Here is a 115,343-nt window from a genome sequence, read left to right on the forward strand (position 1 = left end):
CCAGGGCCTGGTCCCGGTTGCTGCGGGCCATCAGCATATACAGGAGGGAATACTGGTCGTTGAAATCCATCTGTGCCAGGTGGAAGTTCCGCACGAGCCACCAGTTGGAAATCTTGCCCAGCAGTTTCTGGTCCGGGTAAAACTCCTCCACAAACCGGATCATCAGGTAATTGACAATGGCATCGCTTACCCATTTGTCCTTCCTCGGGTCCAGGAAGAGGGTTTCCCGCATGTAGCTGCCCAGGGCCGTCTTGAGGAATTTCATCTCAAACTGGAATTGTTCCTCGTATGGGCGGATAAAGGAAGGCAACTGGTTGAGGCCGTACAGCGGGTTCTTGTTGAAATCCGTTTCGCTCACCAGCAATTGTTCATAGGGAAAATCCCCGAGGTTTTGGTGGATGAAGCGGGTGATGCGGTCGATGGAAATGCCCTGCAGCATTTCCGGGTATTTCTGGGATTCGATATCCGTAACAACAAAGAGGAACGGGGTCACATGCTTTTTAAAGGGCTTGTGGTGGTTCAGGATGATGTCGCAGCTTTTCCGCTGGCTGCCCCTCAGGGTGGCCACCTGCCGTTCCGGGAACTGGCTCAGGTTGATGTCGACAAAATTGGTCCCCAGGTACAGGGAATCCGGGAAGGTAAAATCGATGCGCGTATCGGCGATGTCCGTATAGAGGTCCTCCAGGTTCTTGTTGTTGTAGAGGTGCCAGGTGCCGTCGTATACGGCCGGGGTCAGGTACCAGTCCCTGAGGTAATAGCTTCCGTCCGGCCCATAGCCGTAAGGGGTATATCGGTTCGGCGGTAGCTTTACCGTGTAGGTGATAAACAGGCGGGTGGAATCGCCGGGGGCCAGAGGCTGCCCGAGACGGAACTCCACGAGGTCTTTGCCCGGCAGGCGGTTCCAGTTGAGCCCGCGGTACACCTCGTCCACAACGGTCAGGATTTCCGTTTCACCCCGGTCTTCCCTTTTGGCCAGGTGGAGCGATTTTTTGAATTCCTCGGCAAACCGCTCCGCCAGGGCAGTACTCTTATCCGAATAGGCGTGGTTCCAGTCGTTGAAGAAGAGGCTGGGCAGGGAATCGGCCGACTGGTTGACATAGGTGAATTCCTGTTGGATTTCGATCAGGTGGGTGTCTTCCACCAGGTTGGCGCGGATGGTGTTCCGGTGCTGGGCTGCTGCCGGATGCAGGCAACCGGCCATGAGCAGGAGGAGCAGGGGAAGTATTCCCCGGTTGGCAAAAAGGATCCGCGTATACATCCAATCAGAAGTTTGGGCTGAGCATGTGCCCTTTATAAAAGCCGTCGATAATTTCCACAACCTCCTCCGGGGTATCCACCAACTGGATCAGGTCCAGGTCCGTGGGGCTGATGTTGCCGGCCTCCAGCATCGTACCCTTGATCCAGTCGAGCAAACCGCCCCAGAATTTTGTGCCGAAGAGCACAATGGGGAAACGCCCAATTTTTTCTGTCTGGATCAGGGTCATCGCCTCAAAGAGCTCGTCCAGGGTGCCGAACCCGCCCGGCATGACCACAAATCCCTGGGAATACTTTACAAACATCACCTTGCGGACAAAAAAGTAATCAAAGTCCAGGCTTTTATCCGGATCGATATAAGGATTGTCGTGTTGTTCAAAGGGCAGGTCGATGTTCAGGCCCACGGAAGTGCCCCCAGCTTCGTTGGCGCCCCGGTTCCCGGCCTCCATGATCCCCGGCCCCCCGCCGGTGATAATCCCGTAACCCGCTTCTGAGAGTTTGCGGGCGGTATCCACGGCCTCCTGATAATAGGGGTGGTCGGGCTGGGTCCGGGCCGAACCGAAGATGCTGACGCACGGGCCGATCACGCTGAGCTTTTCATACCCGTTGACGAATTCCCCCATGATCTTGAAGATCGCCCAGGAGTCGTTGGTCTTGATTTCGTTCCAGCCTTTTGTGTGTTTTTCTTTTCTCATGTTTGTATAACGTCTGACAGGCAGGTCCTTATTGTTCCTCCTGCGTTTGGGATGCCAATTGGCGGTCCGGGAACAATTCCCGTTTCAAATACCGGGCCGTATGGCTTTTGGGGTCCTTACTGACGGCCTCCGGGGTGCCGGTTGCAACAATCTCCCCCCCGCCTCGGCCGCCTTCGTAACCCACGTCGATGATGTGGTCCACCATTTTGATCACGTCCAGGTTGTGCTCGATAACCAGGACGGTGTTTCCCTTGTCTACCAGCCGGTTGAGCACTTCCATCAACACCCGGATATCTTCAAAATGCAGGCCGGTAGTAGGTTCGTCCAGAATATAGAACGTATTTCCCGTATCCCGTTTGGACAACTCCGTGGCGAGTTTCACCCGCTGGGCCTCCCCTCCGGACAAGGTGGTGGATTGCTGGCCCAGGGATATGTACCCGAGCCCCACATCCTGGATGGTCTTTAGCTTCCGGTAGATCTTCGGGATATGCTCAAAGAATGTCACCGCTTCGTCAATGGTCATTTCCAGTACGTCCGCAATGGATTTTCCCTTGTAGCGGATCTCCAGGGTTTCCCGGTTGAATCGCTTGCCGTAACAGGTTTCGCATTCCACATACACGTCCGGGAGGAAGTTCATTTCGATGACCCGGAGGCCGCCGCCCTGGCAGGTCTCACACCGGCCGCCCTTGACGTTGAAACTGAACCGTCCGGGCTTGTACCCCCGGATGGAGGCTTCCGTGGTTTTGGCAAAAAGCGCCCGGATCTCACTGAACACCCCTGTATAGGTGGCCGGGTTGGACCGGGGCGTCCGCCCGATGGGCGCCTGGTTGATATCGATTACCTTGTCCGCGTGTTCGAGGCCTTCGATTTTTTCGTACGGCATGGGGCGTTTGACCCCGTTGAAATAATGCGCGTTCATAATCGGGTAGAGCGTCTCGTTGACCAGGGTGGATTTGCCGCTGCCGGATACGCCGGTAACCCCGATCATCTTCCCCAGCGGGAATACGGCCGTGACCCCTTTGAGGTTGTGACCGGTGCACCCGCTGAGGACGATCTCCTTCCCGTTGCCTTTCCGGCGTTTGGCCGGCACCGGGATTTCGCGGCTCCCGTTCAAATAGGCCGCGGTAAGCGTGTCGTGAAGCCGCAGCGTTTCCGGGGGACCTTCCGAAATGATCTCGCCCCCGTGTTTTCCGGCCATGGGGCCGATGTCGATGACGTGGTCGGCCTTCTCAATCATGTCCTTGTCGTGCTCCACCACGATCACCGAATTCCCGAGGTCGCGCAGCGCTTTCAGGGAATTGATCAGGCGGTTGTTGTCGCGCTGGTGCAACCCGATACTGGGTTCGTCCAGGATATAGAGGACCCCCACCAGTTGGGAACCGATTTGCGTGGCGAGGCGTATCCGCTGGGCCTCGCCCCCCGAGAGGGTTTTCGAACCCCGGTTAAGGGAGAGGTATTCCAGGCCCACGTCCAGCAAGAAGCCCAGGCGGGTGTTGATCTCCTTGATAATCTCCCCGGCAATCTGCAACTGGTCGCCCTCGAGCCGCTCCCCGAGATCCCGGAAAAAAGCCGCGAGTTGGCCGATATCCATTTGGGCGAGTTCGGCGATATTCCTGCCGTCTACCCGGAAATACAGGGATTCCTTCCGGAGGCGGGCACCCCCGCAGTCCGGACAGGACACCTTGTCCATATAATCCCGGGCCCACCGTTTGATGCTGGTGGAATCGCTGTCCCGGTACTGGTTGACGATAAAATGGGCAATCCCCTCGTATTCGATCTTGTATTGCCGGCGCACACCCAGTGTCTTGCTGTCCACCTCAAAGCGTTCGTTCCCGCCGTGGAGGATCACCTCCAGGGCCTCGTCCGGGATTTTTTCAATCGGGTCGCCCAGGTCAAAGCCGTATCGCAGGGCAATCGTCTCGAGCTGCTTGAAGGCCCAGGATTTTTTATACGTGCCCAGGGGGGCCAGACCCCCGCCCTTGATGGATTGGGAGGCGTCCGGGATGATTTTCTTCCGGTTTGCCTCATAGACATGCCCCAGGCCGTTGCATTCGGGGCACATCCCCTTGGGCGAATTAAAGGAAAAGGTATTCGGTTCGGGTACCGGGTAGGAAATACCCGTTTCCGGGCACATGAGGTCCCTGCTGAAATACCGGGGCTGATCGCTTTCCGCTTCCAGGACCATCATCACGCCGTCCCCGGCATAAAGGGCCGTGCGGATACTCTCGTCCAGCCTGCCTGCCGTTTCCGCATCTGAGGCCGCCTGCAGGCGGTCTACCACGATTTCAATATCGTGGGTCTTGTACCGGTCTACCTTCATGCCTTTCTCCAGGTCGCGAATCTCCCCATCTAACCGTACTTTCACGAAACCCTGTTTGGCGATTTGCTCAAATAGTTCCCGGTAGTGCCCTTTGCGCGACCGGATCACCGGGGCGAGCACAGTGATTCGCTTCCCTTCAAAATCACTGACGATCAGGTCGCGGATTTGCCGGTCCGTATAGCTGACCATCTTTTTGCCGGTATGATAGCTGTAGGCATCCGAGGCCCGGGCAAACAGGAGCCGGAGGAAGTCGTATACCTCCGTGATTGTCCCCACAGTAGACCGGGGGGATCGGGAGGTTGTTTTTTGCTCAATGGCAATGACCGGCGAAAGGCCGTCGATTTTATCGACATCCGGCCGTTCCAGACTGCCGAGGAATTGCCGGGCATAAGCGGAAAACGTCTCGATGTACCGTCGTTGGCCTTCAGCGTATATGGTATCGAATGCCAGGGAGGATTTTCCGCTACCCGAAAGGCCGGTAATCACCACCAGCTTTTCCCTGGGAATCTGTACGTCGATATCCTTGAGATTGTGCGTCCGGGCACCCTGTACATCAATCGTTTCTTCCGTTTCTGCCATTTAGTTTCTGAAAGGTTGCAAAAGTACGATTTTACGCGCGAAATCCGAAGCAGGTATGCCCTGTGTTTTGCTTATTCCCGGTACTCTGCTAATTTAGCACGCATCTAAAATTCAGAACAATGCAAATACTCGGAATAGGTTCAAGAATCGACCACGAAGAACACGGCAAAGGCGTTGTCGTCAATGTGAGTTCGCGGCACTATTGGGTTTCCTTTTTGGACTCCGGCCTGGAGACAATCCCTATCGATTCCGAATTCGAAGTGATCGAAGCCCTCCACGACGACGTGGATACGGTGAGTTTCACGGATGTGGAAACCAGTCTGATCGGAATCCTGCGCCGCTGGAGCGATGCCACCAGCCTCGTGCCGATTGCCGACAAATGGAAAGGGGGGACATTGACCCTGAAGCCGGGGGATGCGAACCTGTCGGCCAAGGAATTGCCTATCGATACCTTCTTTCATAAAATCGTTATGGTGCGCGACCGTTTGCGCGTAATGGAACAACGGATTAATTCCCATAAAGGCCTGGACGATTCAGATAAAGTAGACCTGCAGCAATATATCACCCGGATCTATGGGAGCCTGACGACGTTTAACGTGCTGTTCAAATCCCAGAGCGACCAGTTCGTCGGGGAACGCACCAGGTAAAGCCTTATACGGCGGGGCGATAGGCCCTTTGGGGGGAGGACCCCACGAGGTGCGATTCCGTCTGCGGCCCCCGTAGAATCGCGTCCCGCACGCCGGGACAGTGCCGGATGACAGCAACTGTGCCATTCTCGCTTTTCAGCCCATATTGCCGCCTGGAGTCAAAGACGATCCAGGGGGAATTGCCGAAGCGCAGCCTGAAATAACGGGAGAGCAGGGGGAGCACGTCGTGGCGGGGGGCGATTATTCCACAGGGGACCCCGGAAGCACTGTGATTAAAAGCCAGGCTGGATTCAATAGCGAGTTTTTCCCCTTCTACCTGTGACGCCCAGGCCTCGAGACGGTTGCGAATTGCCAAACGGCTGTGCTGTTCCGCTTCGCATTGCTGTTCCGTTTCGCCTTCCTGCTGCAGCAGACATTTTAAATATTTGAAGATGGCCAATTCCTTCCCATCTCCGGCAGCCAGGAAGGCAAAATAAACCAGCCGCTGCAAGCCGGAACCCCTGTTGCCGATGGCGTCCCAAAAGGCCTTTGCAAGCTGTCTGTTGGGAGCGATTTGCCGTTCGCTGACAAATAACCCGCCCTGGGGCACGGGTTTTGCGGTTATCCGGGCAACCTGGAGCTGTTTTTCCAATCCGGTTGCCACTGCGGTCATAAACCCTTCGAATGTTCCGTCGTAAATCAAACAACTGCCTGTTTCCATTTGCTTTGTATTCAGTGATTCCTTAACAATCCTTCTGGGAAGGAATCCATTTATAAATTGGATATATTCCAAAAATATGTAAATATTCCGAATTATGGAATAAATCCGAAAAATATTTTGGAAATATTCCAGATAATGTATCTTTGAAAGGAAACGGGCCGTAAAGAGCGGCCATATACAGGAACATATGGAACAGGAAATCAGCACCAGGCGGTTTACGGAAGTCCGGCGGCAATTGGGGTACACCCAGGCGGAATTTGCGGAATTGCTGGGGATACCCAGCACCACCGCCGATATCGAACGGGGCAGGACCAAATTGTCCGGCATGGTGGTTTCCGAGTTGCTGAGGCAGTTTAAAATCAACCCGCTTTGGCTATTCGGTTCGAGTGAACGGCAATACCTGGAACCGGCGTCGGTCAATGTAATGCCGAAGGTGGTTACAGTGGATTCCGCCGACAGGGAAAACATGGTCCTGGTCAACGCCAAGGCGGCAGCAGGCTACCCGCAGAATATCCAGGACAGCAGCTGGTTCCGCCGGTTGCCTGCCTTTGACCTACCCATCCCACAATTCCGGAATGCCACCTACCGGGGGTTCCAGGTGGAAGGGGACAGTATGCTCCCGAACCTGCGACCCGGGGACTGGGTACTGGCCCGCGCGGTTTCGGACTGGAAAGAAGTTAGCCCGAACCGGATCTATGTCATTGTGCTGGAGGATGCCGTACTTGTAAAGAAGGTGGAAAAATTACCGGGGACCGGACGATTCCGGCTGATTTCCCTCAACGATTCCTATGCGCCCTACGAAATCTCCGAGTCCCAGTTGCAGGAAGTCTGGGAAGTGAGCAGCAAGATCACCTTCGGGGTGGATGCCACCACCGAGACCGGGCTGCTGCGCCAATTGCAGGAATCCATGGATGAGCTCAAACAGAAACTCGCCAGGGCCTGAGTAGTTCAAGGGCTGCTTAAAAAAACCTACCCGGCACAACCTGGCCAGGGTATTGTTCCTACGGTATTTTTATTTTCGGTGGGTTGCCCGTTTCCCGCCTTTTCTTAGCTACCTCCCGGTTTTTTCATTCAGAACCCTACCGCCGTATCATCACCCCTGTGGTCCGCACCCCCTTCCAGACGACCGTCCGGCAGGACCCGGATCCCATCTACTTTTCCGATAATCGGGGTGTAGTCCTCATTCAGGATGTAACCCCGTGCCCTGAGGCTGTCCTTCAGGCTTTCAGGGAAGCCTTCCGGTTCAAATACCAGCAGGTCAGGGAGCCATTGGTGGTGGAACCGAGGGGCATCCACGGACTGCTGCATACTCAGTCCAAATTCATAGACATTCAGGATGGTCTGGGCAACGGCCGTAATGATGGTAGACCCCCCCGGGGTCCCCACAGACATCCAGAGTTTCCCGTCCCTTTCCACCAGGGTGGGGGTCATGCTGCTGAGCATCCGCTTTTCGGGCGCAATGCTGTTGGCTTCCGCCCCGATCAGGCCAAACATATTGGGAACCCCCGGTTTCGCACTGAAATCGTCCATTTCATTGTTGAGGAAAAACCCGAGGGGCGCACAGTAAAGTTTGGAACCATAAGCCCCGTTGAGAGTAACAGTGACGGAAACGGAATTCCCGGAGGCGTCGACAATGGAATAGTGGGTGGTTTCCATACTCTCATAGGCCGCGAGTTCCCCTTCCGCGATTTCCGAGGAGGGGGTGGCTGCATCGAAACTGAAACTGGCCATCCGTCCCCGCAGGTAGTCCTCACTGAGAAGCGTATCCAGGGGGATGTCTACGAAGTCCGGGTCGCCCAGGTAATAATTCCTGTCGGCATAGGCGCGCCGGGCCGCCTCGGTAAACAACTGGATGCTGCGGGCTGAGTGCATGCCCATCCCGGACAGGTCGTAGGGTTCGATCATTTTCAGGATCTGGTTCATGGTGACCCCGCCACTGCTGGGCGGAGCCATAGAGATGATTTTCAGATCCTTGTAGGTGAATTCCACCGGGTCGCGCCACTTGGCCTGGTAGCGCGCCAAATCTTCTTCCGTGATATAACCGCCGGCCTCCTGGATAAAGGCCGCCAGGATACGTGCGGTCTCCCCCTTGTAAAATTCGTCCCGCCCGTTCCGGGCAATGCGCTCCAGGGTCTCCGCCAGGGCCGCATACCGCAAGGTGTCCCCGGGACGGCAATGGTTGGCGAACAGGATGCTGTCGCCGTTGACCGCGATCATATCGGCCCGTACCCGTTCCAGGCGCCGCGCCTGATTCTCGGTCACCACCACACCCTTGCGCGCAAGTTCGATGGCCGGCGCCAGGAGGGTATCCATCGGCAGGGTCCCGAAACGCTCGTGTACCTCAAATATCCCGGCAATGGCGCCCGGCACCCCGACAGCTGTGGCGCCCATCCGGCTTTTGGCCGGGTCCGGGTTTCCCAGGGAGTCCAGGTACATATCCGCCGTGGCGGCCAGGGGCGCTTTTTCGCGGTAGTCAATGCTGCCGGTGGTCCCGTCGGCCAGGCGGTATACCATGAAGCCGCCTCCCCCCAGGCTCCCTGCAAAGGGGTAGGCCACGGTAAGGGCCATCTCCGTGGCGATCATTGCGTCAAAGGCATTCCCGCCTTTCTGAAGGATTTCAAGGCCGATCCGGGAGGCTTCCTCCCTTGCCGAAACCACCATGGCCTTTTCGGCCACCAGGCCCGTGGGTTCTGGCGGTGCCTTGCGGCAACCCGCAGTTCCAAGTATCAGGAAACAAATAAGAAATGCCCGGAGGACTGTCCGGGTAGGAGGGATAATGGTCAGTCTCAAAAGGATGCTATTTTATTGCGGGAAAAGATAATCAATTCCCCAAAAAACGAATGGAATTCTTCCCGGAAAGCCTCGTAGTGCCAGCCCAGGTCGTCTATGGCCTGGTCCATCCCGGATTTGTTGTTGGTCCTGCGGTTCATCCCCTGCAATACGCGGGCAATCCCCTCCATGCTCGCGTAGTTCACGAGCCAGTTGTCAGCCACCATATAGGGGTAGAGTCGCTGGATGTTTTCGGGCAACCAGTCAAAATTCTCCTCCAGGAGTACGTAGAAATTGTCCGCAAATTCCGTAAGGGGGGTATCCGAATAGCGCTCCCAGTCCCGGGCCAGGAAATGGTCGTAGTAGATATCCACAATCACCCGGCTGTAATGGCTGTACCGCTTGTGCAGGCGTTTGCTGCTGCGCCGGGTGGTCGGATGGGCATCGGTAAACGTATCGATGGCCCGGTGCAGCAGGATCCCCTGCCCGACCCGTTCCGGGTAGTCTTTGTACTTCCTGCCGCGGATGCTGTCTGCGATGAAATTGCCGAGGGCGAGCTCATCGTCCCCGAAGGAAAGGTAAATATGGGCCAGGTAGTTCATGAAGCCGAATGCAGGCCTTAAAAGTACGGATTCATTCGCATTACCAGTCGTTCCCTGTATATTTGCGCGAAAAGCAGAGTAACATGACATTGATAAAATCCATATCCGGAATCCGGGGAACCATTGGCGGCCACCCCGGGGAGAACCTGACACCCCTGGATACCGTGCGCTTCGCTGCCGCCTACGGCACCTGGCTTCGGGAGCACCGGCCCGGCAAACGGCTGCAGGTAGTAATCGGCCGGGATGCGCGGTTATCCGGAGAGATGGTCCAGGACCTGGTAGTGGCCACGCTCACCGGGCTGGGAATCGATATCCTGGACCTTGGATTATCCACCACGCCCACCGTCGAACTGGCAGTACCTATGGAAAAAGCCGATGGGGGGATCATCCTGACTGCCAGCCATAACCCCAAGGAGTGGAATGCCCTGAAGTTGCTCAATGACAAAGGGGAATTTCTGGATGCGGAAGCGGGTACGGAAATCCTGAAGCTCGCCGAATCGGAGGATTTTGATTTTGCCGGGGTGGACGAGCTCGGTCAACGGACAATCAACGACGCTTACCTGGACATCCATGTGGACGAGGTGCTCGCCCTGGAATGGGTGGATGCCGATGCGATCCGGAAAATGAATTTCCGCGTGGTAGTGGACGGGGTGAATTCTTCCGGGGGAATCGCCATCCCCAAACTGCTGGAAGCGCTTGGCGTGGAAGTCGTGAAATTATACTGCGATCCCACCGGGGAGTTTCCCCACAACCCGGAGCCCCTCAGGGAGCACCTGGGGGACATCTGCAAAAAAGTGGTGGAGGAGCAGGCCCACCTGGGGATTGTGGTGGACCCGGATGTGGACCGATTGGCGTTTATCGACGAGCAGGGCAACATGTTTGGAGAGGAGTATACCCTGGTGGCCTGTGCAGACTATATCCTGGGCAAGAACCCCGGGAATACGGTATCCAACCTGTCATCCACCCGGGCGCTGCGTGATATAACCCTGTCCCATGGGGGGCGTTATACGGCAGCCGCCGTGGGGGAAGTCAACGTAGTGGAAGCCATGAAGGAAACAAAGGCCGTAATCGGGGGCGAAGGCAACGGGGGGGTAATTTACCCGGCCAGCCACTACGGCAGGGATGCCCTGGTGGGGACCGCCCTCTTCCTGATGCTGCTGTCCGAACGCGGCGTTTCGGTAAGCGAGCTGAGGAAATCCTACCCGGCCTATTTTATGAGCAAAAACAAGATTCAACTGACCCCGGACCTGGACGTGGATGCCATCCTCCGGGGAATGGCCAAAAAATACGAGACCGAGGAACTCCACACCATCGACGGGGTGAAAATTGATTTTTCGGACTGCTGGGTTCACCTGAGAAAGTCCAATACCGAGCCGATTATCCGGATTTACACAGAAGCCTCCAGCCAGGAGGCCGCCGACAACCTGGCGGGAAAAATCATCGGGCAGATCCGCGCCCTGGCGGGGCTTTAAGATTCTGAAGTTTCTTCGTCAGGAACCCGAGGTCACTTCCTTTGGCCGGGCCGGGAGGTGTTTTGGTCGCTTGTTGCGGTGCTTCCACCGCTTGTGGGTCCAGAAATAATATTCGGGGGCTTCAAGGATGGAACGCTCAACCTCCCGGAAAAAGGCATCGGTAATACCGAAGTCCGGCACCGATTGCGGGTCGTCTGACAGCAGGATGATCTCACTCCGGTAAAAACCCCGGCCCGTCTTGCGCACTTTCAGGTATACGGCCGGCAGGTCGTGCTTTTTACAGAGTTCCTCCGCCCCGGTGTGCATGGGCACCGTAATTCCCATGAAGTCCCCCCAATGCACCGCCTTTTTGACCATCGGTGACTGGTCGCTGATAAAGCCGATGGTGGCGAGTTCCCGCTGCCGAACAATTTCAGCCACTCCCTTCCGCGTCTCCCGGGTCGGGATCAGGGTGGTACCCCATTTGGCGCGGATCCGGCGGACGAGTTTATCGAAATACGGGTTGCCCAGGGGCTGATACACCCCGTACCCCCGGGAACGGATATGGGAGTCCAGAGACAGGGCCCATTCCCAACTGGCGTAATGGGGCATCAAGAGGATGACGATCCGGTTTTGCCGTTCCAGTTGATGCAGGATTTCCAGGTTGTCGATCTGAAACCTTCTCTGCATTTCCCGTTCGGAAATAGCCAGTGTCTTGATCATTTCCAGGAACATATCGCACATGTGGGCATAGAAACGTCGTTCAATGGTCCGGCGCTCGGATTCCGGCCGGTCCGGGAAAACCAGGGCGAGGTTTGCGCGAACAACCTGCCGGCGGTACCGCACGGCGTGGAACAGGAGGAAGAATACTCCGTCGGATAACAGGTAGAGAAGCGGGAAGGGCAACCGCGCCACCAGCCAGAGTAGGGGGTAGGCTACCAGATAAACGGCTCGTTGCATGATCAGGAATATGGGCAAATATAGCTATATTTGGCCCCAAAAATAAGGGCCCCGCATGAATTTACACCTGGCTACCATCATCCTGATTGCCGCCAATATCCTGGTGAGTATCAAAGGCTTCAACGATTTGCAGTTCTTTGACCGGTATAAGTTCAACATCAGCGCTATACGGGCGGGTCAGCGGGAGCGGACCATTACTTCGGGTTTCCTGCACGTGGATGTGGCCCACCTTTTTGTGAACATGTTCACCCTGTATTTTTTTGCCGATGTGGTTATCGACTGGTTCGGGCCCTCCCGGTTTCTGATCACCTACCTGGTAAGTTTACTGGCCGGGAGCCTGCTGGCCATGTATTTTCACCGGGACGAACCTTTTTACAGCGCCGTGGGCGCCAGCGGTGCGGTGACGGGCGTACTTTACGCGGCCATCCTGCTGGAACCCGAGATGCGCCTTGCCCTGATGTTTATCCCGATCCCGCTGCCTGCCTATATCCTGGGGATAGCCTACCTGTTGTATTCCATCTACGGCATGAAAAGCCGCCTGGGGAATATCGGGCATACGGCGCACTTTGGGGGTGCGGTTGGCGGGTACGTCATTACGCTCCTGTTCAAGCCGGATATTATCACAAGCCACCCCACCATGGTCATCCTGCTGGCACTCCCCATCGTTTTGCTCTTTATCCTCCAGAAACTCGGAAAGATTTAGGAATTCCCCTACGGGAATCCCGCCAGACAGCTAAAATCCCCCCTGTTTTATACGATTCCGGTCTTCCCGGCGTTAGGGACATACCCAAAGCCTTAAAAAGACCTACTTTATGAAACATGTGGTATGGGCCATATGCACCCTTGCACTCCTGGCCGGGTGCAGCGACCAAACGACTATTTATCAGGACAACCTCCAGGACGACCTCGTACTGGAGACCAACCCCAATGCGCTTGCGGCAGCCATCAGCTACAGCCAGGCCGGCGTGCTGGGGATCTATGAAGAAAACAACGCCAGCGGCAAGGCTCCGGATGAGGCCGGGGACTACCCGTTGACGCTTATCGCGTCCGTTTCCCCTCCATCCTACCAGGCCGGGGACAATTTGACCGCTTCCCATGTGGACCTGGATGGCGCGTTTGCGTATGTAGCCTACAATACTGTCGGGGAAACCTATTCGGGTGCTGTGGATGTGGTGAACATCTCCGACCCCCATAACCCGCGGGTAACTGCTCGGCTTTTTTACCTGAACGCCGATATCAATTCCCTGGCGTACGCCAACGGCTATCTCTATATCGTCGGCGGGGTAGATGCCGAAACCTCGGCCACGGCCACAGCCAACTCGTTTGTGGCGCGTATTCCGGCGAGCAACGGGACGCTTTCCACGGATGCCGTCACCTATGGCTTCCAACAGGGCTATAACGCCACCGATGTGTTGGTGCTGGCCGACCGGATCCTGGTGAGCAGCGGCAAGGAAGGCAGTATTACAGCCTACAATCCCACCGACCTGACGATCCTGGACGAAGCCTTCGTGGCGGACGCCCGTTCCGTGGCGGCCACGCCTACGGGAATTGCGGTACTGGATGCGGGTACCGGGGTGCGCCTTTGGAATACGGACCTCACGGAAAACTCCGTGGTGGCGGTTACCACAGATTTGGGTGAGGCCACCAAGAAAACACTGACTGTGGGGGACGGGACGCTCCTGGTTGCCGAGGCGGACCGCGGAACCGGCCTGTACGATCTGGGAAGCGGGGAACTTCTGGAATATCTTCCCATCCCGATTCACCCGGACGGGGTGGAAGCCGATGCCGTGGTTACCAATGCAGTGGTATCCAACGAGGCCGTCATATTCATGGCCAACGGGGGTGCCGGTCTCTGCATTTCGGAGGAAGACGCGAACGGCGCCGACCTGGTGGGCATTGTGGAACTGGACGGTTCCGTCAACTATGTGGCTTCCCAGGGCGATTACGCCTTTGCGGCCACCGGGGAAGGCGGGCTACAGATCATCAAACTCAACCGGCCCAGCGAGAGCCTGGAAAGCCGGTGTGAGGGACTCGATAAATACCGGGGTTCTTCCAGGATGGAAATCGCTTCGGGTACCTCTGAGGCATACAGCGGGCAAAAGCGACTCAATACCATCGATGTCTTCGGGGAACTCCTGCTTTGCGGTTCCTGGACGGTCAATAACGACGTGGAAATTGCGGCAGACGCCTCGATGAGCCTATACGGCACCCTGGCCGTCGGCAAGTTTTACCGAAAGCGCGATATCACCGTAGGCGAAGGCAGTGTCCTGGTGATTGAAGGGGATGTCACCATCTACGGAGACCTCATCCTGGAAGACGGTGCCAGCGTAGAATTCCTCGGGACCGAATCTGTCCTGGATGTTTTCGGACAGGTTGTTCAGAAGGGCAACGCAACCGTTACCGGTACCTTCCGGGATGTACGCGGGGTATTCTAGGATTTACCGGAGTACTAGGGTAGCAACTCGGCTACTTTCTCTTCGAGTGCGTCTCCCCGGAGGTTTTTGGCTACGATCACCCCGTTTTCATCCAGGATAAAACTGGCCGGGATGGCGCTCACGTTGTAGAGTTCGGCAATTTCATCGAAGTACCGGACGTTAGACACGTGCTGCCAGTCCAGGTTATCATCGGCAATGGCCTGTTTCCAGTCTTCCGCATTGCGGTCCAGGGAAACCCCCAGTACCTTGAAGCCCTTATCCTTGTATTTGTTGTAAACCCGGACGATATTCGGGTTCTCCGCCCTGCAGGGACGGCACCAGGCAGCCCAGAAATCCACCAGGGTTACCTTCCCGAGGGCTTCGCTCAGGGCAAGCGGGTCACCGTCCGGGGTCGGGGCGGAAAAAGCGGGCGCTTTTGCCCCGATGGCGGTGCGCTTTGCAGATTCCAGTTTTTCGGATATACCCGATCCGTGCGTGGTTTCCCGGATCTCCTCTGAGAGGGTCCGGTAGAGTTCCTCCACCTCGGCCACGGGAACGGCATTGCTCTGGAGCATCCGGTTTAAGACCAGTGCGGAGATCAGGGCATCCGGGTTTTCTCGAACAAAATCCTTCTCGTACTGCGTCATGCGGTCCAGCAATTCAAAATATTCGTCCCGCAGCGACTCAATCATCACCGTGTCTTTTTCCATCACCGCTTTACGCATATCCTCATTCATCGAGAGCCGTTGCCGGGATTTTTCCCGTGCGCCCTGTATATAAGCTGCATAGGCATCGTTCTGGGGAGTCCCGCTCAGTTCGGCTGCCTGCAGGCTGTCTTTGTGCGCCCGAACATCGATGGTCCCATTCTCGAGGATTAGCGGGATGCCCCCGCGAACCCCTTTGACAAAGAGGTAGTACAATTCCGGTTGATCGGCTGTCCCGGCAAAGGAAAAACGGCCGGCATCCAGGGTAGCCGTATCCACATCCACCGGTTGCATATTTTCATCGCTTTTTCGCAGGATCACCTGGGTTCCGTCTGCGAGGTCTCCCTCCAAGCTCCCTTCAATTCGGAAACCTTCCGAGCCCCCGTCATTACAGGCCGCAATGGCCAGTCCACATGCGATAATCAATAGCGTTTTCTTCATTTTTTCACAAATTGAAGCCCAAAGGTAGGCAGTCGGTCAGGAATAAAAAAACCCTTAACAAAAGCTTATGTCAAGGGTTTTCAGGTCGTTGTACGGTTATCAGAATTGGTATCGGATTCCCAGTGCGATATCGAAATCAAAATTATCCGAAAACCCATCGTAGCCCGTCAGCCCGAGTTCCGGCCGGAAATCCAGGGAGAGGAGCAGCGGAATGTCGAAATTGTATTCGATACCGATGTCGCCGGCGGCAAAAAGGAACAGGCCCCCATCGTCATCCACAGGGAAACCCGGATCGAAATCCACGCTCCCAAGGCCCCCGCCAACCCCGTAATACCAGTTGAAGTTGCCATCCAGTATACGTACCCACTGGTAGATGCCGGTGAGTTTAAATGCGTCGAAGTTCCGGGAATCGCGCCATCCCAGATCCACCTCTACCCGGTTGGATCGGGCGATGGATTTCTGGTAGGAGATTTCCGCCCCGAAACCGTCGCTGTCACCCAGCCGCAATCCGAGTGCGTGGTCCGAAATACTCTGGGCACTCAGCCCGGTCGTAAGCAGAACGGAAAAAATCGTTAGAATTCGTAACACTTTCATACAATTCGGTTTTATTTTGCTGCCAAAAATAGGCCATCTCAGGTGGCCTTCCGTTAATAAAAACTTAATTTAGACGTCAAAAATTGCCCGGATTGGAGATTTCTGAACTCAAACAACTTGCGCAGTCGCTCGGAGGGACGCTGCATTGGGACGAACTGCACCAGGCCCTCTATGCAACGGATGCCTCGGTTTACCGCATGAAGCCCCTGGCTGTGGCTTTTCCCAGGGATTCCTCGGATATCGCAAAGCTGATCCGTTTTGCCAGGGCCCACGGGGTTGGTTTAATACCCCGGACGGCCGGTACTTCCCTGGCCGGACAATGCGTGGGGCCGGGAATCGTTGTGGACGTATCCCGCCACATGACGGAAATTCTGGAGCTCAATGCGGAAGAGCGCACCGTCCGCGTGCAACCGGGGGTGGTCCGGGACGAACTCAATGACTTCCTGAGGCCCCACGGCCTGTTTTTCGGGCCAAACACCTCTACCTCCAACCGCTGTATGATCGGGGGGATGGTCGGAAATAATTCCAGCGGTACGACCTCCATTCAATATGGCGTGACGCGTGATAAAGTCGTTGCCCTTACCGCACTGTTATCCGATGGGAGCGAAATAGACGTCCGGGATCTCAACCCACGGGAATTCCACGAGAAAGCCCAGGGCGAAACACTTGAAGCAAATATTTACAAGGAGATCCATAAGGAGCTATCCAATAAGGAGATACAAAATGAAATAGTTCGAGAATTTCCGCATCCCGACATCCACCGCAGGAATACGGGCTACGCAGTGGACGCGCTGTTGGATACCGCCGTTTTCGGACGGTCCGATGCGCCCTTTAACCTGGCGAAAATCCTCAGCGGGAGCGAGGGGACGCTGGCATTTACCACGGAGATTACCCTCCGGCTGGACCCACTGCCCCCAGGTGTTTCCGCTATGCTTGTGCCGCATTACCGTACGCTCGATGACAGCCTGTCGGACGTGGTGCCGGCCATGACGCACGACCTGCATCTCTGCGAGATGATGGACAAAGTGATCCTGGATTGCACACGGAACAATCGGGAACAAAGCGAAAACCGCTTCTTTGTGGAGGGCGACCCGGCGGCCCTGCTCATGCTCGAAGTGCGGGCCGGGGATGCCGATGCCCTGGAAACGCGGATACGCGCCCTGCAAGAGACCCTGAAAACCGCCGGGAGGGCCTATGCGGTTCCCGTCCTGTACGGGGATGATATCCGCAAAGCTGTTGATTTGCGCAAGGCGGGGCTTGGGTTGCTGGGAAATATGGTGGGCGACCATAAAGCCGTTGCGTGTATCGAAGACACGGCTGTTGCCCTGCCGGACCTCAGGGATTTTATCGGGGAATTCACGAAAATCATGGAGGGCTACGGGCAACAGGCCGTGTATTACGCCCATGCGGGGGCAGGAGAGCTTCACCTCCGGCCCATCCTGGACCTCAAAAAATCGGCGGACGTGGCCCTTTTTCGCTCAATCACCACAGACGTGGCCCGACTGACCAAAAAGTACCGGGGCTCCTTCAGCGGGGAACACGGTGACGGGATAGTCCGTGCGGAATTTATCCCGATGATGATCGGGGAGGAAAATTACCAGTTGCTGCGGCGAATCAAAACGGCCTTTGACCCAAAAGGCGTTTTCAACCCCGGGAAAATCGTCGACGCGTTTCCTATGGATCGCTCCCTGCGTTACGAGCCGGACCGTGAGGAACCCGAACCCGGTACACTTCTCGATTTTTCGGACAGCCAGGGAATATTACGCGCCGCCGAAAAATGCAATGGCAGCGGGGACTGCAGGAAGTCGCATACGATGGCCGGAGCCATGTGCCCGAGTTACCAGGCCACCCGCCGGGAGTCCGATACAACACGCGGCCGGGCCAATACGCTGCGGGAAATGCTTACCCAATACCCGGGAAACAACGGTTTTAACCGGCCGGAACTCAAGGAAGTGTTTGATCTTTGCCTGAGCTGCAAGGCCTGTGCCCGGGAGTGTCCGAGCAACGTGGATGTGGCCACACTGAAGGCGGAATTCAGCTATCAGTACCAGAAGGCCAACGGCTTTTCGCTCCGCAACCGGCTATTTGCCTACAACACCCGGATAAACGCCCTGAACAGCCGGGTGGCCGGCCTGGCCAATGCCCTGACGGGGAACAATGCCGTGGGCCGGGCTCTAAAGCGCCTTGCGGGGGTGGCCCCGGAGCGGACCCTGCCGCCCGTTGGCCGCGCCGATTTTGACGGCCACCTGCGACGGCTGCAGGCCGAATACCGACCTGAAGGCCGCCCGGTAGCCCTGTACATTGACGAGTTTACCCGTTACCTGGATACGCGGCAGGGGAAAGACGCCGTGGAATTACTGACACGCCTGGGATACCGGGTAGAACTGTTTTTTGCGGAAAGCGGCCGAACGTTTATCTCCAAGGGGTTTCTGGAACAAGCCCAGCGCCTTGCCCGGAGAAACAGTTTCGCCCTGTCCGCCCTGACTGAAAAAGGAATTCCGCTATTGGGGCTCGAGCCGTCGGCGATCCTTACCTTCCGGGACGAATACAAGCGTATGGGGCTGCCGCCCGAAACCGCCAGCCGGATAGCGGGGAACGCCTTCCTTATTGAGGAATTCCTGGCGGGCGAGGCTCGGGAAGGCCGCATTGGAAGCGACCGGTTTACCCGTGAATTCCGGGAGGTGAAGATCCACAACCACTGCTACCAGAAAGCGCTTTCGGATCAAAAGATCACCTTCGACATATTGAACCTGCCGGAAAATTACCGGGTATCCATAATTCCTTCGGGCTGCTGTGGGATGGCGGGCTCATTCGGATACGAAAAAGAGCACTACGGGGTGAGTATGGCGGTGGGCGAGCTGCGGCTTTTCCCGGCTATCCGGAAATCGGAGGATACCGTATTATTGGCGGCCAACGGGACGAGCTGCCGGCATCAGATCTACGACGGAACAGGCCGGCGGGCCGAACATCCGGTAACACTGCTTAAGGAGGCGTTAATCGCCTGAACCGTCTGTGGTTTTCTCGTCTTTTTTGGTTTCGGTAATCTCCAGAATACTGGAGATGAGCTGGTTCATGTCCATCCCTTTGAGTTCTTCGTCAGCAAAGAAAGGGAGGAGCTTGTCTTCCTGGTATTTGTAGAGTTTCCAGCGCTTGAAATGGTATTCGAGGGCCGTCAGGCTCTCCACCCAATCCCCGGAATTCAGATAGAGACAATTTCCTTTTGGGGTCTCTCTCCACGCTTTCTTCGGATGGTGGATATGTCCGCATATCACCGTGTCGTAGCGGTTTTCCAGGGCCAGGTCTACGACAGATTTTTCAAAGCGTTCCCGGTGTCCGGCAGCAGCCCGGTTTTGCCCGGCGCGACGTGCCAGGGAATAAGGCCCGCGGCCTGTCAGGCGGCGCACCCGGTTGAAGCCCCGGTTGGCAAGGAACAACAGCCGGTAACCCAATGCGCCCAGGCGGACGACCCACTTGGTTTGCGTACCCGCCAGGTCGCAGATATCTCCGTGAAAGATCCAGGTTTTGCGGCCGTCCAGGTTGAGCAGGAGTTTATCCCGGATCTGCAGGTTCCCCAGGGTGGTCCCGGTAAACTTCCGGAAGACCTGGTCCCGGTTCCCGGTCAGATAATACACAGTGGTACCCGAGGCAGCCAGTCCGAGGATTTTCTTAAGCACCTTGAAGTGGGAGGGAGGGAAGTACGCCTTGTCGAACCGCTCGAAATCGAAAATATCCCCGTTTAAAACCAGGGTTGCCGGGCGAATACTGCTCAGGTAGGCGAGCAGGGAGTCGGCCTGGCATTCCCGGGTCCCCAGGTGGACATCCGAAAGGACTACTATATGCGGCTTGCGCTTTTTCAATGGAGTTCAGGTATTTGGGGTCAAAATTATGACGTCCGGTATATAAACGGAAATCCCGTAGATGAATTCTTCCCTTCCCCAAGGTTAAGTTTACGTAAGGCAAGCCGCTTTTGAGTTTAAGCGACTATTATTCGATGCCCTTTGGTTCGCAAGGTGTTAAGAAGTAACTTTGGGGCTTGTTAAATCCCGGGAATCCGACGTCCCATTCCATCCGGAATCGGGTGCCCCGCGTCCAAATTACACTACAATGGCAGGAAACAGCTTTGGTACGGTTTTCAGGCTCACCACCTTCGGGGAGTCACACGGTAAAGGATTGGGCGGGGTAATCGACGGTTGCCCGGCCGGTTTGAAAATCGACCTGGAGGCCATCCAGAAAGACCTGGACCGACGCAGGCCCGGGCAGTCCGCCATTGTTACCCAACGCAAGGAGTCCGACCAGGTGCAGTTTTACTCGGGGATATTCGAGGGGGAAACCACCGGGACCCCCATCGGTTTTCTGATTCCCAATGCCGATCAGAAATCAAAAGATTACAGTCACATCGCCGGTACATACCGGCCCTCCCATGCGGATTATACCTACGATCAGAAATACGGCAAGCGGGATTACCGCGGTGGCGGGCGCAGTTCCGCCCGGGAAACGGTTTGCCGGGTGGTGGCCGGGGCGATTGCCAAACAGCTCCTGGGGGATGTATCGATCCAGGCTTATGTTTCCCAGGTGGGAACCATGGCCCTGGATACCCCGTATGGGGAATTAAACCTGGAGGAGGCCGAAAACAACCCGGTCCGCTGCCCGGATCCGGAAATGGCATCCCAAATGGAAGCGCATATCCGGGAGGTCCGTAAATCCGGGGATACGATAGGCGGGGTGGTCAGTTGCGTCATCCGGGGCGTGCCCGCCGGGTGGGGGGAGCCCGTTTTTGATAAACTGCACGCCTGCCTGGGCGGGGCCATGCTTTCGATCAACGCGGTGAAGGGCTTTGAATACGGCAGCGGCTTCCAGGGCGTCACCATGCGGGGCAGCGAGCACAATGACGCCTTTAACCCGGACGGCAGTACCCGGACAAATCACAGCGGGGGTGTACAGGGCGGAATCAGCAACGGCATGGATATCTATTTCCGTGTGGCCTTTAAGCCGGTGGCCACCCTGCTGCAATCCTACGACACCATCGACAAAGAAGGCCGGGAGGTCACCGTCCAGGGGAAGGGAAGGCACGACCCGTGCGTCGTCCCGCGGGCCGTCCCTATTGTGGAGGCCATGGCAGCCCTGGTCCTCGCGGACATGTCGCTGCTGGCCCGGCTCTCCCAAATCTGAAAGCCTGAATTTGGGGGGATTCCCGCATAAATAGTATCTTCCGGGCTCAAACCAAATAACCTATATGAGGAAGCTCGACCTGCACTGGCAAATCCTGATCGGGATGTTGCTGGGTATCGTTTTCGGATTTGTAATGACTTACCCGGACTGGGGGGCCGAATTTGTCCAGGACTGGATCAACCCCTTCGGGACAATATTTGTCAAACTCCTCAAACTCATTGCCATACCGCTGATCCTGGCCTCCCTGGTCAAGGGGATTTCCGACCTGAAGGACATCTCCAGTTTCCGGAATATCGGCCTGCGGACCATCGGGATTTATATCGTGACCACAGTGGTGGCCATCAGTATCGGTCTGATCCTGGTCAATATCATGAAGCCCGGGAACGGCATTTCAGAGGAAACCATCGCCCAGCTCGAGCAAACCTACGCCTCGGATGCCGGGGTTACATCCAAACTGGAGGAAGCGAGCCGGCAGCGGGAGAGCGGACCCCTGCAGTTCCTTGTGGATATGGTGCCCGACAACGCTTTTCAGGCCCTGAGCGACAATGCGCTCATGCTGCAGGTGATTTTCTTTACCATTTTCCTGGGGATCAGTATGCTGCTTATCGGGGAGAAGGATGCCGAGCCATTGAAAAAGTTTTTTGACGCCCTGAACGAAGTGGTCCTCAAAATGGTGGACCTGATCATGCTGACGGCACCGGTAGCCGTCTTTGCGCTCCTTGCCAACGTGGTGGTCTCCTCGGGAGATCCGGATCTGCTCCTGGCACTGCTCAAGTACGCCGGAGTGGTTGTCCTCGGGCTCTTCCTGATGATCGTCTTCTACAGCCTCGTGGTCGCTACCTTTACCCGCTACAACCCATGGACCTTCCTGAAGAAGATCAGCCCCGCCCAATTGCTAGCCTTCTCCACGAGTTCCAGCGCGGCCACCCTGCCGGTTACCATGGAGCGGGTGGAAGAACATATCGGGGTGGATAAGGAGGTCTCGAGTTTTGTGCTGCCCGTAGGTGCCACCATCAACATGGACGGGACCAGCCTGTACCAGGGGGTTGCGGCCGTTTTCATCTCCCAGGCGCTCGGTTTTGAGCTGAGCCTTGCCGGGCAACTGACCATCATCCTTACCGCGTTGCTGGCCTCCATCGGATCCGCCGCCGTGCCTGGCGCCGGGATGGTGATGCTGGTGATTGTCCTGGAGTCCATCAATTTCCCCGCAGACAAACTGGCCATTGGCCTGGCGCTGATATTCGCCGTCGACCGGCCGCTGGACATGCTCCGTACAGTAGTCAACGTTACCGGGGATGCCACGGTTTCCATGATGGTAGCCAAATCGGTGGGGAAACTCGGGAAACCCAAGGTCAAAAACTGGGACGATCACCTGGACGAAGTTCGCTGAGCCACCGGAGTCCGGCCGGTTTCAGTTCTGGCGGAGAATGCTTAACGAAAAATGCGCAATATGAATATCTGTTTCCTGATGTATCCCTGGGAAGAAATCGACCCGGACAACGATACGAGCCTGGCGCTCATCCACGAATGCGTGCGGCGCAACCACGGGGTGGCTGTTTGTACCCCGGCCAACCTCACCATCCGGAACAGCGTCACCAGCGCGTTCTGTACGGTGATCAACCGGATGGAAAAGATACCCGGTAATTTGAAAGCCTTCTACAAGAAGGCGACTACCCGGGAGGAGATGCTTCCTCTGGCCGGATTCGACGTGATATTCATGCGTGCCAACCCACCCCTGGACCCACTCATGCTCAACTTCCTGGACTCGGTAAAGGACGATGTGTTTATCGTCAATTCCCTCCGGGGGTTGCGGGAGGCCAACAACAAGCTGTATACGGCAGCGTTTGGCGATACGCACAGCAACATCATACCCAATACGCACGTATCCAAAAACAAAAATTACCTGATCCGGCAGATCAAAGAATCGGAATCCGACCGGATGATCCTGAAGCCGCTTAACGGATACGGGGGTTCCGGGGTGATTCTCATTGAAAAGTCGGCCATGTCCAACATCAATTCGCTGTTGGATTTCTACATCACCAATTCGGACGGCACTTCAAATTACGTCATCCTCCAGGAGTACATCGAAGGGGCCGACCAGGGGGATATCCGGATCCTGCTCCTCAATGGGGAGCCAATTGGCGCCATGCGCCGCATCCCGGGCTCCGGCGACCACCGTTCGAATGTTTCCGCAGGGGGTTCCGTGGCCAAGCACACGCTGACCAAACAGGAAAAGGCGCTTTGCAAGCAGATTGGCCCAAGGCTGGTCAGCGACGGGCTCTATTTTGTGGGGATCGACGTGATCGGCGGGAAGCTGGTAGAGGTGAATGTGATGTCCCCGGGCGGGATTACCTACATCAACAAGGCTTATAAAACCAAGGTGCAGACCAAGGTTATCGATTTTATTGAAAGCAAGGTGATGGACAAGTTGAAGGCCTTTGACCGCCGTTCCCGCCTGCGTAAAGAGGTTGACGATGCTTAGGCTCCCGGTGGCGGAGATGCTCCGCCGCATTGAACGGGGAGAACCCTTTGAAGCCGTAGCCGATGACTATTCCTTCCGGCTGAAAATCGAAGAGTACGCCCCCCTGGTGTGCGGGGCTGTCCACGACGGGCACCAGTTCCGCAAAGCACTATGGGGTATCTGCACACATACGGAATACGAGCGATGGTATGAGGAGGACCCCTGTACCCGCGACATGGTAGCCGACCACCCGATAGTCCTGGCGGGCTGTGACAGCCGGTTTGAATACGACCTGAACCGCCCGCCGGAGTCTGCTATTTACGAGGACGCCTGGGGCAAACCCCTGTGGAAGCGACCCCTTCCCGGGAGGGAGCATCAGCTCAGCCTGGGAAAACATCAGGCCTTTTACCAGGTAGTCCATGCCCTGGTCGGCAAGCTGGAGTCCCTGCACGGCGCCGTTCTGGTCATCGACATGCACAGCTATAATTACCGTCGCTGGCAGCGGGAGGTACCCACCTGGAACCTGGGGACCCGCAATATCGACAATGCGCGTTTTGGACACCTGGCCGAGGCCTGGCGGGCAAAACTGGCGGATATCGTATTGCCCCACGCGATCCCCTCCACCGCCCGGATCAACGATACCTTTCAGGGCAACGGATACTTTCTGAAATTCATCACCCGAAACTTCGGAAACACCCTGGTGCTCGCCACCGAGATCGCCAAGGTGTATTGCGACGAGACAAGCGGCATCCTCTATCCGGAAGTCGTGGCGGCTGTACGCCGGCAATTGAAAGAATTAATACCTTTGCAGCTCGCCGCATTCCGAAAATCCCTATGACCGAACCCCGAATACACCCCGACCTGCAGCAAGAGTACGCCCGGGTCCTGGAAATCGATACCCACCTGGACCGCCTGGTAAAGCGCATCGAATTGCTGCAGTACGTCAACCCGCTGAATACGGAAAAGGAAAAACACCGGTTTTTCGCATCGAAATTTACGGAGGAGCCTCAATTTAAGTATCCCAAACTCAAGTTCGACCCCTATAAGCTGCACCGCCTCTTTTTTTCCCATCGGCTGGATCGCATTGAGGACCCCGTGATCCGGGACATGTATAAGGAGGTCATCTACTTTTACGCGAATATGGTGCAGTGTATCGAAACGATCGGGCACGGAAAACGGTTCTACTACAATTCCCTGAGAGTCTACGGCACGCCGACGGAGAAAGACGTGGAAAACGCCCGGTTTATCCTGCATTTTGAAGACGAACCCGCTTTCGGGAACATGGAAAAACGGCACAGCCCGGAAGCGGCCCGGGCCTACTTTGAGAAATTCGCAAAGCAATACGATTTTCCTCTGGACATCCGGTTCTCGACGCATATTGCGGCGGAGGCCATGGTGAGCAATAGCAGCCGCAGCCTGCTTATCAAGCGGAACGCCCGGTTCAGCGATAACCAGTTGCTCACCCTGGCACACCATGAAATTGGGGTGCACCTGGTCACAACTTTCAACGGGCTGGCGCAACCCCTGAAAATATTTTCCAATGGATTGCCCAAAAACGTGGAGACCCAGGAAGGCCTGGCCGTTTTCAGCGAATACATGGGCGGCGCCCTTACTTTAAAAAGACTTAAAGAGATATCATACAGGGTATTAGCATCTGATAGTTTAAGTAAAGGTTACAGCTTTGCAGATACCTTCGATCTGATCCACAACCAGTATAAGCTGGACCGGGATGCGGCATTTACGATTACGCTGAGGGCGCATCGGGGGGGTGGTTTCACCAAAGACCGGCTCTACCTGAGTGGGTTGCGCAAGATCTATAAGCGCTATTTGCGGGAGGAATCCATGGACCGGATGCTCACCGGCAAGGTTGCCCTGGATTTCGAAAAGCAGATTGCCTACCTGCAGGACATCGGCCTGGCCGTGAAAGGGCCGCACGACTGCCTGAGTTTTCGGGATAAGCGCAATACCAATCCCACACTGGACTTTATCCTTAACAACCTGAAATAACGGGGCATTGGGCTGTTAAGGCCCGATGCATCCATTAATCCAGGAACTTTTCCTTTATTTCCGGGGTGGGCAGCATGCAATCCTGCCGTTTGCCGAACCAGCCGTACCGGTTGCGAGCCACCAGGTCGTAAACCCAGTCGCGAACCGCACGCGGGATCCAGCCGGTGAGGAACGGCAGCCAGCGGTACCCCTTCAGGTCCCTTGCAATTTCCAGAGCGGCGTCGGATTTGATGTAATAGGCTACCCCGGGGTCGATCAGGATGATGGAGTCTACCTGTTCCGTGTCAATGCCCCTTTCCCGGGTCAGTTCCCGGGCTGTTGGCCCCTGCAACGGCGCCATCAGGAAAACATCTTGCCTGTCTCGCTGGATGATGCGCTGGACCGCAGCGTTGCAAAGGTTGCAAACACCGTCGAACAGGATGATTTTTTTGCCTTCAGGGAAATCCATGTCGCGAAGATACGTCGGGGTTTGCGATTTCTGCTGCATGGAATTTGCGGAGGGCTAAATTATCTTGAATGAGGGGCGGGGAGGGGCACCCCTAATAGGATAAATCGCCGCTTTATATCCACAGATTAAATGAAGCTACCCGGCTGCATATGCAGTATCACCCCTTCTTGCCTTTTTCCACCAATTCCAACTGGTCCACACTCACATTGGTGGTAAATATCCCGTAGTTGACAATCGCTTTGTCCTTCTCGATGCTGTCAATACTGCCCACGGATTTGCCGTCTAGCAGCCGCACCCTGTCGCCCACCTTCAGCACGGGCTTTGGTCGGGACTTTTTGCGCTTTTCTTCCTGTTTCTTTTTCGCAGCCTTTTGGCTTCGTATCTCCTTTATCTCCTTCTTAATCTGTTGGTTGGCCTGCTCTTTCTTTTTGATCTCGGCCCGGGATTCAGCCGATGGCTTTTTGCGCTTGCTGTTCTCGGTTTCCACGATGCGCAAGAGCTCAGAGATAAGCGGGCGCTTCTTTTTCTCCCGGAAATACCGTTCGGCCGCCTTGTCCACCCGGGTGCCCAGGTGGATCATCCGCTGGTGGTAATCATAAAGCTCCTGGTAGCTGCTGAGTTTTTCCTTCAATTTGCTGTTCAGGGTCTCCAACTTTTCGGCCTCCTCCCGCGCTTTGCTCTCTTCTTCCTGAAGCCGGTCCCCGGTCTTAGCCATTTTGCTGCGTTCCTTCTGGAGTTTGGCGATACTCTCGTCGAATCGCACCTTGCCCCGGGATACTTTCTTTTTGGCTTTGTTGATCAGGCTGAAAGGGATGCCGTTTTTCTGGGCTACCTCAAACGTGAAGGAGCTCCCCGGCTGGCCCACCTCCAGGCTGAATACCGGCTCAAGGGTTTTTCGGTCAAAGAGCATGTTTGCATTGCTGGCATGTGGCAATTCCCCCGCCAATGCCTTTAAATTGGCGTAGTGCGTGGTGATCACGCCAAAAGAGCCCCGTTCGTAGAAGGTTTCCAGGAAGGTTTCCGCCAGGGCGCCGCCGAGTTCTGGGTCGCTGCCCGTGCCGAACTCATCGATCAGGAAAAGGGTTTCCGCATTGCATTTTCGCAGGAAGCGGTTCATGTTTTTCAACCGGTAGGAATACGTGCTCAGGTGGTTTTCGATAGACTGGTTGTCGCCGATATCGGTGAGCACCTGATCGTAGAGCCGGCAGGAACTTCGCTCGTGGACGGGGATAAGCAGGCCGCTTTGCAGCATCACCTGCAGGAGTCCGATGGTTTTCAGGGTGATACTCTTCCCGCCTGCATTCGGCCCGGAAATTACGATAATCCGGTTCTCCGGGTGCATCCCGATGGTCTGGGGCCAGGTTTTCAGGCCCTGTTTCCGGTTGCTGAGCAGGAGCAACGGGTGGTAGGCATCGCGGAGGTAGTGCTTCCGATCCGAATTGATCTCCGGGAGGATCCCCCCGTAAGATGCCGCATAACGTGCCTTAGCTGCCGTCAGATCGATTTCCGTCATGACATCCTGGTAGGTGGCCAGATCCGGAATAAAAGGCCTTAAATCGGCTCCCAGGGCCCGGAGGATTTTGTGGATTTCATCCTTTTCGTCGAGTTCCAGCAATTGGAGTTCCCGGTTATGCCGTTCGGTAGCCTCCGGTTCGACATAGACAATACTGCCGGTCTTGGAAGTGCCAAGCACATTGCCCTTTACCTTGCGACGGTACATCGCTTTCACCGCGAGTACCCGCCGGTTCTCGACCACCGACTCCCGAATTTCGTCCAGGTAATCCGCTTGCTGGTAGCGCGACAGGGCGGAATTGAAACTCTTGTTGATTCCGGCCCGCGCCTGTTCCATCTTCCGGCGGATCTCCCGCAGATTGTCCGAGGCGTCGTCGCGGATTTCCCCGAAACGGTCAATCACCCCGCCGATTCGCTCCGGGATTATCCCGTGGAATTCCGCCCGGGTAACCCATTGGTTCAGATACGGGTAATAGTCTGCAAACTTTTTAAAAAACCGCTGGTGGTCCCGTATCAAACCAGCCAAATCGGACATATGCCGGAAAGCCTCGATGGGCAGTAAACTGTTTTCCACCTTAAGCATCCCCAGGAAGGAGTCTACCGGTTCAAACCCGTGATTCGGGATCTGGTTGTCGTTTTCAAACGACGCCAGGTATTCCGAGGCGCGAGTCAGGCTATCCTGCAGGAGCCCGGCATCCCGGAAAGGGGTAACCGACCGGGCCGCCTGCCTGCCGGGGCCCGTATGGCAGAATGCCTCGAGTTGTTTCCGGATTTCCGGGAATTCCAGGTCTTCAAGCGTTTTTGCAGTGATTTTCTTCATCGTAACAGGCAACCTGGCAAAGGTAGTCAATGCCGGTAAAAAGCGGAATGGCGAATTACTGAAAAGGACGGCGCGCCCGCCCGCCTTCCGCCGGGTATTTTGTACCTTCGCCGAATAGCCCCGTCTCCCTGAAAAACCAACTGATTCCTCATGGAAGTACGCATAAATCCGGCCTGGAAACCGCTTTTGCAACCGGAATTTGAGAAACCCTATTTCCGGAAACTCACCGATTTTGTCCGTCGGGAATACAACGAGCACACTTGTTACCCGAAAGGGGCGGAGATCTTTGCAGCCTTCTCCCACTGCGATCCCGATGCAGTCAAAGTGGTTGTCATCGGTCAGGACCCCTATCACGGACCGGGGCAGGCCAACGGGCTGTGCTTCTCAGTTCGCGAGGGCGTAAGCCATCCGCCTTCTTTGGTGAATATATTCCGGGAAATTGAGCGGGATCTCGGGCAGCCCTGCCCGCAGAGCGGGGATCTTGGCCGGTGGGCCCGACAGGGGGTGTTGTTGCTCAACGCTACCCTGACCGTTCGCGCCCACAAGGCGGGAAGCCACCAGAAACAGGGCTGGGAAATTTTCACCGATGCGGTAATCAGCAGGCTTTCGGAAGATCGCGACAACCTGGTGTTCCTGCTCTGGGGCGGATTTGCCAAGCGCAAGGCGCCCCTGATCGACGCGGCGAAACACCATATCCTTACCTCGGGCCACCCGTCCCCGCTGAGTGCCAATCGGGGGCTGTGGTTTGGCAACGGCCACTTCAGAAAAACAAATGAATTGCTGGAAGCGGGGGGGAGGAGCCCAATCGAATGGTGATTGGAGCTCCTGCAGGAGCAGGCCGCCTTTACGGGCGTGCATCCCGGGAAAATCCCCCGCCTAGAAAGGGTTTATTTGGGATTCCCGGAGGTGGGCTCCCATAAAAAATCCTCCTTCCTGATATTGTTGGATAATAAGTTTAATTCAAATAATGTATTGATTACATTATCAAGAACTTGTACTCCAACCTGTTGCTGACTCCACTCGGTGATTTTTAGCCAGGAACGTATATCCTTCAATTTCTGATCATACCGGAGCGCCAGGGTCTGGTCGATATCCGGGATGGCTTTGAAGCGAGAGGTGTAACTATTGATGACCTGCAGCAGGGTTTGCAGGACCCCGGGCTTTGAACGCGCATATTCGCCTCGGGCAACCAAAACAAAACAAGGCCATGGGGTTGGGCAGACCCCGACCCGCCGGAACACATCGGAATCGACCAGGGGCTGGGTGGTAAACCGTTCCCACATAAAATAATCGGCTTCCCCCGCAGACAGGGCGCTAACTGCCCCGTCCAGGGTATCGACCACCTCAAAACCCATGGATTGCGTATCCCAGCCCATGTTCCCGGCAAGGACATAAGCCATCAGGTGGCTGCCACTTCCGTACCGGCTGATGGCCGCCCGGCCGTTTTGAAGCTCTCCGACCTCCCGGAAATCGCTTTTACTGCCCACATGGATGCCCCATTGCAGCGGAGATCCCACATATTCCTGGACAATGACGGCATCCAGCCCCCCGGAAGCCGCTTTGACAAATCCTTCAGTGAGTATCAGGGCGAGATCTGTCTCCCCTGCTTCGAGCATGGCGCACATGCGCCCGGTTCCCTGGGGCACATCCGTCCATTCGAGGCGGATGCCCTGTCGGGCAAAGGCGCCGTCCTGAAGTGCGAGGTGCCAGGGCAGGTTGAAATGTTCCGGGACTCCGGCTATTCGTGCCAAATTTTCCATAGAATCCAATTTATACCAGTTATACCAGGATTTCCAAAGTGCGGGTGATCAACCGGTCGATAGTCCGTGACGGGTCTTCGGAGAACTCCCCGTTTGCCCGGTTGGCCAGGATAGCGCTCAGGGAGGCGGCCTGGTGGCCCAGCAAGCCGGCCAGCCCGAGGATGCCAGCTGTTTCCATCTCCATATTGGTAATCCGGAGGTCCCCAAACCGGAACTCAGCCATCCGGGCCAACCAGTCCGGTTGTTGAAGGGGCAGGCGCAACCTGCGGCCCTGGGGGGCGTAAAACCCCGGGTTGGTAGCCGTCATCCCGCGGATGACTTCCGACGTACTCAATAAATCCGTAAGCCCGGGATCGGGGGTCACCACGTAGGGCACCGCTTTCATAACAGACCATTGCATCGCCTCCAGAAAGCGGTACTGGATATCTGCCCGTTGCAAGTGCTCGCTGTCATAGTAGTGCAACAAGCCGTCAAACCCGATGGCATACTCGCTGATTACGAAGGAATCCACGGGAATATCCTTTTGCAGCGCCCCGGAGGTACCGATACGGACCAGGCGAAGGCGGGTTGTCGTCGCCCTGGGTTGCCGGGTCTCAAAGTCAATGTTGAAAAGCGCGTCGATTTCGTTCAGGACAATATCGATATTATCCGTTCCGATGCCCGTGGAAACGACACTCAGGCGCTGTTTGCCCAACGTGCCCGTGTGCGTGGTGAATTCGCGCTTGGACACGGAGAATTCAACGGAATCAAAATGGCGTGAGACCTGAGGGACCCGTTCGGGATCGCCCACCAGGATGATGGTTTCGGCGAGATCCCCCGGCCGTAGATTGAGGTGGTAGACGGAGCGATCCGCATTCAAAATGAGTTCGGAGGGCTCCAGGGACATATCAGAGCTTTAGGATGCGCCCGGAATCCGAATTGTAAAGGAAGTTGTATTTCAGGGCGCCGCCCAGGTAGGCATCACTATCGCGGATCATCGAGTAATAACTCGTTTTCCGGTCCAGGATGTCCTTGCCGGTTTTATTGAGCCGCGCAGGGCTGATAGAGGAAAAGAGCGGCTTGAGACTGGATAGGATGCGTTCGTATTGAGAATCGCCGAAACCATACCACCCCTGGTTGGTCAGCAGGGACTTCATCAGGGCTTTCTTGCTTTTCGGTTTCTCCTCGGCAACTACCTGGAGGACCCGGTTTTCCAACTCGTTAAGCCCGTTGCTGATGGTCGGGAAGCGCTTGAGGTGGACCAGGATGCTGTTTTCCAGGTAATCAAATTTGTAATTCTCAAAATCCGTCAGGTTTTCCAGCCGGATCGGGTTGTCGCTGCAATAGAGTTGCCACACGTAGTCCGCGTATTCAATATCGTCCTGTGAGAGTTCTACCCGTTTGTCGAAGAGTTTGTGGATTTGTTCCTCGCTCAATTCGGAAAGGCCGTGGTACTTGCCGTCGGATTCCTGGTCGCCGCTGCAGGCCAGCGTGATCCGGGCGTGACGCCGATGCGTTTTCAGCCAGCTGATGACCGCCAGCATGTTGATCTGGCAAAAAAGGTCGTATTCAAACCACAAAATAATCTCGTCCTGCTGTTTGTGGTTGCAGAGCGAGCGGTATTCCTTCAGCGTTTTTTCGATGAACCAGGATTTGCTGACGTTGTAGTTCTTGTGGAGGAATTCAAACCGGGTTTTCCAAAAGGCTTCGCTGCCCACATTGGTCTCCGTCTTCCCCTCGCACAGCATCTCCCGCCAGGTGATAATGTCGCCCTTCAACTTCAGTTCTTGTAATCGCTGGGTGAAATTATCCCCGTTGGTAATGTGCAATTGGGAACTCATTTTCGGACTGTTTTGGTTGCGGTTCTATCGAGTAAATGTAATACTTCGTCGATAAAAAGCAAAACTAATTAACAGATACCCGGCGTATTATCCGCCTACCCGCTTTACGTTAAAACCTTTGCTTTTAAGAAGTTGCATAATCTGGTCCCGGTAGTCGCCCTGTATGAGGATGCGGTCGTCCTTGTAGGAGCCTCCAACCCCCAGGTGCTTCTTGATTTCCCGGGTAAGGGAAGCGAAATCCGAATCGGCACCCGTATAGCCCTCAAGGACCGTTACCGGCTTGCCGCGGCGCTTCTCGTAAATACAGCGGATGGGGTCTTCCTGCAGCCAAACGGGGTTTGGGTCGGGATTCCCCGAATCGGATTCCGATTCCGGTTCCGGTTCGTGGTCGGGAAACAGGTTTTTCAGTTGATCTCGCAGGTCCATGTGCAGCTATTTTTTCACCAAGCCGAGCTCCACCAGCCGTTCGTGCAGGAATTCCCCCGCGGTGATGTCCTCAAAGCGTTTCGGGTTTTCCTCGTCGATGCAGTGCTCCAGGCAATCCAGGGGCATCGTGCTGATGGGGTGCATAAAAAACGGGATGGAATAGCGGGAAGTACCCCAGAGTTCCCGGGGCGGGTTGACCACCCGGTGGATCGTCGATTTCAGCCGGTTATTCGTCAGGCGCGATAGCATATCGCCCACATTGATCATCAGCTGGTCCGGGGCGGCAATTGCGTCGATCCATTCGCCCTTGTGGTTTTGTACCTGCAGGCCCTTGCCGTGCGCGCCCATGAGCAGGGTGATCAGGTTGATATCCCCGTGGGCCGCTGCCCGGACGGCATCTTTGGGTTCCTCCGTGATGGGCGGGTAGTGGATGGGCCTCAGGATGGAATTCCCGTTGTGGATGAATTCGTCAAAATAATTCTCGGGCAATTCCAGGCGGAGCGCAAGGGCCCGTAAAACATACTGCGCGGTTTTCTCAAGCATCTTGTAGGCTTCCCGGCCCACTTTGTTAAACTCCGGCAATTCTTCAACCAAGACATTATCCGGGTATTCCGCTTCGAGCTCCGGGTCGTCCTCCACGTATTGCCCAAAATGCCAGAATTCTTTCAGGTCGCCCGCTTTTCGCCCCTTGGCGTGCTCTTTTCCAAAGGAGGTATACCCCCGCTGGCCTCCTATGCCCTCAATTTCGTATTTGGCCTTGACCTCCTGGGGCAGGTTGAAGAAATTCTTCACCTGACTGTAGAGCTCCTCCACGAGCTCTTCCGAGAGGAAATGCCCGCTAAGCGCTACAAAGCCAATGTCTTCAAATGCCCCGCCGAGCTGTTCGACGAAGGCGTTTTTGCGCTGGGGGTCCCCGGAGATGAAGTCGCGCAGGTCGGCACTGGGAATCTGGTTCATAGGCTGCGTTTTTACTGGCCCAAAGTTAATAAAATAATAGGCCATCCTGCCGGCGAATATGTAGATTTGTGGGTAAATACCCATTGCATACCCTATGGAAAAGACCCCGCTTGCTTTCGACTACGAATCCTTCCAGGTGCCCCGCGAGATGCAGCTCAGACTCTACCGGGAAATGTTGCGCCCCCGGCTGATTGAGGAAAAGATGTTGATCCTGCTGCGTCAGGGGAAGATTTCGAAATGGTTCAGCGGCATCGGGCAGGAGGCCATTGCAGTGGGTGTGGCGGCCAGCCTGAAGCCCGAGGAATTCATCCTTCCCATGCACCGGAACCTGGGGGTGTTTACCTTCAGGGACGTACCCCTGAATCGGTTGTTTGCCCAATGGCAGGGCAAGGCTAACGGATTTACCAAGGGCAGGGACCGGAGTTTCCATTTTGGGAGTATGGAGCATCGGATTGTCGGCATGATCTCCCACCTGGGCCCGCAACTGGGGGTGGCCGACGGGATTGCCCTGTCGGACCTTTTACAGGGGCGCAGTCGGGTGACGGCTGTGTTTACGGGGGAAGGAGCCACCAGCGAGGGGGATTTTCACGAAGCCCTGAATATAGCGTCGGTATGGGGGTTGCCGGTGCTGTTCTGCATAGAAAACAACGGGTACGGGCTGTCCACTCCTGTTTCCGAGCAGTACAATTGCGAAAACCTGGCCGACCGGGGCGCCGGCTACGGGATGGAATCGCATATTCTGGACGGCAACAACATCCAGGAGGTTTACGCGAGAATCAGCGAACTATGCGCCAGTATGCGGAAGGAACCCCGTCCGGTCCTGGTGGAGTTTAAAACTTTCCGGATGCGCGGACACGAGGAAGCCAGCGGCACGCGCTACGTCCCGGAGGAGATGATGGAGCATTGGGGGAAACGGGACCCGCTGGAAAACTACGCGGCCTTCCTTCGGGAGTCCGGGATCCTCAGCGAAGTTCGCGAGGTGCGGATTAAAAAGGAAATTCAGGAGGAGATTGATAACGCTTTGGACGAGGCATTTGCAGAACCCGCTGTTGAATTCAATGAAAGTATTGAGTTAAATGATGTGTTTAAACCATTTGTATTTAAACAAGTTGAAAAAGGATTAAATGCAAATAATATCCGCTTGGTAGATGCCGTCTCTCAGGGACTCAGGCAAAGTATGCAGCGGCACGACAACCTGGTGCTCCTTGGGCAGGACATTGCGGAATACGGTGGCGTCTTTAAAGTGACGGAAGGGTTTGCGGAGGAGTTTGGTACAGACCGGGTCCGGAACACACCCATTTGCGAATCGGGTATCGTCTCCACGGCCATGGGGCTCTCCCTGGGGGGTATGAAAGCGGTGGTCGAGATGCAGTTCTCGGATTTTGTCACGTCGGGGTTCAACCCGATTGTCAATTACCTGGCCAAGGTGCATTACCGTTGGGGGGAACCGGCAGATGTGGTGATCCGGATGCCCTGCGGTGCCGGAGTGGGGGCGGGTCCGTTTCACTCCCAGACCAACGAGGCCTGGTTTACCAAAGTCCCCGGCCTTAAAGTTGCTTATCCGGCATTCCCGGCGGACGCCAAGGGATTGCTCGCCACGGCCATCGAGGACCCGAATCCGGTGTTGTTCTTTGAGCACAAGGGTCTCTACCGGTCGCTATACGGGGATGTGCCCCAGGATTACTTCACCATGCCTTTCGGGCAGGCAGCGCGTTTACGGGAAGGGGAGGGCCTGAGCGTAATCACCTACGGCGCCGGGGTGCACTGGGCTATCGAAGCCCTGGATGCGCTGGGGGTCACCGATGCCGACCTGATTGACCTGCGGACGCTCTGTCCGCTGGACACCGGGACGGTATTTGAATCCGTCCGCCGGACCGGGAAGGTCTTGCTCCTGCAGGAGGACACGCTCTTTGGCGGTGTATGTTCGGACCTTGCCGCCATGATAGGCGAACATTGCTTTGAATACCTGGACGCGCCGGTTCGCCGGGTGGCTTCCCTGGAAACCCCCGTGCCTTTTGCCCGTAACCTGGAAGCGGGCTTCCTGCCAAAAGAGCGGTTACGCCGGGCCCTGGAAGAACTGATTGCTTACTGAGGCGGGGTAACCGGCGGCACGCTTTCCCCTTTACGATTTTAGCGGGGACACAATTCTGCGGATCGGGCAAAGTTTCTACCGGGATTTCGCGCATCTTTCGATATAGGCAACGTCCGGAAACGGGCTTAGACCGTATATATTCGAACAAAACAATCATTTATGAAACGCATACTCCCAATGATACTCCTGGCGGCAATGGGGATTCAATCCTGCTCCGTTTCCAAAGCCGTACGGGAAAAACGCAACATGATAAGCGGTACATGGACCCTCACGGATATCGTTTACGCCAATAACGAAGGGACATTTAAGGCAACCCTGTTTGACGATGCCGATGCCATATGCTATGAAGGCAGCGAATGGTATTTCCGCGACAACAACAGCACGGGGCGCTATACCATTGAGTCCGGCAGTCTCTGCAATGGGGGCGACCGGTTTTTCCGTTGGTCTGTCATTGAGCAACCTGAAAGCTACAACCCGACCTTCCAGTTCAAATTCATCGACGAAAACCGAAAGGACATCTCGGGCGGCTACGGGTACCGGCTGACAATCGAAAACCTGACGGCCACCGAAATGCAAATGCGCTCCAATGTCCGGGTAGACGGCCAGCCTGTGAGCGTTGTATATCAATTTATCAAAAAATAATCCATGAAAACCTATCGTATACGCATGGCGGGCTGGGTGCTGATCCTCGGGCTCGTATTCGGTTGCAATACCGTTAAAAATGCAAACAACAAACAGAAAGGCGCTGTAATCGGCGCCAGTAGCGGCGCGGTCATCGGCGGGGTCGTCGGCAACAATGTGGGCAAAGGCAATACCGTACTCGGCGCCATCATTGGCGGGGTAGTCGGCGGAGTTGCCGGCGGATACATCGGGGACCGGATGGACCGGCAGGCCGAAAAAATAGAAGAAGAACTTCCAGGTGCGGAGGTAAAACGCGTAGGGGAGGGGATCAATGTCACCTTCACCCAGGACCAGGGGGTCCACTTCGCCACGAACCAGTCGGCTATTGAAGGCGCCTCGGTAACCACCCTGAACAAACTGGCGGGGATTTTTAAGGAATACCCGAAATCCGTGATCCTGGTGGAAGGACATACCGACAGCGCCGGGCCGGAGGATTACAATATGAGCCTCAGCCAGCGCCGGGCAGAGTCTGTGGTCAACTACCTGGTTGCCCAGGGGATAGACAAGGACCGCTTTACGGTTAGGTGGTACGGGGAAACCCAGCCCCGTGCCGACAACTCCACCGCGGAGGGCAAGGCCCAAAACCGCCGTGTGGAAATGGGGATCATCGCCAGTGAGGCCCTCAAGGAGGAGGCCCGGAAGGAAACGGGCGGAAACTGATCGCCAGCTTCCCCGATTTGAATCCAAATAAAATTAGTCCCGGCTCCGGCCGGGATTTTTTTTGATTTCGCGTAACTTAAGAAAATGGAATTCACGGAAATCGCCATTGCGGGAGGGGGTCTGGCCGGCCTGACTGCGGCCATCGAGTTGAGGCGCATGGGGCGGGACGTTACGGTTTTTGAAAAGCATCCCTACCCGCGCCACAAAGTTTGCGGGGAGTACCTGTCGGCCGAAGTACTTCCGTATCTGGAATCCATCGGGGTAAACCTGTCGGACGGCCCCCGGATTACCCGCCTGCGGCTCCAGTCCGAAAGAGGCAGGCCGGTATTTGCCGATCTGCCGCTTGGGGGGCTGGGCATCAGCAGGTATGCGCTGGACCACCGGCTCTGCGAGGCGGCTTCCGGGCTGGGTGTCCGCCTGCGGTTTGAAACCATTCGGGAAATCAACCCCGGGGAAACAGGCAGCTCGCTGTGTACGGATGCAGGAAATTATCGGGCCGGTCGCATCCTGGCCACCTGGGGCAAGCGCAGCAACCTGGACCGGCAGCAAGACCGGCCGTTTTTTGGAAGAAAATCCCAATGGATGGCGATTAAAAACCATTACCAGGCCGATTATCCATCCGACCAGGTGGGGCTCTATACTTTTCGCGGGGGGTATGGCGGTTTGTCGGTTACGGAAACCGGAACCCTCAATTTTTGTTTCCTGATCCGCCAGGAACGATTCACCGATTTTAATTCGCCGGAAACCTGCGCAAAAGAAATTATTGCAGCACACCCCGGGTTGCGGGAGGCGTTAGGGGAGGCGAAACCATTGTTTTCACGTCCATTGGCCATTTCACAGATCTCCTTTGACGCCAAGAAGCGCCACAGGAACCAGGTATTATTTGCCGGGGATGCTGCGCAGCTGATCCACCCCTTAACCGGCAATGGTATGGCGATGGCTATCCTGGGGGGCAGGATGCTGGCCCGGCAACTCGGACAACAGGCGGGTGTCCCAGGCCCCGGAAATGGGGTGGCGAATGAAGATTATTCAGGGAAATGGGATACCGCTTTCAGGGGTCGGTTGTTATCCGGCCGTGCATTGCAATGGCTCCTGACGCGTTCCCGAATGACGGATGTCCTTGTGCGGATGGCCGGTTCTTTCCCGGGGTTGCTGCCGATTATTGTTTCGAAAACCCATGGAACCCCCGTTCATCCATGAGCCGCTTTAAAATGCGGAGCCAGGCCGCTGAACAAATGGACGACCTGGAGCTCGATGAGGGCCGACTGGCCCTGGCACTCGCGGATATTCGACGGGTTAACCGGTTGCTTGGTGGGCATGCCACGAGCCTGGCAGGCCTCAGGCCTTTTCTCAGCCTGGAAAAGGCAGGCCCGGTGCACGTGCTGGATGTGGGCTGCGGGGACGGGGAATTCCTTCGCTACCTGGCGGGGCACTGCCGAAGGGAAGAAATCCCCTGCCGCCTGACGGGGTGGGACTTTAACCCAAAGACCCTGGACCAGGCACGGCAGGCTTCCGCCGGATATCCGGAAATCGCCTTCCGGCAGCGCGACCTGCGGAACCAGCCGGAATTCCCGGAAGGAACCCTGGTCATCTGCAACCTGTTCCTGCATCATTTTACGGATACCCAAATACGGGAGCTGTTGGCGCATTGGCTCTCTCAGGGCCCGAGGGCCATCGTCGTAAATGATTTGCACAGGAATTCGGCAGCATATTATTTGTTCTGGCTTTTTGGGCTTATTTTTATGAGGTCGCCGATTGCCCGCAGCGACGGGCGCATATCCATACTGCGGGGCTTCAGGCGAAAGGATTTCAGTCGTTTGGCGGCAGGATTGCCCCTGGGGCGCACCCGCCTGGTATGGCGGTGGGCCTTTCGGTACCTGTGGACACTGGAACCTAAAAAGAAATTGCTATGAACGACGTATCGATCGTTACGGCCCAACGGGCGCTGCCCGCTTTCAGCCGAACTACCGACGAGATATTGCCCTATCTGGACCAGTGGCTCCGGGACGAACCGGACCGGCTGCGAAGGAAGGCAAGGAAGATCTTTGAAGGTGCCGGGGTAGATCGCAGATACGGGATTATGGATGTCGCCGAGGTATTTACCCCCTCGAGTTTTGAGGCGAAGAACCGACTGTATGCGGCAGGGGCCAGGGAGCTCGGGAACCGTGCCCTTCAGGCAGCGCTGGAGGCGGCCGGTTGGGAGCCGGATTCTCTGGATATTCTGATTACAGTTAGTTGTACGGGCATCATGATCCCATCGCTGGATGCCTACCTGATCGATGATCAGGGGCTTCGGGGCGATATCATTCGTCTTCCGGTTACCGAAATGGGCTGCGTTGGAGGTGTCTCCGGCCTGATTTACGCCCGGCGTTTCCTGCAAGCCGGCTCGGCGAGCCGGGCCGCAGTCCTGGCTGTGGAATCGCCTGCGGCGACCTTCCAGCACAACGACCGATCCATGGCGAACATTATCAGTGCCGCCATTTTCGGCGATGGGGCGAGCTGCGTGCTGCTCAGCAACGAAGCGGGGCAGGCCGGCCCGCGGATACTCGCCGAAGGAATGTATCATTTCCCGGAATCGACCGGATTGATGGGTTTTGACCTGACCAACCGGGGACTCCGGATGATCCTGGATCCGGATGTGCCCCACGCCATCGGCCGGAATTTCCAGCAGTTTCTCGGACCGTTTCTGGCACAGTCCGGCCTTGAAATTACCGACCTCCGGCACCTGATATTCCACCCGGGAGGGAGAAAGATCGTGGAAACCGTGTCGGAACTATTCCGGGACCAGTTGGCCAATATGGACAAAACCCGGGAGGTCCTGCGCCATTACGGCAACATGAGCAGCGCCACCGTCCTCTATGTATTGCAGGCTTATCTGGAGGATCCCAGCCTGCCACCGGGCCCCGCCCTCATCCTGAGTTTCGGCCCGGGGTTTACCGCTCAACGGATGCTGATCGAGTTCTTGCATCTTGATTAAATATCTGAGTTAAAAGCTTTGTATACAATTATATATAGATATTATGTTAACGAATACTTCAAGGGACTGCGCCCTGGTTATCGGAGGCAGTAAAGGGCTTGGCCTGGCAACGGTAGAGAAGATAGCAGCTACCGGTTATCCGGTTGCGGTTGTTCATCGCGACCCGCGCAAAGACCTCGAAGCCGTCCGGGAACATTTCGAGGCATTGCAAAACAACGGAGCCCATTTGTTGCACCAGAATACGGATGCCATCGGGGGGGAGGGGAGAGACCAGTTTCTCAATGCCCTCGAGGATTGGCTCACACCCGGTCGGAAAGTTGGCTTGGTCGTATTCAGCATTGCCAAAGGCAACCTGAAGCGTATGGTGGAGTCAGACGGCCTGACGGGGCGGGACCTGGCCATTACCTCGGAAGCCATGGCCTTTGCGTTTTACGACTGGGCCCGGGAATTGAAAGGCCGCGGGATGCTGGGTGAGGGAGCCTGCCTGGTTGCATTTACCAGCGAGGGAAGTCAACGGGTTTTACCGGCCTATGGGGCCGTGGGAACGGCCAAAGCTGCCCTGGAGGCCCTGGTCCGCCAAATGGCCGTGGAATGGGCCCCGGAGGGAATCCGCGTCAATTGCCTGCAGGCAGGGGTTACCCAAACGGATTCGCTGATGCGCATCCCCGGGGTAAAGAAATTGCTGGATCGCGCAAGCCGCCGGAACCCGAGTGGCCGCCTGACCCGGCCTGCCGATGTGGCCAACGCCGTTTACCTCCTCAGTCAGCCCGAAGCGGCCTGGATAACCGGCAATGTCCTCTGCGTGGACGGAGGCGAGAGGCTCTGCTAAACAGCGCAGCAAAGTATTCTTTAGTGAAGGACGATGAGATGAAGGACGAGTTACAGGAAATATTGAATCGACTGCCCTACAGGGAACCGTTCCGTTTTGTGGACGAATTGGATTACGTCTCTGATACCGGGGCGTCCGGCCGCTATACATTCCGGCCGGAAAGCTGGTTCTACCCCGGCCACTTTCCCGGCAGCCCTGTTACCCCCGGCGTACTGCTCACCGAATGCTGTGCCCAGATCGGGTTGGTTTGCCTGGGGATTCACCTTTCCGGGTTACCGGGTAATTCGGCGGCGGCGGCACCGGGCTTTGCACTGTCAGATTCCAGGATGGAATTCCTACTGCCGGTTTCCCCGGGCGAAACTGTCCGGGTGGTGAGCGAAAAACTTTATTTCCGATTCGGAAAGCTGCGTTGCGATGTCCGGCTGTTTTTGACGGACGGGCGTTTGGCGTGTAAAGGCCGGTTATCGGGAATGCTAATAAATTCTGCTGCATGAACCGACGCGTCGTGATTACCGGGCTGGGTATATGCGCCCCCAATGCTATAGGCACAGCGGGGTTCCGGGAGGCTATGCGGCTCGGAACGAGCGGGATTCGGCATATTGCCGAACTCGACCGGTTGGGATTTCGATGTACGATGGGAGCCGCCCCGGAAATTCCCGCGGAGGTCCTCGAAACTACCTTTACGAGCCTGGAGCGGCGGGGTCTGACGGCATCCGGCCTGATTTACGGGGCGCTGGCGGGTATGGAGGCCTGGGAGGACGCCCGCCTGTATCCGGCGGGATCGGACGAGCCGGATTGGGATTCCGGGGTACTTTTCGGGACCGGCCTGCTGGGGGTAGACACGTTCCGGGCGGCAGTTAACCGTATCGATGCCCACGAAGTGCGCCGCCTGGGCAGTACTACCGTCCCTCAGATTATGGCGAGCGGGGCGAGTGCCTGGCTGTCGGGGAAACTCGGGTGCGGGAACTGGTCCGGGGCAAATTCCTCGGCCTGCAGCACAGGTGCCGAGGCCTTGCTACTTGCCTGTTGGCATATTCGCAATGGTCGTGCCGAGCGCATGCTTGCGGGGAGTTGCTCCGATTCGGGACCGTACATCTGGGGAGGGTTTGACGCGATGCGTATTTTATCATCGGCGGACCCCGCGGTACCGGAAGCTGCCTGCCGGCCGCTGTCGGCCACCGCGTCGGGATTTGTTCCCGGTTCGGGAGCCGGTGCCCTGGTTCTGGAATCCCTGGAAAGTGCAAATGCCCGGGGAGCCCGCATATATGCGGAAATCCTGGGGGGAGCCGTCAACAGCGGGGGCCAGCGGGGAGGAGGTACGATGACGGCAGCCAATGCCGGAGGCGTGCTGCGGTGTATCCGGGGAGCCCTGGCCGATAGTCGGGTAGACGCCGGTTCCATCGACCTGATCAACGGGCACCTGACGGCCACGGCCCGGGACCCGGAAGAAATCGACGGGTGGTCTGCTGCCCTGGGCCGGTCCGGCAGCGATTTTCCGTTTATCAACTCCTGCAAGGACCTGCTGGGCCACGGCCTGGCGGCATCGGGAAGCATGGAAGCCGTGGCATCCGTCCTGCAGCTGGCAGACCAGGTGGTGTACGGCAACACGAATGCCCAGGACCTGCACCCGGAAATCGCCGCGCGCATAGACCGTACCCGGGTCCCGGTGGCGAGCCGGCCTGCAGCCCTGAATTATCTGGCAAAAGCCAGCTTTGGCTTCGGCGATGTCAATGCATGTATTATTTTTAGACGGTATGAACCCTGAACCCATGAACGTCCGCACATGAAAACACACCCGCACTATGAAACCCTGCAGCAAATTATCCGGCCATATTTGCCCGAAGATGTGGATCCGGACACGGTGGGTCCGGACAGCCGCCTGGTGGCAGATCTGAATATTAATTCGGCCCACCTGGTGGATATCGTCCTGGATGTTGAGGATCGGTTTGATATCCGGCTGGAAGATGCGGATATGCAGGAAATGGCCACCGTAGCCGATGCGCTCGGGGTTATTGATTCCAAGTTAAACAACCCCTGAAGGCCGATGAACAGTCCCTTCAGGGAGCGCGGCTAGGATTCGTCCAGGCCGGCGGAATTCGCCTCGAAGAATTGTACGAGTTCCGACGGGGTACTGAGCTGTCCGATGCGATCCCCGCTTACCACAATCGGGTACTGCAACAATACGGGGTTCTCGTTGAGCATCTTCAGCCAGTCATCCGGATGCAGGTTCCCGCTTCCGGTATCCGGGGCATCCGGATGATCCAAAGCCAGCAACTCGTCAAACGGTTTGTCGAGCCGATCCTGCAAACTCACCCAAAGCGTATTGCCGAGTTTTGTTTTGGAAATATCCAGGTCCTGAATCGCCTTGTTGGAGCCCTGGAGATATCCCAAAGCCTGTTTTCCCAATCGGGTTTCCGAATTGTAGATCAGTGTAAGCTGCTTGTCGTCAGTTGCCAAAACGCTCATTGCATTTTAATAGATTAATCATCCGGCAGTTACCGGTTTTTCATTTTTTCCTTCCGCTTGCGGAGTTGCCGTTCCAAATCATCGGCTGCCTCGGCAATAGAAGCCTCGTAGCTTCCCGTGCTTGCCTCCGCAAACAACCGCGGCCCGGGAATGCTCAAACGGATATTGCAGATTTTACCCGTATCGGGTTCTGAGGTGTTTTCCTTTTTGAAAAAGATATCGGCCCGTACGATAAAATCGTATTTATCGACCATTTTTTCGACCTTTTTACCAGCCATTTGCTCGAGTCTCAGGCTCGCCTTGACCCCATCGTATTCAAAATTGATATCCATATGCAGTATTTATGAGAAAGATACATTCCCGGAGGGCCTTTTCCAAATATTCCGCCTGGTAAAATGTACCGGATTGCAAGTTGCAGAAGCCCTCTTTGCGTTAACGAAAAGATAAGTAAGGGAAATCCTTATGTTAGGAAGTCCGGACAAGGCCGAAAATTCGTAACTTTTATACATGGCAATCCTAACACTTCCAGTATATGTCTGCGTTCACACATCCATCCGGCACCAGGGATAGCCGCATTCCGGGAAGCGAGCGGATCAAGCGGTTACTTCGCGAAGCCGGGCATCTGCGCGCCCTGATCGCAGGCTACCACTGCGAACCCAAAACGGAGCAGCAATTCTTAATCCGCAATTCCCTGACCGAACGATTGCGATCGTTCGAATCGGCCTGCCGGCAACTGGACAACCGCTCCGTGCCGCAGCAACTTCAGGAAGTCTTCAGTAAACTGCAGCACGATACCTTTGCGTATATCCGGGACGCACGGATTTGATTCAGCCCGCCGGTTGATCCTTCTCCGGGCCGGAATCTTCCCCGCCGGGCTCCGGCAGTTCGCCGTTTGTATTGTCGGAGGTTAAAACAGATGTCAGGATCCCAGTTGCCAGGCTGACCACAATGACCGAGAGGGAAATCCACTCGGGCACTTCCACCTGGTGGGCGAATAACATTTTCAGGCCCACAAAGGCCAGGATCACCACCAGGCTGTAATTGATATGCCGGAATTTCTGCAGCATCCGGGATATTAAGAAATACATGGAACGCAGCCCCAGGATGGCCAGGATGTTTGAACTGAATACCAGGAAGGGGTCGGCCGTAATGGCCAGGATGGCCGGGATGCTGTCAAGCGCAAACAGGATATCGGTGAGTTCAATGACTACCAGGGCGACAAACAGGGGGGTAGCCGCCCGGATGCCCATGCGCCGGATAAAAAAATCGTGTCCGTGCGTCCGGGAGGTTACCGGAAAAATCCTTTTTACCTGTCGGAACACCAGCGATTTCTTCGGGTCGAACTCCTGCTCGTGGGAACGGAGCATTTTATAGGCGGTATACAGCAGGAACACCCCGAAAACGTAAATAATCCAATCGAATTTATTGATCAAAGCCACTCCGAAAATGATCATGATCCCCCGAAAAACAATGGCCCCCAGGATTCCCCAGAACAATACGCGGTGCTGGTAAATAGGGGGGATAGAGAAAGAGGAGAAGATTACGGCGATCACAAAAACATTGTCGATGCTCAGGGAGAGTTCAATGAGGTACCCCGTGATGTATTTGAGCATTGCATTGCCTGGTGTCAGCCCGGTGGGGTTGTCCACCATCCCTTCGGAAAACAACCAGTAGACCACCCCGCTGAACCCCAGGGCCACCGAGACCCAGAGGCTTGTCCAGGCAGCGGCCTCCTTGGAGCGGATGATGTGGTCTGTTTTGTTGAAGACGCCCAGGTCCAGGGCAAGAAAAATAACTATCAGGGCTATAAAAAGGACCCATATCAGCATATGCCATTCCAATTTAGCGCAAAGATACACATCCCGTGCAATTGCCGCGGCTCAATCCGCAGCGGTGTTGTCTTTTTAACGAAATCCCGGCAGGTTCGTGCAAAAATTCCCATGGCTAGCGGGCCAGTCGCCGGCCGCGCCTCATACGGTAATTGCTGTAGGTGAGCAAAACCAGCGACAAGGCCCCGCAGATAAAGAATCCCTGGAAGAGCGGCAGGGCGGATGTCACCACAAAACTGCCGATCCACGCACTGATGGGCACGGACATCAGCGTGGCGATGAACCCGGTGATCGCAGCGCCGATTCCGGCAATATGGCCCAGGGGCTCCATCGCCATGGATCGAAGGTTTCCAAACAGGAAGCCGACGGTAAAGAATTGCAGGGCCAGGAATACCATTAAAAAGGCCATGTGCGGGTTGTTCCCATTGGCAAATAAAAGGGCGTAGCACAGGGAATTCAATGTAAAGCCCACCAGGGAGACGGTGATCAGGCGACGCATACCAAACCGGACCACCAGCCAGCCGTTGATCAGCGTGGCCGTACCGATGGTAATGGCCAGCCCGGCAAACAGGAATGGGAACATTTCCGGCATCTGGTACTGCACTTCAAAAATTTGTTGGGAGGTACTCAGGTACACCAGGAACGAGCCGGTGATAAACCCCCAGATCAATGTAAATAACATGGTCCGGCGGTAGGCGAGTACTTCCCTGAAACCGCTGAATATGCGATTGAAACGGAAGGTGTTCCGGTTTTCCCGGGGGAGGGTTTCCGGCTGACGCTTCCAGAACCAGAGGGACACCAGGAGGCTGAATACCACCTGTAGATAAAAAATAGCCTCCCAGCCCAATGTGTCGAGCACCAGCTTGCCGAAGGCGGGCGCCACCACGGGGACCAAAATAAAAACCACCGTAACGAATGACATGATGCGCGCCATATAGTCGCCACTGAAGCGATCCCGGATCATGGCAATGCTTATGGTCCGGGGAGCGGAAAGGGACATCCCCTGGAGGATCCGGCCTACGATCATCCATTCGAGGCTCCTGGCAAATACACAGAGTGCACTGGCGCCGATAAAGACTGCAAAACCGATATAGACCACGGGCTTGCGCCCCACGCTGTCCGAGATTGGGCCAAAAAGAAGCGGGCCGGTGCCCATTCCGAGAAAAAACAGGGTAATCAGCAACTGGTTGGCGGCGGGATCCGAATTCCCAACGGCAATACCGATGATATCGAGTGCCGGCAATAAGGCGTCCAGGGCGAGGGCCACGATCGACATGAGTGCCGCCATCAGGGCGATAAACTCCGTGTGGTTCCCGCGGTTGTTTTCCATGTGGTTAAAGGTAGGGATTCCCCGATGGGTTTCGAATTTTTCGCCTGAAGGGATTACGTTGTCCAACCGGGTCTAGAAGACCTCAAACACATAACCCAGAAGCCAATAGAGTATCAGGAATACAACGATGGTGCCAATGCACCCGCATTTGCCCCCGCCGATTTTCTTGGCGCCTATACCGGCCAGGATGGCCCGAAGCAGGTTTTTCATACTTTTCTTTTCCTCAAAGATACGGCAGCAGACGGAGTGGGGGGAGCCTGGTCGCAGCAAAACGCGCCCGATTGGCCGGGACGCGCCCCGAAAAACGCAGAAATCGTATCTTTCGATATGGAAGAACAGCCCCCAAGAGGCGTCCGGGTTCGCGGCCCGGAAGCATTCACCGGGCTCCGGCTGGAGCCTCCGAAAGAATACGCTGCGGGCATCCCCGCAATCGGCAAAGCCCTGGAACACAGCTTTCGCGAAATGGGAGTGCTGCGATCGGTAAGGCCATTGCTGCGCCTGAACCAGCAAGACGGTTTCGATTGCCCGAGTTGCGCCTGGCCGGACCCCGAAAAACCCTCCAGGGTTGCGGAGTACTGCGAAAACGGGGCCAAGGCCCTGGCGGATGAAGCCACGAGAAAAGGGATCGGCGCCGAATTTTTTGCGAAGTATTCCGTAGCCGAGCTATCCCGCCGGAGCGACTACGAGCTCAATGCCCTTGGCAGGCTCACCGAACCCCTGATCCTTCGGGAAGGCTCGAGCCACTATCAGCCCGTGACCTGGGAGGAAGCCAACCAACTGGTCGCCGGGTCGCTCAATGGCCTCAGCAGCCCGGATGAAGCCATTTTTTACACCTCCGGCCGCTCGAGTAATGAAGCGACTTTCCTCTATGGGATGTTTGCCCGGGCACTGGGTACCAACAACCTGCCGGACTGCTCCAATATGTGCCATGAATCCAGCGGGGTTGCCCTGGGAGAAACGCTGGGCATCGGCAAGGGGAGCGTCAAACTGGAAGACCTCTACGGGGCCGACCTGGTCCTGGTTGCCGGCCAGAACCCGGGAACCAACCACCCGCGGATGCTTTCGGCACTTGAAAAATGCAAGGCGCGGGGCGGGCGGATCATCAGCATCAACCCCCTGGAGGAAGCCGGTTTAATCCGGTTCAGAAACCCCCAAAAAGCCTCAGGCATCCTGGGAAGGGGTACCGGATTAACGGACCTGCACCTTCCCGTCCGGATCAACCAGGACATCCCACTGGTCAAGGCCTGGCTCAAACTGTTGCTCGAACGGCACACCAAAGGCGAGAATGTGTTAGACGACAGTTTTATAAGTTCTTACACCAGAGGATTTAAAGCTTTACAGGAAGATTTGCAAAACTATCAAATCGGAGACCTGATTGCCCGCACAGGCGTAGACCCGGAGTCCGTACGCCGGGGCGCGGATTGGCTGGCCACATCCAAAAATATTATTATCTGCTGGGCCATGGGAATCACCCAGCACCAGAATGGGGTGGCTACCATCCGGGAATATGTAAACCTCTTATTGCTGAAAGGTTCCCTGGGAAAACCATTTGCGGGCACCTGCCCGGTTCGCGGGCACAGCAACGTCCAGGGCGACCGGTCTGTGGGGATCCAGCATTTTGTTGACCGGGAACTGAATGCCCGGATCAAAGAACACCTCGGGTTTGAACCTCCCGGAAAGAAGGGGTGGGATGTAGTGGAATCCATCCGTGCCATGCACGAAGGCCGGGCCAGGGTATTTATGGCGCTTGGCGGCAACTTCCTGATGGCGGCCCCGGACACGGATTATACCGCCAGGGCCCTGCAGCAGTGCGACCTGACCGTCCAGATTAGTACCAAGCTCAACCGAAGCCATCTGGTAACCGGACGTACGGCGTTGATCCTTCCTACGTTGGGGCGCTCCGAGAAAGATGAGGCAGGAGGGGGGAAGGACTTCCTCACTGTGGAAAACTCCATGGGCCGGGTAAGGCGGACCAAGGGCATCCTCCGGCCCGCTTCCCCGGAGTTAAAAAGCGAACCGCGAATCATTGCAGATATGGCGGCTACCTGCCTGGGGGAGGGACATCCGGTACCCTGGGGGGAATTTGGCTCGGACTACGGAAAAATACGAAGTGCCATCGACCGGGTGGCCAAGGGGTTCAAGGATACGTCCCGGCGCTCGGAAGGCGCCGGATACTACCTGCCCAACAATGTTCGGGATCTCGATTTCAGCAGCCTGCCCGGGGGCAAAGCGCAAATCACCTGCAACCCCTTGCCGGAGCACCATTTGGCACCGGACGAATTGCTGCTGATGACCATCCGCTCCCACGACCAGTTCAATACGACCATTTACGGCATGGACGACCGGTACCGGGGTATCTACAACGAACGACGCGTGATCCTCATGCACCCGGAGGACTTGGCGGGACGGGGCCTCCAACCCCGGGAGGTGGTTCGCATTACCAGCACCTACGACGGACAAATCCGCGAAGTGCGCAATTTCCTTGCAATCCCCTATAAAATCCCAAAGGGCTGTGCGGCCGCCTATTTTCCGGAAACCAACCCGTTGGTTCCGAATAACCGCTTTGCGGCGGGGAGCCAGACCCCCATCAGCAAGTCGGTGCGCATCCGCGTAATCCGTGAAGATCCTACCGCATATCCGGACGCGGACCAGGGGGCAGCGCCGACCAAGTAGGGCTTACAAGCAGCAAAAAACTAATTATATGGGGTGAGGTGGAAGCAGCAAACCACTAATTCTCAGGGGTCAGGTGGAAGCGGTATGTAAAGCGGAAATTGAATAAAAACCCGCCTCGAATGGATTCATTCAGGACGGTTCGCGGATCGCGGATAAAAATATTGGCAATCGATATGGCCACCTTGTCATCGGCGGCATAGATCCGATAAGAGCGGTTTAAGGAGTATCCGCTGCGCACCGCAAAAATCAGCGAGGGGGTGAGGCGGTATTGCAGGTACGCGCTCAGGTCGTTGGAAATTCTTTGTACGTAAGCCTTCCCGAAGTCCGCATTCTCGATGGGGAATGAACTCCCGAGCCCGTCAAAAGTCAGTCCGGCACGCAACCGGGGCACAATTCTCAGGTTGATATCCCCCCGCGACGGCAACAGGGCGCTGAACTCCCATAAATCGTCCGGATGGCGGTAATAGTACCCCCCGATAGGCACAAACATGATCCCGTATTCTTCGGTGTTCATATAAAAGCCAAAACTAAAATTCTTGTGAGTCGCCAGTTTTTTCTGAACCAGTTGCAGGGTACCCAGCTGGAATTTTGTCCGGCCGTACTGGAAGGAAGAGGATTGACGGGGGATTAGCAGGTGGAGGGTGGACCAGTAATTAAGGTGTTCGATATTCAGGCCCAGTAACCCCCCCAGGTTGTATAATGCCATGGATTCGGAGCCGGGGTAGGGTTTCAGTCGGTTCAGGGTACCCAGGGCCCCGGTAATCAGCGCAGTCTTCTCCGACAGGGGGATGGGCATGAACAAATTCAGGTCGGCATGGTCGATGCGGGTTTCGCCCGGGCCGGCTTCATAGCCGGTTTCCGGGGAAATCCCGTAACTCAAATTCAGGACATCCACATATTCCTGCCCGTGCCCGTAAAAGGCCAGGAATAAACAAATGCCGGCAAGGAGTTTTTTCATCGGTGTGAGAATTCGGGCAAGATAGGCATCCCCCGAGAGTGTAACAAATGGCTCAATTTGCCTTCTAATGAACGAGAACCCATACCACCTATTATGAAAACCCGGATAAAAATTATTTCCGCGAGCCTTCTGTTAACTCTCCAGGCCACGCTGTATGCACAGCACCAGCAGCCGGCCGCGTCGGAAATGTCCCCGGCAAAATGGCAGGAAGACCTGGAGTTTCTTCAGCAGACCGTTCATGCCGATTATCCGTTTTTGTTTAAAAAAACGACCCCGGAGGCCTTCGATGCTGCCGTTGCCGAACTGCACCGCGGGATTCCGGGTATGGCCCCCCATGAAATTATGGTGGGTCTCGCCCGGATTGTTGCCTCTTTTGAATACGGGCATACTTCCCTGGGCTATTGGGAGGGAAAAGTGCCCTACCACCAGCTTCCCGTGGTACTTTATAAGTACGACGACGGCATCTACCTGCAGGGGGTCCACCGGAACTACGAGGCTTTGGCAGGCGCCCGCTTGCTCGCCATCGAGGGGGTGCCGGTTGCAAAGGTCCAGGAACTCATGCTGCCGGTAGTCCCTGCCGAAAACTCCCAATACGTTAAGGCCTACGGACTCCATTACCTGACTTTTCCGGAATTCCTGCACGCCCAGGGGGTGATCCCCGAGTTGAAGACGGACATAACACTGCACCTCGAAAAGGAGGGCAAACTAATGGATGCAGTGGTTACCGCTATTCCCGCCGAACGCTTCCCGAGGCAGTACGGCATGGTGGTTCCGGGGGAGGATTGGGTGGAATCCCGGGACGTGTCGGAGACCCCTTTGTATCTTAAAAACCTGGAAAGGATCTATTATTTTGAATACCTGCCAGCTGAAAAAGCGGTCTATGTCAGGCACAGCCAGATCCAGGATGACGAAACGGAGGATATACCCACTTTCTATAACCGGCTGTTCCGGTTTATCGAGGAGAACGATGTGGATAAGCTCATCCTGGATGTCCGGCTTAACGGCGGGGGGAACAACTACAAGAACAAACCGATTGTCACCGGGGTTATCCGGAGCAAAATCGATGCGCCCGGGAAATTCGTGGTGATCATCGGCCGGCGGACATTTTCGGCCTGTATGAACCTGGTGAATGAACTCAGCACCTATACCCATGCGGTTTTCGTCGGGGAGCCTACCAGCGAAAACGTGAATTTCTACGGGGACAACCGGCCGGTGACCCTGCCGCATTCCGGAATCAACGCCTATTTGTCTTTTGCCTGGTGGCAGGACAAGCCCCAATGGGAAAACGCCGAATGGCTGGCCCCGCATATTGCAACGGGAATGACCTTTGAACAGTATCGAACCAACCAGGACCCTGCGCTGCAGGCGGCCCTCGCCTTTAATGATTCTACATTTATCCGCGACCCCATGGCCCACCTGACCCGGCTGTTTATGGGAGGTGAAGTCGAAAAGGTGCGCTCCGAGGCGGCCCGGATGATTGCCGACCCGAATTACGATTTCTTTGATTTCGAAGGGGAATTTGACCAAACGGCAGCCAATTTGTTAAAGAGCGGACGCCTGAATGAAGCGCGCTATGTAAACGATCTCAGCCTGGAATTCTTCCCCGATTCCCCCAGGGTCTGGTTCCGGCAAGGGGAAGTCCTGGACGCCCAGGGAGATGGGCCAGGCGCTCGTGCCGCATATCGCCGAGTGCTATTGCTGGACCCGGAAGGCTCCCTCGGAAAAGCAGCCGCCGGGGCACTGAAAGGCAAGATCGGGGAATAGGTCGTAATTATCGGGACTTTACCCGTATTTTTTCCGTATAGGGTCCATGCGCAGTATTTTGTAGACAGAACACGTTATTGAAATGAAATGGATATGCTGCGCAGCTCTTTGCTGCCTGGGGCATGGCCTGTTTGCGCAACATGCGCCCCAATTGGATTCAATCCGCCGCGCCCGGGAGGAAGCCGGGCCGAAGATGCTGGAATTCCAGCCGGAACACCATGCGCTGAACACGCTGCGAAGGATCCGGCTCGAGGAATTTAAAGCCCGCCTGGATACCCTGGATATCCCGGAATCCAAACGGTACCGCATAATGCGCGACCTGTATCGCGGCAGGGAATCCCGCCTGCTCGCCCGGTATTTACCGTCAGATACCTCTGCGGCGTTCAGGGAACCGGAATAAAAAAACCTGTGTATAGAGCAGCTACCGGGCTGTATTTATGGAGATTGCCACCGCGAGGTTGGGTCCTGCAGCCCGGCAATGCCTTATTTTTTACATTTTTAACCTGTCAGGCAGCTTTTTAATAATTATTTGGCAAAATTTTTGATGTATTCGCAGTAATTTCACTATGCATGCGAAAAATCAATCGTCATATTGTCTATATCGCCCTGTATGCCGTGTGGGTTTCCGGTATCATCTGGTTGGTAGGGGGTTGCCAGTCCACTGCGGCACCGCTTTCCGCAGAGCAGCAGGCCCGTCTGGATAAACTCGTTGAAAACCGGGAATTTGTATTCGACGCCAAATACGCCATGCCACTGGCTTCCCAGGCCTACATCAGCGCGTCCAATATGGGCTTTACCATGGCCCGCGGGAATTCACCCACCAACATCAACCTGACCGGGGATGGGTATTATTTGAGAATGTATAGTGATTCCGTAGAAATTTACCTGCCGTATTTCGGCACCCGGGAAAATATTACCAATTACAACAATCAGGGAAGCATCGACATAAAGGCGGCCATCGAAGAATTTCGGGAGCGCCGCACGCCCAAGGGCCATGAGATGGAATTTTTTGCCCGGGAGGGGTACGAAAGATTTCGCCTGATCCTGAATATTTTTCCGAATAGTCAATCGCAACTCTCCGTCTTTAGCCCGCAACGGGATGTAATACGCTATAGCGGCCGGGTTGCTAATAAACCTGCCAAAGACTGATTCTCCCTTATTCTTCCGCCGGGAAGAACTTCCTGTAGTGATCCGATGCAGTAAACGCAAAAAGCGTCGTTCGTCGACTAAACCACAAAATTTATCGCTATTCTTACCTATAAAAATGGCAAGGAACACAACATAAAGGGGCGTTATGATACACAAACCATTGCGAGGGCTGAAAGTAAATGCAAATGCAAATCAGTGGGAAGAGACCGGAACAGAGGGCGAGAAGGTGAGATGCAGGCCGCTGATTCCAAAACGCTCTATTTGACATAATATAAATTATAGGACAAATAATAACCGTTCCTTTAAAGCGCTATAGGCGTTGATATCATAGCGAGCGGTTCCGGGTTCATATGATACCCGAACTTTCTGAAGTTATAATACGGAGTTTTCATCCGGGGTGTCGTCCGTATCGTAATACTGCATAAGCACTTCCAACGTATTTGCCCGTTCATCCCAGAATTTCCTCAGGGGCTTCAGGAATTCGTAAATTTCACGGACTTTCTCCGGATTCAGGCCGTAGATCATTTCGCGTCCTTTTTTGCGCTGGCTGAGCAATTCGCATTCCACCAGGATCCGCAGGTGCCTGGAAACCGTTTGACGGGCGGTGGGAAAATGTGTCGCGATTGCCCCGGAAGCCATGGGCGCTGGCGCTACCAATTGGATGATTTCCCTACGTGTCGGGTCGGCAATGGCCTGGAAAACGTCCCTTCGAAGCTCCATATGCAGTTATTTGTCTTCAAATATACATGAAGCTATATAGCTTCGCAATTATATATTATAAAACGCTGATAAACTGATGTTTATTGTTGGAAATATCCGGTTCTGCAACTGGCAATCGCTAAGTCAGCGATTCGATGACCTCCAGGGTTTTGTCGATTTCCGCTTTGGAATTGTAGATATGGACGGAATGACGTACCATTTGCTCCCCTACCGAACGGGGCTGTAACCGCTCCCGTTCCCAGAGCGTGCGTTGCAGGTCAGGCCCTGTGTATCCCGCTACGGAATAGGTCGTGATTCCGGCAGCCATTTCTTCATTTGTGGATGAATGGATGGTCACGTGCGGGAGGGCCTTTAACCCGCTGCGCAGATACCGCCCGAGTTCCCGGATGCGGTCCAGCCAGGCTGCTTCCCCGATGGTTTCATAAAAATCTACAGATGCGGCGAATCCGGCAATCTGTGCAGGGTTGCCCGTGCCGTATTGCATCAGCCGGAAACCGTGGTCCTCCTGATTGTCCCATTGATAGCTGGCCAGGGTACTCCAAATCCGGTCGGCCACCCGGTTGCTGATATAGAGCAAGCCGCTACCCGGCGGTGCCAGGAACCATTTGTGCAGGCTGGAATAATAGGCGTCGCATCCTATTCGGGCTACATTTACCGGCACATGCCCCACGCATTGGGCCCCGTCAAGGACGGTGAAAATATTCCGCCTGCGGGCTTCGGCGCAAATTTCCTGAACCGGTAAAATAGTACCGTATCCCGATACCATATGCGGGATGGCGATCACCCGGGTTTTTGGGGTGACTTCCCGGAAGATGGCGTCGACCACCTCCGACGGGTCGTTGGCTGGCTCCGGCAGGGTGGCCTGTTTGTAAATACAGCCCTTGCGCCTGGCGAGCAACTGCCAGGCGGCAAAGCCTCCCCCGTGTTCCTGGTTCGTATTTAATAGCTCGTCCCCCCGCTGCAGGTCGAGCCCCATCCCCACAAAGTTCATCCCCATCGTGGCGTTCTGCGTAATGGACACTTCCCGGAAATCCGCGTGGATGATGGCCGCCAACCGTTTGCGGAGCTCCTCGTACGGGAAATAACCGCTCAGCAATTCGGGCCCGGAACCCTCCTTGTAATCTATGGTGGCTGCCTCGGTATTCCAGTACATCATGTGCCGGATCATGGTTTCCAGGACGTAGCCGGGCGTCGGGCCCATGGTGCCGTTGTTGAAGTAGGTCTGGCCTTCTTTCAAGGGGAAGTGCCTGCGCACCAGGCGCCAGTAGTCCTCCCCTTTGGAAGGCATTCCTCTGAGGTTCTCCAGGGACCAGTTGCGGGAATTATCAAAAGACAGGAACGGCAGTGACAGGGTGGCCAATGCGCCTTTTTTCAGGAAATGCCTGCGCGGGTTCATAGCGGTTGGTTTGCCTAAAAATAGGCAAAAATCCAGGCGGTTACTCCTCCTCCACCAACTTGTCGTCCTTCCAGGTGCCGCTGGCTACCACCTCCCCTTCCGCGTTGTAAAATGTTCCGGGCCCGTTGCGGCGGTCGTTCTCCCAGGTTCCGGTGAATTTTTCACCATTCGGCCAGTAATAGGTGCCCTGACCGCTGCGGCGGTCGTTTTTAAATTCACCCACGTAGTATTCGCCATCCTGCCAGTAAAAGGCCCCCCGACCGTGGCGGAGATTGTCCTGCCACTCCCCTTCGTAGCGGCTGCCGGTGTCCAGGATGGCCACCCCATAGCCATTGGCCTGGCCATTGGCAACCTGGCCCACATAGTGCAGGGGGTTCCCTTTGGAGCTCGTAAAAGTCAGGTATTCTCCCAGGGATTTACGCTGGAGCTGCTGCCGAAGGCCTGCAATCTGCACGCGGGCCTTTTCCAGTGCAAACGAAAGGGAATCGCTGTTGCGGAGTTCCCTGCCCAGCTGCGAAATGCTGTCTGCCACCCCGGCGAGGCCCGCCAGGCTGTCACGAACCTGTTCCCCGGCCATGTGGATCCGGCTAAGGCGATCCAGTTGCCGGGCCAGGTCCCTGCGAAGGGCCACGCCCAGGCTATCGGTCCCCATGGTCTGTAGTTCCCGGTCGTAAGCTTCTGCGGCCCCGCGATAGTCGCCCTGTCCGGCCAGGGAGTCAATCCGGCTCAGCCGGTTGACCAGCGACAGCGCGCTGTCTTGCTGCGCGAGGCGTTCTTTCATGTCGGCGATCTTTTCCCCCTGGCTCACCGTTAAGATCAGGCCGGCAGTCAGTAGCAGGATGACGGCGGCCAGCATGCCGTAGATGATTTTTCGTTGGATTCGGACTTTATCGTTCACGTCTATCAGGTTTACAAGGGCTTGTTTGCAAGGGCAACAGGTGCTAGTCGGTCAGGTGGATTTCAGGCAATTTGTTTCGAACCTTCCGGAAATCGGGTGAAAAATACAGGTGGCAGCGAATTGTCCAGTTCTGCTTATAATTTCCCCCATTCACCAGGTCCTGGCCCTGGGAATACATCAACCCTGCAGCAACGGTCAGCCTCGGTGTGAGGATATACCCCAGGGTGGTGGTAATCCGCAAATCTTCCATCGGGCTGGCCACGACCTCCTTGCCGCTTTGCATGATCAGCTCGCTTTCCGGGGCCACGTACCACGCTCCGGGGGCCAGCTTTGGTTTGTTCAATGGGATTTTCAACCGAAGCATATACCGCCAGCGGTTGCGGAAGATGTATTCGCTGTTGTCTGCAAACCCCTGGGTCCAGCGGTGTTCGATACGGATCCTGTGGTATACCATGAAAGTGGAAACCGGCATGGCGAATTGATACTGGTGCCAGATGCGCCATTCCGGCACAACTTTCCGGTCTTCCGAAGCCTCGTCCGTGTTGAAATTGATGCGGAGCACCCCCCCGAGGGCTGCATTGAAACTCTTGTTGTAGATATACCCGATTGCATGCCGGTTGTAGACCTGTCCGACCTGCCCGATAAAGGGCGTGTTTTCGGTTTCCTGGAACCGGAAGTGTGTCTGCGCCACCCAGAACAGCCGTTTGGAAATCCGGATATTCCCGTAGGTGTTCACCCATACTTTGGAAACCGGCTCTTTGTATTTCGAAGTTTCGGGGAGAATGACATCCTCCTGCGCGCGCACTGCGGCAATCCCGGTGACAACCAGGACCAGGACCGAAAATATGGAGTTTCTCAGTCCGGTCATTCCTGCAGGTTTTTTTCGGGAAAAGCCAATTCCAGTCGTTCGGCGACGATGGCCGGGTCGTTTTCCCTCCGGAGCCTGCGTTCCAATCGGGAAGTGTCTTCGTCCCGGAGTTTCACAATGCGGCTAAAGGCGGATTTCAGGAAATTCCCGGCTGCCTCCGCATATTCGCAGCTAATTTCAGGATCAATACGCCTGAGGGTTTCCGGGATAAGCACATCCGTATAGGCCGTGGTAATCCGTTTCTTGACCGATTCCTCCATCAGCGTGGCCGTAAAAGGATTCCAGACCTGGTCCGTGTAGGCCTCCTGAATAGCCTGTCGCCTTTCGGGCAACCGGTAGATTTCTTTGGCCAGGCTGTCCAGGGCTCCCAGGCAGCCGAGGAGATCCGTGCCGTAAGCCAGTTTCTCCCGGGCGCTGTCCATCGAGGAATACACCCTCAGCCGGTTCTCAGCGCTTCGCCGGATGGCTACCAGGGCCTGATGCTCCTGTACGGTACTCCCAGGGACCAATGAATCTGCCAGGGCTTCCAGGTCATCGATCAGGACAATCAGGCGTTCCTCAGTACGGGCGAATTCCTGCTCCTGCCGCTCGGCATTCAGGCGTGCGGTCAGGAGTTCTTCGATACGTTCCAGGTTTCCCCTGGCGTATCCCACCAGGTTGGCCAGGTATTCCAGCGTATTGGAGGGTGTCCCCAGCTCCACTTCATCAGTATCCCGGTAATTCTGTGACTCCGTTGTCGTATCGGTGGGCACCTCCCCAATCCTGCCCGGGGGGCTTCCCGCCCAGAGCCCGGAGATGAGTTGATCCCGGGGGACATATTCGAGAATCCCCATCTCAATATATTCAAGTAGTGATTCAGATGGATCTATATAATCACTTTTAAACATACGGGTTACCTCCAATAAAAAACCCACTTCTGAATTGGAGCGCTCCAATATTTTCAATCCGGCATTATCCAATAATTCCCGGGCAATCCGGGCGGCGACCGGGATATCCCGCCGGAGTCGGCTAACGCGTGTGGAATCTGCAGGGTTCAAAGGAAACCACGGCACCCGAACGCGGAAACCCGGGCGGTAGTCCGAATTCCCCAGTGCCGAGAGTATCGTGTCGATGCGGCTGTAATAGTGATTATTCCGGGTCAATAACCTGTTCACCTTCCCACTTGAAATATCGGTCGTGGGGGTATTCAGTTGTATAAGTTTCAGAAAGCGCGCATCGAGATCGATGGCTCGGGAATTTGCAAAGGACTGACTCCAGACCGGGATGCGCTCAGATGAGGCGCCCCTGCTAACATCGATATACCGCAGTCGGCCTTCGTCGAATACCCACTCCTCGCCTACCCCGGCACCCGCATCGGAATACAGCGTCCAGGTATCGTGGGCCAGGCCGTTGCGAAGAAATCGGCCAACCAGGATGTCTGTGGTGTCCCGCAACCGAAAACTCTGCTGGGGAACCCCATTGCGGTAGGAAACTGAACTTCTGAATAATTCCCGTGCCACCTCAGATCCGGTTATCCGGCTTACCGTATGAACCCATTGACCGTCCGGCCTGCCCGAAACCAGGGTGCCGGAGGCCTCGTGTTGTACCCCGCTGACTTTCAGGGTATACTGCAGGCCCACCACATCGGTAATACTGTCCGAGCGGTAGGTTCCAAAGCGGAATTGCCAGGGACCCCGGGGATTATTCCCGGAAAAAGCCCCCGAAACGGAAAATGAGGTATCCGATTCCTGAAGCAGGGATTGCAAATTCGACCGGCTGAATCGGAAGGCGCCGTCCAGGATGGTATCCCCGGAATCGACCCGGTATTGATATTGGGCACGACCTTTGTAACTGCCTACTTCCAGTGGGCCGGAATATTCCTGCAAGGTCTGGGCACCCAAAGGCGAGGTTCCCAGCGTCAGGACAGCCATAAAGGCCAGAAGATGAAGGGTCAGGCGTTTCACGGGGCAAAACTAAGTAACTATGCCTACATTCTCCAACCCAATCGAAAACATTACGCGATTAAAAGCCTTTCGCTATATTCGGAAAAAGATTCACAAATGAACCGACTGATTTTTAAGATAATAGCAGTTATCGGGCTTTTATACGCCCAGGTTGGATGCGCCCAAACGGCGCCGCGTCCGGATTTTGACCTCGAAAACGACCTGTTGCTCGCCCATTTTGACTGTAAAACGGATGTAGACGACGTACATAGCGTTGCGGCTACGGCCACCCTGTTGCGGCACCCGGATTTCAGGGAAGTCAGATACCATGCAGTTGCGGGTGCATACGGGGTTCAGGAAGGCCTTTATGTGCCGGCTGAGGAGCTCTTTGAAGCCGCTTTTGGCACCCATTGGTCGGATGCGCATGCCGATTTCGGGAAGGCCCTGCTGGAGGTGTACGCCGTCGTTTCAGGCACCCTAAGCCGGGGCGGGGACATCTGGATTCCCGAAGCCGGCCAGTCCGACTTTTCAGCGGCTCTTGTCCGCCAGGTCCGGCAGCGAAACCCGCAGATCGACACGCGGTCCCGGATTCATATTGTCCAGCACAGCGATTGGAACGAGCGGGTTACCTCCCCGGAAAGCCTGGCCTATGTCAGGGAGCATACGGATTATCGGAAAATACCCGACGGCAATGCAGAAGGGAACGGGACCCCCGGTTTCCGGAAGGACCAGGCGATAGCCTGGCGGGAACAGTTGAGTGACCCGGAACTCGTGGCGCTGTGGGAAAGCGCCCAGGCAATCGCCAACCGCTACAACGGAGCATCCGGCCGGTACCTGAATAAATCGATTGCTGCTGGCGGGCTCGATTTCTCGGATGTGTCCGAGACCTGCTGGATTTTTGGTTTGGAAGGCCTGGAGGATGCAAAAGCCTTCTTTGCCCGGCTCGCCCAGTAATGCAGATAGCTCGCCCAATATTGCAAATAAAAAAATAAACCCCGGGCCATCCCGGGGTTTATATGATTGTGGTACAAATGTCCGGACGGCCGAATGCCGCCGGAATCACGCTAATTACATGATGGCGACCACTTCCAGGTCAAAGACCAGGTCCTGACCGGCCAGCGGGTGGTTGGCATCCACAACAATATTGTCTTCATTGACCTCGGCTACACGGAGCTGCCGCTCGGAACCGTCTTGTCCGCGGGCCACGAGCCCCATGCCTACTTCCGGCTTGATGTTTTCAGGCAGTTCGGAATTCGGTACGGCCTGGAAAAGCTCTTTCCGGATTTCGCCATATGCTTCTTCTTTTGGAATGGTAATGGTCTTTTTTTCGTTGACCTCCATATCCACGAGGCCTTTTTCGAAACCGGGGATCAGGCTGCCCTCGCCGAGTTTCACCTCCATGGGCTCCCGCTCGAGGGAACTGTCAAATACCTCCCCGTTGGTCAGTTTTCCGGTGTAGTGCACCCGGACCATATCATTCGCTTTAACTTTACTCATAATTCAATTTTAAATGCAGAATATTTCCTAATAAGCTGCAAAGGTAGTGGCTCTAAACGCATTAGACGAAAAAATCCCCTTTTTTATACCTTTTTTATGGAATTTCCGGCGATTTTCACTGATCTCGGGATGATTTGATTCAATTTTCGCGTGTAAACGGTACAAATCGCACAGGCATCAACGACTCCCGAACGAGTTTTCCATTGCGCTTCTTGCGCAGAAGCACCAGGTCGCGGACCCCCTGATGCGGACCGACCGGAATGACCATCCGACCGCCTTCGGCTAACTGGTCTACCAGGGGCTGAGGAAGCGCTTCCGCTCCAGCGGTTACGATGATGGCATCAAACGGCGCCTGCCGGGGCCAACCGTGGTAGCCATCCCCGATACGCACCTGAATGTTTTCGTATCCAAGCGCCTGCAGCCTCTTGGCGGCTGCTTCTCCCAGGGGCTCCACAATCTCAATGGTATAGACGGAATCTACCAGTTCAGCCAAAACAGCTGCCTGATAGCCGGATCCCGTCCCGATCTCCAATACTTTATCGCTGCCCTTGAGGCGCAGTGCCTGGGTCATAAAGGCCACCATGTAGGGTTGTGAAATGGTCTGCCCCTCCCCGATTGGCAAGGGGGTGTCCGAATAGGCCTCAGCACGGTATTTTTCCGGGACAAACAAATGCCTGGGAACCTTGCGCAAGGCCCGCAGGACCGAGCCTTCTACAATGTCGCGGGACTGGAGCTGTTCCCGTACCATCCGCTGCCGGAGCTGCGGGAAGTCGGGTTGCCCCCAGAGCCCTTTCAGTACGCCCAGGCAGAGCGCCAGCGATATCAGGGACTTCATTTCAAACGCTTTTCTTAAAGATACAAAACAGCGGGAAAAGTCCTGTTGCACCGGGAGGGAACGGCTTCGGATTTAATTTTATATTTACCGGATAACCAACTGACTTCAGATGCATTTTTTTCGCCCCTGCTTCATCGCCCTGGCCGCCTGCCTGGTCTGCATACCTGCAAATGCCCAGGAGGCCATTCAGCCCGATACCACCAACCAGCAGCGCCCCGCCTATGAGGCCGTCGCCCTCGATGAGGAACCCGTGGTGGACGGGGATGTTCTGGGCGACCCGGTCTGGCAGGCCATTCCGGCCACGGAGGGACTCCGGCAGATCCGGCCGAATTACGGCCAGCCGGTTTCCGAGCGCACAGCGGTGCGGGTGGCCTACAGCCGATCCACGTTTTACCTTTCCGTGGTTTGCTATGATTCGGAACCGGACAAGATCGTGGTATCCGATTCCCGTCGTGATGCCGACCTGAACGACGAGGACAGTTTTCTGTTTATCATCGACACCTATAACGACCGCCAGAACGGGTTTTTGTTCGGGACGAACCCCCAGGGGATGGAATACGATGCCCAGATCAATAACGAAGGAAAGGGCAATTTTAACGCCAATCGCCAGCAGGGTGGCGTTATTGGGGGCACCAATCTGAACTGGGATGCCGCCTGGACCGTGCGCACCCAGGTGGGGGATTTTGGGTGGAGCGCGGAATTCGCCATCCCGTTCCGCTCGCTGCGATTTGCCAGCGGGTCGGCCAAGAGCTGGGGGATGAATTTCCAGCGAAACATCGCCAAGAATACGGAGACAGCCTATTGGACCACCCTCCCGCTGGGCTTTGACCTGAAGCGGTTGTCTCTGGCCGGCCAGCTCAGCGGCCTGGATCTGGTAAACCCGGGAAACCTCAAACTAATCCCGTATGTCCTGGGCCGGGCCACCCGCGACCGGAGCATGGACCCTATCGAAACCGACACGGATTTTGAGGCCGGTGCCGACATTAAATACAGCATCACCCCCGGCCTGACCCTCGACCTGACGTACAACACGGATTTTGCCCAGGTGGAGGTGGACGACCAGCAGGTAAACCTGGACCGGTTCAACCTGTTCTTCCCGGAGAAGCGCGCCTTTTTCCTGGAAAACGCCGGCCAGTTTACCGTGGGGAGCCCCGGGGAGGTAGACCTGTTTTTCAGCCGTCGAATTGGCCTGGGGGACGACGGCAGCGTGGTGCCCATCATCGGCGGGGCCAGGCTGTCCGGTAAGGTCGGAAATACCAACGTGGGCTTGCTCAGTATGTTTACGGAAGATGTGGAGGAAGCGGGGATTGAAGAGAACAATTTTTCCGTGGCCCGGGTTAACCACAACTTCCCGGGAACGCGCTCTTCCCTCGGGGGGATTTTTGTGAGCCGTTCGGGGCTCGGGGCCACGGATGACGATTACAACCGGGTGTACGCCATTGACGGCAAATGGGGAATCGGCAACAAGGCCGAGGTCAACGGGTATGTTGCCAAGAGCACCACTCCGGGAATCGAATCGAATGACCACGCGTTTAAACTCCTGGCCAACTACGACTGGAACGGATGGAACGTGAGCGCCGGTTATACCGAAGTGGGCGAAGGTTTTAACCCGGAAGTCGGGTTTTTACAGCGTACCGCCTTCCGAAAACCCGAACTCCTGCTGTTCAAGGCGCACCGCTTTAAGGATGCCGGGCAACTGCTCGAAATCCGCCCGCATACCTCGTACCGGGGTTACTGGGACTTTGACGGCAACCAGCAAACCGGTTTCTGGCACATCGACAACCACTGGGTATTCCGCAGCGGTTTTGAAGTGCACACGGGCATCAACCTCACCTACGAACAGGTGTTCCAGCCCTTTGATATTGCCGGGGTTACCGTGCCGGTTGGGGAATACCCGAACGAAGAGCTGCAACTGGTGGTGATCACCAACCCGAACAACGCCTTTTCCCTGAGTACCCGTACCTTTATCGGAGGGTATTTTGACGGGAAGCGCATCAGCAACAGCGGGACTGCCAATTATCGGGTGGGGGACAAATTCGTCTCCTCCCTGACCTTCAGCCACAACGATATCGGTTTAAGCAACGGGGACGTCACCGCCGTAGTGGGCGGCCTGCGCCTGGCCTATTCGTTTACCCCAAGGCTCTTTGTCCAAAGCCTGATCCAGCGGAACAACGTGTCGAACATCACTTCGGTGAATGCCCGCCTGGGATGGCTGCAAAGCGCCAATACCGGCCTCTTTGTGGTGTTGAACATTGTACGGGACGACGACCTGCCGGATGCCCTGGACAATCAGGTGCTGACCATCAAGTATACCCACCAGTTCGATATCCTGAAATAAGGCCGCACTACGGCCCGGGCTTGCGGGCACTAACGGGCTACCCGGGATCTGCGAAATCGGCGGAGGCTGATGGTCTTGTGTTTTGTGCTGATAAAATAAACACCGGTGAGCAGCACCAGGGCAGCCACCACGGATTGTAATGTGATAGGCTCATCCAGGAAGTACCAGCCCAGGAGCATCGCCACAATCGGGTTTACGTAGGTGTTGGTCGACACTTTTTCGGGCGAAACCACCTTCAGCAGGAAGTTGAATGCCGTAAATGCCACAATGCTGCCAAAGAGAATCAGCAGCAGCATGGCCCAGAGCGTATCCGCCTGCCATTCCAGGGGGTTGCTCAGGGGCTCCCGGAAGCACAGGCTCATGACCAGCAGTATCCCTCCGCCCATTAGCATCTGGTAACCCGTGTTTACGAAGGAATTCCCGGGTAAATCAGCCTTGCCAACAAACAGGCTCCCATAGGCCCATGCCACCATGGCGGCAAAGATCATGAGAATCCCGATCCAGGCGTCCGGGTGCCGCGTGGTGGCGTCCTGGCTTACGAGCAGGTAGATCCCGAGAATCCCCAGGGCTACACCCACCAGGGAGATGGGGCGCAGCCGATGGCCCTGCAGGAGCCACATCAGGAGCATCACGAGCAGGGGCTGGGCCGCAATGATCAGGGCAGCAAAATTCGTATCCACGAATTTCAATGCCCAAACCACCATCCCGTTGCCGAAACTCAAAAACAGGAACCCCGCTAGTCCCGTGTTCAGCAACTGGCGCCGCGTAATGTCCAGTTTTTTTCCCATCAGGGCCGCTATTCCAAAAATCAAAACCCCGGCAATCACAAAACGGATGCCGGCCAGTAAAAAAGGAGGCAGTTCGTCCACGGCCACCTTATTGAGCAGGTAGGTAGACCCCCAGATAACGTAAATAGCGAAAAATGCCGCAAAGATGAGCGGGGCCTGGGATCGGTTTTCCATGGCGCAATATTAATGCAAACCCCGCTTTCAATCGGCAAGGCGCCCGAACAATTTTATTCGGCTGAAGCCATCTCCTGTCCGTCGTAGACAATCCGGTAAATGGCATTCCCGAAATCGTCGGAAACCAGTAGCGATCCGTCTTCCAGGAACATCAGGTCTACCGGCCGGCCCCAGCGGGTCTGGTTCTCGTGGTTGAGCCACCCGTCAATAAAGGGTTCATATCCCACCGATTCGCCATCCTTTAGCTTCACCAGGGTCAGGCGGTAACCCGATTTTTCGCTGCGGTTCCAGGAGCCGTGTTCGGCAATGAGCAGGTGGCCCTGATAAGCCTCCGGGAACATGTCCCCAGAAACGAATTTAACGCCCAGGGGGGCTACGTGGGCGCCCAGGTTTTGCACCGGGGCGACAAAATCGTCGCAGGGTCGCTGGTCGCCGTAGTCCGGGTCGGGAATTGACCCTCCATGGCAAAAGGGATATCCGAAATGCTGCCCCGTTTCCGTAACCCGGTTCAGTTCACAGGGCGGGATGTCGTCCCCCATCATATCCCTGCCGTTGTCGGTGAACCAAAGTTCTTCCGTTTCAGGGTGCCAGGTAAATCCCACGGTATTGCGGACCCCCCGGGCCACAATTTCCCGATTGCTGCCATCCGGGTCCATCCGCGTGATGGTTGCAAACCGTTCATCCACTGAAGTACTGTCGCAGATGTTGCAGGGTGCACCCACAGGTACGTACAGCTTGTCGTCCGGTCCAAAGGCGATGTATTTCCAGCCATGGTGGAATTTATCCGGGTAATCGTCATACACAACCACGGGGTCCGGCGGGTTGTCCAGCCGGTCTTCAATGCCATCGAAACGCAACAACCGGTCTACCTGGGCCACATACAGGGAGCCGTTCCGGAAGGCTACCCCGTTGGGTACCTCCAGGGTGGTATCCAGGACAATGGTCCGGTCTGCCCGGTAATCGCCGTCTTCGTCTACCAGGGCATAGAGCTTGTTGGTCCCCCGCGTACCCACAAACAGGGTCCCCTTGTCGCCCATCGCCATCGAACGGGCGCCCTCCAGGTCTTCCGCAAAGGTATGGGCGTAGAAGCCCGGCGGCAGGTTCAGGCTGTCCAGGGGCAGGTTCGAGGTAAACTCCGGACGCGCTTCGGTTGCGTCCTCCGGTTGTTTGGGATCCTCCCCGCAGCCAGCCAGCAGGAGCAAAGCCAGGCAGGCAGTTCCGTAAAGTGTCAAATGGTGTTTCAAATCCATGGTGTAAATTTTCCCCTAAAATACAACATACGCCCCGCAAATGCAGATGCCGGCTAAACTATCCGGCTGCGGGCTTCAGGTTCCCGGGGGGAATTCGTAAATTTTGCGGCATCCACAAAGGCCGGGTAGGAAATCCGGACTTTGGCCAAATTAACATCGAAACAAGGAACTGTGAGTAAAGGGATTAAAATTGACGATGAGAAACACTGGTATAAAGATGCCATAATCTACGAATTGCATATCAAGGCATTTTTTGACAGCAACGGGGATGGAATCGGGGATTTTCAGGGCCTGATCCAGAAACTGGACTATCTTGAGGACCTCGGGGTTACGGCCATCTGGGTCCTCCCCTTCTACCCTTCCCCACTGCGGGACGACGGTTACGATATCGCCGATTACTACAATATCAACCCCTCCTACGGAAAACTCAGGGACTTCAAGCGGTTTATCCGCGAAGCGCACAACCGCGGACTCAAGGTGATTACCGAGTTGGTAATCAACCATACCTCCGACCAGCACCCCTGGTTCCAGCGCGCCCGGAAGGCACCCCCCGGTTCCCGCCACCGGGATTACTACGTATGGAGTGACGACCCTGGAAAATACAAGGATGTCCGCATCATCTTCACGGATACCGAACCCTCCAACTGGACCTGGGACCCGGAGGCCAAAGCCTATTTCTGGCATCGGTTCTTTTCCCACCAGCCCGACCTGAATTTCGACAGCCCGGACGTACAGCAGGAGGTTTTCGACATTATGGATTTCTGGTGCGAACTGGGAGTGGATGGATTCCGGCTGGATGCAGTCCCCTACTTGTTCGAACGGGAGGGCACCAATTGTGAAAACCTGCCCCAGACCCATGAATTCCTCAAAAAACTCCGGGCACATATCGACAGTAAGTACGACAACAAGCTCTTTCTGGCCGAGGCGAATATGTGGCCCGAAGACAGTGCGGCTTATTTTGGCAAGGGCGATGAATGCCATATGAATTACCACTTCCCGATTATGCCGCGCATGTTCATGGCATTGAAAATGGAGGACCGCTACCCGATCATCGACATCATCGACCAGACTCCGGAAATTCCCCCAACCTGCCAATGGGCCATCTTCCTGAGGAACCACGATGAATTAACCCTGGAGATGGTAACCGACGAGGAACGGGACTATATGTATAAGGTTTACACCAAAGACCCCCAGGCCAAGATCAATGTGGGGATCCGCCACCGCCTGGCACCCCTGCTGGAAAACAACCGAAGCAAGATCGAGCTGATGAATGTACTCCTGTTTTCCCTTCCGGGTACGCCGGTCATCTACTACGGGGACGAAATCGGCATGGGGGACAATTTTTACCTGGGAGACCGGGACGGCGTTCGCACCCCCATGCAGTGGACCGGGGACCGCAATGCGGGTTTTTCCACTGCAAATCCCCATAAACTGTACCTCCCGACCATCATCGATCCGGAATACAAATACGAGGCGGTCAATGTGGAGTCCCAGCAAATCAACAGTTCCTCCCTCCTTTGGTGGATGAAGCGGATTATCGGCATGAGGAAACGCTACAAGGCGTTCGGGCGTGGGAACATAGAGTTCCTGGCCCCGGCCAACGCCAAGATAATCGCATTTATCCGGGCTTATGAAGGGGAACAGATACTCGTATTGTGCAACCTGTCGCGTTTTGCCCAGGCCGCCGACCTGGAACTCGGCGCATTCGAAGGGCATACCCCGGTGGAGGTTTTCAGCCGGAACCGTTTTCCGCGAATCGGCCGGGAACCGTATTTGTTTACCCTGGCGCCTTTCGGCTACTATTGGCTCTCACTGGAGCAGGACGAACGCCTGGTGGAAGCCGGCCCCCCGCCCCGCTTAAAAGCCGACAAATGGAGTGGCCTGATGTCGAAGCCCCTTCGGAAAAAACTCCAGGAGGAAGTATTGCCGCGCTATCTGGATAACGCAGACTGGTACGCCGGGAGGAACCGGATTCGACAGAGCCTGGAAATCCGCAATTCGGCCGCCTTGCCCCTTCGCGGCCTGCCGAGCCGGTGGCTCGTGGTAAAAACCAGTTATAACGACGGCCTGCCGGAACACTACCAGTTGCTGGTGGCGTGGATCCCGGAGGCCCGGCGGGAAGCCCTTCGCGACCTGCCGGATGCAGCGATACTCGCAGAGATGCAGCTCGGTTCGGAACCCGGTGTCCTCATCGATGCCATTTACGAGGAGCCTTTCCGGATGGCCCTTCTGCAATGGGTGCGGCAGGGGAAAAGATTCGAAACTGACGGGGGCGAACTGCACTTCAGCCGCGGCAAAAGGAAATTCCCGGCCCCTTCGGACCCCATGAAATCCCGGATCCTGCCTTCCGGCCAGACGTTCAGTTCCCTGCAATACGACGACCGCTACCACCTGAAACTCTATCGCCGACTGGACGATACGCTCAACCCGGATCTGGAACTCGCCCATTTCCTCTCGGAGGAAACCACGTATGAGCATGTCCCGGATTATCTGGGGGCAGTGACCTTTTCAGCAGCGGGAAGGACTACGCTGGCCCTGGGATTGGCCCAGGAACTCGACCCCAGCCAGGGGACGGCCTGGGAATATACCCGGGATGCCTTCCACATGTTTTTTGAACGGGCCCTGGCAGCCGGGGAGGAAACTAAATTCAAGCCACCAAAAGGCGGCCTGACGGATCCGTTGCGTTTCGAAGACCTTCCCGAACTGTTGAAAGATCTGATGGGGAGCGCCCTGCCCGAACGCATTGTGCAACTGGGGGAGCGCACGGCCGGACTGCACCGGGCCCTGGCGTCCCAACCCGGGCGGGAAGGCTTTGAACACGAGGCCTTTTCCCTGCACTACCAGCGCTCGGTCTATTCCTCCCTGCAGGGATTGACCCGGGATGCATTTGACAAGCTTAGGAAATCCCTCAAGCGGCTCCCCGAGGAAATCCAGGAGGAAGCCCGGGAGGTGCTGGGCCTGAAGAACGACGTCCTCCAGTGTTTCAAACGGATATTCTCCCATAAAATGGAGGCGGTTAAAATCCGAACACATGGGGATTTCCACCTGGACCAGGTCTTGTGGACCGGTCGGGATTTCCTGATTCGGAATTTTGAGGGCGAACCCATGCGGCCTTTCTCGGAACGCAGATTGAAGCGCTCCCCCCTGAGGGACGTCGCGGCCATGATCCGTTCGTTGCATTATGCAGTTTACGGCGCCTTACACGAAAGCGACTTGCTGGGCGGCGAAGGCAATGAAATTCAGGAATACTGGGCGCAAATATGGAATCGGGCCAGTACGAGGCTCTACCTGAGCGGGTACCTGAAATCCCTGGACGGTCCGGGCTTTATCCCCGAGGACCCCGACGACTACCGCATCCTGTTGGAAACCTTCCTGCTGGAAAAGGCGGTGTACGAACTCGGGTATGAACTGGAACACCGCCCGGACTGGGTGTTGATCCCATTGAGAGGAATTCGTTCCGTGCTCCGGGAAGCCGGGTTTCTCAGTTCCTGAGGGCCTTCATGTCGATCACAAACCGGTATTTGACATCGGCTTCGATGACACGCATGCAGGCATCGTTGATGTCCTGCATGCGAATTAGTTCAATGTCAGAAGTAATCTGGTGTTTACCGCAAAAGTCAAGCTTCTCCCGGGTCTGGGCCAGGCCACCGATCAGAAAGCGCGTAAGCCCTTGCGGATTTCAATTTTATAGCGTGCAATTTCTCTATCCTCAAACGAGTTGGGCTTCCAGGTGGATCTTTGCATTGAGGAGGTTGGAAATCGGGCACACTTCCTTTGCCTTCTGGGCGGTTTTTTCAAATGCCTCTGCCTGCATTCCGGGTACTTTCCCACGGAGGTTCAGGTGAATGTCGGTTACCTTCCCATCCTCAAAATGGACTTCGGCCGAAACGTCCAGGCTATCTGGTGTGTACCCTTCTTCCCCAATGAGAAAACTGAGTTGCATGGCAAAACAACCTGCATGGGCTGCGCCGACCAGTTCTTCAGGATTCGTCCCTTTGGTATCTGCAAACCGGGTATTAAAGGAATAAGGGGTTTGTTCCAATACGCCGCTGGCACTGCTGAGGGTGCCGCTGCCTTCTTTGCCGCCCCCTTTCCACAGGGCGCTTGCTTTACGGGTAAATTTCATGGTTCTATGTTATGGTTAAAAATATTTGCCCACGAGAACTGATGTCCTCCGCGGTTTAAAGCAAGATAATAAAAACGAAAGGTTCCCAAAGGCCATTGCTCCTTTTGAGGTACCCGGCCATTCGATAACGCTTCAATCCGCGGGGACTCCTCCCTGTAACACTTTGGATTCCCGGTCGTCTTATTCATAAAGGCAAGTATGAAACGGCTCAACATGAATTACGATTGGCGACAGCTAACATACGACCGCAGGAATGGCTGGAACATTGGCCGTAAATTCCTTGCAGATACCGTATATTCGAGCAGGTAAAAGGCGGAAACCGCAATTCCCTGCCCCATGGAACAGGCATTTTTCGAAATGATCCTTTGGATACTGCTCACCTTTGTCCTGGCAGTACTACTCCCCGCTTGCCTAATCTGGTACCTCTACAGGAAATACCGCAACCGGCATCGCTAGGCCGTAACTTTCGGCCTGAATTCCCCTTCGATGGCATTCCTTCGTTTTTAATCGTTACTCACAGTTATACTACACCCCACCGGTGCGCAGCCACGGTACCATAGGGTTCATTCGGTGAAATTCTTAAATGTTTAACATAATAATATAAAGTTTAAACATTTATTGGCTATTCCCCGGGAATTCCAGGGCTATCCACGTGATTGATACGGTAGTGATGCCCGAGTAATTGTTGGGAGACTATTAAATTAAAACCGCCCGGATTGGGCGGTTTTTTATTTATACAACCATAACGAAACCGGGCAGCGTTATCGCCTACTACCTACCCGATTGACTCAGGGCTGGCTATACCTCGATGCGGCCCTGCAGGCGCTTTTCAACCTTGCGCTTGATGGCCGTGAGGTTTTTCATTACCTCCATCAGGTGCTGATCCCTTGTTTTCTTATACACTTCGTTAATCTCGAGAATGAGTTTCTTGAGGTCCCGGGAAGCCTGCACCCGATCGCTGGTCGTAATGCGCGACCATTTGCGGTTTTCGAATTCTGAAGCTTTTTGTAATAATTCGGTAGTCATGATACTGGTTCTGATTTTATAGCAATTCTCGAACCCGGCTGTTGGTCACGGTTTTTTTCCGCCTTTTTTCATGGCCGGAAATTAAAATACGGCCAATCCCCGACAACGATCCGCAACCCGGATTCCTTAAATAATTCCCCGAATTTAATATTTCTCTACAGACAGCTAAACACATTAACAAAAGTTTAATGTATTCGGCCTGAGGCGGCTAAAAGAACGGTTCTTTCCGACATCAATGCATATAACTCCCGGCATTCATATCGACGGTGGTGCCCGTGGCGTGGTCCATTTTGCCGCTGCACATAAAGGCCACCAGGGGGGCGATGTCCCCGGGAACCGTCAGGTTGGGCAAAGCGATTTCATCCTGCAGTACTTTCTCCCCTTTCTGGCGAATAAACGTTTCCGCCATTTCGGTACGGGTAAAACCCGGGGCAATGGTGAACGCCACGATCCGGTCCCGCCCGAAGGCTCGCGCCACGGATCGGGCCAGGGAAGTCAGCCCCCCCTTTGACGCGGCATATCCCAGAAAATCTTCGGTCTCACCCCGGAAGGCCGCCCGGCTCCCGATATAGACCAGTCGGCCGCCACCCCGCATTTTAAAATGCTCCAGGGCCAGTTTCGTAAGCAATCCGCAAGCGTCCAGGTTAATAGCCAGGGTCTTTCGCCATACCTGCCACCAATCTGCAGTTGCCATTTCCGGCGGGTGCGGCAGGAAAACACCTGCATTGAGCACCAAAGCATCCAGGTGGCCCAATGCCTCCAGGCTTTTACGGAAGAGTTCCTCTGTTTCCGCCGGGTTCTCGAGGTTGGCAGCGAGGGTCGCAACTTTCGAATCCGGATGTGCTTTGGCCAACGACTCGGCAGCTTCCCGGTTTTTGTTATAGTGGGCGATGATACGCCCCCCCTGCCCGAGAAGTTCCCGGGCTACCGCCGCTCCGATACCCTGGGAAGCCCCGGTAACCAGTATATTTTGTCCTTTCAGTTCCATCAGGCAGTTTCACGCTTAAATTTCTGTTGGGAAAGTAGGCAGATTGGACTGGAATTCCAATGGAAATTGACAGCGATGGGAATGCCCCGGGCGATACCCTTGTATTATTGCTGAATCAGCCGGGTAGCGTTCGGGATCCGTTAGATCTGGAATTTATTTCAAAAAAGGTCATGAAAATAGCACAAACCGTCTACTTTTTTTCGTATTCTTTTAATCAAAATGATTCAGCTATCACAGATCCCAAATGGCAAACCCCCGGGATCTCAAATCATAAAACTGGCATGGCAAACCGCATCCCCGAATTCCTGACAACACCATTTCAGAGGGCCCGCTCTCAGTATCCCGAACTGGCCGGGGTCCGCATCCGTCTCAGACTGCTCAGTAGGCCCGGCCGATCTACCATGACAGCCCGTCCAACCTTTTGGTCGTTGTTTGCGGGCAGGAAGGTGCGCACCTACATCATCCGGATTAGTCCGACGGTTCAATTTGGAAATAAAACCGAATCATTGGCCGTTCTGCCGGCAGAGGTATTGGAGGGATGGTTTGCCCACGAATTGGGTCATGTAGTGGATTATTCGCGCTACAGCGGTTTTGGGTTGCTTGGGTTTGGCCTGAGATACCTGTTTTCCCCTTCCTTCAGGCGGGCTGCCGAATTCCGGGCAGATTACCACGCCGTATCGAACGGGTTACAGGAATCCATCCTGCGGACCAAGAACTATATCCTGCACGAGGCGGACATACCCGAAGCCTATAAGGCCCGTATCCGGCGATTCTACAGTTCCCCGGAAGAAATCGAAGCCCTGGTTCAGGAGCTGGCTGCGGATTCCTGACCTGTACCCTGGTTCCGGACAAATTCCTCCCACTGGGAAAACTTATCGGGATCCATGACACGTTCCATCTTAACCTGTCCCCCCTTCTTTTTTTGCGACTCGTTCCAGCCGTAGAAGATTTCCGGGTCCACAACCTGTACCTTCACCCCCTCAAGCGCTTTGGACCTCGCCACCCGATAATTCTTATTGGCTTCCTGGAGGTGGTTGTCCAGGGAGGAGGCCAGTTCCTTTGAGTCTCTGGAATCCCGGCTGCCCAGGTACCAACAATGGTGAAATCCGTCGTCCAGGCGGATCGCCGCCAGGGTGTATTCCGGGATGGCCATGTCAAACGTATTTTCCAGGTGCTGCACCCCGGCATCCAGTTTTTGCACCGATAATTGGGAGCCCACTGTGTTCAGGAAGAATTTGGTCCTTCCCGTAATATGGATTTCCGCCCGGCCGGTATCCGAGAATGCCACCGTGTCTCCGATCAGGTAACGCCATGCCCCCGAAACCGTACTAATTACCAGGGCGTAATCTGTATCGGCTTCCACCTGGTCCAGGCCCAGGCTGGGGGCCTCCTGCCGTATGCTCCCGTCTTCTTCCAGATTCTCGGGGACGAAAGGAACGAATTCAAAGTAAATTCCATTATCCGTGAGCAACTGCATTGCGTCGGTTTCCGGCCGGGTTTGCAGTGCCAGGAAACCTTCCGAAGCCAGATAGGTATCGATGGCGGTAATTTCCCGGCCCATAAGCGACTGAAAACTCTTCCGGTACGGGCCAAAGGCCACCCCCCCGGAGGTATATACCCGAAGGTTGGGCCAGATTTCATGGATGTCCCGGAGCCCGTGGGTGTCGATGACCTTGCGAAGCATCAGTTCAATCCAGCTGGGGATACCGCTCAGAGCCCCGATGTCCCAATCAGAGGCACGGTCGGCAATTCGCTGAACGCGGTCGTCCCAGTCGTCGATCCGGGCAATTTCCTCCCCGGGTTTATAGTAACTCCGGAACCAAAAGGGAATATTCCCGGCACTGATACCTGAAATCTCGCCTTCTCGAAATTCCCCCTGCTCCTGTAAATCCGTGGAGCTCCCGAGCATCAGAATCTCTTTTTCGAAGAATTCCGAAGGCAGGTCAAAGTTGCGCAGGGATAATACCTGCCGGATCCCGGCATTTCGGATGCTCTTGATCATCTCGTCGGTTACCGGGATCCGCTTACTGCTGCTGCCGGTGGTCCCGGATGAGAGCGCATAGTAATCCGGTTTGCCCGGCCAACTGATATCCGGGGATCCGTCCAGCTGTTTTTTCCACCAGCCCTCGTGCATCCGCTTGTAGTCAAAATAGGGTACCTGTTCCCGGAATGCCTTGCGTATGTCGTCGGCCCCTAATAAGGCATCAAACCCATGGTGTTTTCCAAATGCCGTATCCCTCGCCTTCTCAAGCAGGCTGCGCAGTTGCGACTCCTGTTGATCCAAGTGGTTCTGATCAGGTTTTATGATGGCCCCGGCCTCGATGGCCTTCTTGATGATAGCTCCCAGTAATGGCATATGTCGTTAAAAATACAAAGGCCCGGTCAACCCGATGTGCCAGAGCGGGGTAAAAATGCTCGGTATTACACCCTGCCTCCCTCCTATTCCATCAGTTTCAGCAGGCGCAATGCAAAACTCAGAAAAAATTTCAAATTTTTAGGATTTGTATTAAAGCTCTAAAGTTCAGTTATATAGATCTGATCTGAACCAATACAATATGTTAAAAAATGTTTAAGACAGTACCTTTTATAGCATAGTACTGTAACAAAAGAATCCCTCACCCGTCTTATGGATGTAATACCGCAACAAGGCAACCAATTATGACAGCAAGAGTAAACATTATCAATAACAGGTTCCAGCTACTGATGCTGGGATTCGGCTGGAGCCGGCGTCCTGTGCGACTTACAAAATCAATCCATCAATTAAAAAATAACAATCATGAAAGCAATGAACTTAGCCACACCGACTGAAGCAAGACGTTTCCGGAGTTTTTCCAATTTTAAATCGAGCAAGCGCGTGCGCTGGTCCGAATCCCGGAACTTCGTCTACTGACAAATCCATCGACAATCAAAAAACAAATCGTCATGAAACCTATTGTAAATCAAACCCCTACCGAAACCAGAAGGTTTGCTTATTTCTCGAGTTTCCGGGATAGCAAACGCGTCCGGTGGAGCGAGAATCGGAACTACTTCTATTGATAGCCCCCCTATTATTAGCTCCTCCCCGCCCCATGGAAAAGAAAAAGGCCCGCTCATCACGGGCCTTTTGCTTTGTATATGCTCGGGGATTTATAACTCAAATTCCTCCTGTACCCCGTTCGGATACGTAAGAATTGCGAGGTTGTCGCATTGCCCGTCTCCCAGGTCGGCGATGATAGAAAGGCCGTTTTTCCCGAGGGTCATTACGCCGCTTACCAAGTACCCGCATTCAAAATTTCCGGTCAGCGGGCTGGTGATAGCAACCGTATAGGTGTTGCCGTCTTTCAACAGCGTCCAGTCCCCCTCGATCGAAAAAGTACTGTCCGCCAGCGTTTCCCCAAAGGTAATGGCCAGGGAGCGCGTTCCGCTTTCGCTGATGGTACTGCCGTCCGCAAAATCCAGGGTCATATCACTCACGATGGTCATGGAGACCGAATTGCCTTCGCTGGCAGTCAATGTGAACGACCGCGTCCCATTTACCTCAATATCCCCGACATAGAAACTGTCGTAGACGGCAGTAAACGATGCGGTTTCAGGATCTGTTCCATAGGTCACTACCAGGGTACCGTTCACATTTTCCGTCCCATTGAGGACGCAGTTGCCGAAAGTGGCAGTAAAACCGGTTTCAGTGTACTCCGCCTGATAGCATTCGTTAGCGGCGCTTTTGCCGGAATTGCTGTTGCCGTTTTGGAACAGTTCCGCCAGGGCGGTATCCGCCACCCCGGTCCATTCCTCGGTCTCCAAGACCGCCTGGAATTCCTCCTGGGAGAGTTGCGCCTCCTGCGGGATGTCCTGTTCGTCGGCATCCGAGCTGCAGCTCTGGAGGAAAGTAAGGGTAATGGCTGCCATAGCCGCGGCTGTGTAGGTAAACAATTTTTTTGATTGCATAGGATTCGTTTCGAAATTACATCCCATAAAACGCGTTGCCGACCGGTTTAGTACCCGACGCCCCCCATTCTCGATAAAATGCACCTGGCCGATACCCAGCAAGTTGCTCCGGATGGGATGGAGGTCACGGGATGTTTAGGCTAGAACCTGAGCTGGAGGTTCGCCCGCACAAAAAACGGGGTTCCGGGGGTAAAATGAATCTCCTCTACGGGTTGCGTTTCCCCCGCCAACCGGCTCAGGGTGGCAAATTGGGTCTCTTTCCAACGGGTGTCGAAAAGGTTTTCAACAGTTAGCCCCAGGGTAATTGCCCCCCGGGTGTAATTCAAATTGGCATCCGCAACAAAATAACCGTCAGCCACCAGGGAATTCGACTCATCCGCCGGCCGATCCGCAATAAACCGATAGCGGATCCCTCCGGAAAAAGGCCCCAGGTCGCGTAAAGACAGGCTGCCCGAAGATGTTAATTCCGGTGCCAGGGGAATCCGGTCCGCTCCGGCAGGGGCCTCCGTACTCCTGGCATAGGTATAATTGACATCGCCCCGGGCAAACAGGTGGTCCGTTATCTGGGCCTGGATGGCGGCTTCCAGTCCCAGGCGGCGGGTCCTGCCGCTGGGTTCAACAATCCCGGCATCCCCTACATACACAAACTCCTGTTCCAGGAACAGGCTCCAGAGGTTTGCACTGAGAACCAGCCGGTCCAGCGGCCGGTACACGGAGCCCACCTCGAGGCCCAGGGCCCCGGGCAGGGTTTCTTCCCCTCCACGGGCAACCACTACCCGGGTGTCGTTGGAATGGTATCCCAATCCCGCCTTCCCCACAAATTGAACTTTGCGGGAAGCCTGGTACAGGGCATTGAATTTCGGGGCCAGGAACCAACCGGGTTCCACGGCCCGGGCATACGTTTGTGGGAGCCTGTCCCGGTATTCAAACCGCAGGTGGTCTAGGCGCAGGCCAGGGACCAGGGTCCACCGCCCCAGCTTCCAGCTGGCCTCGGCAAAGGCAAAGCCATTGAATTCGTCAACATCGCCATAGGCCAGGCGCTCCAGCAGCGTCTTGCGGTTGGCTGTCCGGGACAGGGAGACCTCGTCCACGTCGTCGTATCGGAATCCAATCCCCAGGTCCAGATACCCTTTTCTGGGCGTGCCTTCACCGTGAAAGCTATGCCTCCAGACGGTTTGTCCGCCCAAGAGCAGGCGTTTTTCCTGTTGGCGGATCTGATCGCCGTTTACGGGATCCTCCAGGAAAAAGGTAAAATTGGAATACAGGTCAAACTGGTAGCCGGTTACATAGGCCGATGTCCGCAGGCTTTGATGCGGGCTGTATTGCTTTCGGTGCGACATCCAGATATTCGTCCGGGAAGTACGCCCTCCTTCCGTACTGTCAATGGCTCCGAATCGGGAGATTTGGCCGGAAGCCACTGCCCGTTCCGGAATCTGCCCGGAGGCGTCCCACTGGCTTTGGAAGTGGCTCGCTGTCAGGGTGAGCGACTCGTCCTCCCGATTGTCGAACCGGTAGCGGCCCATCAGATTCACCCGGCTAAAATTCTGGGAGGCTTCAAAGACCCCGTCGGAAAAGAGTATTTCCCCGGCCAGATAGGCCTGGGAGTGGTCCGTGTCGGCTACCCGGATCATCCCCAGTCCGCGTAGGGTATTAAATTGCCCGGCTTCCAGGGTTACCCGGTTTTGTGGGAGCCGGTCCCTGAGTTTAAAAGAAATGTGTCCGGCCGTATTGAAATTCCCCACGCCAGCCCGGTAGGGGCCTTTCCCAAAATCGATGTTTTCGATGGTTTCCGGGATGATAAAATGCAAATCCGAATACCCCTGCCCGTGGGCATGCGAGACCATGTTAACGGGCATCCCCTCCACGTCGATTGCCAGATCGGTTCCGTGGTCGATATCAAAGCCTCTCAGGAAAATCTGCTCAGCTTTGCCCCCTCCGGCATGCTGGCCGATGACCAGCCCGGGTACCCGCCGCAGTATTTCCTGGGAGGACCGTACGGGGTTTACCGCCAGGTCGGCCCGAGCCAGGTTGTTCAGCGGGTTCAACCGGGCTACCAGGACAACCTGTTCCAGCCCCACGGCAGCCGGTTGCAATACCACGGTGATGCCCTTTTCAACGTGCAGGGCCGTAATCGTGCGTTCGTCCGAGGCGAAACCCAGGCTGAAGAGTAAAAGCCGGTCGCCCACATCCACGTTGTCCAGTTCAAAATAACCGGCCGCATCCGCATATACGTAGGATCCCGTGGCGGGATGGTAAATGGCGGCAGCTTCGAGGGGGTTTCCATCCGGATCGGCAACGCGTCCCCGGATATGGTGGGCATTCAGGGATGCCGACAACAATAACAACAGGATGCAATAATATGCTTTGTACATGATCTGGTGCTTTCCCTTATGTACGAAGCCAGATCAAAAAGGTTCACTCCCGCCTACCGGTCCGGAAAGAGCGAGGTATCCAACCCGGGTAGTAATTTCAAAGCATTTTCGTAGTATAGTTTCCGAAGTACGTCATCCGGGAGGTCCAGCCCGTACATGGCCCAAAAGGCGTGGTATTTCTTGTAATAGGGAAAGTATTCGTCATCCGTTTCAAGCACACGGAAATACGTCGGGTATTCGGAGGGTTGCCAGGCGTCTTTCCCAAAGACTACCCGGTCCTGATAGTCGATAAAGAATTTCCGGGCCCTCCGGGGCTGCCTGCCCAATTCGGCGATGACGGCCCCGATCCCCACGTACATATTGGGCATCTCGTCCAGTAAATCCGATAGCGTATCCAGGTCATTGGCATACCAGCCCATATGGGCATTGACAAACCGGGTATTCGGATGCTTTTTAAACACCCGGTGCTGCTCGTCGATAATCTGCTGCCAGGGCGCGGGGTCCGTATTGCTCCTTTTGCGGCGCGGCCGGAGTTTGAGCTCGAGCCAGCGTTCGTTGAGGGAATCCATCGGGTCCCAGAAGGAACGCGGGTCTGCGGAATGGATGAGCACCGGAATCCCCAGTTCGGCGCATTTTTCCCAGATCGGGTCCAGCCGGGGATCATCCACGGCAACCCGGTCCCCGTTTATATCGGTATTCCGCAACCCGAGGCTTTTGTATATTTTAAGCCCGCTTGCCCCGTTTTCAACATCCGCTTCGAGTTGTGCCGCGGCACGCTGCCCCCAGCCCGGGGCCCCCACACTGTCAAAATCCACATTCGCGAAGACGACGAAGCGGTTTGGGTAATGGGCCCGGACATTGGCTACGGCCCCTCGAAGATGATCCCCGGAACCGCCGCTGAGATTCACCATCACCGCCATATTCAGCGAATCCATTGCCGCGACCAACTCGGACAGGTCCTGTGTCGGCATGCGGAAGTGGTGGCTGTGCATATCGATAAAGGGAAATTTGGCTTGCTCGGTTGGGTGGGCCGGCACGACCAGTGTGGAAGTAGGGTTGTATTGTTCAAAGCCCATTTCCTGGGCGTTTACCAGGTAAGTTAGCAAGGCTGTACAAAGTGTCAGGAGGTGTTTTGGTTGCATCATTTGGTAAATATATACTGTTCAGGTCTTTTCTGTTCCGGTCTATTTTATTCGGGAATCCCCGGGCTTGCCGGCCGCCCCGGGCGCGTCAGCCCCTTAACCGGCCCCGGGTATCTCGGGCAACCCGGCAATTTTGCGGAGTTCCCGGTACTTCTCGGGGGTGTCCATGTCCCGGCCTGCCAGCCCCGGTTCCAGGAGCAGGGTTTCCGAAGCAGCGCTTCTGATCAGGCTGCTGGCCCCTCCACTCCGGCCCGGGGAGCGAAGTGCCTCAAAAAAGGTGCGCCGGAATATAGCAGGTACGCCCCCGCCTTCCGGGTAACGGGTGGCGACGATGCCCGGTTCGTTACTCTGAAAATTGGACAGCAATCGCAACAGATAGGTCTTGGAAACCAGGGGTTGGTCCGCCAGGAGTACCAGGAGGCCTTCCAGGTCCGGGCGGGTTTCCAGGGCCGCTTCCAGGCCGCAGCGGATACTGCTGCCCATTCCGGAGGCCCAATCGGGGTTTTCACGAATGCGGGCAGAGGAGTTCCTGAGATTTTCGGATAGCTCCCGGTGGTGTGCCCCGGTAACTACTACCGGGGGCGGCAGCCCGGCTTCCTCAACGGCATGGAGGATGGCGTCCAGTACGGTTCCCCCGGACCATGGCAGCAAGGCCTTGGGGCGGCCCATTCGCCGGGATTCCCCCGCGGCAAGAACGATGGATGCGATTCCCGGGGCCATCAACTGTGGATTTTCCCGTCTTTTTGACGTAAGGGCACCGGATTCGATTCCCGGATAACCGATAGGATTTCGGCCAGGATGGATAGGGCGATTTCCTGGGGGGTTTCCGCCCCGATATCGATGCCGGCAGGTCCGTGCAACCGATCAAAAAATGCGTTGTCCGGAGCCTGGAGTCGATCCATCAGGTCCCCCAGGAGGCGTTCCCGGCGGGAAGCCGGGCCCAGGACGCCCAGGTAGGCGGGACGGGATTCCGTCAGCCGGATCAGGTATTTTAAGTCTTTGGTATAACTGTGGGTCATCAGCACCACGGCTGTTTGCCCGTCCATTTCAGGCGGATCCCACTGCTCGGGAATCACTGCCCGGAACTCCGCGGCCCCGGGAAAATACGACTGGGTCCTGGCCTCGTCGGCTGCAACCGTGACACAGACCTCCCAGCCAGCCTGGGCTGCCAGGGCTGCCAACTGTACCGTGTCGTGTTCCCCCCCAAAGAGCTCCAGGCGGAGCCTGGGCGGCAGTTCCTGGCGAAAAACGGACAGGGTATCGTCCGGCGAACCATCTCCGAAGGCACAAGCCCCGCCGGGAGTTTCCATCACGGTCAGCATGCCCTCACGGCTTCCCACTTCGCGTGTATAGGACGACCGCAAACGCAGGGGTTGCCGATCGCGGACGCGTTGCCGGAAAGCCTTAAGGAATGCCTTTGACGGCCGGAAGGGTTCCAGCAGGATATACAGGATGCCTTCGCACCCGAGGCGGAAGCGGCCGTCATAGGTCATCATTTTGGGCTTGCCCGTCTGGAAAACCTCCTGCGATTGCAAATGCACCTCTTTTTCCACGCAGCCCCCGCTCACCGCGCCGTAGGCGGCCCCGTTTTCCAGGAGCAACATCCGCACCCCGGGGCGGCGGTATGAGGAACCATCCAGGTCCACCACGGTTGCGAGGACCGTTTTATGCCCGAGTTCCGTTGCCCGTTCCCAGGCTTCGACAATTTGTATCAATTCGTGCGTCACTTCACTTAAATTTAAATGGTATCCACTTTACCGTTGCGCCTTTGGCATAACCGGATTTCGTCGGTTCGATACAGAGAAAGCCCTCGGCCCTGGCCAGGCTCAAAAAATCTCCGGAACTGTTCATGGGCACTTCCGCTGCCCAGAGCGTACCTTCCCGGTTCTCCACCGTTGCCAGGCGAAATTGGGTCAGCCCGCTTGTATTCTCAGCCGAGGCGATGAGCCGGGCCTGCTGCGCGATATTGTCAAAACCGAAGCTTTTCAGCAGCCAGTCCCTAAAATACAAATGAAAGCTCAGAAACGTTGAAACGGGATTCCCAGGGAAGGAAAATACGAGGTTTTCCCCTCCGGCGCCCACCCCGAACCAAAACGGCTTACCGGGACGCTGGGCTACCCGGTGAAAACATTTGCGTACCCCAAGCGCCTCCAGGACTTCTGGCAAATAATCGAACTTACCTTTGGACACGCCCCCGCTGAGTAACAGGATCCCAGGCTCGCTGAGAACCTTTTCAAGCTCCATCCGGATGGTTTGGGGGTCATCTGCCAGGTGGATTTCTTCCGGGACGATCCCGAATTCGGTAAGGGCTGCCCGCAGTGCCCGGGTATTTGATTTACGGATCTGGTGGGGTTCGGGTTTTTGATCCACGTCTACCAATTCGTCGCCGGTGGATACCAGCGTAACGGCAGGGAGGCTGTAAACCTTCGGCTTGCCGACACCCACCGAGGCGAGAACGGCAATTTCCGAGGGGCCAATCCTCGTGCCGGGCTCCAGCAAGACGGATCCTGCATCCGCATCGCTCCCGGCCGGGTGGATACTCTGGCCTTCAGATGGATCGGATTGGATGGTAAACGCCCCGGCTGAACTCAGGAGGTCTTCGTACCGCACCACGGTATCCGCTCCTTCCGGCAATACAGCCCCTGTGGCAATTTCGATGCAATTGCCGGCCCCGGAAAGCCGGTGCCTGGGGTCGCCGGCCCGGGCCATCCCCTGGATGCGGTATTCCCGGTGCCCGTCTCGGAAATCCCGGTGGCAAATGGCTATCCCATCCATAGTCGCCCGGTCGTACGGGGGCAGGGGGCGGTCTGCAACAACGGGCTGAGCGAGATAACGTCCGCAAGCATCGTCCAGCCGGACAGTTTCAGCTGCCAGGGTCCATCGCTCGGCCATTACGGCCTCATAGGCTTTCCCAAAACTTATCATCGGGAGGTTATTTTCTGATTCGTCATATATAATACGTGCATCTTTTCTTAAAGTTTCAGTCTCAGGGCAACATTTCAAACCCCATGCCATTGACCAGCAACACCCGGAGCCCAACCAGAAATACCAGGACGGCCGTTACCATCCGGATACCATTGGCTGTGAACCGGTTCAGGGTGAGGCGGATGCCGATTTGCCCGCCGGCCAGCACAGCGGCCATCAACGCCAGCGCCGGTATCCATGAGACAGTGAAGGTCCCGGCAGTTACAAGCCCTGCCAGGCCCGACAGGGAGTTGACCAATATAAAGAAACTCGCCAGGGCGGCAATTTTAATAGGCAGGTCCCACTTCAGGTGGTTTAGGACGGGGGCGAGGAATATCCCTCCGCCTATGCCCACCAGGCCTGAGAGCATGCCAATAGCGCCTCCCAGCAGATAGGTTAACGAACGGGTGTACCGGTGTTTTTTGGGAATTCGGAATCGGTGCCGGACCGATTGGTACCCCAGTGCCAGGGAGGAAATCAACAAGGCTGCCCCCAGGATACTGAAAAAAACTTGTTCCTCCAGCCTGAAGCTGGCGCCCAGATAAGCCAGCGGGATACTCGCCAACGTAAAAGGGATACAGAGGTTCCAATCCAGGTGGCCCCTTTTGTAAAAGAGCCAGACACTGCCGCTGACAACGGTGAGGTTGCAGAGCAGCGCAATGGTCCGGATTTCATAAAATTCCGTGAGGCCCAGGCTCAGGATGGCCAGGTAGGAGGATCCCCCTCCAAACCCTGCCGAGGCATAGAGCAGGGCGATCGTGAAAAAGGCCAGAACCAGCCAGATCAGGTCGGGATGCATCACTGGCTTTCCACTTTTAATTGCCGCATCCCTCCGGAAATCCAGAAAAAAGGAGTTGACGGCCACCGGGTCTGCAGCTCCCGGCACGCCCGCCGGCTCCTCGGCCCGGTCTCGCAGATCAGGTAAACCGGGTTTCCTGAGGAAAAGTCCGGTACTCCCAACGCGATTCGTTTCATTGGAATATTCCGGGCGCCGTCCAGGTGGTGGCTTTCAAATTCCCCGGGTTCCCGTACGTCCACCAGGAGATGTGCAGCCCCCTCCTTTCGCAACCGCAGGTATTCGCTCCCGCTAACCGCATCCGGCTCCCCTTCGCAGGAAAGCTGATAGGTGGCAGACAGGTCGTCGGGGACGGTTCGGTTCGCATCTTTTTGGATGGCTATGTGCAGGGTTTGCTGTTTGCGGGCATCGTAAAGCAGCAACTTGCCAGCGCATACCCCTTCCAGGCCGCAAATCGCCTTGACCGCCTCGAGGGCCTGCATGGTCCCGATCAGGCCCGGAAGCACCCCAAGGGTTCCGAGCGTATCGCAATCCGGTATTTCTCCTGCCGGCGGCGGAACCGGGAAAAGGCACCGGTAGGTGGGGCCGCCCCGATAATTGAAAACGCTCACCTGCCCCTCAAAGCCGTGAAGGGCCCCATATACCCAGGGAATTCCAAGCATCAGGCAGGCGTCATCCACCAAAAACCGGGTTGGCAGGTTGTCCGTGGCATCCACAACCAGGTCGTAATTCCCAATTAATTCCAGCGCATTGGTGGGATTCAGGAAAGTGTCGCGGATATCCAGTTGGGTATCCGGGTTCTGGGCGCGCAGTACTTTTTCCAGTTCCCGGACTTTGGCCATTCCCACACTCGCCGGGCCGTAGGCCGGCTGCCGGTGCAGGTTGCTGGTTTCAACGACATCCCCGTCTACGAGCCCCAGCCGCCCGATACCCATGGCATTCAGGTAGGTGGCCGCCGGAACCCCCAGCCCGCCGGCACCGATTATCAAAACGGCAGCTTCCGACAGGGCCCGTTGCCCTTCCGGGCCAAAATCTTCCAGGCGGGTCTGCCTGTCGTACCGGTCGGCGCTCATCGTTCCTTGAGTTTTTGCAGGATGGCCTCGCGTTCCCGCGGGTCGTTCGCATTGGCCAGGACAGTGTCTTCCTCGGCTACCACCAGGCGAATATCGGATTGCAGGAGGAATTTTCTCGGGCAGCTGGAGGTGGCGTTTTTCAAATAATCCTTGGCAGCGCGCAGCGCAGAAGGTTCCCAAATAGCAGCCAGGGGTTCAGGGAGTCCGGATGCCTCCGTTGCATAGGCCGTCGCCACTTTATTGGGATCCCTGCGACTTACCAGAAATTCCAGGGATTCTCTGTCCATCAACGGGAGGTCGCAGGCCAGCACGAGCCAGGCGGCGTCCGGAAATTCGGCGTGGGCCGATAAGATGCCGTTCAAAGGGCCCCGATACCGGTCCTGGTCTGTCAGTGTCCGGTAATTACCCGGTATATCTGCGGCCTGGTCGGAACGCAGGCTCAAAAAGGCCTTTTCGCAGACTTCCTCCAGGAGGGCATAGGCATACTCCCGCTGGGGCAGTCCGTGATAGTCCATTGCCCCTTTGTCGCGGCCCATGCGGTTGCTTTTACCGCCAGCGAGTACCAAACCATATAGGGGTGCATATAATGTCATGTGCATAGTCATTTTAATCTGGACCCAAGCCGCCACATGCTAAGTTTCCAAATTGCCGTCCCGTTCCCAGTTTCCTTTCCCGATACCGGATTTTAGCCACAGACCGGAGGGGGTTACCCCCCGATGGACGACATGGAACTCCCGGTTACAGGCCCGAATTGCTCCTGGGCCTCAAAACCATCCTTTGCCCGTTGCCCGAGGATTTCCTCCAAAAGGGCGCGAATCTGCAGGGAGGTTGCCCCCTGCCGGAGCGGATCCCGGATATTGGCTACAGGTTTTCCGTACAAACAGGTTATCAGGTCGCCGGTGGCGGTAATGCGCAACCGGTTGCAACTGCCGCAGAAGGTCCGGCTGAAGGCCGGAATGATCCCGAAACTACCAGCGTGTCCGGGAATTTGGTAATTGACGGAGGTAGCAGTCATCGGCCCGGGGATCTTTTCGAATTCGGGGTACTTTTCGCGGATATGCCCGAGGATTTTCCTGTGGTTCCATTCCAGGCCCTTGAAATCGCGGCTGCCCCCGTTAAAAGGCATCTCTTCCAGGAAACGGACCCGGACCGGGAATTCGCGCTGGAATTCCATCATCGGGTAGATATCCGATTCATTCTGACCCTTGAGGACCACAAAATTAATCCGCACTTCCATCCCGGAATCGACGAGTTTCATGATATTGCCATAAACCTTGTCAAATTCGTCCCGGCGGGTGATCCTGGCAAAAGTTTCCGCCTGGATGGCATCCAGGCTGATATTCACGCTCTGAATGCCCAGTTCTTTCATCCGGTCGATATGCGGCCCGATGAGCGTAGCGTTTGAAGTGACTGAAATTTCGCGAACCTCCGGGAGTCCCCCCAGGTGGGCAAACAAATCCATAACGCCTTTCCGGACAAAGGGTTCTCCCCCTGTAATCCGTATTTTATCGACGCCCAGGCCAGCCAGAATGCTGCACAACCGCTTCATTTCCTCCACGGTCATCAGGTCCGACTTTCGCGCAAAATCGATACCGTGTTCCGGCATGCAATAGTTGCACCGCAAGTTGCACCGGTCCGTTACGGCCAGGCGGACATAATTGATAACCCGGTTGTGATTGTCTATCAGCATGGTTCTATCTTACCCCCCGCTTACCGGCGGAATTAATGCAATTTCGTCAAAATTCGTGATTTTATCCCCATCCCCGGCGTAGGATTTGTTTACGGCCACCGCCAGGGAACTCAGCCCCCCGAGGTCCGGGTACATTTTCTTCAGGTAGGTTTTCAGGTCGGCCACCGTCTGTAGCCGGCCCGCCTGGTTCATGGGGATGGACAGGGAACCATTGCCAACGATATCGCGGGTAACTCCAAATAGCAATACAGTCATTGGGGTGTGTATTTGAATTGTCGTCTCGATACTCAAAAGTACCAAAAATTCACCCGATGCCCGGCCGTTTAACAAAATCTTAGATGTGGAATACTAGGATGGGGATTTATACGTTTTCCATGGAAATCAAGAGAACCATGAAAATGCATATGATCCGCACCTTTTTGTTAATCTTCGGACTTACCGGGATGTTCCTTTCCTGTGGAAACGCAGACGACGACGTATCCTTTGACCTGAACGGCAACGGCGACCTGGGCCTGGGCAAACCGGTAGACGATTGTCTGGATTTTGGCCCGAACGAACTCATCCTGTCCATTCAGGACCAGTATACGACCCTCCCGGGAAAAGTATCCGTATTCTTCCGGGTGTCCGATGAATTCGGCAACCCGGTGGCTGGCCTCACGGCCGACCAGTTCACCATCTACGAGCAGGGCCGGAACGACGATTGCTTCAGTACGATATCCTCCTCGGAATCCCAGTCCCGAATCTCCCCGAATTCGCAGATTTTTCAGAACCACACACTCCTTGTGCTGGACCTGAGCAACAGCGTCCTCAGCGGCAGCCTCACCGAACTGAAGTCTGCCTCCGCGAGTTTTATAGATAATGTGATGCCGGCTGTACCTGCCGAATCCTTCCAGATGGCGATCTACTGGTTTGACGGCGAAGATGTCCTGCACGAGCTCAACCCGCTGACCTCGTCACGGGAAGAGTTGATTGCGGCCGTGGAGTCTATCGATTCAGATATCAGCAATGACCCGTCTACCGACCTGTACGGTGCGGTCATCAAAAGTACGGACCTGGCAACCGACCTGCTCCGGGACAGCGAACAGAACAACACCATCGGGGCGGCTTCCATCGTCCTGTTTACCGACGGAACCGACCAGGCATCCCGCTATTCGGAAAGCCAGGCGCTTGACAAGGTGGAAAAAGCAAACTCCAACATTTCCTTCTTTACCATTGGCCTGGGGGCCGAAATCGACAGCGAGGTACTGGAGGAAATCGGGAAGACATTCAGCGTGTTTGCGGGGAACAAGGAAGAACTCGAGGTCACCTTTAACCAACTGTCCCAAAAGGTCTCCGAGCGGGCGAACAGTTTTTACCTGTTTGAATATTGCAGTCCGAAACGCGACGGCAGCGGGGAGAACAACCTGGCCATCCGCGTTCAGCACGGTGGGCTGCAGGGTGCCGTCCAAACGTCTTTTGACGCTTCCGGCTTTACCGCTGGTTGCCAGTAAACCGCACGCAACTAAAGCATTGGAAAGACTCCCCCCCGGGAGTCTTTTTTTTGTGATACCAGGTAGGGTAAATACGAAATCACCTGTTATATAAGTACATAGGCAACCTTCCATCCTGAATCAACGAGACGTATCACTCAAAAATACCCTGTCATGGATGTACTCAACCAAATTGTGAAGGAAAGTGCCATCGGCCCGTTTACGGCCTGGCTTAAAAGCCTTGTGATCAGCTTATTTGTCGCAATTGTCGTTACCCTGGTAAGTATGCTGGTGATCCTGCTGATGCACGGGTCTACCACGGTCATCACCTATGGGTACTAACCGCCTCTCCCGGAGATAACTTTCAACGCAGGATCATACTGTTCTTCCCCGATCCTTTGCGGCTGTCCGGTTCGTACAGGAAGCCATTGACCACAACGTAGCGGACCGAACCCTCCCGGGTCAGGACAAAGGTGGGATTGTCCCCCACATCCCAGCGGGGTTCCGGCAATTCAAAGGATGCACCTACCACTTGTATCGGATACGGGGTGGAAGTGGCCTTTTTAGGCAGGTCCGCCACGCGGACATAGGTGATCCCCTGCCCGAGCAGCTCCCAGAAATCCAATTTCCCAACAGCTTCCAAATTCGGGAGCACCTGGCTGTATACTTTACCAGACCCGAGCCGATAGCCCGACGCGTCCAGAGTTTCATAGCCGTAGTATGTGGACAGGTCCCCCTGGTCGGTAATGCGGCTGCTGTACCAGAAATCTTCATGGTCCGGGGTGTCTACCTCAAACCGGTGGATCCCCAGGTCGATTATATAGTCCTTTCCGAGTAGCGGATACGTGACTTGTTCGATTTTCAGGTCGAAGAGTTTCCGGTCGTTTTCCGGGATTTCCCCGTAGGCTTCCAGGCCAACGTTGCGGTAGCTTCCCGATCCGATGGCGTAGATCGCCGAGAGGATGGAAACGTAATTCAATTTGCGGATTTCCTGCTTTTCAGGGTCTTCCGGATAGCCACCGGATTCAATGAGGATGGCGCTTGTCCCCCACTTCTGGATGTTGTCCCCGAATGCCCGGGGTTCAAAATCGTCGTTGTATTTTCCAACCTGCCCGGGGGCATACCGCTGGATAATCCGGTTCATATATCCAATCACCTGCATGGCGCGGCTGCGAACCTCATTGATTTCCTTCTCGTAGTTGTAGGCCGGGGCCAGGTAGGAGATGGTGGCCGGTTTCGGGGTGCGCTCGGCATTGTAATAGGTGCTTTGATCGTGCAGGTTGAACCCGAATTCCGCTTCCAGGCTGTCCCGCACCCGTTTAAGGGTTTGGCCTTCCGGGGATTGCAGCCGCAGGGCATCCCGGTTGATGTCGATGCCCAGGGTGTTGCGTCGCTGGTAGACCTCCGCCCCGTCCGGATTGAGCATCGGCAGGAAGTGCAGCCGGACCGAATCCAGGAGTCGGGATTTCTCGTCGGCAAACTCCGGGGCTCCCAGGAAGTTCAGGATGTCGAATATGGCCTGGGTGGCCGTGGGTTCGTCCCCGTGCATCTGGGACCACAGGAAAATGTCTGTTTGCCCGTCCCCCAGGCTGATGAGCCGCAGGGGTCGGCCTTCTATGGAGGTCCCGACGCGGTTGACCTCAAACCCGGGTTTGACGGCCAGCGCGTCGATCAGGGGTTGGATATCCGCGTGCTTGATTCTTCGTTTTCCCAGGCTCGGTTCCCGGTAGGTTTCATAACTGTCATAAAACCGTTCCGTAAAGGATTCCGTTTGCCCGGAAACAGGCAAAACAAACAGGCAAAGCGATAAAAGCGGTAAGATGTATTTCATGGATGCTATTTTTCGGGCGCGGGTTTCAGTCCCAGATCCCGGACCGAATTTCGGATTTTTTTCATGAATTGCCTGCCGGGATCCGTTTTTTCCGTCCGGTACCCGCTGTCTTTTTCCAACCAGAGCGGGTGCCCTTCGAACCGGGTATACTCGTAATGTCCGATCAGGTATTGGATGTTATGGGTTGCGGCTAATTGGCGTACCAGCCATTCATTGGCCCTGAGTTGCGCTTTTGTGAGCGGGGTCTCCGGAGTGCCCCCCACATTCTCGATGCCAATCGCACAATGGTTCAGCCCAATCACATGCCGGGCCATCAGTGTATCCGGCATCAATTGCAGGATACTGCCGTCCCGGTCTACCAAATAGTGGGCGGAGACGTTCAGGGCGCCCGCCGAGGTGATGTCCCCGCGCGTATCCGGCAGTCGGGGCGGGTAAAATGCATCAAAGGACTCCTCCAGAGTGGGGATGGCCGTCCAGTGGAGTACGATCATCCGGGGTTCAATACGGGCATCCTCCTGCTCCATCCCATACCGGTCCCTGAGGTAGGCACCGGTCAATTCCAGTCGCTCCCGGTCAAAACGTATCGGGCGGTCCGACAATAAGGGGCGGTACGTACTGCAGGCCGTTGCAACCGACAGGATCACCAAAATAACAGCTGGGAAGGCATAGTTTTTTAATGGCATATCATTCTGTATTTACCTCTTTCCGGAGATTTTCGCGAGCGGGCACCCGGTAACGGATAACGCGTTTTTTACGGCCCCATTCCCGCGCGCCTTTCACATCCTCGCCCATATACAGGTCGATGTGCCGTTTAAAGCGACGGTTCATCTTATCCTTGACCAGGAAGGTCCCGGGAAGCCCCTGGATTTTAACTTCCGTGTTATGGTCAAGGCCCAGGGCAATAAGGTCCCGGGAAACTGCAATGCATTGCATCCCGGGCCGGAGCGTATCACCCCATGCGGTCAGGGAAGGGTTTCCGGAAGTTTGCCAGGGCACCGAATTATAGGCCGTCACCGTCACCTCGAGTTCCTTCCAGGCATATTCCGGCCCGGAACAGGATATCAGGAAATAGAGCAGGAATATCAGGCTGGCAGGTGGGTTATGTCTCATGGCCCAAACACGCATCTTGGAAATTAAAGATACGCTATCCCTGCGAAACCTTCCGGGGAATCCGGCCAGCCCCTGGTCTCCCGACAAAATGATGGGGTATAAGGACCTGAAAGGACGCATGGAACACGTGCCGTTCACCGAAGAAATCCCCCCTTATATATCCTACACCACAACCTGCGGCCGTTTCACAACAAAATATTTGCCCTGCGGAATGCCCGGCGTATGTTTACACTGTTCAAATGAAATAAACGGAGTTAATTTTTTTCATTTTCATATAGTGTTCTCGTAAAAGGGTCCTGGTTAAACAACCAGGGCTCTTTTTAGTTTCAGGCCATTCGCACCGACTTTACGGAATCCACTGGTCCTTCCCGAAATCGGGTTTCCGCTTCTCCAGGAATGCATCCCGTCCCTCTTTGGCTTCGTCCGTCATATAGGCCAGCCGGGTGGCTTCTCCCGCAAAAACCTGTTGGCCAACCATACCGTCATCCGTGAGGTTCATGGCAAATTTCAGCATCTTGATCGAGGTCGGCGACTTGGCCAGTATCTCACGGGCCCACTGGTAGGCGGTCTGTTCCAGTTCGTCATGGGGTACCACGGCATTGACCATTCCCATTTCGTAGGCTTCCTGTGCCCGGTAATCCCTGCCCAGGAAAAAGATCTCCCGCGCCCGCTTCTGCCCGACCATCTTGGCGAGGTAGGCCGAGCCATACCCCCCGTCAAAACTGGTGACGTCCGCATCGGTCTGTTTAAAAATTGCGTGTTCCGCGCTGGCCAGCGTCAGGTCGCAAACCACATGCAGGCTGTGTCCCCCTCCTACTGCCCATCCGGGCACCACGGCAATGACTACCTTGGGCATAAAACGGATCAGGCGTTGCACCTCCAGGATGTTCAGGCGGTGGTAGCCGTCCTCGCCCACATAACCCTGATGCCCCCGGGCCCGCTGGTCGCCCCCGCTGCAAAAGGCGTACACCCCGTCTTTTGGGGAAGGCCCCTCGGCAGAAAGCAATACCACCCCGATCGAACGGTCTTCCATGGCGTCGTAAAACGCCCGGTACAGTTCGCTGGTGGTTTTCGGGCGAAAGGCATTGCGCACCTCGGGACGGTTGAAGGCAATCCGCGCAACCCCGTCGCATTTGCGATAGGTAATATCCTCAAATTCTCCTGCTGGTTTCCAATCGGGTGATTCCATGTTTTGGCATTATAGGATTAGTGGTTATTCGTCCCGTAAAGATACGCCCTGATGGTGAAAATACACTGGAGGGCCGCGAAAGGGCCGGAAGGGTTCAACAGGGCCCTTTCCGGCTGGCCGCCCGCCCCTCAACTACATCCGGGCCGCAAACAATTGCGAGATCTTCAGGCGGAGACGGCGCTCGTAGTCCTCCTGAAGCCAGTCCCGATAGTTCTTGGTGTTGTTCATAATGCAGTAGGAATACTGCTTGATGCGATACTCGATTTCATCGCGAAGTTCCCGGGCCAGTATGCGGGCGTCAAATACATCCTCACTGTTCTCCACGCATATCCGGGCATGCTGTTCGATGCTTTTCTCGAGCACCAGCTTCGATTTCTTCCCCTGGGCAAAAATCTTTTTGTACTCCTCCTTTACGTCGAAGTCAATATCCGAGGATCTCCCGAATTTTTCCCGGAGTTCAGCAGGCATTTCATAGACGAATTCCCGTTCGATCTCCTCGTCGTTACGGATGTTTTCCAGGTAGAAATCGGGGAAATGGAAAATTTCCTGCCAGTCTACCGGGGCATCCCAGGGCCCGAACCGTGCGATGTTGTTCCCGAGGTCGATGACGGTGAATTCCTCCTTGTCCTTGAGGATCCGCGAACCGCGTCCGATCATCTGGAAATACAGGGTCAGCGAACGCGTAGCCCGGTTCAGGATGATCGTTTCCACGCTGGGTTCGTCAAATCCCGTGGTCAGGATACTGACCGAGGTGAGGATTGCATCGGGGGTATTGGCAAACCAATCCAGGATTTCCCGCCTTTCAGAGGCCGAGTTCTTATTGTCCAGGTGACGGATCGGGTAACCGGCCCGCTTAAACGTTTCATAGACGTATTTGGAGGTGCTGATCCCGTTGTTGAAGATCAGCGTCTTGGTACCCTTGGCGAGTTCCTCGTAGGCACCGACCAGTTTGCCGAGCATTTGCTGGTTCCCGTATAGCGCATCCGAGGACTTCACCGTATAATCCCCGCTGATGCCTAATTTCAGGGACTTCAGGCTGACGTCATAATTGTACAGGTTCGCCTTGGCCAGAAACTTTTTCTCAATCAGGGAGGCGATGGATTCCCCGACGATCAGCTTCTTGTAGTGGTCCTTCATCGGCAACTTGATGTTGGAGCTGAGCGGGGTGGCGGTTACGCCGAGTATCACCGATTTTTCAAAGTACTTGAAAAGTTTCCGGAAGGAATTGTAATGGGCCTCGTCGATAATCACCAGGCCCACGCCTTCCAGGGTTATCGCCTTTTCCTGCAGGCGGTTGTTCAGGGTTTCGACCATGGCGACATAGCATTCGTAATCGTCGCTCTCGTCGAGTTCCTTTACCTCACTGTTGATGATCTTGTTGTTAACGCCGAAGCCTGAGAGCATGCGCGAAGTCTGGAGGCTGAGCTCGATTCGGTGCGTCAGCACAACTACCTTCTTGCCTGTATGCCGGATGTAGCGGCGCGCAATCTCCGAAAATACCACGGTTTTCCCGCCTCCCGTAGGCAACTGGTAAAGGAGGTTGATATCATCCGGGGATTCCTCGAGGCATTTGAAAATCTTGCCCAGGTCTTCCAGCTGATAGTCGTAAAGGGTTTTTTCGGTAGACTCGGTTTGTGCGCTCAAAAAGGTCGTTTTAGCCAATTTTTTGAACCTTCCCGGTGCGGAAGGCTGAATTTTGCAAAACTAGCCGATTTTTAAGGTTTGAAGAAATTTCTCGCCAGGATTTCTCAACAACCACCGTTAATAACCCCGCTCCCGGGATACCACGTTGGCCAGTGGGCCACCGCCCAAAAGCGCGCGGTAATTGGCAATAACCTGAGCGGCAACCGATTCGGGCTCGGAAACACTCGCTACGTGCGGGGTCATCGAAATCCCCGGGTGGTTCCAGAAGGGATGGCTGTTTGGCAATGGCTCCTGGGAAAACACATCCAGGCAGGCCTGGGCAACCTGCCCCGTACGGAAGGCCTCCAACAGGTCTTCTTCATTGAGCAGCGGGCCCCGGGCCACGTTGATCAGCCGGGCCCCAACGGGCAGCTGGTCAAATACACTTTGGTCCAGGATACCCCGGGTCTTGGGGGTTAGCGGAAGCAGACACACCAAAATATCGGATTCCGAGAGGAAAGCCTGACGGCCTTCCGGCCCTTGAAAAACCGGATACCCGGTGGCGGGTTGCGACCGGGCGGTCCAGCCCCGCACGTCGAAACCGGTGCGCACCAACAAATCTGCCACTGCTTTTCCGAGGGTGCCCAACCCCATGATCCCCACCCGGACATCTTCAATCCGGTTGTAGGGCCGGGGGTTCCAGCGGTTGCTGTACTGGTCGAGGGTGTAGGCCGGCAACTGCCGGAGTCCGGACAGGATCTGTGCCAGCACATATTCCGCCATATCGGAGGCCAGGTAAGGGTCCACGACGCGAAGGACAGGCAGGCCTTCGGGCAAATCGGGATCTTCGAGAATAAAGTCCACCCCGGCGCCCAGGCCGTGGACACCCAGTAAATTCGGGTACTCCCCAAGGCTTCCCGGCGGGTGTTTCCACACGCCGACCATGCGAATGGCTTCCCTGGGGTGCGGTTGGTGGTAATCGTATAGCGGAATCTCCGGCGCCACAGCCTCCAGGGCACGGATCCAGGAGTCTGTCCGGTCGTCATTTCGAAGGATTGCGATTGCCATATGGTTGTTTTTAGCAGTTCGGCCCCTTAGAGGGATAATTGTTCATTTCGATCCAGAAAGTCCTCCGCATTCGGCCAGCCTGCCTTTTCTATTTCCGCGATCAAGGCGGCATGGCGATCACTGAAATCACCAAAAATACCCTGGTGTACCAGGTAGGCGGTCCAATCCAGATAGGATTTATAGATGCTGCGGTAAAAGGCATCCGGGCAATTGCGGGTTTTTTCGAAGGCTGCCGCAATTTCCAGGTTGTAAGCCATCAGGTCTGCCAGCAAGTACGGTTCCATCCCGAGCTTCCCGAAATGCCGGATGTAATTTTTGGCCACCGACCTCCGGGCCTTGGGGCGCCTTCTCCCCTGCGGAAAATATTCCCTTCGAATCTTCTCCTTGGCTTCCATCAGGAGTTTGTCCTCTTTCGGATTAAAAACAAAATCGTAGTAGGTCTTGACCTGCGGAAACCGGTCGTAAAGGTCGAGTAGTTGTTCGGAAAGTGCTTCCCGGTCCAGTCCGGCCACGTATTTTTTCAGGGCTCTTTTGCTCATGGCGGCCTAATTTACGGGTTCTCGTGTAAAACCGGAGCGCCCGGAGCGCCCGAAAATCTTAAAACTTTGCGAAATTCTCATAAAATATGTATAAGTAAGGTACGGGTCTTTTGGAAAAGAGCGAAGAAAAGCTTATAATGAGAAGATGTTAACTTAAACCCTTTATACGTACATGAGGCAATTAAAAATTGTCAAGCAGGTCACTAACCGGGAGTCCAAATCGCTTGACAAGTACCTGCAAGATATAAGTAAAATTGATCTGATAACCGCCAATGAGGAAGTAGAACTCGCACAACGCATCAAACAGGGAGACCAACTCGCACTGGAGAAGCTTACCAAAGCCAACCTCCGGTTTGTGGTGTCCGTAGCCAAACAATACCAGAATCAGGGGCTCAAGCTGCCTGACCTGATCAATGAGGGCAATGTGGGCCTGGTAAAGGCCGCGAAGCGTTTTGATGAAACCCGGGGGTTTAAGTTCATCTCCTACGCCGTTTGGTGGATTCGTCAATCCATTCTGCAGGCACTGGCCGAACAATCCCGTGTTGTAAGGCTGCCTCTTAACAAGATCGGCTCGATCAATAAGATCAAAAAAACATTTTCCTACCTGGAGCAGGCCCACGAGCGCCCACCTTCTGCAGAAGAGATCGCCAAAGAACTCGATATGACGGTGAGCGAGGTCAAGCAATCCATCAAGAATTCCGGAAGGCATGTCAGCATGGATGCCCCGCTTCGCGAAGGCGAAGATTCGAATTTGTACGATGTACTTCGTTCGGGAGAGTCCCCGAAACCGGACAAATCCCTGATGCTCCAGTCTTTGAACACCGAGATTAACCGGGCGCTGGAAACCCTGTCGCCCCGCGAGGCGGATGTGGTGAAACTTTATTACGGAATCGGAGACCAGCAATCGATGACGCTGGCCGAAATCGGACAAACTTTTGACCTGACCCGTGAACGGGTCCGGCAAATACGCGAAAAAGCCATTCGCAAGCTGCGCCACCATTCCAGGAGCAAGTTGCTCAAAGCGTATTTGGGATAGATAGCATAAGCGAAGGGTGTTCGGACACCCGAAACCATAAAAAAAGCGGCCCCAGGGCCGCTTTTTTCAATACACACTAAACATTATGAACAGCTAAGTCTGCTGATGTCAAAATCCAGCAGGATTTCATTCAGGGCCTGGATAAAGTCCATATAGGCCGCATTGTCTTCATTGTAATTTGCCATAGTTTCGGGGATTTGGGATTCCACTAATTATAAGCGTCCGGGCTAGAGGTAGTCCAGCTCGGCCAATTCATTCAAACTTAAAATTTCATTTAACTCTCTCAGGAATGTGAGGTATTCCTCGCCGTAGGTATCGTATAACATGGTAAGCTTGGTTTCGGTTACTAGTTATTTTGAGATCTGGGATACTCATTAACACTGGATTAAACCTAAATGAAATCCGGAGGACGTCCAATATTTTGTGGTGAAAACGACTATTGTTGTTGGCAAGGTTATTTTCCCGGTGGTAAGGCCCTAAAAACCGGCCTGGTAGCGCAACCCGGCCTGAATTGCCAGGAAAAACGAACCGGGTTCCAGGACCAGTTCCTGTCGGGCAAGCCCTAATTGCGCCCGGTAGCGGTTTCTTCGGGAGGCACCGGTAAACTGGTATTCCAACTGCACTTGCTGGGATTCCACAAAAAACAATGATTCGGCCAGGAGCTGATCCCCGGATCGCAATTGCTGTAATTCCGGGTTGAATCCGTAAACGGCCCGCAACCCGAGATAATGGGTGGCGTGATCCAGATATCTGCGGGCCAGGATACTTCCGGAAAATCCCGGATCCCGGTCCCGGAAAACACTTACAAAAGGTCGGAAATTCAGGTAGTAATTCCCCCTGTACAGGCCAAAGGATCCGGTAATCAGCCGAACGGAAGTCTCCCTGAAATCGAGGTGCCGCCCTCCCAGGGATACCTCCATGGCCGAGGGAAGGTTTGCGAATAGCTCCACCCCTGCCCGGTGAACGGGGTAGGTCGGGGCTGCGGAGTAACCGTAATTAAGATAGGCGTAGAAGGTTTTGGACACCCGCGGATACAGATCCAATTCATACTGGACGCCATGCGTATTGAAGCGATTGCTGTAATTGATCCGCGGGATAACCTTTCCTACAGGGGTTTGGCGCTCGTATTCCAAAGTAGCATATACCATCGGATCGAAGGTATTGTCAAAGACCTGCAATTGGTTTTCAAGGCTGATGCTGTTCTGCCAGGATCCCGCCTCTTCCCGGGGTGTTTGGCTCGATTTGGAATCGAGGATTTCCCTGCGGATACGCGTAATTGCACTGTCCGGCCCCAGATACATCAGCGCCTTGTTTGCCAGCCCCAGGGCGAGGCTCCTGTTCCCGGCGTATTGTTCATTGCGGATGGCAGCCAGCCAGGATTCCGTATGCAGGCGCTCCCGGGACGTCACCCGGTTCAGGTGCCGCCGGGCCTGGTCGTAATTCCCCTCCCAACTATACGTCTTTGCCAGCAGGGTCTCCACATCGGTATATTCCGGGTAATCCGTTAAGACGGCCGCCAGGGTATCCCTGGCCGGGCCGGTTTGACCCGAGAAGGCCAGGGTCTGGGCGTATTCCAAAACCACATCCGGGTCATACCCGGACCGCTGGCCCTGAGTACTGAGGCAGATGCCGGTGGCAAACACACATACTTTGAATATTTTCCTCGAAATAATCATCACTGCTGGTTTTGTGAAAGCAACCGCCGGGCCCGGTCCATTTTGTCCTTCAGGGAGTTGCTACCCCCCAGGTTTGCCTTTATAGCTGGCTCCAGGTACTGCGCTTTCTGGTGTTGCCCGGACCAGAAGTACACATCGAGCAGGGCGGAATACCCGTCCGGGTAAACCGGGTATTTCTGGACAACCTGCTGGAGGATGTCCTCGGCCGTCCGGTAATCCCCCTCCCAGGCGTGTATCCTGCCCAAAAGAATTTCACTGTCCACGTGGCCCGGCACCCGGGTCAGGATATACTCGCACAGCAATCGGGCCCGGTCCCGCCGCCCTTCAAAGGCCAGGCCCCTGGCAATGTCGTAGGCTTTATCCAGATCGGAACCGCTGAAGACGCTGTGGATCCAGACCATCTCCTTCTTCCCCGGCTCCCGGATCAGTTTTTCGTAGGGGGCAGCGGACTCCGGTATCAGGGCATTGTTTTCCAACACATAGCGTTCGGCCGCCTTCTGGAACCGGAACCGGGATTCGATCTCCTGCCCGGTTTCACCTGCCGCCTCTCGTGGCTGAAGACTTCCGTCGAGGCCAATCGCCCGGCCATCCATGTAGGCGGTTTTACCGTCGATAACCCCCCTGAGACCGCTGTGGTCCCTATAAAGGGGAATAGGTTTCTCCTTGCGCCCGGATTCCCCGGGAATCAGGGATCCTCCCATCCAGGCGGCCTGGGCAGGCAACTGAAGGCCGTAATAGCGGGAAAGGCTCCCCAGGATGGAGGGTGCCACATCCAGGTGGGAGGCGACTTGTTCAAAAACGCGATTCCCCTTGAGCAGCGGGCTGTACACCAGGAGCGGGACGCGGTACTGGTCCAGGGATTCGCTCGCAGGCAGTCCCAAGGGGCGATGCGTACCGGTAATTATAAAAAGCGTATTTCCAGCTGCAGGAAGTCTGCTGAATTTTTTGAGGAATTTGCCGATTTGTCGGTCCGTATAGGCCATGGCGGCGATTAAATCGCGGTTTTTTCGCACAATCCGGCGCTGCCGGGCATCCAGGCCGGAGCGATCGAGGATTTGGGATACCCGATCCTGGTAGGCATCCGCATCGGGGATCAGATAGGGCCTGGAAGTGCTGAGTGTCTGTAGGATATCAAGACGTGGGACGCTACCCGCAGAGTATGATTCCAGGTACCGGTCAAACAAATCACCATCCGGATAACCAAGGGAAATACCCGCAGCATCGGGATCCTGAAGGGCGTATTGGCTTCCGAAAGCCTTGCGGTCCGTGAGCTCGTCAAGGCGTTCCTCGTACAGGAAACGGTCCCAACCGTTCAGGGAGGCATTTCCGCCATATTGAAAACTGGTCCTGTATCCATTTTTTCTGAGCAGGGAAAACATGGTCATCCGGTTGGGACTGTGCGGGGCATCTGTAAACCCTCCGGGGCCCTGGGGCAACGAACCGGATACCAACATCGGGGCCTGGCTGCTTTCCCGCGCATTGCTCAGGTAGTTTTCCCAGAAAAGGGATTGGGTTCTCAGGGAATCCAGAAATGGGGTAAATGCCCGCAACGGCGCATCTTCCCCTATAAAATCCCGACTGAGTCCCTCGACGAGGAGTATTACTACATGCGGCTCCTCCTCCTGCCAGTTTACATACGGGCCCAGGGGGTCGGGCGGCGACCAGGTCCGGTAAAACGGGTTCGGGTCGGATCCCTCGTACACCTCCCCTGCCGTCAAAGCCCGGATAAACTCGCTTCCCACAAATTCTACCTTGTTCCTGTTTACGGGCTTCCGATCCGACCAGAGCGTTGCCAGAAATAAGGTAAACAATAGGATTGTAAACGGATACATCCCGCTGATTGCCCGGTAAAAACGCTTGCTTGACCGATAGGCCAACCGGTACGCGGTACCAAGCACTACCAGCGATATCGCGCAGGTCAGGACCATTTGCGTCGGCGAGAAAACACCCCGCAACTGGGACGCGAACTCCCTGCCGGCCAGGTCAAACACCCGGATAAAATACTCGGTCAGGAGTACCTCTGCCAGCAACAGGGCAAGAAAGAACCCTGCCGCAGACCGGAAACCCCACCCGGGGCGTTTCTTCTCTATCGCCTTGAAAACAAAGGCATAGAAGAAGGCAACCAGTGCCGTAAAGCCCAGATGATGGACCAGAAGCAACAATAAATTGCTATTGAGAAAACTGTCGAGTACCCCGAATTCATAAAGCCGGACCTGCTGATAACCTGCCAGCAGGATCAGACTGGCATAAAACCCGATTACCAACCGGACGTAATCGCGGAGGTATCGTTTTCCCGGACGGGCGCTAAAGAGGGATGGCCATTTCACGCGATCATGCTTTTGCAAATCCTTTCCGGACCTGGGAGCCCCAGCCGGAATTGATCTTGAATAGTTTCTTAAAATTTCCGCGAATGGAGGACCATACCACCACCGGGTGGAATACCACCGGTTCCACCAGGGCACAGAACAGGAGCGTGAGAATATCGCGCGTCCGGGTGTATTGGTTGTAAGACCATACGTCCCAGAGGACCGCATAGAATGAAAACATGGCCGCAAAGGCGTAAACCGTTGCCGTAATCGCCACAAAAAATTCCCAGTTCAAGATTCCCAGGTAGGCGAAGGCCAAAATGGAAAAGAAACCGGTGAACTCCAGGATGGGTGCCAGCCATTCGTAAAACAACCAGTACGGATAGCTCAGCATGCCCAGCCTGCCGTATTTCGGGTTAAAGAACATATCCCGGTGCCGATAGAGCGTCTCCAGGTTCCCGCGGGACCACCGGTCGCGCTGGTTAATGAAGATCCCCAGGTCTTCCGGCACCTCGGTCCAGCAGAGCGGATCGGGTATATAGGCAACTGTATATGGGGTGTCGTTGTCGTGCATCAGGCGTCGCATCCGGAACACGATCTCCATGTCCTCCCCTACCGTGCCCGTGTCGTAGCCCCCCGCTTCCAGTGCAATCTGCCGGTCAAAAAACCCGAATGCCCCGGAAATAATTAACAGGCTGTCTATCCGGCCCCAGGCCATCCTGCCGAGCAGGAATGAACGGGTGTATTCCAGGAGTTGGAAGCGGGCCAGCCAATTCTTCGGCAGGCGGATCTCCTCGAGGGTACCCCCGTCGATCTTACAGGAATTGGCTACCCGTATAACCCCGCCAACGGCGATAACTCGTTTGCTGGTGTGTTCGTAAAACGCCTTCACCACGTGCAGGAGCGCGTCCGGGAGCAGCAGGCAGTCCACATCGATACAACCGATGTATTTGCTTTCCGAAAGTCGCATCCCGGTATTGAGCGCATCGGATTTGCCCCCGTTTTCCTTATCGATGACGGTCAATTTCTCAAAGGACCGTTGCCGGGATTTATACACCCCCCGGATGGGTTTACAGGGCCACTCCGGGTCAATGTCCATCGGGACCCGTTCCAGGTCATAGGCAGCCACCATTTTCTCAAGGGTATCATCCTTGCTGCCGTCGTTTACTACCATAACCTCGTAGTTTACATAGCGTAGGGACAGCAAGGAGCGGATGTTTTCCACAATGGTCAACCCTTCGTTGTATGCTGGGGCAATAATCGTGATACTCGGCGCCAGCGGGGAGGCCATGGTCCGGGAGATATCGCCAATACTGTTCTTATGCCTGTAGTGGATGGAATTCCTGGTGGACAAGTACCCCATGATGGTAAAAAGGGTAAACAGGACCACCGTGAACAACAGGAAGACGATGTTGATATAGTCCAGCAATATGTCGAATACTTCGCTATTCATCCGTAGGGTTTATCCCGGGTCTATCCGCGGTTGGTTTGGTTGCCACCCGGTTATCCGGGCCAGGTTTTTGCGGCCTGATGGCCTCAAAGTCCGGCGTAAAGTCGATAAATTGACCGCCATATCGCGTGGGTTTGGCGCCGGTCTCCCCCGGTTCCTCCGCCTCTGTTGCGGCAGGGGGCTGATGGTCGCAATCGGCCTTCCGGCCAGTCCGTGGAGAAGCATCCCCTAATTTTTCAGTCAACTGCCGGATGGCTTCCCGGACGGCTTTCCGGACTTCGGGTTCCGGGTCATCGGCCAGGGAGTTTAAATACGCCAGCTCCTTTTCTTCTCCCACTTCGGGAATGGCGGCAAGCAGGATCAGCTTGGATTCCGCATCGCAATGGTTGTAGAATTCCCGGACGATAGAAAATGTATCCCCAGGGTCTCCCTCCCGCGGGGCCGCCTGGAAATACTCCAGGTTGTCCGGGGCAGCATCCGGCTCTCCGTCCAGTTCAAACGCGGGCTGTCGGAAGTCATCCCGATTGCCTGGAGCCGGTTCTTCCGGGGCCTCCTCGAGGATTTCGGCCGTTACGGGCAGGTTTCGGAAGGGTTGAATGTCCCGGGGTGCCGGCGGGGCTGATTCGGTTACCATGGGCAAAAATTCAGGTACGGGATTTTCCGCCGGGGACTCCGAGATGTATTCGTTGAGGATGGCATCCAATTCCTGCAACAGGCAGATATCGAACAGCGCCAGATCCTCATCCGTGATTTCCTCTTCGTGTGTCTCCTCGACGTCAATAGTGATTTCCTCCGCCCCGGCAACTTCCAATTCGTAAAAATTTCCGTCCTCATCACCAACCACCTGTTCATCGCGCACTTCCAGTTCGTCAGCCCGGGAGGTCGTTTCCGGCTGCGGGGTGGGCGCAACCATTTCTTCCACAGGCGCTTCCAGATTGGCCTGGGGAAGTACCGAATCGGGCACCAGTCGGTTCAGGACACTGCGGGCTTTGGAACGCACGATGAAATTGGTATCCGATTGGGCCTGCTGCTGCAGGAAGTCGCAATCCCCGGGGTTGCCAATGGTTTCCAGGGTGTTTAATATGGACAACTTCACGGCCTCCCCGGACTTTTTGAACAAGGCCTTCAGGGGGGCGCGGGCCGACTCGAAATGAAACTCCCGGATGCATTCAATAGCCGCGACCTTTACGCTCTGGTCGCGGTGCCGAAGCAATTGCAGGATGGCGGCTTCCGCCTCGTTCTGACGAAAATGCCGGATCAATCGCAGGGAAAACAACACCACGTGCTTGTTTTCGGATACGAGCCAGTCGCCAAATCGCGGCGGTTGGTAGTCCTCCCGATGCTGAAGGATCTCCAGCAACTTGAGTTGCTGCCATTCCGAAATGCCGTACCGGGTGGTATCCAGGAAATAGGCCATTCCCTCTTTCCGGAGCGTGACGGTGGCCAACTCGGCCTGTTTGCGGATTACCCCCCTCCGGTCGTTGATAAACTTCCTGATAAAGCCGTACGCCTGGGTCACCCGCATTTCCGTGAGTTGGCGTATCCCCCGGGAAACGCGCTCCCATCGCCAGCTATTGAGCATTTGGTAGGCATCCTGGTCCAGGCCCAGGTCCTGGTAGAGCCGGAACAGCCGGTCGCGGGCATCTCCGGAGACATCCAACCGCAAGTCCATCAGGACTTCCGTGAGCACCCGGCGGTTTTTCGGGGTTTTGAGCATCTCCCGTATTTCCAGTTTCATCCGGATATACGTTTCCCGAAGCTCCGTGTCGTTTTCCTGTTCAAAAAACAGGAAGTTGCTGATCATTGGGGCCAGTTCGCGTTTTTTCTCCAGATTGGATCGTTCCCGGCGGGTATTCCGGTTGCGCAGCCAGAAAATCAGCAAAAAATACAGAAACCCCAGCCCGCCGAAAAGCAAACCGAGGTCCCAGAGTAAATCCGTATGGATTTCAGGGGCTTCCAGCAATCGCAGGGGGTAATATGTAATAGACAGGTTTATCAATACGCCCGTTGTCTCAGTAATTTTCCTACCCGCACAAGGAGTTCGGACGGGCTGACCGGCTTGGACACAAAGTCATCCGCCCCCATTTCAAAGGCATTCAGGACGTTTGATTCATTCCCGGCCGTGGACATAATGATTACGGGGGTCGAATCCTCGAGCTCATTGCGCAGGAATTCCACCAGCTCAATCCCCGAAAAATAAGGCATCATGATATCGCTGATAATGATATCCGCCTTTTGGCTTTCCAGATACTCCTTAACCTGCCGTCCGTCGCGGGCATGCGATACAGCGTACCCCCCCTTTTCCAGTCGGAATTTGAGCAGGGAAGCCAGCATTTCGTCGTCTTCTGCAAGTAATATTTTCTTTTCAACCATGACCCTGATCTTTTTTCAATTTTTCCACCTCCCGCTCCAACTGGGCTTCTAACCGGGGAAAATCCTCAGCGAGCTCGTCGAATCGTTGTCCGATTTCCCCCAGGCCCGTCTCTTGCTTGCTTAGCTGATGTATGGCCTCCACATGTTCCAGCCAGTATCCGGCACGGACCATCCGCAGGCCTGACTTTACCTTGTGTGCCGCAGCGGTGATTTGCGCATAGTCGGCAGTAGGGAGGTGCAACCGGATTTTCCCGATGAATTCCAGCAGGTTATTTTTGAGCAAGCCAATCAATTGCTCCAGGACGTCCATATCCCCTGAGCATTCCGCCCATAGTGCCTGTACATCAATCTTCCCCAGTTTTTCGGGGCGCGAATGGGCTTCGTTTGGGACAGCCCTTCCATTTTGGAGGTAAAACTCAAGCCTCCCGAAAAGCTCGGCAGGGACATAGGGTTTTAAAAGGACATCGTCGATACCGCTTGCCTTCCGCCGTTCTTCGTCCCGGGCGGTGAAATCGGCGGTTACCGCGATGATTGGGATATTCTGCAAACCCGGCTCGGAGTGATTGCGGATTTGCCGGCTCAATTCAAAACCGTTTGCCTGCGGCAGGTGCAGGTCCATCAGGATCAGGTCTACCGGGTTCTTCTGAAGTAAGGCCATGCCGTAGGCAGCCTGTTCTGCCCGGTAAACGTGGCACCCCCAGCTTTTCAGCCGGGTCTCAAGCAGTTTCATATTCAGGGGGTTGTCTTCAAACACCAAAATGCGCTTCCCTTCCAAACGCTTTTCATCCGGCGATTCAGGCTCCTGCAGGGTGCCCGGTTCCGGGGAGGTGGTTCCCAGGGTGTACGGCAGGCGGAAACTAAAGCGCGATCCGCTTCCTGGCTCGCTTTCCGCCCATATGGCGCCCCCCTGCCGCTCGATGATTTTTTTTACGATACTGAGCCCCAGTCCTGTGCCGATTCCCTGGGTCTCCCCGGTTTGCCCCCCCTGGTGAAAAGGGTTAAATATCAGGCCGAGGTCTGAGGGCTGAATCCCGGGACCGGTGTCTTCGACTTCCCCGTGGAGCGTACAGGTCCGTTTGCGCCATTCGCAGCGCATCCGCAGGGTGATGTGCCCGGAGGCCGTAAATTTGATGGCATTTCCGAGAAGATTCATCAGTATCTGCGACAATTTGGAAGGATCCCCCAGCAACAGGTCGGGCAGGTCCCGGGCAATTTCCGTTCGAAAGGCCACATTGTCGCGCACTATCAGGGTTTTGCAGAGGTACCCCACCTCCCCGAGCACCTGCTTCGGGTTAAACGGAATGCTGGCCGCTTTCCAGGTACCCGATTCGATAGTTGAGAATTCCCTGAGTTCATTGACGATTTCCAGCAATCCGTGGGCTGCCGACCGGATAGCGCCGACGTATTCCGCTTCCCGTTCCCCCAGCGGGCTTTCGGAAAGCAGGTCGGTAAATCCGATGATCCCGCTAAGGGGCGTACGGATTTCATGGCTGACGGTTGCAATCAGCATTTGGGAGTCCCTGGAGGCCTCGGGCAATTCGGCTGACGCCTCCTCCCCGGCCCCCGGATCCCAGATTTTGTCTTCCAATTGCCTGCAAAATGCTTCAAAACGACTTTTGAGGGTTTTGGCTTCCCCGATGCTCATCTGGTCAAAAGAAAAACCATCAATGGCAGATCGCAATTCGGCTATTTGCTGCAGGAGGCCTTGAGAACTTGTGGGCATGGGATTGGTTTATCCGGTTGGTATTATCGGTGAACTACGTAAAAATCCGCAAATGCCTTAGGGCCTACAATTAAATGTTCCCTATATTGCCCAGCGTGTTGTCAAACCCCTTTATTTGTTGGTAAAACCCTATTTTAATATGAAGATTTTACGTTTTATCCCCTTCTTCCTGTTGATCCTTGCCTGCGGCGAATCCGAAAAGCCGGCCGAACCCTCCCTGGAGGAAAAAGCCCGTGCCATACACGATGCGGTCATCACCATCGATACCCACGACGATATCAATGTCCGTAATTTCACCGACAGCATCAATTACACGCAACGCCTCGAAAGCCAGATAAACCTGCCGAAAATGGAAGAGGGCGGCCTGGATGTGGCCTGGTTCATTGTCTATACCGGACAGGATACCCTGACAACGGAGGGGTATGCCGCAGCGGCTGAAAATGCGATGTCAAAATTTGAGGCCATCCACCGGCTCTGCGAAGAGATCGCCCCGGACCAAATCGGGTTGGCCACAACGGCCGGGGAGGTTCGTGAAATTCACGAATCGGGTCGGAAGGTTGCCATGATCGGGGTTGAGAACGCCTACCCCATGGGTACGGATCTGGGCAATTTTGAACGCTACTACGAGATGGGGGCCCGGTATGTTTCCCTCTCCCACAACGGCCACAGCCAATTCTCGGATTCAAATACCGGGGAAGCCGACGGAGTTTGGCTCCACAATGGTTTAAGCGACCTGGGCAAAGAGGCTGTAAAAGAGATGAATAGACTTGGGATTATGATTGATATTTCCCATCCCTCCAAAGCGGCCTCTCTGCAGATGCTTGAATTGTCAAAGGCCCCGCTGATCGCCTCGCATTCTTCGGCCAGGGCGCTTTGCGACCACAGCCGGAACCTGGATGACGAGCAACTCAGAAAATTGCAGGAAAATGGCGGGGTGGTGCAGACCGTGGCTTTTGCTAGCTACCTGGATGCCGATAAGAGCGCGGCGCGAACAGAATACCTCAGGGGCCTGCAACGGCAGGTGGCGGATTCCCTGGGCCTCGAATGGTACGACCGCTCCCAGTTCCGCAACCTGACAGAGGAGCAGCGCAATGCCTTTTTTGGCTATTATTCCCGTGTGCGCAACCTGGCCGACAGCATTGCCGCCACCCAACCGGATGCTCCGCCAGCCGTGAATGTATCCGATTTCGTAGACCATATTGATTATATGGTAGACCTGATCGGGATTGACCATGTGGGGATCAGTTCGGATTTTGACGGGGGCGGCGGGATCGAAGGCTGGTCGGATGCCTCCGAAACCTTCAATGTTACCCTCGAACTCGTAAAGCGGGGGTATACCGAGGAAGAAATTCGCAAACTCTGGGGGGGCAATTTGCTACGGGTCATGGAAGAAGTCCGGGCCGTAGCGGAAAACTGGGATCAGGAAGACTGATGCTCCCGGGCCAGGCGATCCTTGACGTATTCCACCTTGGTTTTGCCGTGAGGGAGGGGCTTCCCGTTTTCGTCCAGATTGACGACTATTAACTGGTCGACCGTCACAATCGTCTCGTGGTTCATCTTGTTCCTGGCCTCGCAACGCAGGGTCAGGGAGGATTGCCCGAATTTGACCACCTCGATGCCTATTTCGACGATGTCACCGGATTCGGCCGTACACATGAAGTTGATCTCGGACATGAATTTGGTGACGACTTTCTTGTTTTCCAGCTGGATAATGCTGTAAAGGATGGCCTCTTCGTCGATCCAGGAAAGCAAGCGCCCCCCGAACAACGTGCCGTTGGCATTTAAATCACCGGGTTTCACCCATTTTCTCGTATGGAATCGCATTGCTGAACTGTATTTACTACAAAGATATTTGAAGCCTGTACGGAGCCGTGTTGCGTTTTTGTTAATTCTGGGCAGAATTCAGGAATCACAAAATTTGTTAATCTCAAAATAAATTTTTCATAATTCCGATGGCTGAACGCTAAGGAGTTGGTACTTTGGAGGACACCAAAACTGAACGAGCTGTGTATACACTGGTCAAAATTGCCATTTCCCTGGCCCTTTCAATCCTTTCCTGGGTGATCTGACCCCGTTGATGCGACGATATAAACGGTCTTCGCATTCACGAATTCCCGAATGCCCAGGGCCGAGAGTTCCCTTCCGTAACCGGATGCTTTGACACCCCCAAAAGGCAACCTGGGATCGCTTTTGACCAATTCATTGATAAATACCGCACCTTCTTCAATTTCGGGCACAAGGCGTTCCGCCCGCGCCGTATCCCGCGTAAAGAGCGAAACCCCCAAGCCGTATTGTGAATTCCCCAATAGGTCCAGGGCTTCGTCTTCGTCATCAAATTCCGTAACTGCGAGCAAAGGCCCGAATGTCTCCTGGTCAAAGGCCGGCATCCCCGGCTGTACGCCGGTCAGGATGGTGGGCTCAAAAAAGGCTCCGTCCCGCTTGCCGCCACAGGCCGTATGGGCCCCCTTGTTCACACTTTCCTGATATTGCGCCTCCAGATCCCGGGCCAGATCTTCCCGGGCCAGCACGCCGATGTACGTGTCGGGATCCTCCGGATCCCCGGACTTCAGGGCTTTTACCCGGTCCACAAGGGCTGCAACAAAGCTGTCCGCGATCTTCCGATGGACGAGCAGCCGTTTCCCGGCGATGCAGCTCTGGCCCGTGTTTTGGAAACGCGCCTGGATACAGGTTTCAAGGGCGGCATCCAGGTCTGCGTCGTCAAAAACCACCAGGGCATTATTCCCTCCCAGTTCCAGGAGGGACTTCTTGATCCGGGAGCCGGCCGCCCGGGCCACTGCACTGCCTGCTCCCCCACTCCCCGTAAGGCTGACCGCCTTGACGGCGGGATGGTCCAGGAGGGCTTCCACCTGGTCACTTCCGATTTTCAGATGGCGGAAGACCCCTTCGGGATACCCGGCCTCCCGGAATACGGATTCTATGGCTTCCCCGCATAACCAGACGTTGGACGCGTGCTTCAACAGTGCGGTATTGCCCGCAGTGAGGGTCGGGGCGGCAAACCGGAAAACCTGCCAGAAAGGGTAATTCCAGGGCATTACCGCCAAGACAGTCCCCAGAGGGTCGTAGCGTACATAACTGCGGTCCGCATCGGTTTCGATAAGCGTGCGCGCCAACTGGGACGGGGCTTCCCCGGCGTAGTACCTGCACACCCAGGCGCATTTTTCTATCTCCGCAAGGGATTGCGTTATGGGTTTGCCCATTTCGGCCGTGATGGTTTGCGCCAGTTCCGATTTCCTGCTGAGCAGGACTTCAGAGGCGCGTTCCAGCAGGCCGCACCGTTCTGCTACCGGCACCTTGCGCCATGCCAGAAATGCTTTGTGGGCGCGTGCCGCCGATACGGCTACCTCTTCCACCGATAGTGGCCGGAAGCTCTGAATGACCTCCCCGGAATAGGGATTGACGGAATGGACTGTTTCATTGCTCATTGGGTGATCTTTAATTGGGTTTACTCCATTAGGACCCCAGACAGGCACCTTGGAAATAGCCGGTATCAAGGGCACCATTCCTCCCTGTCGGCCCATTGAAATGTACGGATGTAAAATACGGAATCCAACCGCAGTTGCCGGTCTTTTTTGGCAGAGCTGCGCGTCCGATCCTCCGCAGGCCCCGGAATCCCTGCGAGTGTTCATAAAGCAGTTAACAACTCGGGGAGGCCATCCGGCAGGGGCCCGGGAGAATGCCTAATTTTAAAAAAACTTCTCGTCATGAGCACCCGATCGTCCGAATTAATCGGGATCCGGCCGCACATTCCCCAGGCCGTCCTGCATCCCGAGATGACCCAAGACGAAGAATTCCAGAATGCCACATTGCGACCCGTTATCAAATTGCAGAACGACCTCCTGTTGGCCGCTTTCCGCAATTACGCGGTAAAGCACAAAGGGTATTTCTTTGAGCTGGGGCTGGAAAAAAAGCTTCACTACATAGAAAATGCCATCCAAAAGGATATCAAATTCCGAAATTCCCTGAAAGGCATGGTCATTGGGCAATTTACCCTGGAGGAATACGAGCGGTATATCACCAGTTCATCCAGCCTGAACAAGCGGATGATGCAAATGGTTGTCGAGCGGCTCAAGGACCAGGTCCAGTTGTTGGAAACCCCCTCACTGGTTTAGCAGCGATTCCCCGTTCAGATTTGTAGTCAGTATTTGGCTCATCAGGTCGAACCAGGGCCTTACAGCCAGGTAACTCGTATCCAGCTCTTTGATAAACCCCGGGGATACAACCTGCGCATCGGTGAATTCCCGGACAAAAATAAATTGCTTGTGCCGGATCAGGTCGATGGCCTCGTGGTCCCGGCTGAAACCTTTCGGGGCCGTCTTGACGGCATCCCCCTGCAACTCGCCCCAGATGCGCCTGAACCCGGGGTCGTTAATGCTTGCCCGAAATTCGGTTGCGTCCAGTTCCAGTTCCTTCCGTATCCGGAGCAAATCCGGGGGTCGCGGGTCCCAGAACCCCACGGCTGCGAAGGTTTCGCCCGGGCGGATCCTCAGGTAGTACCCGCCGCGCAGGTGGGCACCCGCCCGGGAAAACGAGCCTGCAAAATGCGGTTTGTAGGGAGTTTTGTCGGATGAAAAACGCACGTCCCTGTAAATTCGGAACATCTTTACCCGTTCAATTTCATCGTGCTTTCTGAGGTTATTCGCCACCTCGTCGAAAAATTGCCCTACCTGGCCCTGGATTTTCCGGAACCGGGGCTTATGGGCTTCAAACCATTCCCTGTTGTTATTCGCTTTTAATTCCCCGAGGAATTCCAGTACCCCGGGTGTAATACCTGGTTGATCCATACCACAAAAGTCTTGATGCTTCGTCCGACAAAGCGCAACTGCCGGGCCGTTTTGCTAAAGTTAAGCAAATATGGCCGGGCCCGTTAATATTAATACCTACATTTGGGAAGCATAGCGATAGGGATAATGGACAAAAATGAAATCATCCGATCAATCGAAGCACACAAGGACAATCCGGCCTTGAAATTCAGATTGAAACGACGAAGCGAAGAATTTACGGATCGGCTCTTCCTCACCTTGTTCGACCAGGAAACCCCGGTGAAGGAAAATCTGGAACAGCTGGAACAGTCTTTTGAAGAGCTGGTGGAACTGGCCTGTTGGGAAAAGGACAAACCCTGCAGTGAAGTCTGGGCACAATATGTGGGACTCCTACCGGAAATCCTCGAAAAGCTGAACCTGGATGCCCGGGCGATCTCTGCCTGCGACCCGGCATCGCTTTCGCTGGAAGAGGTGTATATGGCGTATCCGGGATTTTATGCGATTGCCATCTACCGCCTGGCCCACGAGCTTTACAGGATGGGTTTCCCGCTCGTGCCGCGGCTGATGACCGAATATGCCCACAGCCGGACGGGAGTCGACATCAACCCGGGGGCACAAATCGGTCGGTCCTTCTTCATTGACCACGCCACCGGGGTGGTCATCGGGGAAACAGCCGTGATTCGCGACCATGTAAAAATCTACCAGGGGGTAACCCTTGGGGCCCTTTACGTGGCCAAGAATTTACAGCAAACCAAAAGGCACCCCACCATTGAGGACCATGTCACGATTTATGCAAATGCGACCATCCTGGGGGGAGACACGGTCATCGGGGCCAATTCGGTCATCGGGGGAAATGCCTGGCTTACGGAATCCGTCCCGGCTAATTCCACCGTGTTCCACACCCCGGAAATCCGCATCAAAACCGAAAAGCATGCCGGGTAGCCTGGAAGATCTCATCGGGAATACGCCACTGGTTCGCAGCCGGAAGCTCGTCGAGAACCCGGATGTTGCCCTGTATTTCAAACTCGAAGGGCAGAACCCGGGGGGAAGCGTCAAGGACCGGGCCGCCCTGAATATGATCCGCAGTATGCTCAGCCGGGGGGAGATCGGCCCGGAAACCCGGCTTATCGAAGCCACCAGCGGGAATACGGGGATTGCCCTGGCCATGATTGCCAGGCTCTACAACCTGGACCTCGAGCTCGTAATGCCCGCGAATGCCACGGCAGAAAGGGTTCAAACCATGCGGGCCTACGGGGCCAAAGTGACCCTCACGCCCCAGGATGTGGGAATTGAAGGGGCCCGGGATTACGCCGAGGAGAAGGTGCGGGATGCCGGCTACAAAATGTTTGATCAGTTTGCTAACCCCGATAATTGGAAAGCCCACTACCAGACTACCGGTCCGGAAATCTGGAGGGATACCCGTGGGGCTATCACGCATTTCGTGTCCTCGATGGGAACCACCGGGACCATCATGGGTACGAGTGCGTACCTAAAAGAAAAGAACCCGGATATCCAGATAGTCGGCGTCCAGCCCGACGACCAGGCGAGTATCCCGGGAATCCGCAAATGGCCCCAGGCCTACCTGCCAAAAATTTACCGGCCCGAGCGGGTAGACCACATCCTGGAGGTCACCGAGAAGGAGGCGCGCGATATGGCGCGCCGTCTGGCTTCAGAGGAAGGTATTTTCGCAGGGATGAGCAGTGGCGGTGCGGCTGCCGCAGCCGTTCGGCTGGCTTCCGAGCTCGACAGCGGGCACATCGTATCCATCGTCTGCGATCGTGGCGACCGGTATCTCTCCTCTGATCTATTCGAATAGGCCATAAAAAAAAACGCCCGAAGGCGCTTTTTTTACTCGGGTCGTCAATCGTGGTTATTTAGATGAAGTGGATTCGTCCGACATCAATTCGTAGGAATCGATGTAGAAATTCACCTCATTTCCTTCGTTATCCGTGTAGATCATACTTTCGGACACTTTCAACCTGTAGTCGTCCTTCTTCAGGGAAACAGCTTCCAGGATTTTCAGGGACGCCCCTTCGTCGATGGCGACAAAGATTTCCTCATTGTTGGTCACCAGTACAAAATCTGAGTAATTGTCGCTGGCGCTCGGTTTGGTATACCGGAACTTGAGCGTTTCGTCAAAATCGCTATCCGTATCATTGTCGATCCAGACCTGCTTGGTAATGTGCTTTTCCGGGTACACCCGATCCTGGTTTACCTGATTCTTATCTTCTTCGCTAAGAGCCACTTCCTGCGACCGCATGGTCTGGATTTTGACCTTATTGGTCATTTTTTCAGTACCCTGGTCGATTGTATAGGATTTCACAGTGGTCTCCGAACTGATCATCTTGTCGGCCTGCTCATCCATCTGCCTTTCCTGGGCGAATCCCAGCACAGGCAATGCAAAAAGTGCAGCGGTCATTAAATAGTTTTTATAGCGTATCATTCTGTTATTGGGTTTTATAGTTAATAGTTCGTTCTGTATTGCGAATTGCGAATCCTGCGAATTGCAGATTCTTCAAATTGCAGATCCACCAAATCCCGGATCAGGCAACTGCTTCTTTCGTCTCCTTGAGCCGCTCGGCCGGTGTTTTATTCCAGGCATCGAGCATCCAGCTCATCTTTTCCAGTTCACGGATATAGGCTCCTATCAAATCGATGGTCCCTTCATCCCCCACGGCATCCGCCTGCTCCACAACCTTGGTCATTTGCCGAAGCAGCACTTCATGGGCTTTGAGCGTTTCCTCTACCATCTCGGTATCTTTCAGGGAACTATCGCTCTCTTCTATGGAAGAAGCCTCCAGGTAGGCACTCAGGTTACTCATCGGATGGTACCGCAGGGTTAGGATGCGTTCTGCGATCTCATCGATCTTGGTCCTTGCATCCTCGTAAAGCTCCTCAAACTTTTCGTGCAAATCGAAAAAGTTCTGTCCGAGAATATTCCAGTGAAAATTCCGCAATTTCTGATAGTATACATGGTAATCCGCCAGCAGTGTATTGAGTTCCACCACTACGGGCAATAACTTCTCTTCGTTGATATTCAGGTAATTCATTGTTATGACTTGTTTACGACTTGTTTATGTATGATAAAAAACCCGGTTGTATTTTAGGGTGCCAACCGATGTATTCCACTACTTAATATACAAGTTAAACACCTGTAAGCAAGTCACTTAACAAGACTTAACAAGGATTATGAAGAATTTGGTTAATAAGTGTTAATCTCACACCGGATCTTGTGAAAATCTTAACAAGTCGTTGGTATAGGTTTACGAAGGGAAATGATGAAATCTGCCGGGCGGGAGATGCCTGTCAGGCCGGATCAGAGCCAGCCTTTCCTGCGAAAATAGACAATGAGGGCGATGAATATGACCCCCATGACGCCCCAGACTGCAAAATAGCCGTACCGCCATTGCAACTCAGGCATGTATTCGAAATTCATCCCGTAAATCCCGGCAATAAAAGTCAATGGGATAAAGATGGAAGCCATGATGGTCAGCACTTTCATCACCTCGTTCATCCGGTTGCTGACGCTGCTCATATACATATCCATCAGGCTGAAGGCCATCTCCCGCTGGAGTTGCAGGGTTTCGTGTATTTCATTTGCGTGGTCCAGGGCATCCCGCAAAAATAGCCGGGTGTCTTTGGTTATCATCGGGGAATCCGATTCGATCAACCGGGTAATCAGATCCCGCACAGGCGCTATCCACCCGCGCAGCGAAATAATTTCCTTCCGCAATTGCTGGATCCGGAATGCCGTTTCCGAATTCGGTTTCAGGTACACCTCGTCTTCCAGGGCATCCAGCTTATCTTCGGTAACCTCCAGCACCAGGAAGTAGTTGTCTACCAACGCGTCCAGCAGCGCAAAAAACAAGTAATCCGCACCGCGACTGCGAATGCGGCCTGTATGGGCTTCCAATCGCTGCCTCACGCCGTCAAATACGTCCTCGGCAATTTCCTGGAACACGTAAACGCGATCCTGTTGAAGCACCAGAGCCACGTGTTCCTTGACGATTTTCTTATCCCCGTTGAGGTATAGCATTTTAAAAACCCCGAATATATACCCTTCATACTCATCGATTTTCGGGCGTTGCTCCGTATTGACGATATCTTCTACCGTCAGGGCGTTCAGTGCGGCCATTTGCCCCAGGCGGCTCATCACGGATTCGTCGCTCAGCCCGACGACGTTGACCAACTGTGTGGTGCCCCCGGGTGTCTTTTCCAGATCTTCGAGACGTTCCAAGGTGGATTTTTCATAGGTATCCTCATTGTACACCAGCAGGTCGATACTCGAGGTTCCGCCCGAACGCTCCCCCAGATAGGTAATCGTGCCGGGGGCTTTGCCGATCTTGCGGCGCCGCTGCCGGGGTTTGCGGACCTTCAGTCCGATTTTTGAAGGGATTTTACGGGCCATAGAGCACTTTTTCCAAATTTAATAAACTAGGCGGTTCCATTTTTGAATTCCACGTGCATCAGGTGAAGGCCGGAAGCGGGAACGATGGAGTCGCTCATCCAACCCTGACCTTCATCCAACACCTTTACCAGCGTTTCCGGCTGCAATTCCTGCCGGCCCACTGCCGCCAGGGCTGCCATCATCAGCCGCACCTGGTTCCGGCCGAATCCCGGGGCCCGGACCTCCAGCATATGTGCGGTGAACCCGGTATCCCCTTCGGGGTCTTTGCCTGCAACCACCCCATCCATCGGGGAACCCACACCCAATCGGCACCGGGTAACCCGGCGGACGTATTTTTTATCTTCAGACGGGCTCGCGGTAAAACAGCGAAAGTTGTGCATGCCTTCAAAAAGCGGGGCGGCTTCCCGCATCCTGGTAATATCCGGTGATCCCGGCAGGTACCCCACAAATGGCGTCCAATAGGCGTCCGGATGATTCCCCGTCTGGAAATAATAGCGGTATGTTTTACTGGCACAATCCCGGATCGGGTTAAAGCCGGGAGGCACAGGCCGGATGGAATTGACGCGTATATCCGGGGGGAGATTCTCGTTCAGCACATCAGCCAACACCCCGAAAGGCGGCAATTCCAGGGCTCTCGCAATCACCTGTACGGCAAAATCCCGCGCAGATACACGGGCATCCGTCCGGCCGGCACCCAATATCTTAACCGGCGTATCGGGCAGCACAAACCGGAAAGTCTTCCGGATCATCCCGGCCACGGTTCGCTGGCCGGGTTGTTCCTGCCATCCGTGGAAGCGGAATCCCAGAAAGGCGATTCGTATCAAAAAATGGTGTTCGGGCGTCTTGTGCATCGGCTTCTTTGCAAGTTAAACTAAAAAACCTCTAACCGGGAAGCGGTTTTCACCACAACTTCCGGCACCTTGGCAACATTCGATGTTGTTCGTCGAATTCCCTGAAATATTCAATTTCCCCGGCCGTTCTTAAACCAAATCAAAATTTCCCCGAATCTGTGAAAGCCCTGAAGAAGCTTTTTATCCCATCCCGGTTTATTTCCTG

At 55.4% G+C, this 115,343-nt stretch carries 106 protein-coding genes and 1 pseudogene (2 of these 107 only partly in view); 39 read left to right on the top strand and 68 right to left on the bottom strand.

The window, feature by feature from the left end; translation table 11 throughout:
• The 3 genes in view from AC3DKS_RS01935 to uvrA are tightly spaced (at most 28 nt apart) and all read right to left on the bottom strand, a layout consistent with a single transcriptional unit that may run on beyond the window.
• Positions 1–1,258, bottom strand: the start of a protein-coding gene (locus AC3DKS_RS01935) for a gluzincin family metallopeptidase (protein WP_272607268.1). It extends 1,589 nt beyond the left edge of the window; only the first 1,258 of its 2,847 coding nucleotides appear in the window; the start codon lies at positions 1,256–1,258; its stop codon lies off the left edge, out of view.
• Positions 1,259–1,262: 4 nt separating this feature from the next.
• A complete protein-coding gene (locus tag AC3DKS_RS01940; RefSeq protein WP_015754873.1) occupies positions 1,263–1,949 on the bottom strand; it encodes an LOG family protein in 687 nt (228 codons plus the stop codon).
• Positions 1,950–1,977: 28 nt separating this feature from the next.
• Positions 1,978–4,848: an excinuclease ABC subunit UvrA gene (uvrA, locus tag AC3DKS_RS01945; RefSeq protein WP_272607269.1), complete on the bottom strand. Its 2,871-nt coding sequence runs from the start codon at positions 4,846–4,848 to the stop codon at positions 1,978–1,980.
• Positions 4,849–4,967: 119 nt separating this feature from the next.
• Between uvrA and AC3DKS_RS01950 the strand changes: the two genes are divergently transcribed.
• Positions 4,968–5,495, top strand: a complete 528-nt coding sequence (locus AC3DKS_RS01950) for a hypothetical protein (RefSeq protein ID WP_272607270.1) — start codon at positions 4,968–4,970, stop codon at positions 5,493–5,495.
• A gap of 4 nt (positions 5,496–5,499) precedes the next feature.
• Here the strand turns inward: AC3DKS_RS01950 and AC3DKS_RS01955 are convergent, their stop codons facing one another.
• Positions 5,500–6,195, bottom strand: coding sequence for a DUF4130 domain-containing protein (locus tag AC3DKS_RS01955; RefSeq protein ID WP_272607271.1), 696 nt, complete (start codon positions 6,193–6,195; stop codon positions 5,500–5,502).
• Between the two features lie 187 nt (positions 6,196–6,382).
• Here AC3DKS_RS01955 and AC3DKS_RS01960 point away from each other — a divergent pair, with 187 nt between their 5' ends.
• On the top strand, positions 6,383–7,138 hold the full coding sequence (locus AC3DKS_RS01960; RefSeq protein ID WP_272607272.1) for an XRE family transcriptional regulator: 756 nt from the start codon (positions 6,383–6,385) through the stop codon (positions 7,136–7,138).
• 128 nt (positions 7,139–7,266) lie between these two features.
• On the opposite strand, the gene ggt is transcribed toward AC3DKS_RS01960, so the two are convergent.
• The gene (gene ggt, locus AC3DKS_RS01965) at positions 7,267–8,985 is read right to left on the bottom strand and encodes a gamma-glutamyltransferase (RefSeq protein ID WP_420593208.1); all 1,719 of its coding nucleotides are present in this window, start codon (positions 8,983–8,985) and stop codon (positions 7,267–7,269) included.
• Positions 8,982–9,566 (bottom strand): acyl carrier protein phosphodiesterase, encoded by a 585-nt coding sequence (locus AC3DKS_RS01970; protein WP_272607273.1) that lies wholly within the window; start codon positions 9,564–9,566, stop codon positions 8,982–8,984. The genes ggt and AC3DKS_RS01970 overlap by 4 nt, the downstream gene beginning before the upstream one ends.
• Before the next feature lie 83 nt (positions 9,567–9,649).
• On the opposite strand from AC3DKS_RS01970, the gene glmM reads away from it, so the two are divergent.
• On the top strand, positions 9,650–11,038 hold the full coding sequence (gene glmM, locus AC3DKS_RS01975; protein ID WP_272607274.1) for a phosphoglucosamine mutase: 1,389 nt from the start codon (positions 9,650–9,652) through the stop codon (positions 11,036–11,038).
• Positions 11,039–11,056: 18 nt separating this feature from the next.
• Here the strand turns inward: glmM and AC3DKS_RS01980 are convergent, their stop codons facing one another.
• Positions 11,057–11,977 (bottom strand): lysophospholipid acyltransferase family protein, encoded by a 921-nt coding sequence (locus tag AC3DKS_RS01980; RefSeq protein ID WP_041327771.1) that lies wholly within the window; start codon positions 11,975–11,977, stop codon positions 11,057–11,059.
• 55 nt (positions 11,978–12,032) lie between these two features.
• On the opposite strand from AC3DKS_RS01980, the gene AC3DKS_RS01985 reads away from it, so the two are divergent.
• Both AC3DKS_RS01985 and AC3DKS_RS01990 read left to right on the top strand, forming a co-directional pair.
• Positions 12,033–12,680 (top strand): rhomboid family intramembrane serine protease, encoded by a 648-nt coding sequence (locus AC3DKS_RS01985; protein WP_015754882.1) that lies wholly within the window; start codon positions 12,033–12,035, stop codon positions 12,678–12,680.
• A 109-nt stretch (positions 12,681–12,789) separates the two neighbouring features.
• The gene (locus tag AC3DKS_RS01990; protein WP_272607275.1) at positions 12,790–14,412 is read left to right on the top strand and encodes an LVIVD repeat-containing protein; all 1,623 of its coding nucleotides are present in this window, start codon (positions 12,790–12,792) and stop codon (positions 14,410–14,412) included.
• 14 nt (positions 14,413–14,426) lie between these two features.
• Here the strand turns inward: AC3DKS_RS01990 and AC3DKS_RS01995 are convergent, their stop codons facing one another.
• Together AC3DKS_RS01995 and AC3DKS_RS02000 are read right to left on the bottom strand one after the other, a co-directional pair.
• Entirely contained in the window at positions 14,427–15,536 is a 1,110-nt protein-coding gene (locus AC3DKS_RS01995) for a TlpA disulfide reductase family protein (protein ID WP_272607276.1), read from the bottom strand.
• 99 nt (positions 15,537–15,635) lie between these two features.
• Positions 15,636–16,130, bottom strand: coding sequence for a hypothetical protein (locus AC3DKS_RS02000; protein WP_015754885.1), 495 nt, complete (start codon positions 16,128–16,130; stop codon positions 15,636–15,638).
• 92 nt (positions 16,131–16,222) lie between these two features.
• On the opposite strand from AC3DKS_RS02000, the gene AC3DKS_RS02005 reads away from it, so the two are divergent.
• Complete coding sequence (locus AC3DKS_RS02005) at positions 16,223–19,135, top strand: FAD-binding and (Fe-S)-binding domain-containing protein (RefSeq protein WP_272607277.1); 2,913 nt, start codon at positions 16,223–16,225, stop codon at positions 19,133–19,135.
• On the opposite strand, the gene AC3DKS_RS02010 is transcribed toward AC3DKS_RS02005, so the two are convergent.
• A complete protein-coding gene (locus AC3DKS_RS02010; RefSeq protein ID WP_272607278.1) occupies positions 19,124–19,987 on the bottom strand; it encodes a UDP-2,3-diacylglucosamine diphosphatase in 864 nt (287 codons plus the stop codon). The genes AC3DKS_RS02005 and AC3DKS_RS02010 overlap by 12 nt on opposite strands.
• Before the next feature lie 247 nt (positions 19,988–20,234).
• Here AC3DKS_RS02010 and aroC point away from each other — a divergent pair, with 247 nt between their 5' ends.
• From aroC to AC3DKS_RS02035, 5 genes are all read left to right on the top strand, one after another.
• On the top strand, positions 20,235–21,299 hold the full coding sequence (aroC, locus tag AC3DKS_RS02015) for a chorismate synthase (RefSeq protein ID WP_272607279.1): 1,065 nt from the start codon (positions 20,235–20,237) through the stop codon (positions 21,297–21,299).
• A gap of 64 nt (positions 21,300–21,363) precedes the next feature.
• Positions 21,364–22,689 carry a dicarboxylate/amino acid:cation symporter gene (locus tag AC3DKS_RS02020; RefSeq protein WP_015754889.1) on the top strand — a complete coding sequence of 442 codons (1,326 nt, stop codon included), beginning with the start codon at positions 21,364–21,366 and terminating at the stop codon, positions 22,687–22,689.
• 60 nt (positions 22,690–22,749) lie between these two features.
• Positions 22,750–23,781 (top strand): glutathione synthase, encoded by a 1,032-nt coding sequence (gshB, locus tag AC3DKS_RS02025; RefSeq protein WP_083760718.1) that lies wholly within the window; start codon positions 22,750–22,752, stop codon positions 23,779–23,781.
• Entirely contained in the window at positions 23,774–24,598 is an 825-nt protein-coding gene (locus AC3DKS_RS02030) for an N-formylglutamate amidohydrolase (protein ID WP_015754891.1), read from the top strand. The genes gshB and AC3DKS_RS02030 overlap by 8 nt, the downstream gene beginning before the upstream one ends.
• Entirely contained in the window at positions 24,595–25,767 is a 1,173-nt protein-coding gene (locus AC3DKS_RS02035; RefSeq protein ID WP_272640685.1) for a peptidase MATCAP family protein, read from the top strand. Before AC3DKS_RS02030 ends, AC3DKS_RS02035 begins: the two co-directional genes overlap by 4 nt.
• Positions 25,768–25,801: 34 nt before the next feature.
• Here AC3DKS_RS02035 and AC3DKS_RS02040 read toward each other — a convergent pair whose 3' ends face one another.
• Together AC3DKS_RS02040 and AC3DKS_RS02045 are read right to left on the bottom strand one after the other, a co-directional pair.
• Entirely contained in the window at positions 25,802–26,254 is a 453-nt protein-coding gene (locus tag AC3DKS_RS02040) for a thiol-disulfide oxidoreductase DCC family protein (protein ID WP_015754893.1), read from the bottom strand.
• A gap of 118 nt (positions 26,255–26,372) precedes the next feature.
• The gene (locus AC3DKS_RS02045) at positions 26,373–28,547 is read right to left on the bottom strand and encodes an endonuclease MutS2 (RefSeq protein WP_272607281.1); all 2,175 of its coding nucleotides are present in this window, start codon (positions 28,545–28,547) and stop codon (positions 26,373–26,375) included.
• A 150-nt stretch (positions 28,548–28,697) separates the two neighbouring features.
• Here AC3DKS_RS02045 and ung point away from each other — a divergent pair, with 150 nt between their 5' ends.
• A complete protein-coding gene (gene ung / locus AC3DKS_RS02050; RefSeq protein WP_272607282.1) occupies positions 28,698–29,363 on the top strand; it encodes a uracil-DNA glycosylase in 666 nt (221 codons plus the stop codon).
• Between the two features lie 71 nt (positions 29,364–29,434).
• On the opposite strand, the gene AC3DKS_RS02055 is transcribed toward ung, so the two are convergent.
• The 5 genes from AC3DKS_RS02055 to AC3DKS_RS02075 all read right to left on the bottom strand — a co-directional run bounded on the left by AC3DKS_RS02055 (position 29,435) and on the right by AC3DKS_RS02075 (position 33,510).
• On the bottom strand, positions 29,435–30,307 hold the full coding sequence (locus AC3DKS_RS02055; protein ID WP_272607283.1) for a substrate-binding domain-containing protein: 873 nt from the start codon (positions 30,305–30,307) through the stop codon (positions 29,435–29,437).
• Between the two features lie 19 nt (positions 30,308–30,326).
• The gene (locus tag AC3DKS_RS02060) at positions 30,327–31,193 is read right to left on the bottom strand and encodes a nucleoside phosphorylase (protein ID WP_272607284.1); all 867 of its coding nucleotides are present in this window, start codon (positions 31,191–31,193) and stop codon (positions 30,327–30,329) included.
• A gap of 1 nt (position 31,194) precedes the next feature.
• A complete protein-coding gene (locus tag AC3DKS_RS02065) occupies positions 31,195–32,127 on the bottom strand; it encodes a DUF1835 domain-containing protein (protein ID WP_015754898.1) in 933 nt (310 codons plus the stop codon).
• An 87-nt stretch (positions 32,128–32,214) separates the two neighbouring features.
• Positions 32,215–32,553, bottom strand: coding sequence for a translation initiation factor (locus AC3DKS_RS02070; RefSeq protein ID WP_272607285.1), 339 nt, complete (start codon positions 32,551–32,553; stop codon positions 32,215–32,217).
• 6 nt (positions 32,554–32,559) lie between these two features.
• The gene (locus tag AC3DKS_RS02075; protein ID WP_041327208.1) at positions 32,560–33,510 is read right to left on the bottom strand and encodes an isopenicillin N synthase family dioxygenase; all 951 of its coding nucleotides are present in this window, start codon (positions 33,508–33,510) and stop codon (positions 32,560–32,562) included.
• A 94-nt stretch (positions 33,511–33,604) separates the two neighbouring features.
• On the opposite strand from AC3DKS_RS02075, the gene AC3DKS_RS02080 reads away from it, so the two are divergent.
• From AC3DKS_RS02080 to AC3DKS_RS02125, 10 genes are all read left to right on the top strand, one after another.
• Positions 33,605–35,602 (top strand): alpha-ketoacid dehydrogenase subunit alpha/beta, encoded by a 1,998-nt coding sequence (locus AC3DKS_RS02080; RefSeq protein ID WP_272607286.1) that lies wholly within the window; start codon positions 33,605–33,607, stop codon positions 35,600–35,602.
• 159 nt (positions 35,603–35,761) lie between these two features.
• Positions 35,762–36,244: a lipocalin-like domain-containing protein gene (locus AC3DKS_RS02085; RefSeq protein ID WP_272607287.1), complete on the top strand. Its 483-nt coding sequence runs from the start codon at positions 35,762–35,764 to the stop codon at positions 36,242–36,244.
• 3 nt (positions 36,245–36,247) lie between these two features.
• A complete protein-coding gene (locus tag AC3DKS_RS02090) occupies positions 36,248–36,943 on the top strand; it encodes a YiaD family glycine zipper/OmpA-like lipoprotein (protein ID WP_272607288.1) in 696 nt (231 codons plus the stop codon).
• A gap of 84 nt (positions 36,944–37,027) precedes the next feature.
• Positions 37,028–38,143, top strand: a complete 1,116-nt coding sequence (locus AC3DKS_RS02095) for an NAD(P)/FAD-dependent oxidoreductase (RefSeq protein ID WP_272607289.1) — start codon at positions 37,028–37,030, stop codon at positions 38,141–38,143.
• On the top strand, positions 38,140–38,856 hold the full coding sequence (locus AC3DKS_RS02100; RefSeq protein WP_272607290.1) for a methyltransferase domain-containing protein: 717 nt from the start codon (positions 38,140–38,142) through the stop codon (positions 38,854–38,856). The genes AC3DKS_RS02095 and AC3DKS_RS02100 overlap by 4 nt, the downstream gene beginning before the upstream one ends.
• On the top strand, positions 38,853–39,920 hold the full coding sequence (locus AC3DKS_RS02105) for a type III polyketide synthase (protein WP_272607291.1): 1,068 nt from the start codon (positions 38,853–38,855) through the stop codon (positions 39,918–39,920). The genes AC3DKS_RS02100 and AC3DKS_RS02105 overlap by 4 nt, the downstream gene beginning before the upstream one ends.
• A gap of 43 nt (positions 39,921–39,963) precedes the next feature.
• Positions 39,964–40,749 carry an SDR family oxidoreductase gene (locus AC3DKS_RS02110; protein ID WP_272607292.1) on the top strand — a complete coding sequence of 262 codons (786 nt, stop codon included), beginning with the start codon at positions 39,964–39,966 and terminating at the stop codon, positions 40,747–40,749.
• A 38-nt stretch (positions 40,750–40,787) separates the two neighbouring features.
• Positions 40,788–41,243, top strand: coding sequence for a 3-hydroxyacyl-ACP dehydratase FabZ family protein (locus AC3DKS_RS02115; RefSeq protein WP_272607436.1), 456 nt, complete (start codon positions 40,788–40,790; stop codon positions 41,241–41,243).
• The gene (locus tag AC3DKS_RS02120) at positions 41,240–42,514 is read left to right on the top strand and encodes a beta-ketoacyl-[acyl-carrier-protein] synthase family protein (RefSeq protein ID WP_272607293.1); all 1,275 of its coding nucleotides are present in this window, start codon (positions 41,240–41,242) and stop codon (positions 42,512–42,514) included. The genes AC3DKS_RS02115 and AC3DKS_RS02120 overlap by 4 nt, the downstream gene beginning before the upstream one ends.
• Positions 42,515–42,532: 18 nt before the next feature.
• The gene (locus AC3DKS_RS02125; protein ID WP_015754910.1) at positions 42,533–42,787 is read left to right on the top strand and encodes an acyl carrier protein; all 255 of its coding nucleotides are present in this window, start codon (positions 42,533–42,535) and stop codon (positions 42,785–42,787) included.
• Positions 42,788–42,819: 32 nt separating this feature from the next.
• Here the strand turns inward: AC3DKS_RS02125 and AC3DKS_RS02130 are convergent, their stop codons facing one another.
• Positions 42,820–43,215, bottom strand: a complete 396-nt coding sequence (locus AC3DKS_RS02130; protein WP_015754911.1) for an arsenate reductase family protein — start codon at positions 43,213–43,215, stop codon at positions 42,820–42,822.
• A gap of 29 nt (positions 43,216–43,244) precedes the next feature.
• On the bottom strand, positions 43,245–43,547 hold the full coding sequence (locus tag AC3DKS_RS02135) for an HPF/RaiA family ribosome-associated protein (RefSeq protein ID WP_015754912.1): 303 nt from the start codon (positions 43,545–43,547) through the stop codon (positions 43,245–43,247).
• 200 nt (positions 43,548–43,747) lie between these two features.
• Here AC3DKS_RS02135 and AC3DKS_RS02140 point away from each other — a divergent pair, with 200 nt between their 5' ends.
• On the top strand, positions 43,748–44,041 hold the full coding sequence (locus AC3DKS_RS02140) for a hypothetical protein (protein ID WP_015754913.1): 294 nt from the start codon (positions 43,748–43,750) through the stop codon (positions 44,039–44,041).
• Between the two features lies 1 nt (position 44,042).
• Here AC3DKS_RS02140 and AC3DKS_RS02145 read toward each other — a convergent pair whose 3' ends face one another.
• The 3 genes from AC3DKS_RS02145 to AC3DKS_RS02155 all read right to left on the bottom strand — a co-directional run bounded on the left by AC3DKS_RS02145 (position 44,043) and on the right by AC3DKS_RS02155 (position 46,584).
• Positions 44,043–45,044, bottom strand: a complete 1,002-nt coding sequence (locus tag AC3DKS_RS02145) for a TerC family protein (RefSeq protein WP_272607294.1) — start codon at positions 45,042–45,044, stop codon at positions 44,043–44,045.
• A 115-nt stretch (positions 45,045–45,159) separates the two neighbouring features.
• Complete coding sequence (locus AC3DKS_RS02150) at positions 45,160–46,374, bottom strand: multidrug effflux MFS transporter (RefSeq protein ID WP_272607295.1); 1,215 nt, start codon at positions 46,372–46,374, stop codon at positions 45,160–45,162.
• Positions 46,375–46,446: 72 nt separating this feature from the next.
• Positions 46,447–46,584 carry a hypothetical protein gene (locus AC3DKS_RS02155; protein WP_015754916.1) on the bottom strand — a complete coding sequence of 46 codons (138 nt, stop codon included), beginning with the start codon at positions 46,582–46,584 and terminating at the stop codon, positions 46,447–46,449.
• A gap of 117 nt (positions 46,585–46,701) precedes the next feature.
• On the opposite strand from AC3DKS_RS02155, the gene AC3DKS_RS02160 reads away from it, so the two are divergent.
• A complete protein-coding gene (locus AC3DKS_RS02160; RefSeq protein ID WP_272607296.1) occupies positions 46,702–49,047 on the top strand; it encodes an FdhF/YdeP family oxidoreductase in 2,346 nt (781 codons plus the stop codon).
• A 55-nt stretch (positions 49,048–49,102) separates the two neighbouring features.
• Here AC3DKS_RS02160 and AC3DKS_RS02165 read toward each other — a convergent pair whose 3' ends face one another.
• A complete protein-coding gene (locus tag AC3DKS_RS02165) occupies positions 49,103–50,005 on the bottom strand; it encodes a hypothetical protein (protein WP_272607297.1) in 903 nt (300 codons plus the stop codon).
• A gap of 93 nt (positions 50,006–50,098) precedes the next feature.
• On the opposite strand from AC3DKS_RS02165, the gene AC3DKS_RS02170 reads away from it, so the two are divergent.
• From AC3DKS_RS02170 to AC3DKS_RS02180, 3 genes are all read left to right on the top strand, one after another.
• Entirely contained in the window at positions 50,099–51,769 is a 1,671-nt protein-coding gene (locus tag AC3DKS_RS02170) for a hypothetical protein (RefSeq protein WP_272607298.1), read from the top strand.
• A 151-nt stretch (positions 51,770–51,920) separates the two neighbouring features.
• Entirely contained in the window at positions 51,921–52,169 is a 249-nt protein-coding gene (locus tag AC3DKS_RS02175) for a hypothetical protein (RefSeq protein ID WP_272607299.1), read from the top strand.
• A 170-nt stretch (positions 52,170–52,339) separates the two neighbouring features.
• Positions 52,340–52,918 (top strand): DUF4251 domain-containing protein, encoded by a 579-nt coding sequence (locus AC3DKS_RS02180; protein WP_474731406.1) that lies wholly within the window; start codon positions 52,340–52,342, stop codon positions 52,916–52,918.
• A gap of 372 nt (positions 52,919–53,290) precedes the next feature.
• Here the strand turns inward: AC3DKS_RS02180 and AC3DKS_RS02185 are convergent, their stop codons facing one another.
• From AC3DKS_RS02185 to AC3DKS_RS02205, 5 genes are all read right to left on the bottom strand, one after another.
• On the bottom strand, positions 53,291–53,638 hold the full coding sequence (locus AC3DKS_RS02185; RefSeq protein ID WP_015754922.1) for an ArsR/SmtB family transcription factor: 348 nt from the start codon (positions 53,636–53,638) through the stop codon (positions 53,291–53,293).
• Between the two features lie 118 nt (positions 53,639–53,756).
• Entirely contained in the window at positions 53,757–55,034 is a 1,278-nt protein-coding gene (locus AC3DKS_RS02190) for an aminotransferase class V-fold PLP-dependent enzyme (RefSeq protein ID WP_272607301.1), read from the bottom strand.
• Positions 55,035–55,074: 40 nt separating this feature from the next.
• Positions 55,075–55,932, bottom strand: coding sequence for an MORN repeat-containing protein (locus AC3DKS_RS02195; protein ID WP_015754924.1), 858 nt, complete (start codon positions 55,930–55,932; stop codon positions 55,075–55,077).
• 43 nt (positions 55,933–55,975) lie between these two features.
• A complete protein-coding gene (locus AC3DKS_RS02200) occupies positions 55,976–56,800 on the bottom strand; it encodes a DUF2490 domain-containing protein (protein WP_015754925.1) in 825 nt (274 codons plus the stop codon).
• The gene (locus AC3DKS_RS02205; protein WP_148214356.1) at positions 56,797–58,743 is read right to left on the bottom strand and encodes a hypothetical protein; all 1,947 of its coding nucleotides are present in this window, start codon (positions 58,741–58,743) and stop codon (positions 56,797–56,799) included. Before AC3DKS_RS02205 ends, AC3DKS_RS02200 begins: the two co-directional genes overlap by 4 nt.
• A 96-nt stretch (positions 58,744–58,839) precedes the next feature.
• Between AC3DKS_RS02205 and AC3DKS_RS02210 the strand changes: the two genes are divergently transcribed.
• Positions 58,840–59,676 (top strand): hypothetical protein, encoded by an 837-nt coding sequence (locus AC3DKS_RS02210; RefSeq protein WP_015754927.1) that lies wholly within the window; start codon positions 58,840–58,842, stop codon positions 59,674–59,676.
• Positions 59,677–59,790: 114 nt separating this feature from the next.
• Here AC3DKS_RS02210 and AC3DKS_RS02215 read toward each other — a convergent pair whose 3' ends face one another.
• Positions 59,791–60,219, bottom strand: a complete 429-nt coding sequence (locus AC3DKS_RS02215) for an FKBP-type peptidyl-prolyl cis-trans isomerase (RefSeq protein ID WP_041327213.1) — start codon at positions 60,217–60,219, stop codon at positions 59,791–59,793.
• A 139-nt stretch (positions 60,220–60,358) separates the two neighbouring features.
• Positions 60,359–61,054 (bottom strand): protein-L-isoaspartate(D-aspartate) O-methyltransferase, encoded by a 696-nt coding sequence (locus AC3DKS_RS02220; RefSeq protein ID WP_272607302.1) that lies wholly within the window; start codon positions 61,052–61,054, stop codon positions 60,359–60,361.
• A gap of 109 nt (positions 61,055–61,163) precedes the next feature.
• On the opposite strand from AC3DKS_RS02220, the gene AC3DKS_RS02225 reads away from it, so the two are divergent.
• On the top strand, positions 61,164–63,392 hold the full coding sequence (locus AC3DKS_RS02225) for a DUF5916 domain-containing protein (protein ID WP_272607303.1): 2,229 nt from the start codon (positions 61,164–61,166) through the stop codon (positions 63,390–63,392).
• A gap of 29 nt (positions 63,393–63,421) precedes the next feature.
• On the opposite strand, the gene AC3DKS_RS02230 is transcribed toward AC3DKS_RS02225, so the two are convergent.
• A complete protein-coding gene (locus AC3DKS_RS02230) occupies positions 63,422–64,354 on the bottom strand; it encodes an EamA family transporter (protein ID WP_272607304.1) in 933 nt (310 codons plus the stop codon).
• 53 nt (positions 64,355–64,407) lie between these two features.
• Complete coding sequence (locus AC3DKS_RS02235; RefSeq protein ID WP_272607305.1) at positions 64,408–65,604, bottom strand: PQQ-dependent sugar dehydrogenase; 1,197 nt, start codon at positions 65,602–65,604, stop codon at positions 64,408–64,410.
• A 171-nt stretch (positions 65,605–65,775) separates the two neighbouring features.
• Between AC3DKS_RS02235 and treS the strand changes: the two genes are divergently transcribed.
• Positions 65,776–69,096 (top strand): maltose alpha-D-glucosyltransferase, encoded by a 3,321-nt coding sequence (treS, locus tag AC3DKS_RS02240; RefSeq protein ID WP_272607306.1) that lies wholly within the window; start codon positions 65,776–65,778, stop codon positions 69,094–69,096.
• Here treS and AC3DKS_RS02245 read toward each other — a convergent pair.
• The 4 genes and pseudogenes from AC3DKS_RS02245 to AC3DKS_RS02260 form a co-directional block, all read right to left on the bottom strand.
• A pseudogene (locus AC3DKS_RS02245) lies at positions 69,086–69,259 on the bottom strand (NAD(P)-dependent alcohol dehydrogenase); the annotation flags it as partial. The gene treS and the pseudogene AC3DKS_RS02245 sit on opposite strands and share 11 nt — an antisense overlap.
• Positions 69,260–69,313: 54 nt before the next feature.
• A complete protein-coding gene (locus AC3DKS_RS02250; protein ID WP_015754936.1) occupies positions 69,314–69,730 on the bottom strand; it encodes an OsmC family protein in 417 nt (138 codons plus the stop codon).
• A gap of 798 nt (positions 69,731–70,528) precedes the next feature.
• On the bottom strand, positions 70,529–70,756 hold the full coding sequence (locus AC3DKS_RS02255) for a hypothetical protein (RefSeq protein ID WP_015754938.1): 228 nt from the start codon (positions 70,754–70,756) through the stop codon (positions 70,529–70,531).
• 232 nt (positions 70,757–70,988) lie between these two features.
• On the bottom strand, positions 70,989–71,744 hold the full coding sequence (locus AC3DKS_RS02260; protein ID WP_272607307.1) for an SDR family NAD(P)-dependent oxidoreductase: 756 nt from the start codon (positions 71,742–71,744) through the stop codon (positions 70,989–70,991).
• A 281-nt stretch (positions 71,745–72,025) separates the two neighbouring features.
• Here AC3DKS_RS02260 and AC3DKS_RS02265 point away from each other — a divergent pair, with 281 nt between their 5' ends.
• Complete coding sequence (locus tag AC3DKS_RS02265; RefSeq protein WP_272607308.1) at positions 72,026–72,574, top strand: hypothetical protein; 549 nt, start codon at positions 72,026–72,028, stop codon at positions 72,572–72,574.
• Here the strand turns inward: AC3DKS_RS02265 and AC3DKS_RS02270 are convergent.
• From AC3DKS_RS02270 to AC3DKS_RS02325, 12 genes are all read right to left on the bottom strand, one after another.
• On the bottom strand, positions 72,550–74,100 hold the full coding sequence (locus tag AC3DKS_RS02270) for a GH3 family acyl-acid amido synthetase (RefSeq protein ID WP_474731396.1): 1,551 nt from the start codon (positions 74,098–74,100) through the stop codon (positions 72,550–72,552). The two genes, AC3DKS_RS02265 and AC3DKS_RS02270, sit on opposite strands and share 25 nt — an antisense overlap.
• Positions 74,101–74,870: 770 nt before the next feature.
• Entirely contained in the window at positions 74,871–75,668 is a 798-nt protein-coding gene (locus AC3DKS_RS02275) for a hypothetical protein (protein WP_015754942.1), read from the bottom strand.
• A gap of 140 nt (positions 75,669–75,808) precedes the next feature.
• Positions 75,809–78,040, bottom strand: a complete 2,232-nt coding sequence (locus AC3DKS_RS02280; protein ID WP_272607310.1) for a TonB-dependent receptor — start codon at positions 78,038–78,040, stop codon at positions 75,809–75,811.
• A gap of 53 nt (positions 78,041–78,093) precedes the next feature.
• Positions 78,094–79,185 carry an amidohydrolase family protein gene (locus AC3DKS_RS02285; protein ID WP_272607311.1) on the bottom strand — a complete coding sequence of 364 codons (1,092 nt, stop codon included), beginning with the start codon at positions 79,183–79,185 and terminating at the stop codon, positions 78,094–78,096.
• Between the two features lie 93 nt (positions 79,186–79,278).
• Positions 79,279–79,902: a nucleotidyltransferase family protein gene (locus AC3DKS_RS02290; RefSeq protein ID WP_272607312.1), complete on the bottom strand. Its 624-nt coding sequence runs from the start codon at positions 79,900–79,902 to the stop codon at positions 79,279–79,281.
• Positions 79,902–80,909 carry an XdhC family protein gene (locus AC3DKS_RS02295; RefSeq protein ID WP_272607313.1) on the bottom strand — a complete coding sequence of 336 codons (1,008 nt, stop codon included), beginning with the start codon at positions 80,907–80,909 and terminating at the stop codon, positions 79,902–79,904. The genes AC3DKS_RS02290 and AC3DKS_RS02295 overlap by 1 nt, the downstream gene beginning before the upstream one ends.
• A 1-nt stretch (position 80,910) precedes the next feature.
• Positions 80,911–82,107 (bottom strand): molybdopterin molybdotransferase MoeA, encoded by a 1,197-nt coding sequence (locus AC3DKS_RS02300; RefSeq protein WP_272607314.1) that lies wholly within the window; start codon positions 82,105–82,107, stop codon positions 80,911–80,913.
• Between the two features lie 61 nt (positions 82,108–82,168).
• Positions 82,169–82,945 (bottom strand): sulfite exporter TauE/SafE family protein, encoded by a 777-nt coding sequence (locus AC3DKS_RS02305; RefSeq protein WP_272607437.1) that lies wholly within the window; start codon positions 82,943–82,945, stop codon positions 82,169–82,171.
• Positions 82,945–84,015 (bottom strand): HesA/MoeB/ThiF family protein, encoded by a 1,071-nt coding sequence (locus AC3DKS_RS02310; protein WP_272607315.1) that lies wholly within the window; start codon positions 84,013–84,015, stop codon positions 82,945–82,947. Before AC3DKS_RS02310 ends, AC3DKS_RS02305 begins: the two co-directional genes overlap by 1 nt.
• The gene (locus AC3DKS_RS02315) at positions 84,012–84,620 is read right to left on the bottom strand and encodes an NTP transferase domain-containing protein (protein WP_336298656.1); all 609 of its coding nucleotides are present in this window, start codon (positions 84,618–84,620) and stop codon (positions 84,012–84,014) included. The genes AC3DKS_RS02310 and AC3DKS_RS02315 overlap by 4 nt, the downstream gene beginning before the upstream one ends.
• Before the next feature lie 101 nt (positions 84,621–84,721).
• Positions 84,722–85,705: a GTP 3',8-cyclase MoaA gene (gene moaA / locus AC3DKS_RS02320; RefSeq protein ID WP_015754951.1), complete on the bottom strand. Its 984-nt coding sequence runs from the start codon at positions 85,703–85,705 to the stop codon at positions 84,722–84,724.
• A 9-nt stretch (positions 85,706–85,714) separates the two neighbouring features.
• Positions 85,715–85,960, bottom strand: a complete 246-nt coding sequence (locus AC3DKS_RS02325) for a MoaD/ThiS family protein (protein ID WP_015754952.1) — start codon at positions 85,958–85,960, stop codon at positions 85,715–85,717.
• 143 nt (positions 85,961–86,103) lie between these two features.
• Here AC3DKS_RS02325 and AC3DKS_RS02330 point away from each other — a divergent pair, with 143 nt between their 5' ends.
• Together AC3DKS_RS02330 and AC3DKS_RS02335 are read left to right on the top strand one after the other, a co-directional pair.
• Entirely contained in the window at positions 86,104–87,195 is a 1,092-nt protein-coding gene (locus AC3DKS_RS02330; RefSeq protein ID WP_430930919.1) for a vWA domain-containing protein, read from the top strand.
• Between the two features lie 153 nt (positions 87,196–87,348).
• Positions 87,349–87,516, top strand: coding sequence for a hypothetical protein (locus AC3DKS_RS02335; RefSeq protein ID WP_015754954.1), 168 nt, complete (start codon positions 87,349–87,351; stop codon positions 87,514–87,516).
• Between the two features lie 22 nt (positions 87,517–87,538).
• Here AC3DKS_RS02335 and AC3DKS_RS02340 read toward each other — a convergent pair whose 3' ends face one another.
• The 7 genes from AC3DKS_RS02340 to AC3DKS_RS02370 all read right to left on the bottom strand — a co-directional run bounded on the left by AC3DKS_RS02340 (position 87,539) and on the right by AC3DKS_RS02370 (position 94,534).
• Entirely contained in the window at positions 87,539–89,005 is a 1,467-nt protein-coding gene (locus tag AC3DKS_RS02340; protein WP_272607317.1) for a M14 family metallopeptidase, read from the bottom strand.
• 5 nt (positions 89,006–89,010) lie between these two features.
• Positions 89,011–89,688 carry an N-acetylmuramoyl-L-alanine amidase gene (locus tag AC3DKS_RS02345; RefSeq protein WP_272607318.1) on the bottom strand — a complete coding sequence of 226 codons (678 nt, stop codon included), beginning with the start codon at positions 89,686–89,688 and terminating at the stop codon, positions 89,011–89,013.
• A 1-nt stretch (position 89,689) separates the two neighbouring features.
• A complete protein-coding gene (locus AC3DKS_RS02350; protein WP_272607319.1) occupies positions 89,690–90,115 on the bottom strand; it encodes a 3D domain-containing protein in 426 nt (141 codons plus the stop codon).
• A gap of 346 nt (positions 90,116–90,461) precedes the next feature.
• Positions 90,462–91,304, bottom strand: coding sequence for a 1,4-dihydroxy-2-naphthoyl-CoA synthase (locus tag AC3DKS_RS02355; protein WP_015754959.1), 843 nt, complete (start codon positions 91,302–91,304; stop codon positions 90,462–90,464).
• Positions 91,305–91,436: 132 nt separating this feature from the next.
• Complete coding sequence (locus tag AC3DKS_RS02360; RefSeq protein ID WP_272607320.1) at positions 91,437–92,948, bottom strand: DEAD/DEAH box helicase; 1,512 nt, start codon at positions 92,946–92,948, stop codon at positions 91,437–91,439.
• Between the two features lie 117 nt (positions 92,949–93,065).
• Positions 93,066–93,995, bottom strand: a complete 930-nt coding sequence (locus AC3DKS_RS02365) for a 2-hydroxyacid dehydrogenase (protein ID WP_272607321.1) — start codon at positions 93,993–93,995, stop codon at positions 93,066–93,068.
• Between the two features lie 26 nt (positions 93,996–94,021).
• The gene (locus AC3DKS_RS02370; protein WP_272607322.1) at positions 94,022–94,534 is read right to left on the bottom strand and encodes a DUF6155 family protein; all 513 of its coding nucleotides are present in this window, start codon (positions 94,532–94,534) and stop codon (positions 94,022–94,024) included.
• A gap of 172 nt (positions 94,535–94,706) precedes the next feature.
• Here AC3DKS_RS02370 and AC3DKS_RS02375 point away from each other — a divergent pair, with 172 nt between their 5' ends.
• Positions 94,707–95,570 carry a sigma-70 family RNA polymerase sigma factor gene (locus AC3DKS_RS02375; RefSeq protein WP_015754963.1) on the top strand — a complete coding sequence of 288 codons (864 nt, stop codon included), beginning with the start codon at positions 94,707–94,709 and terminating at the stop codon, positions 95,568–95,570.
• Positions 95,571–96,046: 476 nt separating this feature from the next.
• On the opposite strand, the gene AC3DKS_RS02380 is transcribed toward AC3DKS_RS02375, so the two are convergent.
• From AC3DKS_RS02380 to AC3DKS_RS02405, 6 genes are read right to left on the bottom strand one after another with little or no spacing between them, the layout of a single operon-like run.
• A complete protein-coding gene (locus AC3DKS_RS02380; RefSeq protein ID WP_272607323.1) occupies positions 96,047–97,246 on the bottom strand; it encodes a YaiO family outer membrane beta-barrel protein in 1,200 nt (399 codons plus the stop codon).
• Positions 97,246–99,573 (bottom strand): LTA synthase family protein, encoded by a 2,328-nt coding sequence (locus AC3DKS_RS02385; RefSeq protein WP_015754967.1) that lies wholly within the window; start codon positions 99,571–99,573, stop codon positions 97,246–97,248. The genes AC3DKS_RS02380 and AC3DKS_RS02385 overlap by 1 nt, the downstream gene beginning before the upstream one ends.
• Before the next feature lie 4 nt (positions 99,574–99,577).
• Positions 99,578–101,005 carry a glycosyltransferase family 2 protein gene (locus tag AC3DKS_RS02390; RefSeq protein ID WP_041327215.1) on the bottom strand — a complete coding sequence of 476 codons (1,428 nt, stop codon included), beginning with the start codon at positions 101,003–101,005 and terminating at the stop codon, positions 99,578–99,580.
• Positions 100,998–102,965, bottom strand: coding sequence for a HEAT repeat domain-containing protein (locus AC3DKS_RS02395; RefSeq protein ID WP_148214360.1), 1,968 nt, complete (start codon positions 102,963–102,965; stop codon positions 100,998–101,000). The genes AC3DKS_RS02390 and AC3DKS_RS02395 overlap by 8 nt, the downstream gene beginning before the upstream one ends.
• A gap of 32 nt (positions 102,966–102,997) precedes the next feature.
• Positions 102,998–103,375: a response regulator transcription factor gene (locus AC3DKS_RS02400; protein ID WP_272607324.1), complete on the bottom strand. Its 378-nt coding sequence runs from the start codon at positions 103,373–103,375 to the stop codon at positions 102,998–103,000.
• Positions 103,368–105,098: an ATP-binding protein gene (locus AC3DKS_RS02405; protein WP_272607325.1), complete on the bottom strand. Its 1,731-nt coding sequence runs from the start codon at positions 105,096–105,098 to the stop codon at positions 103,368–103,370. Before AC3DKS_RS02405 ends, AC3DKS_RS02400 begins: the two co-directional genes overlap by 8 nt.
• 139 nt (positions 105,099–105,237) lie before the next feature.
• Here AC3DKS_RS02405 and AC3DKS_RS02410 point away from each other — a divergent pair, with 139 nt between their 5' ends.
• Positions 105,238–106,530 (top strand): dipeptidase, encoded by a 1,293-nt coding sequence (locus AC3DKS_RS02410; protein ID WP_272607326.1) that lies wholly within the window; start codon positions 105,238–105,240, stop codon positions 106,528–106,530.
• Here AC3DKS_RS02410 and AC3DKS_RS02415 read toward each other — a convergent pair.
• Both AC3DKS_RS02415 and AC3DKS_RS02420 read right to left on the bottom strand, forming a co-directional pair.
• Positions 106,518–106,922, bottom strand: a complete 405-nt coding sequence (locus AC3DKS_RS02415; protein WP_015754973.1) for an acyl-CoA thioesterase — start codon at positions 106,920–106,922, stop codon at positions 106,518–106,520. The two genes, AC3DKS_RS02410 and AC3DKS_RS02415, sit on opposite strands and share 13 nt — an antisense overlap.
• A 221-nt stretch (positions 106,923–107,143) precedes the next feature.
• A complete protein-coding gene (locus AC3DKS_RS02420; RefSeq protein WP_474731383.1) occupies positions 107,144–108,541 on the bottom strand; it encodes an NAD-dependent succinate-semialdehyde dehydrogenase in 1,398 nt (465 codons plus the stop codon).
• A 279-nt stretch (positions 108,542–108,820) separates the two neighbouring features.
• Between AC3DKS_RS02420 and AC3DKS_RS02425 the strand changes: the two genes are divergently transcribed.
• Entirely contained in the window at positions 108,821–109,228 is a 408-nt protein-coding gene (locus AC3DKS_RS02425; RefSeq protein ID WP_015754975.1) for a hypothetical protein, read from the top strand.
• Here the strand turns inward: AC3DKS_RS02425 and AC3DKS_RS02430 are convergent.
• The gene (locus tag AC3DKS_RS02430) at positions 109,217–109,900 is read right to left on the bottom strand and encodes a DUF2461 domain-containing protein (protein ID WP_015754976.1); all 684 of its coding nucleotides are present in this window, start codon (positions 109,898–109,900) and stop codon (positions 109,217–109,219) included. The two genes, AC3DKS_RS02425 and AC3DKS_RS02430, sit on opposite strands and share 12 nt — an antisense overlap.
• A gap of 126 nt (positions 109,901–110,026) precedes the next feature.
• Here AC3DKS_RS02430 and epsC point away from each other — a divergent pair, with 126 nt between their 5' ends.
• Positions 110,027–110,821, top strand: a complete 795-nt coding sequence (epsC, locus tag AC3DKS_RS02435) for a serine O-acetyltransferase EpsC (RefSeq protein ID WP_015754977.1) — start codon at positions 110,027–110,029, stop codon at positions 110,819–110,821.
• Positions 110,811–111,695: a cysteine synthase CysM gene (cysM, locus tag AC3DKS_RS02440; protein ID WP_015754978.1), complete on the top strand. Its 885-nt coding sequence runs from the start codon at positions 110,811–110,813 to the stop codon at positions 111,693–111,695. Before epsC ends, cysM begins: the two co-directional genes overlap by 11 nt.
• A 54-nt stretch (positions 111,696–111,749) precedes the next feature.
• Here cysM and AC3DKS_RS02445 read toward each other — a convergent pair whose 3' ends face one another.
• The 4 genes from AC3DKS_RS02445 to AC3DKS_RS02460 form a co-directional block, all read right to left on the bottom strand.
• Positions 111,750–112,298 (bottom strand): hypothetical protein, encoded by a 549-nt coding sequence (locus tag AC3DKS_RS02445; RefSeq protein ID WP_272607327.1) that lies wholly within the window; start codon positions 112,296–112,298, stop codon positions 111,750–111,752.
• Between the two features lie 124 nt (positions 112,299–112,422).
• Positions 112,423–112,929, bottom strand: a complete 507-nt coding sequence (locus tag AC3DKS_RS02450; RefSeq protein ID WP_015754980.1) for a Dps family protein — start codon at positions 112,927–112,929, stop codon at positions 112,423–112,425.
• 266 nt (positions 112,930–113,195) lie between these two features.
• On the bottom strand, positions 113,196–114,287 hold the full coding sequence (gene corA / locus AC3DKS_RS02455; RefSeq protein ID WP_015754981.1) for a magnesium/cobalt transporter CorA: 1,092 nt from the start codon (positions 114,285–114,287) through the stop codon (positions 113,196–113,198).
• 26 nt (positions 114,288–114,313) lie between these two features.
• A complete protein-coding gene (locus AC3DKS_RS02460) occupies positions 114,314–115,138 on the bottom strand; it encodes a tRNA pseudouridine synthase A (protein ID WP_272607328.1) in 825 nt (274 codons plus the stop codon).
• A 158-nt stretch (positions 115,139–115,296) separates the two neighbouring features.
• Between AC3DKS_RS02460 and AC3DKS_RS02465 the strand changes: the two genes are divergently transcribed.
• A protein-coding gene (locus tag AC3DKS_RS02465) for a hypothetical protein (protein WP_015754983.1) crosses the window boundary here: on the top strand, positions 115,297–115,343 show its start. It continues 454 nt past the right edge of the window; 47 of the gene's 501 nt are visible here — the first part of the coding sequence; its start codon is at positions 115,297–115,299; its stop codon lies off the right edge, out of view.

It is taken from the genome of Robiginitalea sp. (assembly GCF_982776155.1).

Coding starts and splice junctions, on each gene's coding strand:
- AC3DKS_RS01940 (WP_015754873.1), bottom strand. CDS start 1,949: ATGAGAAAAGAAAAACACACAAAAGGCTGGAACGAAATCAAGACCAAC.
- uvrA (WP_272607269.1), bottom strand. CDS start 4,848: ATGGCAGAAACGGAAGAAACGATTGATGTACAGGGTGCCCGGACGCAC.
- AC3DKS_RS01950 (WP_272607270.1), top strand. CDS start 4,968: ATGCAAATACTCGGAATAGGTTCAAGAATCGACCACGAAGAACACGGC.
- AC3DKS_RS01955 (WP_272607271.1), bottom strand. CDS start 6,195: ATGGAAACAGGCAGTTGTTTGATTTACGACGGAACATTCGAAGGGTTT.
- AC3DKS_RS01960 (WP_272607272.1), top strand. CDS start 6,383: ATGGAACAGGAAATCAGCACCAGGCGGTTTACGGAAGTCCGGCGGCAA.
- AC3DKS_RS01970 (WP_272607273.1), bottom strand. CDS start 9,566: ATGAACTACCTGGCCCATATTTACCTTTCCTTCGGGGACGATGAGCTC.
- glmM (WP_272607274.1), top strand. CDS start 9,650: ATGACATTGATAAAATCCATATCCGGAATCCGGGGAACCATTGGCGGC.
- AC3DKS_RS01980 (WP_041327771.1), bottom strand. CDS start 11,977: ATGCAACGAGCCGTTTATCTGGTAGCCTACCCCCTACTCTGGCTGGTG.
- AC3DKS_RS01985 (WP_015754882.1), top strand. CDS start 12,033: ATGAATTTACACCTGGCTACCATCATCCTGATTGCCGCCAATATCCTG.
- AC3DKS_RS01990 (WP_272607275.1), top strand. CDS start 12,790: ATGAAACATGTGGTATGGGCCATATGCACCCTTGCACTCCTGGCCGGG.
- AC3DKS_RS01995 (WP_272607276.1), bottom strand. CDS start 15,536: ATGAAGAAAACGCTATTGATTATCGCATGTGGACTGGCCATTGCGGCC.
- AC3DKS_RS02000 (WP_015754885.1), bottom strand. CDS start 16,130: ATGAAAGTGTTACGAATTCTAACGATTTTTTCCGTTCTGCTTACGACC.
- aroC (WP_272607279.1), top strand. CDS start 20,235: ATGGCAGGAAACAGCTTTGGTACGGTTTTCAGGCTCACCACCTTCGGG.
- AC3DKS_RS02020 (WP_015754889.1), top strand. CDS start 21,364: ATGAGGAAGCTCGACCTGCACTGGCAAATCCTGATCGGGATGTTGCTG.
- gshB (WP_083760718.1), top strand. CDS start 22,750: ATGAATATCTGTTTCCTGATGTATCCCTGGGAAGAAATCGACCCGGAC.
- AC3DKS_RS02030 (WP_015754891.1), top strand. CDS start 23,774: ATGCTTAGGCTCCCGGTGGCGGAGATGCTCCGCCGCATTGAACGGGGA.
- AC3DKS_RS02035 (WP_272640685.1), top strand. CDS start 24,595: ATGACCGAACCCCGAATACACCCCGACCTGCAGCAAGAGTACGCCCGG.
- AC3DKS_RS02040 (WP_015754893.1), bottom strand. CDS start 26,254: ATGCAGCAGAAATCGCAAACCCCGACGTATCTTCGCGACATGGATTTC.
- AC3DKS_RS02045 (WP_272607281.1), bottom strand. CDS start 28,547: ATGAAGAAAATCACTGCAAAAACGCTTGAAGACCTGGAATTCCCGGAA.
- ung (WP_272607282.1), top strand. CDS start 28,698: ATGGAAGTACGCATAAATCCGGCCTGGAAACCGCTTTTGCAACCGGAA.
- AC3DKS_RS02055 (WP_272607283.1), bottom strand. CDS start 30,307: ATGGAAAATTTGGCACGAATAGCCGGAGTCCCGGAACATTTCAACCTG.
- AC3DKS_RS02060 (WP_272607284.1), bottom strand. CDS start 31,193: ATGTCCCTGGAGCCCTCCGAACTCATTTTGAATGCGGATCGCTCCGTC.
- AC3DKS_RS02065 (WP_015754898.1), bottom strand. CDS start 32,127: ATGAGTTCCCAATTGCACATTACCAACGGGGATAATTTCACCCAGCGA.
- AC3DKS_RS02070 (WP_272607285.1), bottom strand. CDS start 32,553: ATGGACCTGCGAGATCAACTGAAAAACCTGTTTCCCGACCACGAACCG.
- AC3DKS_RS02075 (WP_041327208.1), bottom strand. CDS start 33,510: ATGAACCAGATTCCCAGTGCCGACCTGCGCGACTTCATCTCCGGGGAC.
- AC3DKS_RS02080 (WP_272607286.1), top strand. CDS start 33,605: ATGGAAAAGACCCCGCTTGCTTTCGACTACGAATCCTTCCAGGTGCCC.
- AC3DKS_RS02085 (WP_272607287.1), top strand. CDS start 35,762: ATGAAACGCATACTCCCAATGATACTCCTGGCGGCAATGGGGATTCAA.
- AC3DKS_RS02090 (WP_272607288.1), top strand. CDS start 36,248: ATGAAAACCTATCGTATACGCATGGCGGGCTGGGTGCTGATCCTCGGG.
- AC3DKS_RS02095 (WP_272607289.1), top strand. CDS start 37,028: ATGGAATTCACGGAAATCGCCATTGCGGGAGGGGGTCTGGCCGGCCTG.
- AC3DKS_RS02100 (WP_272607290.1), top strand. CDS start 38,140: ATGAGCCGCTTTAAAATGCGGAGCCAGGCCGCTGAACAAATGGACGAC.
- AC3DKS_RS02105 (WP_272607291.1), top strand. CDS start 38,853: ATGAACGACGTATCGATCGTTACGGCCCAACGGGCGCTGCCCGCTTTC.
- AC3DKS_RS02110 (WP_272607292.1), top strand. CDS start 39,964: ATGTTAACGAATACTTCAAGGGACTGCGCCCTGGTTATCGGAGGCAGT.
- AC3DKS_RS02115 (WP_272607436.1), top strand. CDS start 40,788: ATGAAGGACGAGTTACAGGAAATATTGAATCGACTGCCCTACAGGGAA.
- AC3DKS_RS02120 (WP_272607293.1), top strand. CDS start 41,240: ATGAACCGACGCGTCGTGATTACCGGGCTGGGTATATGCGCCCCCAAT.
- AC3DKS_RS02125 (WP_015754910.1), top strand. CDS start 42,533: ATGAAAACACACCCGCACTATGAAACCCTGCAGCAAATTATCCGGCCA.
- AC3DKS_RS02130 (WP_015754911.1), bottom strand. CDS start 43,215: ATGAGCGTTTTGGCAACTGACGACAAGCAGCTTACACTGATCTACAAT.
- AC3DKS_RS02135 (WP_015754912.1), bottom strand. CDS start 43,547: ATGGATATCAATTTTGAATACGATGGGGTCAAGGCGAGCCTGAGACTC.
- AC3DKS_RS02140 (WP_015754913.1), top strand. CDS start 43,748: ATGTCTGCGTTCACACATCCATCCGGCACCAGGGATAGCCGCATTCCG.
- AC3DKS_RS02145 (WP_272607294.1), bottom strand. CDS start 45,044: ATGCTGATATGGGTCCTTTTTATAGCCCTGATAGTTATTTTTCTTGCC.
- AC3DKS_RS02150 (WP_272607295.1), bottom strand. CDS start 46,374: ATGGAAAACAACCGCGGGAACCACACGGAGTTTATCGCCCTGATGGCG.
- AC3DKS_RS02155 (WP_015754916.1), bottom strand. CDS start 46,584: ATGAAAAACCTGCTTCGGGCCATCCTGGCCGGTATAGGCGCCAAGAAA.
- AC3DKS_RS02160 (WP_272607296.1), top strand. CDS start 46,702: ATGGAAGAACAGCCCCCAAGAGGCGTCCGGGTTCGCGGCCCGGAAGCA.
- AC3DKS_RS02165 (WP_272607297.1), bottom strand. CDS start 50,005: ATGAAAAAACTCCTTGCCGGCATTTGTTTATTCCTGGCCTTTTACGGG.
- AC3DKS_RS02170 (WP_272607298.1), top strand. CDS start 50,099: ATGAAAACCCGGATAAAAATTATTTCCGCGAGCCTTCTGTTAACTCTC.
- AC3DKS_RS02180 (WP_474731406.1), top strand. CDS start 52,340: ATGCGAAAAATCAATCGTCATATTGTCTATATCGCCCTGTATGCCGTG.
- AC3DKS_RS02185 (WP_015754922.1), bottom strand. CDS start 53,638: ATGGAGCTTCGAAGGGACGTTTTCCAGGCCATTGCCGACCCGACACGT.
- AC3DKS_RS02190 (WP_272607301.1), bottom strand. CDS start 55,034: ATGAACCCGCGCAGGCATTTCCTGAAAAAAGGCGCATTGGCCACCCTG.
- AC3DKS_RS02200 (WP_015754925.1), bottom strand. CDS start 56,800: ATGACCGGACTGAGAAACTCCATATTTTCGGTCCTGGTCCTGGTTGTC.
- AC3DKS_RS02210 (WP_015754927.1), top strand. CDS start 58,840: ATGAACCGACTGATTTTTAAGATAATAGCAGTTATCGGGCTTTTATAC.
- AC3DKS_RS02215 (WP_041327213.1), bottom strand. CDS start 60,219: ATGAGTAAAGTTAAAGCGAATGATATGGTCCGGGTGCACTACACCGGA.
- AC3DKS_RS02220 (WP_272607302.1), bottom strand. CDS start 61,054: ATGAAGTCCCTGATATCGCTGGCGCTCTGCCTGGGCGTACTGAAAGGG.
- AC3DKS_RS02225 (WP_272607303.1), top strand. CDS start 61,164: ATGCATTTTTTTCGCCCCTGCTTCATCGCCCTGGCCGCCTGCCTGGTC.
- AC3DKS_RS02230 (WP_272607304.1), bottom strand. CDS start 64,354: ATGGAAAACCGATCCCAGGCCCCGCTCATCTTTGCGGCATTTTTCGCT.
- AC3DKS_RS02235 (WP_272607305.1), bottom strand. CDS start 65,604: ATGGATTTGAAACACCATTTGACACTTTACGGAACTGCCTGCCTGGCT.
- AC3DKS_RS02250 (WP_015754936.1), bottom strand. CDS start 69,730: ATGAAATTTACCCGTAAAGCAAGCGCCCTGTGGAAAGGGGGCGGCAAA.
- AC3DKS_RS02255 (WP_015754938.1), bottom strand. CDS start 70,756: ATGACTACCGAATTATTACAAAAAGCTTCAGAATTCGAAAACCGCAAA.
- AC3DKS_RS02260 (WP_272607307.1), bottom strand. CDS start 71,744: ATGGAACTGAAAGGACAAAATATACTGGTTACCGGGGCTTCCCAGGGT.
- AC3DKS_RS02265 (WP_272607308.1), top strand. CDS start 72,026: ATGGCAAACCGCATCCCCGAATTCCTGACAACACCATTTCAGAGGGCC.
- AC3DKS_RS02270 (WP_474731396.1), bottom strand. CDS start 74,100: ATGCCATTACTGGGAGCTATCATCAAGAAGGCCATCGAGGCCGGGGCC.
- AC3DKS_RS02275 (WP_015754942.1), bottom strand. CDS start 75,668: ATGCAATCAAAAAAATTGTTTACCTACACAGCCGCGGCTATGGCAGCC.
- AC3DKS_RS02280 (WP_272607310.1), bottom strand. CDS start 78,040: ATGTACAAAGCATATTATTGCATCCTGTTGTTATTGTTGTCGGCATCC.
- AC3DKS_RS02285 (WP_272607311.1), bottom strand. CDS start 79,185: ATGATGCAACCAAAACACCTCCTGACACTTTGTACAGCCTTGCTAACT.
- AC3DKS_RS02290 (WP_272607312.1), bottom strand. CDS start 79,902: ATGGCCCCGGGAATCGCATCCATCGTTCTTGCCGCGGGGGAATCCCGG.
- AC3DKS_RS02300 (WP_272607314.1), bottom strand. CDS start 82,107: ATGATAAGTTTTGGGAAAGCCTATGAGGCCGTAATGGCCGAGCGATGG.
- AC3DKS_RS02305 (WP_272607437.1), bottom strand. CDS start 82,945: ATGCATCCCGACCTGATCTGGCTGGTTCTGGCCTTTTTCACGATCGCC.
- AC3DKS_RS02310 (WP_272607315.1), bottom strand. CDS start 84,015: ATGAGCGCCGACCGGTACGACAGGCAGACCCGCCTGGAAGATTTTGGC.
- AC3DKS_RS02315 (WP_336298656.1), bottom strand. CDS start 84,620: ATGACTATGCACATGACATTATATGCACCCCTATATGGTTTGGTACTC.
- moaA (WP_015754951.1), bottom strand. CDS start 85,705: ATGCTGATAGACAATCACAACCGGGTTATCAATTATGTCCGCCTGGCC.
- AC3DKS_RS02325 (WP_015754952.1), bottom strand. CDS start 85,960: ATGACTGTATTGCTATTTGGAGTTACCCGCGATATCGTTGGCAATGGT.
- AC3DKS_RS02330 (WP_430930919.1), top strand. CDS start 86,104: ATGCATATGATCCGCACCTTTTTGTTAATCTTCGGACTTACCGGGATG.
- AC3DKS_RS02335 (WP_015754954.1), top strand. CDS start 87,349: ATGGATGTACTCAACCAAATTGTGAAGGAAAGTGCCATCGGCCCGTTT.
- AC3DKS_RS02340 (WP_272607317.1), bottom strand. CDS start 89,005: ATGAAATACATCTTACCGCTTTTATCGCTTTGCCTGTTTGTTTTGCCT.
- AC3DKS_RS02345 (WP_272607318.1), bottom strand. CDS start 89,688: ATGCCATTAAAAAACTATGCCTTCCCAGCTGTTATTTTGGTGATCCTG.
- AC3DKS_RS02350 (WP_272607319.1), bottom strand. CDS start 90,115: ATGAGACATAACCCACCTGCCAGCCTGATATTCCTGCTCTATTTCCTG.
- AC3DKS_RS02355 (WP_015754959.1), bottom strand. CDS start 91,304: ATGGAATCACCCGATTGGAAACCAGCAGGAGAATTTGAGGATATTACC.
- AC3DKS_RS02365 (WP_272607321.1), bottom strand. CDS start 93,995: ATGGCAATCGCAATCCTTCGAAATGACGACCGGACAGACTCCTGGATC.
- AC3DKS_RS02370 (WP_272607322.1), bottom strand. CDS start 94,534: ATGAGCAAAAGAGCCCTGAAAAAATACGTGGCCGGACTGGACCGGGAA.
- AC3DKS_RS02375 (WP_015754963.1), top strand. CDS start 94,707: ATGAGGCAATTAAAAATTGTCAAGCAGGTCACTAACCGGGAGTCCAAA.
- AC3DKS_RS02380 (WP_272607323.1), bottom strand. CDS start 97,246: ATGATTATTTCGAGGAAAATATTCAAAGTATGTGTGTTTGCCACCGGC.
- AC3DKS_RS02390 (WP_041327215.1), bottom strand. CDS start 101,005: ATGAATAGCGAAGTATTCGACATATTGCTGGACTATATCAACATCGTC.
- AC3DKS_RS02400 (WP_272607324.1), bottom strand. CDS start 103,375: ATGGTTGAAAAGAAAATATTACTTGCAGAAGACGACGAAATGCTGGCT.
- AC3DKS_RS02405 (WP_272607325.1), bottom strand. CDS start 105,098: ATGCCCACAAGTTCTCAAGGCCTCCTGCAGCAAATAGCCGAATTGCGA.
- AC3DKS_RS02410 (WP_272607326.1), top strand. CDS start 105,238: ATGAAGATTTTACGTTTTATCCCCTTCTTCCTGTTGATCCTTGCCTGC.
- AC3DKS_RS02415 (WP_015754973.1), bottom strand. CDS start 106,922: ATGCGATTCCATACGAGAAAATGGGTGAAACCCGGTGATTTAAATGCC.
- AC3DKS_RS02420 (WP_474731383.1), bottom strand. CDS start 108,541: ATGAGCAATGAAACAGTCCATTCCGTCAATCCCTATTCCGGGGAGGTC.
- AC3DKS_RS02425 (WP_015754975.1), top strand. CDS start 108,821: ATGAGCACCCGATCGTCCGAATTAATCGGGATCCGGCCGCACATTCCC.
- AC3DKS_RS02430 (WP_015754976.1), bottom strand. CDS start 109,900: ATGGATCAACCAGGTATTACACCCGGGGTACTGGAATTCCTCGGGGAA.
- epsC (WP_015754977.1), top strand. CDS start 110,027: ATGGACAAAAATGAAATCATCCGATCAATCGAAGCACACAAGGACAAT.
- cysM (WP_015754978.1), top strand. CDS start 110,811: ATGCCGGGTAGCCTGGAAGATCTCATCGGGAATACGCCACTGGTTCGC.
- AC3DKS_RS02445 (WP_272607327.1), bottom strand. CDS start 112,298: ATGACCGCTGCACTTTTTGCATTGCCTGTGCTGGGATTCGCCCAGGAA.
- AC3DKS_RS02450 (WP_015754980.1), bottom strand. CDS start 112,929: ATGAATTACCTGAATATCAACGAAGAGAAGTTATTGCCCGTAGTGGTG.
- corA (WP_015754981.1), bottom strand. CDS start 114,287: ATGGCCCGTAAAATCCCTTCAAAAATCGGACTGAAGGTCCGCAAACCC.
- AC3DKS_RS02460 (WP_272607328.1), bottom strand. CDS start 115,138: ATGCACAAGACGCCCGAACACCATTTTTTGATACGAATCGCCTTTCTG.